The following is a 112,737-nucleotide window of genomic DNA, read 5'->3' as shown; positions in this document are numbered from 1 at the left end:
AGGTGGTGCCGGAACCGGACACCAGCCCGGTGTCGACGCAAGTGAGCGTGACGTTGTAGCCACCAGGAGCTGTGGCGTGCATGAAAGCGCTACAGGTGTCGCCGCCGCCGAGCGCGATCTGAGCCAGCGCACGGGCCTCTCCACTGGCGTCGTTGAGCGTGGTGCCGAGCCCGTCGATGAAGGAAAGCCCGATGCCGTTGCAGGCGAGAGTCGCTTTGTAACCGCCGCTGACCGCCGAGTTCATGAACGCCGAGCACCCCGCGGCGGGTGCGGCACTAGCGACGGCGGGAAAGGCGAGATTCGCGACGGTCAGTGCTCCGATCATGACCAAGCCGATCCTGCTCTTGTGCATCGACGCATCCTCTCTGCTCCTACGACATGATGCCGATCCGACGATCGGCGACCGCCCGTGGTTCCCAAGGCACGCAACGTATCGACCGCGATCATGATCGCCGGATAAGTCCCGCCGGCGAACGCGCTCGCCCAGGCCGTACTACGGCTGGCCACCGAACCGGCGCTCCCCGCCTTGGTCGAGGAACTCCTGGGACAGGACATCGGCGGAGTCCCGATCCGTGCGGGCAAATTCGTCCTCGCGCCCTTGCGCGCGGGCAACCACGATCGCGGACGCTTCCCGGAACCGGACCTGGTCGACCTCTCCCGTGCGCCCGGCCACCTCACTTTGGCCCGCACGGAACTTCAGGTGGGTATCACCGCGTTGCTCACCGCCGCGCCACGGCTGCGGCTGGCCGTACCGTTCGAAGAACTCGCCTGGCGCCCGATGTTCCTCACCCTTCGCGGCCCGGCCACCGTCCCCCTCACCTGGTGACGCCTCCGGGTTGACCTTGACGCAGGGTCAACCCCTCAGCATGGCTGCCATGAGCACGCAAGACAGCCACTTCACGGTCCGCCACGACGGCGTCGCGATCGAGGTCTCCCGCGGCGGCCGGGGACGCCCACTGGTCCTGTGCCCCGGTCTCCTCACGACCCAGGCCGACCTGCGCGAGCTGATCGGGCTGCTGCGCCGCGACCACGAGGTGGTGACCTTCGACCTCAGGGGCCATGGCCTCTCCTCGTCCGCCGACCGGTACACCTTCGAGGCGTTCCTCGGCGATTTCGGCGCCGTCATGGCGGAGTCGGGCTACCGCGCGCCTCTGCTCGTGGGGCATTCGCTCGGTGCGGATCTGGCCGTGCACTACGCCGCCGCCCGTCCGGACGCCGTGTCCGGGCTCGTCCTTGTCGACGGTGCGAACCCGGTGCCCGAACCGTTCCTCACCGAAGCAGATCTGCCGGAGTTCCGTGCGATGGCGGAGGGACTGCGGCACGAGTTCGAGCGGCTCGCGGGCACCGCGCGTCAAGTGCTGTTGGCCCCTCAGGACTTCCTCGACCTGAACGTCGAGATCGAAGCGGTGCGCTCCGGCATCCTCGACCGGTACCGGAAGATAGGCTGCCCGATCCACCTGATCATGTCGACCTCGATGGCCGGGACCGGCGACGACGAGCGAACGCGGTGGCGCAACGAGAACTGGCGGGCCGGCGTCGAACGCCTCGTCCGCGAACGGCCGCACCTCTCGACGTCGTGGCTCGACGCCGACCACGGGCTCGTCGTCACCCACGCTCCGGAGATCGCCCGGCTGATCCGCGATGCCGCCAAGGCGACCTTCTGACCAGCACGCGGGTCGAGGACACTGGGCGGATGTTGACCATCGGAGAGCTGGCTTCGTACGCGGGGGTGACCGTGCGCGCGGTGCGGCACTATCACGCCAAAGGCCTGCTGCCGGAGCCCGGACGCGACCACTCCGGCTACCGGAGGTACGACGCCGGTGCCGTGGTCGAGCTGATCAGGATCAGGACTCTCGCCGAAGCCGGGGTCCCGCTGTCGCGGGTACGGGAACTGCTCCAGGCCGGGGAAGAGGAATTCGCCGCGGCGGTCACCGACGTCGACAAGCGGCTGCGGGCCGAGATCCGGCAGCGCCAACGGCATCGCGAGCGGATCGCCCGGCTCACCTCCGGGGACGGTCTGGTACTTCCCCCGGAGGTGGTCGAAATTCTCGATCGGCTGCGGGCGCACGGTGTCGACGAGCGGATCGTCGAGGTCGAGCGGGACGGCTGGATCCTGCTGGCCGCGCATTCACCCGAGCGGGTCACGGAGTGGGCGGCGCGCAAAAGGGAGCAGCTCACCGACCCACCGCTCATGGACTTCTATCTCACCTTGGGGCAGGCGCTCGACCGGGTCGGCGACGATCCCGAACTGGTCGAGCTGGCCGACAAGCTGGCCGTCTACATCACGCAAATAGCCGACGAGCGGAACGACGCCTATGTCGGCGATACCGAGGTCACCCCACCCTTCGCCGCACTGATGGACACGCTGGCCTTCGACACCGCCCCGCCGGCCCGCCGCCTGATCGAGCTGCTGAGAACGCGAGGCTGGACCGGCTGGACGAAGCTCGAACGTGTGAGGTCGTGACCGAGGCAGGGCGGAACTGCGGAAGAAGCAGGTCGCCAAGGAGCCCGACGCGCTCTTGACCGTCCACAAAGGACCACAATCGGGCAATAGCGTCCATTTGGGTACTTCGCACGACCCCCCTCGAAAACTGGAACTTTAGCCATCAACCAGACATTTTACCGCACAAAAGTGTCCCTTGTGGACACTCAACGCGCGGGCGGCCCCCCTTGACCAGGGCCACGAATGCTTCCTGCCCACCTTGATGCCTGCCAAAGCCCACCTCGGCTCGCTACATTTACTCCCGCGTTCTTCCCTCTCCCTCCAGTCCACGCTCGACTTCGCCGCGACCGTGGTCTGTCAACAGGCACTCAGAGCGCCGGACCGACATCGCCGACATGAGAGACACCGCGATCGCCACAGCGGCCCTGGACCTCGGCGAGCAGTACCCGCAACAGTGAGGCGAGTTGGGCCCGCTGCTCGTCGCTCAGCCCGGAAATCAGTTCGAGCTCCCGTTCCAGCACCCGATCGACGGTCCGCTCCACCAGTGCGTGCCCGGCCGGGGTCAGTGTCACGTACACGCTGCGGCCGGGCGGTTCGGTGTGCCGCTCGACCAGTCCGTCGCGTTCGGCGCGGGCCACCCGCTGGGAGATCGCTCCTGCCGTGACCAGGGTCAGCCTCGCCAGCTCCCTGGTCGTCAGGGAGTACGGCGGGGAACTGCGCCGGAGCACGCTGAGCAGGTCCAGGGTGGCCGAATCGACATCGGAGTCGAGAAGGACGCGGCGGCGGTCCTCACCGAACAACTTGGCGAGCTGCCACACCCTGGTCACGATGCCGATGGACTCCGTCGACGTGCCGGGCCGTTCACGTCGCCAGGCCGCCTCGATCTCGTCCGCCGCGTCCGGCACGGGGTCCATTTCGGACGCTGAACTCATCCCCGGACCTCCACCGCGGTTGTCGGATGCTCGGCCCACAGCCTATCATTTAGGCCTAAACGTGAACCGAAGGAGGCTGAATGACTCGGACGATCCTGGTCACCGGTGGGGGTACCGGCATCGGCAAGGCCGTGGCGGCGCGATTCGCGGCGTCGGACGCCGTCGTACACATCACCGGACGGCGCAAGGACGTGCTGGTCTCGGCGGCGGCCGAGCTGGGCTCGTCGGTCCGGCCGCTCGTTTGCGACAGCACCGATCCCGTACAGGTGACCGCCGCGCTGGCCGAGGTGGACGGGCCGATCGACGTGCTGGTCAACAACGCCGGTGGCAACACCGATTTCGATCTCCCCGACCAGGAGGGGCTCGCCGGGGTCCTCGCGCACTGGCGCGCCAATCTGGACGCCAACCTGATCAGCGCGGTGCTGACCACCACCGCGGTGGAGGACAGGCTCGCCGAAGGCGGGGCGGTGATCCACATCGGGTCCATCGCCGCCGACCAGGGCGCCGGATCGTACGGCGCGGCCAAGGCCGGGCTGGCGTCGTGGAACGTCGACCTCGCCCGGCGGCTCGGCGCCCGCGGGATCACCACGAACGTGGTCGCGCCGGGCTACATCCGGGAGACCGAGTTCTTCCGGGACAGGCTTCCCGCCGAACGGGCCGGGCAACTGGTCGACGCGACCTGCACCGGCCGCGCCGGGATCCCCGTCGACATCGCCGAAACGGTGTACTTCCTCGCTTCCGCCGGCGCCCGGCACATCACCGGGCAGACCCTCGGGGTCAACGGCGGCGCGCACACGACCAGGTAAGGACGAGTCCTCGTAACCGGCCAGGTTCACACACTCCGGTACAAACCGGCCGCGAGAGCGGCCAGCGTGCGGTGGCAGGTCTTGCCGGTGCGGCCCAGCGGAAGCTCGGGAAGGGTGACCAGGAACTCCGGCAGCTTGCGCACGGCGAGGCCTCGGCCGGTGAGGAACGCCGTGAGTTCGGGCAGCGTCGGCGTGTGGCCGTTCCTGGCCGCCACGCAGGCGCAGAGCCGTTCTCCCAGTTCGGTGTCCGGTACCGCGACACAGGCGACCTCCCTGATCGCGGGATGCTCGCCGAGCGTGCGCTCCACCTCCGCCGGGCTGATCGTGTACCCGCCGCGGATCACCACGCGTTTGCTCCTGCCGGTGACGTGGAGCCTGCCGTGCTCGTCGAAACGGCCGTTGTCGCCGGTCCGCACCCAGCCACCGTCAGGCCGGTACGCGGCGTCCAGTTCCGGCGCGGCGACGTGGCACAGCGGCGTCATCGGGCCCCGTGCGTGGATTTCCCCGTCGGCGATCCGGATCTCGCACACCGCGGGATCCGGTACGCCGACACCGTTCTCCGGTTCGGTCGTATGACAGTTGACGCCGTCGGACGAGCCGTAGATGTCGATCATCTCGACGCCGAACCGCTCCCGGCACGCGGCCAGTGTCGAAGGGGGCAGCATGTCTCCGCTCGACACGATGGCCGCGAGCCCGGCGGTGTCCACGGTCGTGGGATGGTCGACCATGCGCCGCCACATCGCGGGTACGGCGAACACGTGGGTCGGGCGGTGCTCGGTGATCAGTCGCAGCGCCGCGCCGGCCTCGAACCGGCGCGTCAAGAGCAGCGTGCCACCGAGACGGCACAGTGTCACCGGCACCCCGAACGAGCCGAATCCCGACGTCGGCGAGACCAGGACGAGGTCGCGGGGAACCTCCGTCGTGCCATGGACGGCGCGGAGGTAGTTCGCCCGTCCGCCGGCGAAGGCGTTGTGCGAGTAGGCGATCATCTTCGGCGCCGACTCCGAGCCGGACGACACCAGTATCCGCGCCGGGGCTTCCGGATGCGGGCGGACGACGCGAGCCGCGCGGCGAGGTTCGCCCTCGACCTGCCCGTTCCCGACGACGAACCGCACGCGAGCGCGGTCGAGAAGGTCGTCCGAGCCCGGCGGTAACGGCAGCACCACGGCGCCGATCGCGAGTACGGCCAGTTCCGCGACCACCGCTGCCCGTCCGGTCGGTTCCCGCACCCCGACGATGTCGGTCGAGCCGCATCCGGCGGCCGCCAATCGGGCGGCCAGCTCTCGTACCGCGACGTCCAAGTGCGCGTAATCGAGCGCCCCCTCGTCGTCGATCACCGCCGTGCGAAGCGGATGTTCGCGCACCCGGTCGCCGAAGAGCGAGTACAGGTCCCTGTCGGGGCAGTGTCCACATCGGACCCATTCGCGGCGGAGGGCCGCGGGCACGAGGTCGCGCAGCACCACCCCGGTCGCGGACACCCAGGTCATGACGTGAATTCCCACGGCGACGCGACCAGTACGCAGTCGTCGCGGATCAGCGCGCGGGAAAACCGGGGATCCGCCGCGAGCGCGGCGAGGTCGTCACACACCGGCACGGTCAGCGGACGGTCACAGCGCCACCGGGCGCCCGCGTTGAGCCTGCTCGCCGCGGACAGGAGCGACGAGTCGGCCCGCGTGGCCCCGCGTGCCAAGGCCGTCACGATGCCGTGCGCGCAGACGACCCCGCCGAACACGTCGACGATCGTCATCAGCGACGGCGAAACCCCCGCGTAGGCCTGCACGACGAAATCCGTGCCCACCGGCGGTTCCGGCCCCAGCTCGGCACCCCATCCCGACGCGTGCGCGTACAGGATCCCCGGCCGGGCGCGCGCCAGATCGAGTGCGCTCAACGACCACTGGGCCGCCTTTCCGGGCGCCCAGTTGTGCAGGAAGACATCGGCGCCGACGGCGAGTTCGAGCAAATGGCTCCTGCCGCTCCTTGTGCTCAGGTCGATCTCGATGACCTCCTTGCCGTCGTTGAGCGCACGGAACCTGGCCGACGCGTCACCGGCGATCGGCGGCACCCACCGCAGCGGATCGCCACCCGGCGGCTCGATCCGGAGCACCGTAGCGCCGAGCAGCCGCAGCAGGTGGCCGGCCAGCGGGCCCTGCACCCGGCGGCACGATTCGAGGACCACCAAGCCGGACAACGGAAGCGGTACCACCGGCCTGGCCGGGCGGTGTCCGCGCCCCAGGCCGCTCACGACGAACGGGGGAGGCCCGTCGATCATCCGCTCGGCTACCCGCACCAGCGTCATTCCCGTCCGGACCGCGGCCCGCTCCACCGTCTCGATCGGCTGTGCGGCAAGAGCTTTCGGCAGCGACGGCGGCAGCGGGCAGGTCGCCGTCGCGAACCGGTGCAGGAACGGCCGCCAGCCGCTCGAGATCGCCCCGTCGTCGACCCCGAGTGCCCGCCAGAACCGTTGCCACACCGCCGGATCGAGTGTCTCGATCTCGTAGGCGACACCGTCGGACGAGCGGAACGGCGGCCCACCGGGGTGGAAGTCCTCGGCATGGTCGTCTTCGGCCGTCGCCGCCGCCAGATACTGGGAGATCGCCAGCAAAGCCGCCTGTGCCAGCGAAGTGGACACGCCCCGCAGCGGGATACCCCGGTCACGAGCGAGCCCCAGCGCGACGCCGCCCAGCTCGGCGAGTTCGGCCGCGAGGATGGACGCGTAGTCGAGACCGAGCGGGGTCGGTCTCCCGAAGCGCCGGCCGTGGACGTGCATGATCCCGCAGGCGGCCTGCACGTCGAGCTCACCGGCCAGCGGGAGGCCGACCGGACCCGCGACGGTCACGGCGTCGATCTCGGTGATCATGCGGGACGCCTCCCCCGCACGGAGTACAGCACGCACGACGAGGCCCGGAACCCCGGATCCGCCATGACCGAACGCACCTCGGCGAGTTCGCCGTCGGTCATCCCCGCGGCGATCAACCGGTCCCGCAGGTGATGGGTGTGGTGGATCAGGAGCCGCAGGCCGGGCGAGCCCGCCCGCCACGGGAAGATCAGGGGCACCGGATCGACGTCGACGAGACCCGCGCCTGCCATCGACGCGGCGACCCGGCGGCCCCATGTCCCGTCCCCGCCCGCGATCTTGAACGTCTTTTCCTTGGCCGCCAGGAACTTCTCGTAGACACTCGCCGCACGGCCGTCGGGTGCGAGCAGCACCGGACCGTAGGAGATGTCGAACTCGTCGATCTGCATCCAGCCACCCGGCTTCAACGCCTGAGCCAGCTTGAGGAGGACGGCTTCCCGCTCCGGCAGGTGCTGCAGGACCAGCCGGGCGTGGACGAGGTCGAACTCGCCACGCGGCAACGGATCGTGGACGACGTCGTGCCGGACGACGGTCAGCCCCGGCTCCGGCTCGATATGGTCGGGTTTGATGTCGGTCGCCAGCACCGACCCGGTCGGCGCCACTCTGGCGGCGAGCCACCGCGCGACCCCGCTGCCGCCCGCGCCGACTTCGAGGCAAGACCAGCCCTCTCCGACACCGGTCCGCTCCAGCTGCGCGAAGGTGACCGGGTCGTACGCCTCGGAGAGACAGCGATGCTGTTCGGTCGCGTGGTCACTGTGGTTGTCGAAAACGTAGGCCGTGGTCACGTCCACCTTCCCGATCCGTTCGTGGCGGCCGTCCCGGTCAGCCGCTCCAGCAACTCCAGCCGCCGCACCTTTCCGGTGCCGGTGCGTGGTACCTCGTCCCACGCGAGCGTCACCGGCTCGCCCATCGGCGGCAGATCGGCCACGGCGGCCCGCCACCGCGCCGGATCCAGTCCGGTGTCGGTCACGACGACCGGGATCGGTGCCCGCCCCGCCGCGGAGAGCACGACGCATTCGGCGATGGCCGGAAGACGGTCCTCGATCGCGTCCTCCACCGAGAGACAGCTCAACCCGGGGACGCTGTCGACCTCCCGGTCCAGCAACGTCACCGCGCCGGTCCGGCTCACCACGCCGAGATCGCCGGTGTTCCACCACGGTCCGTGCGCTTTGTCCTCCCAGCGGTCCTGCTCGCCCACGTAGGCGACACAGCGAGCGCGAGTGCGGGCCATGAGGAGTCCCGGAGTGCCCGGAGGGACCGGTTCGGCGGTCTCCGGGTCGACGACCCGCAGCTTCGCCAGGCCGGGCAGCGGCCTGCCGATGTCCCGCGTCGCGCGCACGGAACGCCTGGTGAAGAACCGGAACGAGAGAGGGCCGGTCTCCGATTGACCCCACCCTTCCATCCACAGTGGACGTTTGCGGCCGGAGGCGTTCAGCATGGTCCTGATCACCGGCGGGTGCACGGCGTCGTAGGTGCTGACGAACCGGCGGACCCGGCGGAACGGGTTCTCCGGCGAGTGCGCGAGTGGCCGCCAGCGCACGAACGTCGACGGAAGTGCCTCGACGACGGTCGGCTGATGCCGTCCGAACACCCGCTCCGCCGAAGCGGGCTCGCTCAGGACCACGATTTCCCGTGGAGCGAGGCACAGCGCCGACGCCGTCCAGCAGAAGGTCCGGCCGTGCGCGTAGGCGCTAGCGTTGCCCAGCACGTCGTCGCGCCGGACGCCGAGGACGGGCCAGCGGATCGCCTCCGGGCGGGCCAGCCGGTCGATGATCGTCCGCGTCGTGTGGACCACCAGTTTCGGTGTCCCGGTCGTCCCCGACGTATGACAGATGAGCAGCGGTTCGTCGGCGTGCCTCCGGTGCGGCTCCGGCGGCGAGGCGGCGGCGAAACCGTCGATGGACAAGACCCGATCTCCGCGCGGGGACGGCCGATCGGTGACCACCACGGCGGCGTCCAGCCGTTTCAGCAGCAGTTCCAGCGTGTCGTCCGGCAGATGCCCGGACAGCTTCGCCGCGACCGCCCCGATCCGTACCGCGGCACACGCCAGCAGGTCGTAGTCCCAGTGGTTCCGCTTGACGATGGCGACCCGGTCCCCCGGCCGCACGCCGGCTTCGGAGAGCCATCCCGCCGCGTCCCGCACCAGCTCTGCCAACCCTGCGACCGAGTAGACGGTTCCGCGCTCGGGCGCGATGTCGAAGGGACGGTCGAGGCGCACCTTCGTCCGCGTGTGGGCGCATTCGTCGAACAACGTTCCCATGTCGTGCGGTTTCATCCGGCACTTTCCTCCTTCACGGGACACGCGATCCGGTCGGTCAAGCGCCGCGCGGCCCGCACGCCGGAGCGGACGGCCGCTTCGCTGCACGGGCTCAGGAACACCCAGTCGCCCGCGTAATCGACGACGCCCCGGCCGAGGCCGGCCTCGAAGGAAGCACGCAAGGCGAGCGCGCGCGGCGTCGCCTCGGGGGCCGCGTGCCGCACCCGCCGGACCAGGGCGCGGCGGGTCGCCGCCCGCAGACCGGGAACGAGGCGCTCGGCCGCGTCGGTCAAACGGGTCGCCACGTCCTCGTCGGCGGCGGTCAGCAGCTCCGGTACCACGTCCGGATGGGCCATGACCGTGACCAGGCCGCGGCCCGCGGGTGCGCGGCCAGGATGCTTCAGATGGTCGAAGATGATCGTGGCCACCGTGCCGTTCTCCGCCGTCGGCACGATCAGGGCGTAGTCGGGACCGCCGAGCGGACGATCGAGCAGCAGATGCGCCTTGACCACCGGCGTGAACGCGCAGGCGGCGAGGAAAGCGGATCCGTGTCGGGGGTGCAGCTCGGCCGCGACGGGGGCGGGCACCGCCAGCACCACGGCTTTCGCGCTGATTTCACGCGTACCGCCGATGATCCGCGCCACGGAACCGTCGTCGACGATCTGATCGACACGAAAGCCCGTGCTGACGTCGACCTTCTCGGCCAGGGCGCGGGCGAAGGTGTCCATGCCGTCGCGGTACGCCCGCCACGTCGGCGGCGGGCCGACCGACGTGAGCAGGGCGAGCAGGGGCGCGGCCGCCGAACGCGCCGGATCCCAGCCGAAGAACCCGGAGACGACCGGCTGCAGCAGGTAATCGAGCAGGTCCGAATGGTGTGGCGCGGCGAAATCGGCGACGGTGCGCAAGCCCAGCCGGGAGGCCTCCGGCCGTTCGGTGTCGAACTCGCCCCGCATCGCCCGCATCCCGGCCAGCCGCGCCCGGAGGGACAACCCCGCTCCGGTGAGCAGTCCCCTGGTCTCCGCGACTCCGGGCCTGGGCCCGCCTCGCCACATCGCGATGCCCCGGCCGATCCGGGGAGCGTCGGCGGCGTCGATGCCCAGCTCCGCCAGCAGCCGCCAGGTCTCGCGATAGCCCTGCTCGGCCATCTGTTCGGCACAGGTGTCGATCAGGAAGCAGTCTTCGCGCAGTGTCGTCATCCGGCCGCCGACCACGTCGGCCGCTTCGAACACCCGTACTTCGTGCCCTGACTTGGCGAGCTGGTAGGCGGTGGTGAGCCCGGCGACGCCGGCGCCGACCACCGCCACCTCGACATCGGTCACGCGATCACCACCAGGTTGACCACGACCAGGCTCAGCACGGTGATCCGGTGGATGTGGATGCCGAGCATCCGGGCCCGCATGATGTCGCCCAGCGCGAACCCGAGCCAGAGCTGCCGGATCCGCGCCACGAGGGTCGGGAGCAACGCGAGGGGGAACCACCACGGGCCACCGAGCGCGGGCACGGCGAAGATCAGGGCGAACTCCGCCGCCGACACGGCGATCACGAAGTACATGTTGCCCCGTGGAGAGGTCAGCGCCGCGACCGTCGGCCTGCCGACCCGCCGGTCACCGTCGACGTCGTTGGTGTTGGAGTACACGCCGAACAGCAGCGGCCCCAGCCCGAAGAGCAACGCCTGAGCGAGCGCGAAACCGGTGAACTCGCCGGACGCGAGGCCGTACGGCGCCAGCACCAGTGCCCAGCCGAGCGCCGCGATGAAGAACTCCTGGAAGCCGTGGTAGCTGAGCTTCACGCCCCAGGAGTACTGCAGTGAGAAGAAATAGGTGACCACGATCAGCACGACAGTCCACACAGGACGGTGCGGCGCGATCGCGATGGCCGTCAGCCACAGCGCGGCGCCGACGACGGCCGTCGCCCACGCGAACCGCAGCACCTGGCCCTCGTCGAGCGTGCCCGCCACCAGCGGTTTGCGGTACCGCTTGCGCTGGGGATCGTCCGGTGAATAGTTCGTGATGTCGCTGCCGTCCCGGTAGCCCGTGAGATCGTCGAGCGCGACCATCGCCGCGATCACGAACACCTCGCCGAGCAGGAACACGCCGACCGACGCCAGGACCCCGGTGTCGAACCTCGCCGCCGGGGCGAGCAGCGTCCACACCACGACCACGCCGAGGTAGTAGTCGACGATGTCGAGCTTCGCGAGCCGGAAATACGCCTTGCCGCGAGTCGCGGCCAGTGTGGCCGTCATCGCCCGTCCAACGCGATCAACGCGGCGAAGGACCGGTCACCGCCGTAATGCAGGTCGCGTCGTTCGACCAGCCGGGCGCCAGGGAGGAGATCCAGGTACTCCTCGACGGTCCGCAACCGCGAGAACCTGCCGACGGGGATGTCCGCCTCCTCGTACTCCACGAGCACGAGGTGCCGGGCCGCTGCGGCGATCGCCCGGCACGCCTCGGCGATCTCGTCGTCGTCCAGTACGTGCATCAGCACCCAGACACAGACGGCGACGTCGAACCGCTTGTCCTGCCACGGCAGCCGCTGGACCGTCGTGCGCACGAAGTCCACAGTGGACAGATGTGCGCAGTTCTCCCTCGCCAGCGCGAGCATGCGCGGGGTCATGTCGATCGCCGTCACCGCGCAGGCCCGCGCCGCGATCGACGGGGTGAGCCTGCCCATCCCGCAGCCGATTTCCAGCGCGGCCCCGACATCGCCCAGGGAGCGCAGGAAATCGGTGACGATCCGGATGGTGCGAGCAGTCGTCTCGGCCGCGAGTTCTGCGGGCTGGGAGGCGCGCATGACGCGGGACAGCCCGGCGCGTTCGGCACGCCTGTGCCACTCGTCGGCGACCTCGCTCGGTGCGGGCGTCCGGGTGATCTGCTGCATCACGACTCCTTCGCGAACTCGCACACCGCGTCCGCGATGCGTTCCACCTGCTCGTCCGTCAGATGGGGGTAGATGGGGATGGCGAGCGTGCGCCGCGCGGCGAGGTCCGCCGACGGCCAGGTGTCCTCCGGGCGGGTGTACCGTGCGAACGCGGGTTGCCGTGGCAGCGGTGCCGGGTAGTAGACGTGCGAGCCGATCCCCCGGGCCGCCAGGTGAGCGCGGAGTTCGTCCCTGCGTTCGGCGAGCAGCGAATAGACGTAGTAGCACCGTCCGTCCTTCGCCGGAGGCGGCGCCAGCACCCCGCAGCCCGCCAGATCGGCGAAACGCTCGGTGTAGTACTCCCCGATCCGTGCCCGGCGCGCGAGCCGCCCTGGCAGGCCCGGGAACCGGTACAGCTGGAACGCGGCCATGATCTCGTCGAACCGGCTGTTGTAGCCGACGCGGTGGTACAAGAACCGGTTCTTGCCGTCCTGGCCGTGATTGCGCAGCATCCGCACCGCCGAAGCGAGCTCCGGATCGTCGGTCACGACCATGCCGCCCTCACCCGGCATACCGAACGTCTTCACCTGGACGAACGAGTACACGCCCGCGTCGCCCCATCGCCCGGCGGGCGTGCCCGAGAGGGTTCCTCCTTGCGCGACCGCGGAATCCTCCAGCAGCCGGACACCCGCCTCGGTCGCGATCCGGCGCAAGGCGGGCATGTCCGCCATCACCGAGAACATATGCGCCGGCATGATCACCTTGGTCCGCGCGGTGACCAGCCGGGCGACCGCTTCGGGATCGACGACCATGGACCACGGGTCGATGTCGGCGAACACCGGCGTCGCGCCGAGCAAGGCGGGCGCGGCCGCGAGCGGGGCGCAGCCGAACGCGGGCACGATCACCTCGTCGCCGTCGCCGACGTCCATCGCGCGCAGCACCAGCGTCAGCGCCGAAGTTCCGCTGCCGCAAGCGATCGCGTCCGCCGCGCCGACCGAGTCACGGATCGCCGCTTCGAAGCGGGCCGTATGGTCGCCGAGGATGAATTTCTGCTCCGGCGCCAGGCCGACACGGCGGACGATGTCCAGCAGTTCGGCACGGTCTTCGTCGAAGAGATCGTCGGGGAAGAACGGCAGTGTCATCCACGCCGCCCGCGGTAGAACGCGCGGATCGAGTCGCAGACGCGGTCACAGTCCCCGGTGGACATGTCCGGATACAGCGGGAGCGCGAGCGTGTGACGGCAGGCGTTCTCGGCGTTCGGGAACTCGCCCTTCCGATGACCGAGCCCGGCGAAGCAGGGTTGCAGAGGCAGTGGCGCCGGGTAGTAGACCTCGGTCTGCACACCGTCCGCCGACAGATGCGCCGCCAAGTCGTCGCGCGAGTCGACCTCCACCACGTAGACGTAGAACACGCTGTCCGGCCGCGCCGACGGCAGCTTGCGCACCCCCGCGACGTCCGCGAGCGCCGCCGTGTACCGGGCGGCCAGTTCCGCGCGGCGCGCGATGTCCACGTCCAGGGTGGTGAGCTTCGCGAGGAGGACGGCGGCCTGGATGTCGTCCATCTTGCTGTTCACGCCGGGCAGGCCGGTCGCCGTGGAGATGGCGGGGAAATCGGCGATCGTGCCGCCGAACCGGCCGTGGTGGCGGAGCGCGTCGACGGTCTCGGCGATCCGACGGTCGTCGGTGAGGACCGCGCCCGCGTCACCGATCGCGCCGAGCGTCTTCGTCGGGAAGAACGACAGCACGCCGCCCGCGCCGAAAAGCCCGGCGTGCTTGCCGCGACGGCGCATGCCGATGGCCTCGGCGCTGTCCTCCACCACGGTGAGCCCGAGCCGCTGAGCCACCTCGAGGACGCCGTCGATGTCCGCGAGGTGCGAGAACAGATGCGTCGGCATGACGAACCGGGTGCGCTCCCCCGCGGCGTCCGCCACCGCGACGGGGTCGATGCCGTACCCGTCCGGCTCGATGTCGGCGAAGACCGGACGGCCGCCCGCGAGCACGACCGACGTCGCTGACGCCCCAAAGGAGAAGGCCGGGACGACCACTTCATCACCTGGCCGCAGTCCCGCCGCCCGCAACAGCAGGACCAACGCGTCCGTTCCGCTGTTGACCCCGATGACAAACTTCGCGCCGCAGTAACCGGCCAGCGCGGCTTCCAGCTCGGCCACCTTGCGACCGTGCGAATACTTGCCATTCTCGATCACTTCGAGAATATGTCGCCTCGTACTGGGCCACGTTCGCTCGAATGTGCTCGATTGGTTGAAAAAAGACACCGACAGCGTACCCACCTCCGGTGGCGTTGGAACCCGATCCCGAGCGTAGGTCAGGAAAACCGGCCACTCGGCAGGTTCGCACTTCCTGGTCAAATCAAGCGCCAAGTATTGACACTTGATCATCGCGGATGTCAGTTTTGCGATGGATTTCGGAATGGGAAACTCTGAGGAGCAGGCTCACCAGTGCGTTCACTCATTGTGGGACTCGGCCGGGCCGGTGCGGGTCTGCATCTGCCGGTCTTGGCCAAACTCCGTACTCGGACACCCCGGCTCTTCGACGACGCTCCCGTCACCGCGTGCGAACCGCGGACGAACGTCGCCTCGCGGGCGGGCCTCACGGTCGCGCCGACCATCGAAGCCGCGGCCGCCGGGCTCGACCCGGCCGAGACCGTCGTGCACGTCTGCACACCCCCGACCGAACGCCTCGCCGTGCTCTCCGAACTGGCCACGCTGGGCTTCCGCAAGGTGATCGTGGAGAAGCCGCTCGCCGCGGACATCGACGACCTCGCCCGGATCATCCGCCTGCGCCGTAAGTACAAACTGCATGTCGAGGTCGTCGAGCCCTGGCTCGCCAGCACGCTCACCGCCCGGTTGGTCGGACTCATCCGCAGCGACCGTTTCGGCGCTCCGCAGTCCATCGAAATCGTGCAGAACAAACCGCGGTTCCGCCGCTCGCTCGTGATGCCGGGGCATCCGACCGCCTTCGACGTCGAACTGCCGCACGGGGTCGCGCTCGCGCTGCGGCTCGCGGGCGCCGCACGGGTCACCCACGCGTCCGGGACCGATCTCGAGGTCGAGGGGAACGTCGGCCCCCGGATGGGCGGGGCCAACGTCGGTCTCCGGCACAATTCGGGTATCCACACGGAGATCCGTTCGGACCTGACCTCACCGGTACGGGAGCGGCGGGTCACCGTCGAGTTCGAAACGGGCACCGCGGTCGGGCATTTCGCGGTGAGCGGCGACGACCACCACTCGCAGCTGACCCTGCGGTCGAACGGCCGGTCCGAGCATGTCGTGCTGCGCGACGACGCGATGACCGAGTGGATGTTCGAGGCCTACCGGAAGTTCCAGGTGCACGGGGAACAGACACAGGGATTCACCTTCGCCACCGAGGTGGTGCAACTGCTGTCGGTGGCCAAGAACATCTGCGCGGAACCGGTCTCCCGCCCCGAGCCCGACGCGGTGGCGGCCCATGCCGACTGACCCGGTGTTCGCCGGCCTCACCGATGAGGCGGCCGACGACCTCGGCGGCCAGATCGCGGTGCTCGACGCACTGGGCTGGCGGACGATCGAACTGCGCACCCTCGACCGGATCCCCGTCGCCGACCTCTCCGACGAGCGGTTCGACGAGATCGCGACGACGCTGGCGGACAAGTCGATGAAGGTGGTCTGCCTGGCGTCCCGGATCGGTGGCTGGGCCAGGCCGATCACCACCGATCTCCGGCACGATCTCACGGAGCTGGACGTCCTCGCCAGGCGCGCCCGGTCGATCGGCACCCGCTACGTCCGGATCATGTCGTATCCCAACGATGGCCTGAGCGCGCACGACTGGCGTCGCCAGGCCATCGCGAGGATCACCGTTCTCACCGAACAAGCCGAACGCCACGGCGTGACACTGCTGCACGAGAACTGCTCGGGCTGGGCGGGCACGAACGCCGAGCGGATGCTCGATCTGCTGGACGAGGTCGGGAGCCCGGCGCTGAAGCTGTTGTTCGACACCGGGAACGGCGTGGCCCACGGATACGACGGATTCGACCTGCTCTCCGACATCGCCGGCCATGTCGAGCACGTGCACGTCAAGGACGCGGACGAGCGCGGCTTCACCCTCCCCGGCGAGGGTGCCGCACGTGTGGCGGACTGCGTGAAGCTGTTACAGGCCAACGGATACAGCGGCGCCTGGTCGCTGGAACCGCATCTCGCGATCAAACCCCACGAGCCGGGTGTGCTCGCGAGGGACGCGGCGGCCACGTTCGTCACCGCGGGCCAGGCGATGGCCGGGCTGATCCGGTGATCCGCGAGGACCAGGAACTGCTTCTACGGCTGCTCGCCCTGCCGACGGCCGGTCCGCTCGAAACGTCCGGCGACGTCCGCCTCTGGGACGCGATGCGTGCCTACGCCGACGCGGCGGCCGGGATCGGTTTCGAGACGCTGTACCTCGGCAGCCCGGATCCTTCGGTGCTGGACCGGCCCGGCGTTCCGGTCGCGGTCCGCAAAGCCGAGCCGGACTTCCTCGCCGGTCAGCCCAGCCTGGTGCTCCGGCTCGGCCCGGCCGCTCCCGCCGTGATGTTCAACGTCCACCTCGACACCGTGGCGCCGTTCGAACCGGCGGGTTTCGACGGGGCCAGGTTCACCGGCCGGGGCGCGATCGACGCCAAGGGGCCCGCGGTGGCGCTGCTCGCCGGGGTCCGGGCCGCCGTCGCGGCGGATCCGGCGGTGGGCAGGGACGCCGGCGTGCTCATCCAGGCGGTCTCCGGCGAGGAAGGCGGCGCGATGGGCACGTTCGGCACGCGTCCGCTCGTCGAGGCCGGCTTCCACGGCGAACTGAACATCTTCTGCGAGCCTACCGGCCTGCGCTACCTGCCCCGCTGCTCCGCGTCGATGACCGCGTGCGTGCGAGTGCGCGGGGACGACGCGATCGACGACGAACCGCACCGGGGACACAACGCCACCGTCCTGCTCGGCTTCCTCGCCCAGCACCTGGCGCTCGACCTGGCGGACCACGGCCGGGTCTGCATAGCGGGGCTGCACACCGGCCGCCTGCACAACAGGGTGTACGGCAGCGGAGAGCTTCTGCTCAACATTCCCTACGACAGCCGGGAAGCGGCGTCGAAGATGACCGCGGCGCTGGAAGACGGCCTGCGGTCGGGCATCGCCGAGTTCGGCACCCGATTCCGGGAGACACCCGCCTTCGCCCGTACCGCGGCCGACGCCGCGGCGATCACCGAGGTGCGGTGGCTGAAACGCGGCCTGCCCGCTCTGACCGCGCGGGACATCCCGCTGCTGGACGGGCTGGTCCCCCGCTGGCCCGACGACGAGCCCGGCTTCACCTGCGACGCCCTGTGGCTCGCCGATGTCCCCGGCACCCGGACGGCCGTCCTCGGCCCCGGTTCCCTGGGCGGCAACAACGCGCACTCCGCCGGGGAGTACGCCGACGTCGAAGAACTCGACAGGTTCAGTGACCTCGTCCGCGAGATCGTCGTGCGATTCAGCCGGAACGAAGGAGCATGACCGTGCTGGTGCCCTATCCGGAGCTTCTCTCCCTGGTCACCCGGATCTTCGTGGACCGCGGCGTTCCCGGGGACCGGGCGGCGATCGCCGCCGCCGCGTTGTGCCACGGTGATCTGACCGGGGTGACCTCACACGGACTGGTCAACCTGACCCGGCTGTACCTGCCACTGCTCGACGACGGACGCGCCGATCCCGCGGCGGACATGGTGATCCAGACCGATCTCGGTGCCTGCGTCCTCGCCGACGCCCGTCGCACACTGGGGTTGTGGTCGGCGTCGCAGGCCATGGAACTGGCGTGCGCCAGGGCTTCGCGGCACGGCATCGGGATGGTGTCCCTGCGGGGCGCCACGCATATCGGCTGCGCCGGCCACCACGCCGCGCGCGCCGTCACCCACGGCATGATCGGCCTCGTCGCCTCGAACTGTGGCGGGCAGCGCATCGCCCCGCCCCCGGGCGGCACGGCGACGATGCTCGGCACGAACCCGCTCGCGCTGGCCTGCCCCGCCGGTGACGCGCACCCGTTCGTCCTGGACATGAGCACCACCGTCGTACCCACCGGGCGAGTGCGGGCCGCGGCCAGGGAAGGCCGGGCGATCCCGGCGGGGTGGCTCGCCACCGACGACGGCGCACCGGTGACGGACGCGGCCGCGTTCGACCGAGGGGACGCGCATCTGCTGTGGCTGGGCGGCGATCCCGAAACGGGCGCCTACAAGGGATTCGGGCTGGGGCTGCTCGTCGAAGTACTCGGCGCGCTGGTCCCCGGCGCCGCGCTCGGCGCGCTGTCCGCCGGCGGGAATCGCGACGACGACATCGGCGTACTGACGCTGGCGATCGCACCGGAACTCCTGCGCGGCGGATTCGCCGCCGACGCGACCGCGCTCTTCGCCGCCGTCCGTGGCTGGCCCGCCCGCGACGCCGCCGCCCCGGTCGTCTATCCCGGCTGGCACGAGGGCGAACGCGCGGCCCGGTTCCGCGCGCACGGGGTGCCGGTGCCCGACGACGTCTACGAAGAACTGCACGCGGTGCGGGAAAGGGCGGCCGGATGATCCGGGTCGGTGTCGTGGGACTCGGTGTCATCTCGCGGTTCTACCTCGCCGCCGTGGAACGGTCCCCGGCCTTCGGGCTCGCCGCGGTCTGCGATCTCGATCCGGCGGCACTCGCCGGAATCGGCGTGCCCGGCTACCGGGATCACCGGGAGATGCTGGCCGCCGGAGGGCTCGACGCGGTGATCGTGACCGCGCCCAACGACGTCCACGCCACCGTGTGCCGGGACGTGCTGGACGCCGGCCTCCCGGTGTGCGTGGAGAAGCCGCTCGCCACCGGACTCCCGGACGGCGAGGATCTCGTGGCGCGAGCCGCGCGGCGGGACGTCGCCCTGTTCACCGCGTTCCACCGCAGGTACAACGCCAACGTGCGGGCGCTGCACGAGGCGCTCGCGGGCAGGGCGCCGATCGCGTCGCTGACGGTGCGCTATCTGGAGCGGATCGAAGAACACGTCGGCGGTGATCGCTGGTACCTCGACACCGAGCGCTGCGGTGGCGGTTGTGTGGCGGACAACGGGCCGAACGCGCTCGATCTCGTCCAGCTGTTCCTCGGCTCGGTGGCGTTGCGGAGCGTGCGGATCACGCGCGACGCGCAGGGCGTCGACAGGCAGGCGACACTCGTGCTCGAGAACGCGGTCGTGGAACTCGACTGGTCGTTCCCCGGCGAAGCCAAGGACATCGAAGTCACCCTGACCGACGGCGCCGTCCTGCGCGCCGACATGCTCGCCGGATTCCCCGCGTTCAAGGAATCACTCCGGCACGAGTACGACGGGCTGCTGCGGGAATTCGAGGAAGCCGTGCGCAAGGGCGGGGCCTGGCGCGACAACGGTCTCACCACTCTGTCCATAGTGGACGACTGCTACCGGAAGGAGAACGATGCGCGAGGACGGGCCGAAACGGGAGATCACCGGGACGGTGGTGAAGGTGCTGGTGCATCACCGTGACGATCGGGGAATGAGCCTCGAGCCCTTCGCCAGCCGATGCGTTCGCGCCGGCGAGATCCACGAACTCGTCACGACCAGCCACGAGGACACGGAGCCCGGAGCGCCGATCGACCGTGTCGGTTTCCTCGGCTTCGCCGAAATAGACCGGGCGGGCGTGATCGACCGAGGCGACGAACTGTGGATCGGCGGCGAACTCGTCGGCACCGTACTCGGCTTCGACGGCTGCCATTTTCCCAATCACTACAACATTCTCGTCACCGTCACGCGGCCCGTCACCGGCGAAGAGCTCGGCTTGAAACCGGAACTGGAAGTGCGGTTCCGCGGCAGGTGGTGAGCGGCCCGGAGCCGGGCCGCTCACCGGCTCGCCGCTACTTGCCCAGCAGGGGCACGTCCGAATTGCCGAGATGGTAGTCGCGTACCGCGTGCACGAGTTCGTCGACGGTCAGCTTTCCGTTGCCGTTCACGTCGATCGCCCGGAACGCGGGGGCCACGGCCGAGGACTCGACGCCGATGGCCGCCAGCCACTTGGCGAACTCCTGCTGGTTGACCTCGCCGTCACCGTCGGTGTCGCACAGGCCCACGATCGCCGCGATGGTCGGGCGGACCACCCGGTCGAATCCCGAGTCGCCCTCCTGGAAGATCTGCGCCTCGATCACCTCGGTGAACTGCTTCTCACTCAGCGCGCCGTTCGGGCCCGCACCCGCCTTGCCGGCCAGGTACTCGTACATCGCCACGAAAGAGTCTTTCACCGCACGCGCTTGGGGCGACGTCGGGTCTTCGCCGAACGCGTTGATGATCCGACCGGCTTCGGCCTCGAGATCGGACTTTTCGATCCTGCCGTTACCGTTGACGTCCCACTTCTCGAAACGCTTCTTGAGCCTGTCGTTCTTGACCGCCGTGGTCATTCGTGCACACTCCTTTTCGCGTGAACTCGGAAGAATCTGCGGTACGCGCGTGTCCGCCGGCTCTCGCCCCGGCGGACACGGTCAAAGCCGGACGACCTCCTCTCCGGGAACCTGTCCCGTCACGTCGAACAGCAGCCTGGCCGTCGAGGTCAGCCGGCTGAGGTCGTAGGCGCGGTGCGCCACCAGCAGGACGGTGACGTCCGCGGCGGGGAGCACCGCGTCGAGATCGGTGACCGGCGGCCCCAGTTCGGGTACGGCGACGGCCACCGGATCGTGGTAGGACAGATCCGCGCCGAGCGCGCGCAACCGGACGGCGATCCGGATGGCGGCGGACTCGCGGGTATCCGGCACATCGGCCTTGTACGCGACGCCGAGCAGCAGGACTTTCGCTCCCCGCAACGTTTTCCCCTGCCCGGCGAGCAGGCGCGTCACCCGGTCGACCACATGCTCCGGCATCCGGTCGTCCACGAGCCGGGCGGCGTGCACGACGCCGAGTGAGGCTCCCTCCCGCTCGGCCTTGTCCAGCAGGTACTTGGGATCGACCGGGATGCAGTGCCCGCCGACCCCCGGGCCCGGCACGAAGGACATGAAGCCGAAGGGTTTGGTCGCGGCGCAGTGCACCACGTCCCACACGTCGACGCCGATCCGGTCGCAGAAGATGGAGATTTCGTTGACCAGGGCGATGTTCACGTAGCGATAGGTGTTCTCCAGCAGCTTGGCCATCTCCGCTTCCCTGGTGCCGCGCGCCACCACCACCGTGTCGACGAAACGCCCGTAGAACGCCGCGCAGTACTTGGCGCACAACGGGGTATGCCCGCTGATCACCTTCGGCGTGTTTCGGATGCCGAAGCGGCGGTTGCCCGGGTCGACGCGCTCGGGTGAATACGCGAGCGCGAAGTCCTCTCCCGCGGTCAGGCCGTACTTCTCCAGGATCGGCCGGACGATTTCGTCGGTGGTGCCGGGAAAACTCGTCGACTCGAGCACCACCAGCGTCCCGGGTCGCAGGTGCTCGGCCACCGTCTCCGCCGCGTCACGCACCGCGGCGAGATCCGGCCCGCCCGCCTGGTCCAGGCCGGTCGACACGCACAGCACGATCGTTTCCGCGGTGCCGAGCACCCCGGGGTCGGTCGTCACGGTGAAACCACTCGCCCGCATGGCCCGCAAGCGGCTCGCGGGCACGTCGGGCACATGCGAACGACCCGCCGCCACAGCGGCCGCGACCCGCTGCGACGTGTCGTACCCGACGACCGACAACCCTGCCGCACAAGCGGCTTCGGCCAGCGGCAGCCCGACGTAACCCACTCCGACCACGACAAGATCGACAGACACGGGACCCCCTCAGTCTCGATGTCACACGAACCGATCAGGCGACCGAGAACGAACCGGTGCCAGGTGGAACGTGAGAACCGAACCCCGCCGGGACCCGTACCCCGGGCATCAGGCAGAGCGGATCGCCGTAGACGACCACTTCGGCCGAGGTCAGATTGGCCAGAACATGGGCGGCGATGGGAAGTTTGTGACAACCCTCGGGGTTCCGGTAGGTGTCCAGACGCTGGAATTCGGTCGAGAAGACCACCACCTCCCCTGCCGCGGCCTGGGCTGCCGGGCTCGCGACGATCAGCAGGGCGCAGGCGGATGCCGCGCTCAACGCGGCGATGGCAAGACGGTTCATCGATGCCTCCACATCCAAGATCACGACTTCACTCCGCACGCTAACAGTCACTCTTGGTGAAATCGGCTTCTCGCCGGATCTTCACGCGCGCAGGTTGCGGTCCATTCCGCCGGATCATTCGGATGGCGGCTTCAAGCACTCTTCGCGTGATCTTCGAACGCGGGCGGTTCACATGAACGAGTGGCACGGGCAGTGAAGTCAGGGATGTTCAGCGGCGATTCGAGACTCAGAGTGTCCTGGACTCTCAGCGGCCGGAAAAGGCTTGCGCGACCGCGTGTTCTCGCGGCCGGCCGGCGCGGATCTCGACTGTCCATAAAGGACACTTTTTCGAGACCCGCAGTGCCGGCTCGAGTCCGTGAAGGTCTCCTTGGCGGACTCGTCTCTGTTCACCTACCAGTGTGGTCGGTGGTCGAGTGTCCCCAATGTGGCATTGGGGACACTGAGCGTCTCCGATGCCACATTGGGAGCACCGAATGAGCAGCCCTTGTCCGTGAAGGCCTCCTTGAGGGACTCTGGGTCCCGCAAGGAGGCCTTCACGGACTTGGCGATCACCTCGCGTACCCCATAGGCACCAGCGGTCACAGCGGCTGCGCGTGAAGATCCCCTTCCCCAGTACATGAAGGCCCCCTTCCTTGCGCCTGACGCAAGGAAGGGGGCCTTCATGTACTGGGGACAGGCAGAGAACCGTACCCAGTGGCTCTAATCAGACATTTCGCCGGGAGCCGAGCCGGCTCGCGGTGAGCAGCAGCGGGGTGGCGACCCCGTGCCGGGCGCTCAGATCGGCCAAGAGTCCGGCCAGCCAGCCGACCGCGTCCGGGGACCACTCGGCGAGCGACGCGTCGGCGTGCGGGTGTTCCTGTCCTGCGTCGTTCATCCCCCACAGGCCCGTGTCGCGTAGCCACCCCATCGCGACCGACCGCTCGTAGAACACCAGGTACGCGTCGCGGTCGGTGTCCGGGGCACGCCACGGGTGCGGCGTGAGTCCGCCGTAGAAGGCCGCGAACAGGGTTCCCGCGAACCCGCGGCCACCCTGTTCAAGGCCCGGAACGGATTCTTCGACGCCCTTCGTCATTTCATCACTTCATCACTCGCCTGGTCGCACCCGGTCGCCCGCACGCGACATCCGCCTCCACCAGCCGTGGCCCGACGTTTCGAAGAGCGCAACGACTCGCCACAATGCTCCCGAGTTATGCGCGGCGGCGCGAATCGTCCGCTCGTTCAGTTACGGGGAGAGCGTCGCTCCGTCTCCGGTTTGAACCCGTCGCCTAGGGGTAGCCCCTGGCCAGGCCTGCAGCCGCCGACGGCGGTGGGTGGTGCGCACGCGTCCCCACCGCGTCACAGGACGGCCGGCTTCCCCTTGGCGAGAGTGGAACTCCCGGGGAGAAGCCGGCCGTTCGGTGCGCCGGGCCGCGGGGATGAGCTGCCGTCGTCGGCGCCATCTCGTAGGGTTACGGTTCGGGGCTTCAGCCGGAGTGGCCCACGGCGGACAAGGGAGCACGGCGGTGGATGGGCGGCATCGAGGACCGTTGTGGCGGGCCATCGCCTCCGCCGCCGAGGTGGCGGGTCGTCGTGACAGCTGGGCACAGACCGTCTGTCTCGCCTGCGTGGAGACTCTGGGCCAGGTGGACGCGGCGATCCTGGCGTTGCGGGGTGGCTCGCACGCCGAGGAGGTCTTGGGGGCCAGCGACCCTTGGGCCGCCGACCTGGCGGAAGCGCAGTACACCGTCGGCGAAGGGCCCGGCGTGGAAGCGTTCGCGAGCGGATCCCCGGTGCTGGTGCCGGATCTGAGTGTCGAGCAGGTGCGCTGGCCGGGTTTCGCGCAGGCCGCGCTCGCCGGCGGGGTGGCGGCGATGTTCGCGTTCCCGCTCCAGCTCGGAGCCATCCGGCTCGGCACCCTGGAACTGATTCGCCACGGTCCCGGCGGGTTGCCCAGCGACGAGCTGAGAGATGCCGTGCTGGCGGCGGATCTCGGCGCCGCGGCACTGCTGCGGCAGGCGCGGTCGGCCGAGGTCGAGGGCCACGAATTCGCCCCGGACCCGGTGCGGTCGTTCCAGGATGTCAATGTGGCCACCGGAATGCTGGCCGCTCAGTTGCACATCGGTCTCGATGACGCCTTCACCCGCCTGCGCGCACATGCCTACGGGCGGAACCGGTCGATCCTGGAAGTCGCCCGTGATGTGCTGGAACGGCGCATCGTCCTGGACGAGCTCGCCGAATGAACCGTCGACCTGGAGGAAACATGAGTCGTCACCGCAGGGCTGGCGGCGAACCCGGCACGCTGCCCCCCGACCTGACCGGAGCACTGGCCGCCATCACCGCGCGCCTGGTCGGTACGCCGGACAACGACACCGTGCTGCGCCTGATCATCGAGGTGGGTACCGAGTTCCTCGGGGCGTCCGCGACCGGTGTGCTCCTGACCCGGCCCGGCGGCGGGCTCGACGTGGTGGCGGCCTCCGACGGCAAGGCGCGGTTCCTGGAGTCACTGCAGACCGACATCGACCAGGGACCGTGTGTCGATTCCATCGCCAAGGCCACCGTGATCATCTCGTCCGATCTCGCGAAGGACTCCACGCGCTGGCCGGAGTTCGTACCGGCGGCGCTCGCGGCCGGAGTCCGCGCGGCGGTGGCGATCCCGTTGCGGCTGGACGGACGGGCGGTGGGCGGATTCAACCTGCTCTACGACACCGAAGTGGCGCCGGAGCGATGGCAGCTGGAGCTGGCGCAGGTGGTGTCGGATCTCGCGGTGCTCGCGCTGGTGCAGGAACGTGGTGGCCGCCGCTCGGACCGGTTCCTGGAAGCCACGGTCACCGCGCTGAACGACCGGGCCCAGCTCGGCCAGGCAGTCGGCGTCGTGGCGGGAACTCTCGGGATCGAGCCCGCGGCGGCCCAAGCCGCGATCCTCGCCTATGTCTTCGAAAACGGCCTGGTGCTGCGTGAGGTGACAGGCGCGATCACCAACGGCACCCTCGACCCCGCCGTCGTGACCGAGGCCCAGGACAGCGCCTAAGCCCAGCCTCCGTAGTCGGGATCGGCGGTACCGTCGGCCTGGGCGTCGACGATCGCCGCGATCCTGGCCGCCTCGGCTTCGCGTCCGGCCTGGCCGGTGCCGCCGCTCAGCCCGTCGAGCGCCTGGGCGAAGTCGCAGCCCTGCCAGCCTTGCAGGACTCCGACCGCTTCGCTGACCACTGCCCGCCCCTCCAAAGCCTGGACAAGACGAGCCGCGATCTCGAGCGACTCCGGATCGGGCTGGTGGGCGGGCATGCTCACACCGTCCTCCCATCGCCGCCCGAAAGCCAGCGACCTCTCAGTGCGGCCGCACGATCGCGGTGACGAGGCGTTCGGCGCAGTCGCGGAGTTTGACGTTCTCCCGTTGCGATTGCGCCACCAGCACTGGGAACGCCTCGTCCGCGGTGACGCCGCGCGCACCCATGAGGACCCCTTTGGCCTGGTCGATCACGGCCCGGGACACCAGCGCGGTGGCCAGCTGGTCGGCTTCCCGCCGGGCGGTCCGGTATCGGGCGGTGGCTCGCATCGCGCCTTCGACGGCGGTGACGAAGAGTTCGAGCAGCACGGCGTCGACCTCGCGGAAGCCGTGGACGTGGAAACCGTAGAGGTTCAGCGAACCGGTGTGCTCGTCGTCGATCGCCAGCGGCGCGGAGAGGAAGCTGGCGACTCCGGCGGAGGCGGCGTGCTCGGCGAACCGGGGCCAGCGGGCGTGGGCGCTCTCGACATCCACCCGGACGATCCGTCTCGCCGTGGCCGCTTCCAGGCAAGGTCCGGCGCCGGCACGGTATTGGTCGGTGTCGATGCCCAGGGCCCGGTGATCGGTGCACGCGGCCGTGGTCGGGATCCCGTCCCTCAACAGGGTGACGCTGACGATGTCCGCTCCGGGAATGACATGCAGCAGCTGGCGGGAGATCACCTCCAGGGCCGCGTCCAGCGCCGTCGTCACCTCGTCCAGCCGGCGGCGGATGACGGCGGGTTCATCAGGCGAGGACATGGCGGTTCCCTTTCCCTGAACCTGCGTTCAGTACCTTCCTTTGAAGCCATGGGGAGATCGGGATGTGTCAAGCCACCGATCTCGAAGAAAGGACGACATGAGAACCGAGGAACAGGACTGGAACCGCGACAAGGCTCGTTTCGTGGCGGATCCGGTGTCGCGTGATCACGGGGCCCCGCTGGGGCCGCTGGCCCAGCAGTTCGCGACGCTCACCTATTCCCTGCTGGACGCCTCCACCGTGGGCCAGGTGCTCGAGCAGGTCGTCCACACCGCGGCGCGGGTCGTACCGGGGGCCGACATCGTCTCGATCACCCTCCGCTCGCCCGATGGCCGGTTCCACACCCCGGTCTGGACCGATCGGCTCGCGGACGAACTCGACCAGCTCCAGTACGAGTACGGCGAGGGTCCGTGCGTGGACGCCGCCAGGGAAGACGGCCCGGCGTCGGCGGTCAGCGACGACTTGGCGGCGTCGGAGGCCTGGCCCCGGTTCGGCCCCGCCGCGGCCACGCGTGGTGCGGGCTCCCTGCTGTCGACCGCGTTGGTCCCCGACGCGCGGCCACCGCGGCTGTCCGGCGCGATCAACATCTACTCCCGGCGCCCGCACGGCCTGGACGCCGCCGACCAGACCACCGCGCTGCTGCTGGCGACCCACGCCTCGCTCGCCCTGCAGCACGTCCAGACCGTCACGCGCGCGGAACTGGAGGCCGAGCAGCTGACCCGCGCGATCGACTCCCGCGACGTGATCGGACAGGCCAAAGGCATCCTCATGGCGCGCCGCGGCATTTCCGCCGACGAGGCGTTCGACCTGCTGCGCCGCACGTCCCAGGAGCTCAACGTCAAACTCGTCAAGCTCGCCGAAACCCTCGCCGAACACCACACCGACCTAGAAAAGTGACAATCTGACCCAAGACGTCACATATCCCTGTTAGCCTGATCCGCGTTCCCGCCGTCCGGCCGCGGGACGCGAAACGGGGTGGCCGTCATGACCGGCAAGTACCTGAGCGGAAGCGAGTACGCCGCTTCCCTCTCGGCAGCGCTCAACGAGTACTGGCAGGCACTGGAACGACGCTGGCTGCACGACGCCGGCCGTTTGCTGCGGGGTGGCACGAGCCAGTTCCCCGGGGCGCCGGAGCCCGCTCGCTGGCAGGTCCCGGTCGAGTCGCGAGGACATCTGACGACCTGCCCGATCGTCGCTTGGGCCGTCAACGACGGCACCCCGGCGAACCGTCCCCAGGCGGACGCCTGCGACGGCTGGAGCGTGCCGGACGCGCGGTACGCCGAATGCCGGGCACTCGACGTCCTCACCCAGGTCGCGGATTGGGCGTGGCGGAAACGGGAACAGCTGTCGACCGGGGTCCCCGATCTCGCGGGTGGGCCGGAACTGTCGTCACTCGAGGAAGCCCACCAGGCCTTCGCGTCCGTCGACAAGCAGATGCGGACGGAAAGTTCGGTCGGTGACCACGATTTCCACCTGCTGATCACCCGCCTTTCCGGCGGCAACGAGGCACCCACCCGGAATTGGATGACCGGTTGGATGGGACTCGCGGCGAACACCCTCAAGGACGGTTTCCTCGCGACGGTCGAACCCACCCGGAGGAACCAGGCCGTCCTCATGAAGTGGCTGGCCAACAGCTACTCGTTCCGGGCGACGACCATCCACGCCGCCCGGAACAACATCCTGCATCTCGTCGCGTCGGCCACCCAAGGGCTCACCGAAGCCGCTCCGGCGTCGACGGAGGCGCCCAAGGAGAAGCTGGCGGTGAACGCCGTCAGCAATGTCTGGAACATCGCCGGCACCGTTGTCGGCGCACTGGGCGGCAAGGCTCCCGGCAGCGTCGGCACGGCGCTGACCCTGATCGACTTCGCGCTGAACGTCACCGCGCCGCCGATGAACTCGAACCTGAAATTCCCGCAGCTGGACGCGTTCTTCGCCCAGCTGGACACCGAGGTCCGCGCGCTCCACAGCGAGCTGGACAAGGCCGAGACGGAATACCGCGACGCCGTCAAGACCATCGCGCAGGAGATCGCCCGGGCCGACCGCAAGGATCTCGAGCTCTACGACATGACCCAGCCTCCGGCGAAGAGCGACGGCAAAGGCGGACCGGACGGCTCCCAGCGTTTCGCCGTGGACGTCGCGATCGTGCTGGAGCTCGCCGAAGCCTGCTACGGAGTCGCCGAGGTCTACTCGGGCTTGCTCGGGCAACTCGCGAAGACTTCGTACGCCGACGGCCAGCTGGCAGGCCGCGGGGTCACCCCCACCGACGGCGACAACGCCTTGAAGGAAGTGCGGGACGACGTCGAATCCTTCTTCCAGAAGACGACCGCGCGCTACCTGGCGGCGGGCGACCGGATCAAGGAGGCCGCCCAGAAGTACGCGCGGACCGACGCCGACCAGAAGGAGCGGCTCGGCGATTCGATCGGCTCGCTCGCCGGCTGGGACAAGGAGGGGCCGGGCAAGCCGGAAGGCACGAGGCGGGACCGGATCGACCTCGACCCGGACAAGGAAGGCGCCCAGAACTGACGGCTTGGGTTCCTCGGGTCGGCCCCGGCGCACACGTCGCGAAAGCCACTTTCGAGACGTCTGATGTCCCGAAAGTGGCTTTCGCGACATGCCGGATTGCCTTACCCCTCAAGACGAAAGCGTGAAGCCCAGTTCCCTGCCCCGCGTCACGAGTTCGTCCCGCGCCGTGGGATGCGCGACGTGGTCGATGATCTGCCGCGCCTGCTCGCTCGCATCGTTGCCCCAGATGGTCGCGACGCCGTGTTCGCTCACCAGGAAACTGTGCTGGAACGACGTCACCGGCCCGGCCAGCCGCGGCACGACCGTCGAGACGTCGGCCTTCGGATGCCACGACGGCAGCGCGATGATCGCCCGCCCGCCGGGTGAATGCAGTGCCCCGACCACGAAGTCGGTCTGCCCGCCGAATCCCGAGTAGATCGCCCCACGCACCCGGCTCGCGTTGGCCTGCGCGAACAGGTCCACTTCGAGAGCGCTGTTCACCGACACCAGGCCGCGCTGCCGGGCGATCACGGCGGGATCGTTCGTCTTTTCCGTGCGCAGCAAGCGGACCCGCGGATTGCGGTCGAGCCATCGGTACAGCTCCGCGGTACCGAACACGAACGACGCCGTCACCGGCACCGCCGGATCGAGGGCGCCGGCGCGATCGAGCGCGAGCACACCGTCGCTGAACATCTCGGACCAGATCGCGAGGCCGCGTCGTCCGGTCACCGCGGCCAGTGTCGCGTCCGGGATCCCGCCGATGCCCAGTTGCAGGGTCGCGCCGTCCTCGACCAGGCCCGCCACTCGCTCCCCGATGGTCCGCGCCGTGTCCCCCACCGGCCGCGGGACCGGCGACAGGAGCGGCTCGGCCGCTTCGAGGGCGTAGTCGATCTCGTCGACCGGAAGGAGCCCGTCGCCGTGGACGAACGGCATCTCCGGGTTGAGTTGCGCGACGACCAGGCCACCGCGCGCCCGCACCGCCTCGATGGCCGCGGGAAGGATGTTCACCTCCGTACCCAGCGACACCACGCCGTCCACCGGAACGGAGGTGTGCACCAGGACGACGTCCGGTGGCAACGCGGTCTTGAGCAGTTGCGGCACCAGCGACAACCGCGAGGGGAAGTACCGCAGCCCGGCGCGGCCGCGCATCCCCGCGCCCACGAACGGGGTCTCCAGCAGCACGCCTTCACGGTCCGGCAGTCCGGCCTGCGCGTTCAGCGCGAACAACCGGTACTCCGCGAGCGCCGCGTCCAACACCTTCAGCGCCCGCATCGGGGTGGCGAAGTTCCCGCTCACCACCACCCGGGGGCATGACGCGGGAACGCCCGCCAGGACGGAACCGAGCTGACTCTCCGACAGGACGCGCATGAGCCGATCATGCCCGAGGGGCCGCGTGGCGGGTCCGGAGGATCTCCCGCACGGCGGCTTCGTCCCCCTCGATGTCGACGAGCCCGGCGACGTCGTCCAGCTTGAGCGCGCCCGCCGCCAGCCCGAGAACGATCCCCGCGTCCGCTCGGAGGACGGCGTCGAGTTCACCGCCGTCGTGCTTCTCGATCTCCGTTCCCCCGGGCGCCGTCCGCACTTGGAACAGGCTGCCGTCCACTTCGATGCCGATCGTCGACGACCGGCCCACGGCGGATTCGCCGGACAGCAACGCTCGAAGGGCGACGACGAGCCACGCGGCGTCGAAGCGGTCGCCGTCCGGCCCGCGCGTCATGAGCGGCGTGGACCAGCGGACGAGACCCTCGATCGGCTCGCGCAGCCCCGCGCCCCACTCCGTGAGGGCGTAGACGACGGCGTTGGTCCCGGCGGCCGGCTGCCGTTCGACCACGCCGGCGTTCTCCAGGTCGCGGAGGCGATCGGCGAGCAGATTGGTGGCCACGCCGGGGAGCCCGTCGAGCAGCTCCCGATAGCGGGCGGGACCGATTAGGAGCTGGCGGACGATGAGCAGGTTCCACCGGTCGCCGACGACGTCGAGCGCCCGGGCGAGCCCGCAGTACTGGCCGTAACTCCGCATCGCTTGAGTTTCTCAAGTGTGCGTGAAAAACTCAAGCAAACCGAGGCTGGAGGGGGCCGCGATGGCCGACATCACCGAGAGCGTCCGGCCCTCCTGGGTCGACGACGACCTGTTCCCGTTCGAGAGCCACTTCGCCGACATCGACGGGCACTCCGTGCACTACATCGACGAGGGCTCGGGTCCCACGCTGGTGTTCCTGCACGGCAATCCGACCTGGTCGTTCCTCTGGCGCGACGTGATCCGCGCACTGCGCGCGGACTTCCGGTGCATCGCCCTCGACTACCCGGGCTTCGGGCTTTCGACGCCGAAGCCCGGCTACCGCTACTGGCCCGAGGAGCACGCGGACGTGGTCACCGGGTTCCTCGACGCGCTCGGCATCAAGGGAGCGACCCTCGTCGGGCAGGACTGGGGCGGGCTGATCGGCCTGGCCGCCGCTCAGCGACGGCCGGACGCGTTCGATCGGCTAGTGCTCGCGAACACCTGGGCCTGGCCCGTCAACGGGATCCTCCACTTCGAGGCCTTCTCCCGCGTCATCGGCGGACCCGCGGCCCGCTTCCTGGTCCGGCGGTTCAACCTCCTCGTCAACGGGTTCATCCCCACCGGCCACCGAAGGCGGAAACCGACCTCGGCCGAGATGACCCACTACCGCCGGGCGCTGGACACGCCCGCGCGGCGGCAGGCGTCCGCCGTGCTCCCCGGCCGGACCCTCGCCAGCCGAGCCTTCTTCGGCGAAGTCGAGGCGGGCCTCGCCGACGTCGCCCACCTGCCGGCGCTGATCGTGTGGGGCGACGCCGACATCGCCTTCCGCCCCCAGGAACGCGAACGCCTGGAGGCGACCTTCCCCGGCCACCGGACCGTGATCGTCGAAGGCGCCGGAACCTACGTCGAGTCGGACGCACCCGAGGAATTCGTCGCCGCGGTCCGCGACTGGCTGGAGACGCGGCCCGAAACGGGCTGAATCCGCCACGCCACTGTCACAAAACGGTGGCGGCCGGGGTCGTATGGGCAAAAGCACGACCGACACGACCAAGCGAGGACCGGCGATGAGTGAACGAGGCGAGGCGCACGGCGCCATGGACCCGGCGACCGAAGCGTTCGTGACCCACCGCAATCTGCTGTTCACCGTGGCCTACGAGATGCTCGGTTCGGCCACCGACGCCGAGGACGTCCTTCAGGAGACCTGGTTGCGGTGGGTGGGCGTGGACTTCGCGACGGTGCTGGCGCCGCGTGCGTTCCTGGTCCGGATCACCACCCGGCAGGCGCTCAAACGGCTGCGGACGCTCGGCAGGCGCAAGGAGTCCTACGTCGGCCCATGGCTGCCCGAACCGCTGCTGACCTCTCCCGATGTCGCCGAGGACGTGGAACTGGCCGCCAGTGTCTCGATGGCGATGCTGCTGGTGCTGGAAACACTCGGGCCGACCGAGCGAGCGGTCTTCGTGCTGCGCGAGGTTTTCGCCCTCGGCTACGACGAAATCGCCGAGGCCGTGGACAAGACTCCCGCGGCCGTACGCCAGATCGCCCACCGGGCGCGGGCGCACGTCGCCGCGCGCAGACCGCGCGGAACCGGGTCACCGGCCGAGCACCGCGCCGCGCTCCAGGCGTTCCAGGCGGCGGTGGAAACCGGCGATCTGCAGGGACTGCTCGACATCCTCGCTCCGGACGTCGTCGCGCTCAGCGACGGCGGCGGGGTGAAACACGCCCTGCTGCGGCCGATCGTGGGCGCGGACAAGGTGGCGCGTCTCCTCGCCGTCGGCTGGTGGAAACGCGACGCGGAACGGTCCGTCGAACCGGTACAGGTCAACGGCGGCCCCGGCTTGCTGATCCGCGTCGGCGGGGAGATCGACGGCGTGCTGGCGGTCCGGGTCGAAAACGGCTACGTCACCGGCGCCTATCACGTCCGCAATCCCGAGAAACTCTCAAGCGTGACAAGGGAGATCGCCGTGAGCCGGTGAACGGCGACGGCCCGCCCGCGGGAGAACCCGCGGGCGGGCCGGGCTTCACCGGGTCACTCCCGGACGGCGGCCGGGGCCGCGTCCCGCGAGGGTTCGGGATCGACGGGCTCGGACGGCACCTTGGCCGTCGGCCTCCCCCGCCGCCTGCGGATCTCGAATCCGACGAGGATCAACGCGAGCGTCACCGCGCTGAGCCAGAACTGCGAGCGCGTCGACGGCAGCAGCGCCATCGCCAGGATCACCGCGGCCATCAGCGCGATGGTGGCGTAGCTGAGCCAGGGGAACAGCCACATCTTGAGCGTGAGCTTGTCCGGATCCTCTCGCTCCAGCCTGCGGCGCAGCCGCACCTGCGCCAGCGCGATCGAGAGGTACACGAACAGCGCGACGGCGCCGTAGGAGTTGACCAGGAACTGGAAGATCAGGTCCGGCGAGGTGTAGGCGGCGATGACGGACACGTACCCGATCGCGGTCCCGGCCAGGATCGCGCGCCGCGGCACACCGCTGCGGGAAAGCCTGGTGAAGGCCTTCGGCGCGTCTCCGTTGCTGGTGAGCGCGAACAGCATCCGCGACGACGTGTACAGCGCCGAGTTCAGGCACGAGAGCACCGCCGTCAGGACGATCGCGTTCATGATCGTGGCCACGGCCGGGATGCCGAGCACCTCCAGCACGGCCGCGTACGGGCTCACCGCGGTCGCCGGGTCGTCCCAGGACTTGATCGCGACGACGAGGAACACCGAACCGACGTAGAACAGCACCACCCGGAAGATGATCGACCGCATGGCCTTCGCGATCGCCTTCTTCGGTTCCGCGGACTCGGCGGCGGCGATGGTGACGATCTCCGCGCCGGTGTAGAAGCCGATGCACGGGACCACCGCCGCGAGTACCGCCCCGATCCCGAGTGGCGCGAATCCGCCGTGGGAGACCAGATTCGTCAGTCCGCCTTGGGCACCGGGCCAGAAACCGAACAGGTACAACGCACCCACGACCAGGAAGACGACGATCGCGACGACCTTGATCGAGGAGAACCAGTACTCGAACTCGCCGTAGGACCGGGCCGAGACCATGTTGGTGCCGGTGAGGATCAGGAGCAGGCCGAGACTGAGCACCCACAGTGGCACGTCCGGTACCCACAGCTGCAGGATCCGGCCGCCCGCGACGGCTTCGACCGCCACGACGATGACGAAGAAGTACCAGTACATCCAGCCGACGGCGAAGCCCGCGCGGTTGCCGAGCGCTTCCCTCGCGTAGACGTAGAACGAGCCGAGCGCGGGTTTGGCGATCGTCATCTCCGCGAGCATCCGCATGATGAGCACGGTGATCAGGCCCGCGATGAGGAACGAGACCACCGCGGCGGGACCGGCCGACTGGATGACCACGCCGCTGCCGACGAACAGCCCGGCCCCGATGACGCCGCCGAGGGCGATCAAGTTCATATGTCGCTGCTTGAGCCCTGGTTTCAGGCCGCTGCTCTGTGCCGGGTCGGACGCTGAAGTCACGTCTCCTCCTTCTCGCACGCACCGCCGGGGCGGTGGCGCTGGGAGCTCCATTGTGGTTCCGGTCACCGTAGGAACAAGTCGGGCCCTGGGCGAGTGCCAGTTACGATGTGGGAAAGGGGTCCAGATCCACTCAGGACGGCTCGCGCGTCGCCAAGGCCAGCAGTTCCGCCGCCGGGCCGTCGAGGCGCCGGCCGGCGAGCCAGACCGCGCGCAGAACGCGGCCGAAGTCGACACCTTCCACCGCGACGACCACGAGATCGTGTCCGGTGACGTCCAGTGCGCTGATCACCGCGGGGCCGGCACCCGCGAGCACGGCGTTGCGGACGGCGCACGCGGAACCCAGCTCCAGCAACGGTTTCACCGGTCCCACCCCGGCCGCGCGCAAGGCGGTGTCGACGGTCTCCCTGGTTCCGGAACCGCGTTCCCGCACCACGAGCGGCGTGCTCGCCAGCTCCACCGGGGTCAGCGGGCGACGCGCACGCGCCCAGGGATGGGCACCGGGCACGACCACCACGAGATGGTCTCCCGCGACTTTCCGCGATGCGAGACCGGGCAGCGCCCCGGGCGACTCGACGAAGCCGAGGTCGACCTTGCCCTCGCGGGCCAGTACGGCCACTTGATCCGAATTCGTGACCTCGAGACCGAGGTAGAGGCCGGGGTTCGCGCGGTTGAGCTCGCCGATCCAGCCCGGGACCAGGTGCTCGGCCAGTGTCATGCTCGCCGCGACGCGGAGTCTGGCCTCGTGCCGGGTCCGCAGGGCCTCGGCGCCGTCGAGCAACCCGTCGAGCTCGGTGAGCACGCGGCGCGCCCAGCCGGCGATCACGCGACCGTCCGGGGTGAGCGCGGAACCGCGGCGGGTCCGGTCTATCAGCACCAGCCCGAGCCGTCGTTCCATAAAGGACAGACGCTTGCTCGCCGACGGCTGCGCGAGCCCGAGGACGGCGGCGGCCTGCCCGATGCTGCCCAGTTCGCCGACGAGGACGAGCAGGCGCAAGGAATCCAGCTCCGGCGCGGTCATAGCCAAACTGCATGACCTACCCGTCGCATTCCCGGCTACCGGCACCGTCCTCTCCGGACGACGCTCGTCAGCATGAGCACCACGTATGCGCGGCGGACGAAGCCGCATCTGACCGGTCTCGCCGTCACCGCCCTCGGTGTGGCCGTCGCGTACCTGCTGAGCACCGCCGTTCCCGTGCTCAGCGCCCTCACGCTCGCGGTCGTGCTCGGGGTGCTCGCCGGCTCGCTGCCGGTGCTTTCGGACGGCACCCGGCAAGCCATCGCGAAGGTGACGAAGAAGCTCCTGCGCGCCGGTGTCGTCCTTCTCGGCTTGCAACTCGCGCTCCCTTCGGTGCTCTCGCTCGGTCCTGGCACGCTGCTCGCGGTCGTGCTGACGGTCGGTCTCACGTTCCTCGGCACGCTCGGGCTCGGCAGGCTGATCGGCGTTCCGCGTGGTCTCGCGATGCTGGTCGCGACCGGGTTCTCCATCTGCGGCGCGTCGGCGATCGCGGCGATGGAAGGCGTCGTCGAGCGTGAGGATTCCGACGTCGCGACCGCGGTCGCCCTGGTCACCTTCTACGGCGGCCTGGCGATCGCGGCGGTCCCGCTCCTCGGCGGCTGGCTGGGCATGGACGCGCTGCGGCTCGGCGGCTGGGCCGGGTTGAGCGTGCACGAGGTCGCGCAGGTCGTCGCGGCCGCCACCCCGGCGGGCACCGCCGCCGTCGCGGTCGCCGTGGTGGTGAAGCTGAGCCGGGTCGTCCTGCTGGCGCCGATGGTCGCCGCGGTCAGCGTGCACGAACGCCGTCGCCGCCCGTCCGCGGGCGGGAAGCGCGCGCCGCTGGTGCCGCTGTTCGTCCTCGGTTTCCTGGCGATGGTGGCGGTGCGGAGCACCGGGATCCTGCCGGGTGTGGCACTCGACGTCGCCAAGGTGATCTGCACGCTGCTGCTGGCGGGAGCGCTCTTCGGGCTCGGCTGCGCGGTCCGGATCGGCACCCTGGTCCGCACGGGTGGCCGGGCGCTGCTGCTCGGCCTGCTCTCCACGCTGCTCGTCGGCACCATCGCCTACGTCAGCCTTGCCCTGCTCGGCTAGCTTGGACGGCGGTCAGAAGCGCGAGCGTCTCGATGTCGGAGGCCGAGCAGCCGCGGGAGAGATCGTTGAGCGGCGCGGCGAGGCCCTGGAGGATCGGGCCGAGCGCGACGGCGCCACCGAGCCGTTCGGCGATCTTGTAGCCGATGTTGCCGGCGTCCAGATTCGGGAAGACGAGGACGTTCGCGCGGCCGGCGACCGCCGATCCCGGTGCCTTGGCCGCCGCGGTCGAGGCCACCAGCGCGGCGTCGAACTGCAACTCGCCGTCCACGGGAAGGCCGGGTTCCCGTTGCCGCACCAGGGAAGTCGCCTCGCGGACGACGTCGACGCGCCGATGGGCGGCACTCCCCTGCGTGCTGAACGACAGCATGGCGACCACGGGATCTTCGCCCGTCAGGCCGCGATGGGTCGCCGCGGCGGCGAGGGCGATGTCCGCCAGCTGCGCCGCCCCCGGCTCGGGCACCACGGCACAGTCCGAAAAGGTCAGCCGCCGTCCGTCCGGGAGCAGCAGGAGGAAGCAACTGCTCAAAGTGGACACTTCCGGCGCGAGGCCCACGACCCGCAGTCCCGCGCGCAGGACGTCGGCGGTCGGCCGGGTCGCGCCGGCGACACAAGCGTCCACGACGCCCGCCCGCAAGGCCGCGGCCGCCACGAACACCGGATCGCGCCGCGCGGCGTCGAGGTTTTCCGGACGACGCGCGAATCCCTCAGTCAGGGCGGCCTCGATCCCGTCGTCGGCGAGGGCGTCCGCGACGTCCACGATCAGGTCGTCCGTGGCCCCAGCCACGCGAAGGCGCGCCCTGTCACCGAAGAGCAGCGGCCGCACGATGCCCTCGTCCCGCAACGTCAGTGCGGCGCGGACGGCGCGCTCGTCGTCGCCGTCCGGCAAGGCGACACGGAGATTCCGGCCGTGCAACGCGTCCCGCCAGCCGTCGAGCGTGGCGTCCGGCGTGACCTCGGTGGTCAGGCTCATCGAAGTACCTCCACGGACGAAGCGGGGGCCGCCGGAAGACGGCGACCCCCACCTGGTGAAAAGAGGATCAGGGCTGGACGGCCTTCTCGACGTCGTTGAGCATCGCGTCGACGCCGTGGAGGAGCTCGGTGAGCACCTCGCGGTCGGCGACGAGCGGCGGCGAGATCATCAGCATCGTCGCGCCGCGATCGTCGCCGCGGAGAATGACGCCCGTGCGCCGGAACGCCTCCGGGAGCACCTCGCGAAGCACCTTCAACGACTCGGCCTCGGTCAGCTCCCGGCCGCTGTGGCGGTCGGCCATCAGCTCGATGGCGTAGAAGAACCCGGTGCCGCGGACGTCCTTGACGCAGCGGTGCGCGGACTTGAGCGAGTTCAGCGCGGCGAACAGCTCCGGCCCCTCGGTGAGCACGTTGTCGAGCACCCGCTCGTCCCGCATCGCGGTGAGGTTCGCGACGGCGACGGCGGTGGCGACCGGATGTCCGCCCCATGTGGCGCCGTGGGTGAAGACGCCGCCCTTCGGCGAGTCGTACAGCTCGGTGACCAGCTTCTCGCGCACGATCACCCCGCCGAGCGGCGCGTACCCCGACGTCGATCCCTTGGCGAAGGTGATCAGATCCGGCACGACCCCGGTGACCCCGTGCCCGAACCAGTGCCCCAGCCTGCCGAACGAGCAGATGACCTCGTCAGAAACGAGCAGGATGCCGTACTTGTCGCACAGGGCGCGCAAAGCGGGCCAATATCCCTTCGGCGGCACCAGCGCGCCGCGGCCGTTCTGCACCGGTTCGGCGAACAGTGCCGCGATCGTCTCCGGCCCTTCCTCCAGGATGACCCGCTCGATCGCCGTGACACAGTCCAATTCGGACGCCGGACCGCAGTCTCCCAGCAGCCCCAACGTGTTCGGCACGTGCCGGACACCCGGCATGAGCGGACCGAAGGGCTCCTTGATCTTCGCCAGCCCGGTCACCGAGAGGGCGCCGATGGTCGTGCCGTGGTAGGCCATGTCGCGGCTGATGATCTTCGTCCGCTCGGGCCGCCCCTGGCTGCGGTGATACTGCCGGGCGAACTTCAGCGCGGTTTCGACCGCCTCGGAGCCCGAGTTGACGAAGAACGTCGTCCCGAGGTCGCCGGGCGCGAGCTCGGCCAGGAGCGTGGCCGCCTCGATCGCCGGGGTGTGCGCCGAACCCCAGTTGCTCGCGTAAGCCAGGGTGCCGACCTGGTCGGCCGCGGCCTTGGCGATGTCGGCGCGCCCGTGGCCCATGTTGACGCAGAAGAGCCCGGCGAGACCGTCGAGATGGCGGCGTCCTTCGGTGTCGATCAGGTAGCTTCCCTCGCCGCGTACGAACACCGGGAAATCCGAGGCCCAGGTGTCCTTGCGGGTGAAGTGCGGGCCGAGATGCCGTCGAGCCTGCGCTCGCAGCTGGGTGACGTCCACCGGAGACCTCCTTCGAGACACGAGTCTGTGCTTTGACTTTCGCAACCTGGCTGGCACCGGCCCAGCACCAGAGCGGCGGCGTTCGATGGGTCCAGATGGCGATCGCGGGCGTGGTTCCGGCGGCACGGTTCCGACGGCGTGTCGCGAAAGCCACTTTCGCGACGTCTGATGTCCCGAAAGTGGCTTTCGCGACACGCCCGACAGGACCGGCGCCGCGCTCGCCCCCGCTGGCCGACCACCACCCCACCGACGTTGCGAAAGCCACTTTCGCAACCTTCAACGTTGCGAAAGTGGCTTTCGCAACGCGCGCCACCCCGCCCTCTGCCCCGCCCCAAAGCGCGTGAAGGCCCCCTTCCCTCGACTCAGCCGAGGGAAGGGGGCCTTCACGCGCGAAAGCGGGACCTACACGTAGTCCTTGTACTTTTCGAGCAAGCGCACGGGCTTCGAGAGGGCGTCCCGGCGGAACGGGTCGCCCAGCTCGCGGGTGCACATGATCTCGATGACGGTGGTCTTGCCCTCGTTCATCTGCGCGTCGACGGCGCGCTGCAGGGCGGGACCGACCTCGTCGAGCTTCTCCACGACGATGCCGTCCGCGCCCATCGCCTTGGCGATCCCCGCGAAGCTCTCGCTTTCCAGCTCACCCGCGACGAACCGTCGGTTGTAGAAGTCGACCTGGTTCTTCTTCTCCGCGCCCCACTGCCGGTTGTGGAACACCACGGCCGTGACCGGGATGTCGTGGCGGACCGCGGTCATGATCTCGCCCATGCTCATCCCCCACGCGCCGTCGCCGGCGTAGGAGATCGCGGGCCGGTCGGGCGCGGCGGCCTTGGCGCCGATGATGGTCGGCAGCGCGTATCCGCAGTTGCCGAAGCTCATCGGCGCGAAGAAGCTGCGCGGCTCCTCGAAGCGCAGGTAGCTGTTCGCGACCGAGTTGATGTTGCCGATGTCGGTCGACACCATCACCCGCGGCGGCATGGCCTTCTCCAGCTCCCGCAGCACTTCCCGCGGGTGCAGCCAGTTGCCTTCCTCGCTCTCCTGTTCCGCGATCATGTCGAGGCTGAACGGGTCGGTCTCGTGGGTCCAGGCGTCGAGTTCGGCCTCCCACGCGTCCTTTTCCGCCTTGATCTTCGCCGACCGAGCGTCCTTTGTGGAGTCACAGGCCAGCGTCCGATCCGCCAGGCGCTTGGTCAGCGCGACCGCCGCGTCCTTGGCGTCACCGCAGATGCCGACGGTGATCTTCTTGACCAGGCCGAGCATCTTGTGGTCCGCGTCGATCTGGATGATCTTCGCGTCCTTGGGCCAGTAGTCCATCCCGTGCTGCGGCAGCGTGCCGAACGGGCCGAGGCGCGAGCCGAGCGCGATCACGACGTCCGCCTGCGAGATCAGTTTCATCGCGGCTTTGGAGCCCTGGTACCCCAGCGGTCCGCACCATTGCGGATGGCTCGCCGGGAACGAGTCGTTGTGCAGGTAGCTGTTCACCACGGGCGCGCCGAGGCGTTCGGCGAGGGCCTTGCACTCCTCGACGCCGTCGGCCATCACGACGCCGCCACCGGAGATGATCACCGGGAACTCCGCCGTGGCCAGCAGCGCGGCGGCCTCGTCGAGACTCCGCTCGCCGCCGGGGCCCCGGTCGAGCCTGGCGGGCTCCGGGATCTCGGCCTCGATCTCGCCGTAGAAGAAGTCGCGCGGGATGTTGAGCTGCGTCGGGCCGAGTTCCGAGTGGGCCCGGTCGAAGCAGCGGCCGGTGTACTCGGCCATCCGCTTCGGGTTGTTGACGTGCCCCTGGTACTTGGTGAACTCCTGGAACATCGGCAGCTGGTTGGCCTCCTGGAAGCCGCCGAGGCCGGTGCCCATCGTGCCCGCTTCCGGCGTCACGATGACGACCGGGCTGTGCGCCCAGTAGGCGGCCGCGATCGCGGTCACGCAGTTGCTGATGCCGGGGCCGTTCTGCCCGATGACGACGCCGTGCCTGCCGCTCACCCTGGCGTAGCCGTCGGCCATGTGCCCGGCGCCCTGTTCGTGCACGACCGGTACCAGCCGGATGCCCGCCGGCGCGAAGATGTCCATCGCGTCCATGAACGCCGACCCCATGATGCCGAAGATGTCGGTGACGCCGTTCGCCACGAGCGTCTCGACGAAGGCCTCGGACGGGGTCATCTTCTTCCGGCCGCTGACGACCACGCGGCCGTCACCCGTCTTCCGTTCCGTCATGTTCCGCTCCTTCGACAGGCGAGATTTACAAAAAACGATACGTGGCGTTCCTGAAATCAGGATGCGACCGACGATAGGACGCGGATCGCCGAGCGTCAACGCCGGATTCTGGAAAACGAGACTCCATGTGCTACTTTCCGGAACATGGAGCTGCTTCGCGAACCCGATCCGATCAACGGGGACACGCCGACCATGCGGCTGTTCTCCCTGCTCGAGCTGATCGCCGCCAAGGATCAGCTGGTCTCCCTGCAGGGTCTCGTCGAGGAGACCGGCCTGCCGAAACCGACTCTGCACCGCATGCTGCAGCAGCTCGAAGGGGCGGGGCTGCTGGTCCGCCAAGCCGACGGCCGCCACTACGGCACCGGCCACCGGCTGCGACGGCTCGCGGAGAACCTGCTCCTCAACGCGACCCACCACGGTGCCCGGCACGCCGTCCTGCGCCACCTCGTCGACGAACTCGGTGAGAGCTGCAACGTGACCACGTTGTCGGGCAACGAGATCGTGTACCTCGACCGGGTGGAGACGCCGGAACCGCTGCGGTTCTACCTCCGGCCCGGCTCGCGCGTGCCGATCCACTGTTCGGCCAGCGGCAAGATGATCCTCGCGCAGATGAGCCCGGCGCAGCGGCGGAAACTGCTCGCGCACGCGCCGCTCAAGCAGTACACGAACAAGACCCTCACCGACCTCGACGCGCTCGAAGCCGAGTTCACCCGGATCCGCCGCGACGGGTTCGCGCTCGACGACGAGGAGTTCCTGTCCGGCTTGGTGTGCGTCGCGGTCCTCGTGCCGGGGCGCGCCAACCTCTGCGTCGCCGTGCAGGCGCCCGTCATGCGGCTGACGCCGGACAAGGCGCTCCAGACGCTGCCCGCGCTGCAGCGCGCGGCCGAGGCGATCAGCCGCGTCGACGCCGAGGGCGCGTCCGAACCGGAAAGTGTTCCGTCGTAAGGAGTTCTCATGGTCCCCGAGCTACGGCTCCCGGTACGCGAAGTCTTCGGCATCGATTCGGACCTCGTCGTCGGCGCGTTCCGCGAGCGCGGCGAGCACGTCCCCGAGATCGACGAGGCGTACCGCTTCAACCCGGACGTGACGCTGGCCCTGCTCGCCGGATTCACCCGCGACCGCCGGGTGCTGGTGCAGGGTCTGCACGGCACCGGGAAGTCGACCCACATCGAGCAGGTCGCCGCACGGCTCAATTGGCCGTGCGTGCGCGTCAACCTGGACGGTCACCTCAACCGCCTCGACCTCGTCGGCCGCGACGCCGTCGTCCTGCGCGAGGGCAAACAGGTCACCGAGTTCCAGGAGGGCATCCTCCCGTGGGCGCTGCAGCGTCCGGTCGCGCTCGTGCTCGACGAGTACGACGCCGGCCGCCCGGACGTCATGTTCGTGCTCCAGCGGGTCCTCGAACGCGACGGCAAGTTCACCCTCACCGATCAGAACCGGGTCCTGCGGCCGCATCCGTCCTTCCGGCTGTTCGCCACCGCCAACACGGTCGGGCTGGGCAACCTCAACGGGCTCTACCACGGCGCGCAGCGGCTGAACCACGCGCAGATCGACCGATGGAACATCGTGGCGTCGCTGAACTACCTGCCCGCCGCCGAGGAGATCGCGATCGTGCGGGCGAGGGTCCCCAGCGTTTCCGAGTCGCTCGCGGCGTCACTGGTCGCGGTGGCCGCCTTGACCCGCAAGGGTTTCCAGGCCGGTGACCTGTCCACGTTGATGTCCCCGCGCACGGTGATCACCTGGGCCGAGAACATCGAGATCTTCGGTGATCCCGCGACGGCCTTCCGGCTGTCCTTCGTGAACAAGTGCGACGAAGCCGAGCGGGATCTGGTGGCGGAGTACTTCCAGCGTTGCTTCGACGACGAGCTCCAACTGCTCTCGGCATGACCACGGCACAGGCGGAGACCCGGCGCCGCAACCAGGTCGAGGAGCTGTGCGCCGCCGCGGTCCGGGCGCTCAGCGGCGATCCGGCGCTCCACTTCCGGGCACGACGGCTGCACCGCGGACGCGAACCGCTCCCCCTGCACGCACCGCATCTTCGTCAGTCGGCCGACGACGATCTGCTGTCGTCCCGCGGCATCGCGGACGGGATGGCGCTGCGCCTGACGTCCTCGGACGCCGCCCTGCACCGGAGCCTGTGCCCGCGCGACCCGGCCGAACGCGGGATTTTCGAGCTGCTGGAACAGTTCCGCGTCGAATCGCTCCCGCCGGCGGATCTGCCGGGCATGCGGCGGAACCTGCGCCTCCGTCATCTGCGCTGGTCCTCGGAGTTCCACCGCTCCGGTCTGACCGAGACCGCGCGCGGGCTGCTGCTGTACACGGTCGCGCAGATCTGCCGGTCGCGGATCACCGGGGAACCGGTGGTCGAGGAGACCGAGGACCTCATCGAGGCGACCAGGTTCGCGCTGGCGCCTTCGCTCGGCCATGACCTCGCAGGGCTTCGGCGGCACCGGACGGACCAGAAGCCGTTCGCCGAGCACGCGCTCGCGATCGCCCGGACGACCGGCGTCCTGCTCGCCGGGACCGAGCAGGACGCCGAGGAGGACGGCGATCCCACCGACCCGCGGTTCAGCCTCGTGCTCGACTTCGACGCGAGTCTCGGCGAGCAGATTCCCTCCGCGACCGCAGGCACCAGCAGGACGTTGGGCGAATCCGGTGCGGCGTACCGGGTTTTCACCACCGCGTACGACCGCGAACGGCGCGCGACGGACCTGGTCCGCCCCGCGCTGCTGGCCGAACTCCGCGAACGGCTCGACCGGCGCGTCAACAGGCAGGGCGTCGGCGCGGGACGGCTGGCACGCGACCTCAAGGCGGTGCTCGCCGAGCCCGCGCGCGACGGCTGGGACGGCGGCCAGGAGGAAGGCCACCTCGACGGCCGCACCCTGGCGCAATTGATCAGCTCCCCCACCGAACGCCGGATCTTCCGCACCGAGCGGATCGAACCGGTGGCGGACACCCTCGTGACGTTCCTGATCGACTGCTCGGGTTCGATGACCGCGCACGCGGAACCCGTCGCCGCGCTGGTCGACCTCTTCGCGCGCTCGATCGAACTCGCCGGTGCGTCCTGCGAGGTACTCGGCTTCACGACCGGCGCCTGGAACGGCGGCGGCCCCGGGCGGGACTGGAGACGAGCGGGACGGCCGCGCCATCCCGGCAGGCTCAACGAACGCCTGCACCTCGTGTTCAAGGACGCCGAAACGCCCTGGCGCCGGGCGCGCCCGGATCTCGCGGCACTGCTGAAAGCCGATCTGTTCCGGGAAGGGATCGACGGCGAGGCGGTGGCCTGGGCCTGCGACCGGATGCGCGCGCGAACGGAGTCACGCCGGATCCTGCTCGTCCTCTCCGACGGCAGCCCCATGGACGGCGCGACGAGCCTGGCGAACGATCCGCACTACCTGGACGAGCATCTGAGGGAAACGGTGCTGCGAGAGGAGAACACCGTCGAGATCCGCGGGATCGGCGTGGGGCTCGACCTCAGCCCCTTCTACCGCCGCTCCCGGGTTCTCGACACCTCGGTCACGTCCGGGTACGCGCCGTTCCGGGACGTCCTCGGGTTACTGACCCTGCGGTGAGTCCTGCTGTCCTTCGCCCGGCTGCTGCTCGCCGCCGGACTCGCCGAGGTAGTCCTTCGCCTTGTCGGCGGCCGAGTCGATCTTGTCGGAGTGGTCACCGAAGCGGGATTTCGCGAAATCGGCGGCCTTGTCGACGTGCTCCCCGCTCACCTTGTCCTTCATGCCTTCGAAGTCGATACCCACGAGAACTCCTCACCTATTGTGAATACGCCGACGACCGGCGTACGACTCCCATCAAAGTCCCTTCGCGCTCCATCGCAACTTGAGCCGGACGGTTGGGTGAGTCGCGTGAACTTCACCTCATTTACCCTTTGCGGGTAAGGAAATCGGACTCGACCACCGCGAACGCGCAGCGCCGGAGGTAGCTCACTCGGGTGGACTTGCCGCCGCTCCAGCGGTTCACGATTGGCGCATTTAGCTCTTTCGTGTTCGTATCCCTGGGGTCAGCCAAAGCGGACACGGCCAAAGGGAGTTCGAACTTCATGCGCAGGAATATTGCCCGGACGGTAACGGGCGTGGCGATCGTGGCCGGCCTGGTCGCCGCGTGCGGCTCCGAGGGCGAGAACGGTGCGGCTGGAACATCTGGCGCGAATGGAACCGCTTCAAGCGCGGCCGCTGCGCCGTCATCCGGCGACGGGGCCCCGGCTTCTTCGGGAGCGGACGCGGGTCAGGCCGGCGGCGAGGCGGCGCAGAAGGTGACCGCGGCGATCCAGCAGGCGCTCCAGCAGTCACCGATCACCTTCACCACGGAAAGCGCCGAACTGTCCGAAAAGAGCAAGACGGCACTCGGCGAGATCGCCAAGGCCATGCAGGGCAACGACGTGAAGATCATGGTCGCCACCCACGCGGGTTACCCCGACGCGGAAAAGTCCAAGGCGCTCTCCGAAAAGCGCGCCGAAGCCATCGCCACCGCGCTGGAAGGCGCCGGCGTGGCCAAGGACCGCGTCAAGACCGAGGCGACCGGCAACGAAAAGGCGCAAGGCGACAAGGCGTTGGACACGCAGATCACCGTCGCCCAGTGACCTACGACGAAAACGCGGGTGGGCGGAGCGATCCGCCCACCCGCGCTTGTCACTATCTGATCGGCCCGAGCGGTTTTCCCAACTACGGCGACGAACTGATCGCGGCGACGTGGCTGCGCCATCTGGCGCGGACCGCGCCGGAGGCCGACGTCTGGCTGGACACCCATTCGCCGGGACCCGCGCAACTGCTCTTGAACGATCTGCATCCGCGCCTCCGCTGCACGGACACCTTGTGGCGGCTGTGCGGTGAAGCACCGTCGGACGATCCGTGGGAGGTCGCGCGCTGGGTGCAGTCGGCGGTGGACGACCCCGGGCTCGCGCCGCGGTGGGACGCGGGGATCGCCCTCCTCGGCCGGACCGACGTGGTGCACCTGATCGGCGGTGGCTACCTCAACGCGCTGTGGCCCCGGCACATCGGGCTGATCGCGGGCGCCGTGGCCGCCGCGCGCCGGTCGGGCGCCCGCACGGCCATGACCGGGCAGGGCCTGACGCCGTTCCCGCCCGGGGCGGCCGACCTCCTCCGCTCGCTCACCGACCGCTTCGACGTCGTCGACGTCCGCGACGACCCGTCGGCGGAACTGCTCGCCGGGGCCGTCCGCACGTGCGACGACGTCTTCCTCGAACCGCCCGAGCCGAGACCCTCCGCGCAGGCGCGCGAATTCGTGCTGTGCGTCCAAGCCGACATCGGCGCCTTCGAGCCGTCCGTGCTGGCCGCGCAGGTTCTCGGTTTGCTGCGGGCGTGGGAAGTCCACCCCGAGCAACTCGCCGTCGTCGAAGGGATCCCCCGGGTCGACCGCGCCGTTCCGGCGCTGCTGGAACACGAACTCGCCGGCGCGGAATTCCACCCGTTCCGCGACATCTGGCGCGACGGCCTCCCGCTGGCGCCCGGGCAGACGTGGATCTCCAGCCGGTACCACCCGCACCTCGTCGCCGCGGCGGCGGGCGCGACCGGCCTCGCGATGAGCGTGTCGCGCGGGTACTACACGACCAAGCACCGCAGCCTGATCGATCTCGGCTCGGGCTGGACGCCGTTCGACTTCGAGACCGGCGGGACACCGGACCGGCCGACCGGTACCGGGTTCCCGCCGCACGTCGTCCGGCGATGCCGCGAGTTGAAGCTCTCGGTCGCGGAGGCGGTGTACGGACGTCCCGTGGCCGAGGAAGCCGCCGCGCCTCCCCCGGCGCGACGCCTCGCCCTGCGCTCGTGGCGGACCCGGTCGAGCTAGCCGGATGACGCGAGAGTTACGCCTCCAATCACGCTAGTTCTGCCTTCAATCACGCGAGTTACGTCTCTGATCACGCGAGATACGTCGTGTCACCCGCTGAGTGAGGGCACCGCCTCGGCGTCCGGGGCGCTGTCGGCCGACCGCGCCACCGGAACCCGGGCCTTGTCCGGCGCCGCCAGGCTCCAGATCGCCACCACGGCCAGGTTCACCCCGAGCGACACCAGTCCCGCGTTGAAACCGCCGAACGTCGCGCCGGTGACGTACAGGACGATCGCCGTGAGCACCCCGGTGACCATCCCGGCGGCCACCGCGGCGGTCCGCACCCGGCGCACGAACAGGATCGCGAGCCAGCCGGGGACGACCTGGGCAAGCAGGTTGTAGGTCAGGTTCAGGATGGTGAGCATCAACGTCGACGCGACGAGCGTCAACACCGCCGCCAGCACCAGGAAACTCGCCACCGCGACGACCGTCCACCGTCGTTGCGCCGCGGCCGGGACGTTCGGCGCGATGTTGCGGCAGACCATGCCACCGATGGTGAGCGCGGTCGCGGCGAGCACCAGCACGCCCGACAGCGCGGCGCCGGCGGCGACGAGGCCCAGCAGCCAGTCCGGCAGCAATCCCTTGGCGGTCACCATGAACACCGTGTTCGGGTTCTCCAGGTCAGGATGCGCGCGCACGCCGTAGTAGGCGGCCAGCACCAGGAACGGGTAGATCAGCATGTACATCGGCATCCACACGGTCGAGCTCTTCACCGCGCGTTCGGAACGGGCCGGGAACACATAAGCGCCACCGAAGCCGAGGTAGAACACGATGCTCTGGAAGAGGATCGTCGTCATCGCGAACGTGAGTTTCGAACCGCCCATGGTGGTCTGCGCCGCGCTCAGCACCTCGGGTCCGCTGACCTTCGCGGTGCCGCCGGCGGCGATCACCACGGCCACTCCGACGAGCACGACGCCGAGCAGCATGAAGAAGTCCTTGAGGATCGAGACGAACGCGGGCGACCGCACCCCGGAGACGGCGATGTAGATGAACGCCACGATGCCCGCCAGCACCACGCACTGCACGGGATCCAGCGGCAGCCCCAGATTGCCGAGCACCACCTGGAGACCGATGAACTGATACTGGCCCCACGGGATCAACGCGATCAGCATCGTGACGCAGGTGATCAGCTCCAGCCGCCTGCTGCCGAAATGCCGCCCGAACACGTCGGGCACGGTCATCGCGTCGTACCGTTTCGCCGCCCGCCACACCAGCGGCGCCAGGAAATAGCCCAGCGAGTACGCGAGCAGGATGTAGCCGAGGAACCAGATCCCGTAGCTCGCGCCGTGCGCGTAGATCCCGCTGGGGAACCCGATCATCGTCCCGATACTGTACACCTCGCCGACCGCGAGGAAGTACACCAGCCACGCCGGGAACGATCGGCCGCCGACGAGGAACTCGGAGATCCCGCCACCGCGCGTCGACCGACCGGCCCACACCGCGAGCCCGATCGAACCCGCCATCACCACCGCCACGATCGCGATCAGCATCAGTCGTCCTCCGGGTAGTGGGCGCGGTCGAAGAAACGCCAGCTGATCCACAGGCACAGGGTGGTCAGCGGACAGCAGCAGAAGACCCAGAAGAACAGCACCGGGATGCCCAGCACCGATGCCGTCGATCCGGAGAGCAGCAGGATTCCCGCCAGCAGGGCGAAAGCGGGAACGAACAGTCCGATGAGGACACTCGGCCAGCTGCGGATCATCGTCGTGCTCCCGTCGTCTCGCGCCGCCAGACGACCTCGCCGCCGCTGACGGTGGCGTCCACGGTCAGCTCGCGGATCCGGTCCGGGTCGACCGTGGTGGGGTCGCCGGACAGCACGGCGAGATCGGCGAGCTTCCCGATCTCCAAGCTGCCCTTGACGTCCTCCTCGCCCGCCAGGTACGCGGCGTCGATCGTGTAGCCGCGCAGCGCGGCGTCGACGTCCACGGCCTGTTCCGGGCCGAGTACCTTGCCCTGCCTGGTGATCCGGCGTACCGCGCACCAGATCCCCTCCAGCGGCGGTACCGGGGTCACCGGTGTGTCCGAATGCAGTCCGAAGTGGATTCCACGCGAGCGGGCCGAAACCAGCGGGCTGATCCGGCGGGCCCGCTCGGGGCCGAGGAAGACGTCACGATGCCGGTCTCCCCAGTAGTAGACGTGTTTGACGAAGAACGACGCGAGGACGTCGTGGGCGGCCATCCGGTCCAACTGGTCTTCGCGCACCGTCTGGCAGTGTTCGATCCGGTGGCGCCTGCCGGTGCCGCGCGGCGAGCCCAGCCGCGAGTAGCCGTCGATGATCGCGTCGATCGCCGCGTCCCCGTTGCCGTGCACGGCGACCTGCCAGCCCGCCGCGTCGAGCGCGGCGATCCGGCGGCCGAGGTCTGCGGGTTCGAGCAGCATCATGCCGTGCTCGTCCGGATCGCAGGTGTAGCCCTCCGCGAGGCATCCGGTCTTGCCCTGGATCGACCCGTCCGCGACGATCTTGACGCCGGTCATCGCGAACTTCTCGTCCGCGCCGCCTTCCGGAGCTTCCGGTTCACCCTCGGAGAGGCCGGGAAGCAGACCGTCGAACAGATAGCCGCGCACGCGGACGCGCAGTTTCCCGGCCCGCCGCACCAAGGCGTACGCCTCCAGTTCCGCCGCGCCGCCGATGAGTCCGATTCCGGTGTCGTGCACGGAAGTCACGCCGTTGGCGAGGTATTCCTCGTCGGCCAGGAGCAGTGCTTCGGCCAGTTCGCCCGCGCTCTGACCGGGGAGCCGGGACGTGACAAGGAAGGCCGCCGTCTCGACGAGCACCCCGGTCGGCTCGCCCCGGGCGTCGCGCACGATGAGGCCGCCGGGCGGATCCGGGGTCTCGGCGGTGATCCCGACTTCGCGCAGGGCAAGCGAGTTCGCGGTGCAGAAATGCCCGGAAACATGGGTCAGGACCACGGGATTGCGAGCGGAGACGGGATCGAGGTCCGCGCGCGTCGGATGACGGCCGTCCGCGAGCAGCGTGTCGTCGTACCGGAAACCGCGGATCCACTCCCCCGGCCCGAGTTCCTTGGCCGCCTGGGCGACCCGGCCGGCGATGTCGGCGATGGTGTCGTTGGGCGGGCTGCCGGCGTCGACCGGCGCGGCCAGCGTCATCCCGAAGAACGCCGGATGGTTGTGGGACTCGACGAAACCGGGGATCACCGTGCGCTCGGCCAGGTCGAGCACGGTGGTCTCCGGGCCGATCAACCGGGAGATCTCCCGTTCGGACCCCAGCGCGGTGATCCGCCCGCCGGACGCGGCCAGTGCGCGGACCCGTCTCCCCGCCGCGTCCAGCGTGAGCACGGTGCCGCCGAGCGCGACGAAATCGGCGGCATTCCGGGGATCTTCTCGAACGAACTCCACCACACGGACCTCCTGGCGACGTGTCCTGGCTCACGAAGGATCCCCAGACAGTGCGGCACATCTGGCCGCCTGAACAGGTCCAGAACGCTCCGGTGCGGTGGTACCAGTTGCGCGTTCAGCCGCCGAGCAGGTCGCGGCAGGCCTCACCGAGCAGGCGGATACCGGGGTCGATGTCGCGCAACGGCACCGCCGCGAAACCGATCCGGAAGTGGTTGCGCGGAGGGGCGTCCCCGACGAAGAAGATGTCCCCCGGTTCGATCAGGACGCCGTCGCGCTCGGCTCGTTCCATCAGCGCCCGGCAGTCCAGTTCGGGCGGCCCGGTCATCCAGAGGCTGACCCCGCCCGGCGGATACGCCGTCTGCGTCCACGGCAGGTGTTCGGTGACCGCGGCGCAGGTCGCCTCCCATTTCCGCATCAGCTTCTTGCGGTAGCGCCGCAGGGACCGGTGGTACTCGCCGCTGTCGATGAGGAGCGCCAGCGCCCGCTGGAGGTGACCGGGCGGATGCCGCAGCACGTACCGCCGGATCTCCCGCAGTTCCCGCACCAGCTCGCGCGGCCCGACCAGGTACCCCAGCCGCAGGCCGGGTGAGAGGAACTTGGAGAAGGTGCCGAGGTAGATCGCGTCGCCGGTGCCGTCGAGTGCCTTGAGCGCGGGCGTGGGGCTGCCGTGGTACCGGAATTCGCTGTCGTAGTCGTCCTCGACGAGCACCGTGCCCGCACTCGCGGCGAGGCTGAGCAGGCGACGGCGGCGGCCGATGCTCAACGTCGCGTTCGTCGGATGGTGGTGGCTCGGGGTGAGATAGAGCAGGTCGACGCCGTCGAGTGTCTCCGGCGGGCGCAGGCCGCTCTGGTCGACGTCGACGCCACGCAGCCCGGCGCCGGTGCGCAGGAAGATGTGCCGGGCGTCGAGATACCCCGGGTTCTCCATCGCCACGACGCTGTCCGACCCGAGCAGCGCGCGGCCGAGCAAATCGAGTCCCTGCTGCGAACCGACGGTGATCAGCACCTCGGACGGGTCTGCCTCGATCCCCCGCGCGGTGAGCAGCTGACGGCAGATCAGGTCGACCAGCATCGGGTCGTCCGAGCCGACGCTGTCCTGGAGGCTCGGGAACACGTGCGGCCGGTACAGCGCGTCGCGGAGGCAACGGGTCCACGACCGCGCCGGGAACGCCGTGACGTCGACCTGACCGGCGAGGAACGGGTACGGGTACGTGTGCCAGTCCACGCGCTTCTCGATATGCGGCACGCCCGCGTCCGGGTACCGGCGCACCCGCGCGCTCCAGTCGATGGCCGGGCTGGTGCCGCGCTCCTGCACCGCGCAATGCGGCCGCATCTCCGCGTTGATGAACAGGCCGCTGCGCTCCCGGCTCTCCACGAACCCCTCGGCGACCAGCTCCTGGTAGGCGAGGTTGATGGTGTTGCGGGAAACGCTCAGCTCGGCGGCCAGCTCACGCGAGCTCGGCAACCGGTGCGCCGGGTCGAAGGTGCCGATCGCGATGCCGTGCTCGATCGCGCGCCGCACCTGCCGGTAGAGCGGCTCGGCGGACGTCCGGTCGATTTCGATCAACGTACGCGGCAACGGCACCTCCCTCTCGGCGTCAGGGCCGGGATCTGAACCTAGCTCCAGATCCCGGCCGACACCACCTAGCCGAGCACGTCGTCGAGCGAAACCGAGTCGATCCCGAGTGCCTCGCCGACCGGTGCGGACGTCAGCCGCCCGTCGACCGTGCTGACCCCGCCACGCAGCTCCGGGCAGCGCGCGAGCGCGCCGGAGAGACCGTTGTTCGCCAGCTCCAGCGCGTACGGCAGCGTGACGTTCGTCAGCGCGTACGTCGAGGTGTGCGGGACCGCGCCGGGCATGTTGGCGACGCAGTAGAACACCGAGTCGTGCACGGCGAACGTCGGTTCCGCGTGCGTGGTCGGCCGCGTGTCCTCGAAGCAGCCGCCCTGGTCGACGGAGATGTCGACGAGCACGCTGCCCGGCTTCATCCGGGACACGAGGTCGTTCGACACCAGGCTCGGCGCCTTGGCACCGGGCACGAGCACGGCGCCGATCACGAGGTCCGCCTCGAGCACGGCCTCTTCGATCGAGTACGCGTTGGCCGCGGCGGTGCGGATCCGGCCCTGGTACATCCGGTCGGCGGCACGGAGCTTGTCGACGTTCTTGTCGAACAGGACGACGTCGGCCCAGGTCCCGGCCGCGCCGGCGACCGCGTTCATGCCCGCGACCCCGGCGCCGAGTACGACCACCCGCGCCGGGGCCACCCCGGAGACGCCGCCGATGAGCACACCCCGCCCACCGTTGGCGCGCATCAGCGTCTGCGCGCCGACCTGCGGGGCCAGCCGTCCGGCGACCTCGCTCATCGGGAACAGCAGGGGCAGCGAACCGTTCGGCAGCTGCACCGTCTCGTAGGCCACCGACGTCGTGCCCGCGTCCAGCAGCGCCCGCGTGCACGGCTCGCTCGCGGCGAGGTGCAGGTACGTGAACAGCAGCTGGTCGCGACGCAGGCGGTGGTACTCCTCCGCGATCGGCTCCTTGACCTTGAGCACGAGGTCTCCGGTCGCCCAGACGTCGTCGGCGCTGTCGAGCACCTTCGCCCCGGCCGCGGCGTAGTCCTCGTCGCGCACCGAGGAGCCTTCGCCGGCTCCGCGCTCGACGAACACCTCATGCCCGGCCGAAGTGAATTCGTGCACGCCCGCCGGCGTCACCGCGACCCGGTACTCGTGGTTCTTGACTTCACGAGGGACACCGATCTTCATCTCACGCTCCCGTCTGTTCCAAAGGCAATGACGCTGAGCGTGCGGTACGACTGGAACGGCCAGAAGTGCCAGAACCCGCACGATCGACGGGTCCAGTTCGCCGGCCATAGCGAGGGGCTATGACGTCCTCGCCGGATATCGGCTACCGGCGTTCGCGCATCCGCTCCACAATGGACTGGTGGGAACCCTGGCCATGACCTCGCTCGCGGCGGCGGCCGGGGTCGTCGCCCAGCGCCTGTCCGGGATGGGGCTTTCCCTGCTGTGCGTACCGTTCCTCGCGCTGGCGCTGGGCCCGCTCGACGCCGTCCGGCTCACCCTGCTGCTCGGCTTCCCGGTCTATCTCGCGGTCGCGATCACCCATTGGCGGGCGATCAGGTGGACGCAGGTCGCTTGGCTGACGGTGCCCGCGGTGGTCTTCACCCCGGTCGTCGCGTTCATCGTGCGCGGTGTTCCCGCGCGTCCGCTGCTGCTCGCCGCGGGCGGGTGCTGCGTCCTCGCCGTCGGCGTGCTGGCGAGTGGCGTCACCAGCAGGCGGCTGGCGGGCAGGACAGGTGCCGTCGGCGCGGGTGTGCTGAGCGCGGCGATGAATTCCGTCGCCGGGCTGTCCGGCCCCGCCGTGGCGGTGTACGGGGCGAGCGCGGGCTGGGGCGCGGACGAGACACGCGGGACGCTGTCGATCTACTTCTTCCTGCTCGGCCTGGTGGCGCTGCCCAGCCTCGGCTGGGTGGAGGTGCCCGTGAGCGTGCTCCTCGCGGTGGCGGGTGCGGCCCTCGCCGGTGATCTGCTGGGGCGGGCGCTGAGTCGCCGGGTCGGAGAGCGCTCTGTCCGCTGGTCCGTTCTGGTGCTTTCGGCGGCGGGTGGCGCGTTGACGCTGGCGCATGCCGCTTGAGGGCGCGGCTCGGTCCCGACCCGCTCAGCGTCCGTGTCGCGAAAGCCACTTTCGCGACGTCTGATGTCCCGAAAGTGGCTTTCGCGACACGCCTCGGCGTTGGAGTCACCCAGGATCACCGGACGGTGGTGGGCCGAAGGCTCCCTTCGCCGCGTCTGATGCGGTGAAGGGAGCCTTCGGCCTTGCCAAGCGTGTTGCGAAAGTGGCTTTCGCAACACGCTTCAGAGCAGCTTTCGCAACGCCTCCCGAAGGGCGGCGAGAGCGGCTTCGGGCTCGTCCCAGAAGATCATGTGCCCGGCCCCCGCGATCTCGACGAGTTCCGCCGACGGATTGCGCTCGGCCGCTTCGGCCGCGCCGGCGGCGGTGACGACCGGACTCGCGCCGCCGTACAGGAAGTACGTCGGAGCGGGCACATTCGGCCAGTCGGCGAAGAAGTCCTCGCTTTCGAAACCGGCGTGGGTGGCGGCGATCGCGGTGCGGGAGCACGAAGACAGCCAGCGGGCGCGCAATTCCTGTTCCCGGCGCGGCCATCGCGGCCAGGACCGGGCGACTTCGTCGGCATCGGTGCCCCGGCGGGCCTGCGCGAGTTGCCCGAGGAAGGCGTCGAGGGTGGTGGGGTACGGCGCCCGTCCGGGACCGCTCAGCGGAGGGTCGGCCAGCACCGTGCCCCGGAACGGCCGGGTGGCGGCGACCCGTGCGGCGATCCGTGCGCCCATGGAGTGTCCGAAAAGGATCGGATCGCGCAGCCCGAGTCCGTCCACGACCGCCTCGACGTCCGCGGCATAGCTTCCCCGGTCGTAATCCGGCGCGTCGTCGGACAGGCCGCGCCCGCGGACGTCGAGCACGAGCGGCCGCACGAGGTCGGTGAGCTCCCTCGCCACGAAGTCCATCGTGACCGCCGGGCTGGTGATACCCGGCAGCACGACCACCGGAACCCCGTCGGACGGCCCGTAGTCGAGTACGTGCAGCCGGACCGATCCCGAGCGCACCCACCGGCTGGTCGCCGGAACGTCGCCGAGATCCGCCAGCGCGGGTTGGCCGAGCGTGCGGGGATCCTGATCCGCGAGGTACGCCAACGCATCGTCGAGGCCGACGACGTCGGCGTACTTCGCCTGGAGATCGAACAACGCGGCATCGTGCGGCCCCTGGGCCCGGTCACCGCAGGCTTCCCGCACGACGAGCGTATTGAAGCCGGACTGGACGGCATCGACCGCGGTCGCGCGGACACATCCCGAAGTCGTAGCGCCGCAGATGACGACGGTGTCCGTACCGAGACTCGTGAGGAGCGCCGCCAGCGAGGTCCCGTGGAACGCCGAGGCGCCCTTCTTCAGGATGAGATGGTCGCCTTCACGCCGTTCGAGCCGTGGATCAAGGGCGACCGCTTCGCTTCCTTCGCGCAGCGCCCGCATCCCGGGGGCTTTCCGGAGCCACGCGACGGCGTCGCCCTCCGCTTCGGCAGGGGTGTAGGAGATCGCGGTGTAGATCACCGGTATGTCCCGCCGACGCGCCTCGGCGACGAGAGCGGCGGTCGCGGTCACTTCGGCGGTGAGGTCGGCTCCGGACGGGAAGCCGGATTCGGTGAACCCGCGGGTCAGGTCGACCACGACCAGGGCCGGGCGCGAACCGCGCGGCACGCTCGCACCGAAACCGGCTCGGTCGTACACGCTGTCGAGACGTTCATCGGCGGGCACGCTGCAACTCCTTGATCAGTTTGTCCTGAGTACGGATCCGGCCCAGCAGCCAGCCCTGGAACAACCCGAGGGCCGCGGCGGCCGCGATCACGCCGTAGCGTTTGACGTTGTCGGGCACCAGCATCGCCAGACCGTCGAGAGCCTCGCCGCCGTCGCCGGCCGGAGCGGGTTTCGCCACCGGCGCGGGCCGGCCTTCCAACTGGTCCGCGAGATTGCGGGCGAACTGGTCGAGCAGCCGGGTGGAGACGGCGCCGATCGCGCCCTTGCCGAACTGGGCGAGCTTGCCGCGGATCGACAGATCGGTGCGCAACTCGATGGTGGCGCCGCCGGGTGCCTCGCGCACGGTCAGCGTGACGTCGGCCTCCGCGTCGCCGTTGCCGTGGGCGTCCGCTCCCCTGGCCACCAGCCGCAGAGTGCGGTCGGCGGGGGTGACCTCGGTGAACCGCACGGTGCCCGAGTAGGCGGCGGTGATCGGGCCGACCTTGACCTTGACGCGGCCGAGATAGGCGTCATCCTGCCGCCCGTCGAGGGTCGCGCCCGGCAGGCAACCGGCCACCCGTTCGACGTCGTTGATCAAGGCGAAGACCGCGTCGGGCCCGGCCGGGACGGACAGTTCGTTTTCCAGGATCACGCTGTCGCCTCCTTCTTCGCGGCGTGGCACCGGCGGGTCGCGGTCGCCTCGATCGCGTCGACGATCGTCTGATAACCGGTGCAGCGGCACAGATTCGCCGAGACGGCCTCGCGGATCTCCTCGCGCCCCGCGTCCGGCCGCTGGGCGAGGAATCCTTCGGCCAGCATGAGGAATCCGGGCGTGCAGAACCCGCACTGCAGACCGTGGTGTTCGCTGAAAGACCGCTGCAGATCGGAAAGTTCGCCGTCCTGCCCCAGCGATTCGACCGTGCGGACCTCGGCCGACTCCGCCTGGACGGCGAACATCAGGCACGCCCGCACCGGTTCCCCGTCGACGAGGACGGTGCAGGCGCCGCAGACTCCGTGCTCGCAGCCGACGTGGGTGCCGGTGAGCCCGAGATCGTGGCGCAGGACGTCAAGCAGGGTCTTGCGCGGTTCGACGAGCGCCTCCTGCGCCTCGCCGTTGACGTTCAGGACGATCAGGTGCCGGTCGCTCATGAGGGGACGCTCACTTCCTGGTGGATCTCCGCGTCGAGCGCGGCGAGCACGGTCTGCGGGTGGACCGGGGTCGTGTCGAGTTCGATCCCGGTACGGTGCAGCGCGTCGTTGATCGCGTTCAGCACCGCGGCGGGCGCGCCGATGGTGCCGCCCTCCCCCGCGCCCTTCGCGCCGTTTTCCGTGAAGGCGCAAGGGGTTTCGAGGTGGGTGACGGAGATGTCGGGGATCTCCGTCGCGGTCGGGACGAGGTAGTCGATGAAGCTCGCGGCCGACGGTTCCCCGTTGCCCGCATAGGTGACTTCTTCGAACAACGCGCCGGCGATGCCCTGCGCGATCCCGCCGCGGCACTGGCCGTCGACGACCTGCGGATGGATCACCACGCCGCAGTCCTCCACGCAGGCGTAGCGCAGGATCTTGATCTGGCCGGTGCCCGGATCGGCCTCGACCACCACGGCGTGCGTGGCGTTGGAGAAGGTGCCGTCGCCGGGCACGTCGAAGCTCGCCGTGGCCGTCAGCGTCGGTTCGACGTCCTTGGGCAGCAGGTGACTGCGCAGATAGGCCACGTCGGCGATCTCCTCGAACGACGCGCGCCGCTCCGGATCGTCGATCTGGACGACGCCTCCGTCACCGTCGAGGCGGACGTTGTCAGGGCTCGTTTCGAGCAGGTGCGCGGCGATCCTGCACAACAGTTCCCCGAGCTTGCCGGCCGCGAGCGACACCGCGGAGCCGCCGATCGTCACCGAGCGGGAGGCGAAAGTCCCCCATCCGTAGGCGATCCGCTCGGTATCACCCTGGCGGAGCTTGACCTGGTCGAGGTGCAGGCCCAGCCGGTCGGCCACGATCTGCGCCAGCGTCGTCTCGTGAGACTGGCCGTGGTTCATGGTGCCGCTGGTAACCACGACGGATCCGGTGGTGTCCATCCGGATCTCGGAGATGTCGAAACCGGGCACCACGGCCATCTTCCGCTTCGCGAAGGCACCCGAGCCGTACCCGGTCCGCTCGGAGAAGCAGCAGTAACCGATGCCGATATGCCTGCCCTCGGCGGCGGCGCGTTCCCGGATCTCGTACCACCCCTCGTCGCGGATCGTCGCCTCGGCGAGTTCGAGCGATTCGCGGTAGGTGCCCGGGTCGTAGGTGATGGCGTTGACGCCGGTGTACGGGAACTGCGTGATCACGTTGCGCCGCCGGATCTCGACCGGATCGAGGCCGAGTTCCCTGGCCGCGCGTTCCATCACCCGTTCGATCGCCATCACGTACTGCGGACGGCTGACCCCGCGGTAGGGAGCCGTCGGCGCCTTGTTGCTCGCGATGGCGCGGGCACGGACGCGGTATTCGGGCACCTGGTACACGCTCGGCATCTCCGCCGACGCCATCAGCGGCTCGATGCCCGCGGTGAACGGGTAGCAGGAGTAGGCGCCCATGTCGCAGACGACGTCGACGTCGAGCGCGGTGATCCGCCCGTCCTCGTCGAACGCCGCCAGCGTGCGGTAACGCTGTTCCCTGGCAAGGAATCCGGCCGTGAGCGCCTCGCGCCGGTCTTCGATCCATTTCACCGGGCGGTTCAACCGGCGGGCCGCGGCCGCGACCGCGATCTCCTCGCGGCCGACGACGCATTTCTGGCCGAAACCCCCGCCCATGTCCGGGACGGTGACCCGCACGGTGCGTTCGGGGACCCGCAGCGAACGGGCCATCGCCGTGCGCACCTGATGCGGCACCTGGGTGCACATCTGGACGAGCAACTGGTCGTCGTGGTCGTCCCAGGAGGCGACCACTCCCCGCGTTTCGAGCGGGAGCGCGTTCTGCCGTCCGCTCTTCGTGACGACTTCGACCACGCGGCCACCGCCCAGGCGAGCCGCCTCGAACGCCGCGTCGACACCGGGTGTGTCGAACATCGACACGTCGACCAGCACGTTGCCCGGCGCCTCGTCGTGCACGAGGGGCGCGTCCGCGGCGAACGCCGACTCCTCCGACACGATCGCGCCGAGCGGCTCGTAGTCCACCACCGCGGCTTCGACGCCGTCCTCGGCGCTGTACGGATCACGCGCGACGACCAGTGCCACCGGTTCGCCGGCGAACCGCACCTTCTCCCTGGCGAGGATCGGCATCGCGGTCGGCGAGAACTCCTCGGGCGGGCGATCGAGCAGGGCGACGATGTCCCCGAGATCGAGATCGGACGCCGTGTAGGCGGCGACGACGCCGTCGACCGCCAACGTGGCCGACAGATCGATCCCGGTGATCGTGCCGTGCGCGACCGTCGATCGGACGAAAGCCGCGTGCAGCATTCCGAGCAACTGGATGTCGTCGACGAAACGGCCCCGACCGGTGAGCAGGCGGGGATCCTCACGCCGGGGCACCGACGCGCCGACCCAGCGGCCATTCCGGCCGTCGAACCGCGGAGTCATCGCGTTTCTCCTTTCTCCCAGGCCTCGTGCAGCGCCCGGGTGACGAGGGTGCGCGCCAGGCGGCGGCGGTAGGCGGCACTGCCCGCCGCGTCGTCGGGCGGATCGATCGCCGCCGCGGCGGCCTCACCGCACTCTGCGAACAGGTCCGGCCCCGGGACGCCGCCGTCGAGCAGCGCCTCGGCCTCGGGAACCCTGACCGGCGCGGGTGCCACGCCGCCGAGCACGACCCGGCCGCCGTGCCCCGCGTCGATGCTCACGGCGGCGTCGACGATCGCGAAATCGCCGTGACGACGGGCGAACTCGGTCAGCGCGGCCCGCGGCGACGGACGGGTGAAGCGCACCGCGGTCACGACCTCGTCCGGTTCGACGGCCGTGGTGTAGAAGCCGTGGAACATCTCCGCGGCCGGGATCTCCCTGGGCCCGCGCGGGCCTTCGGCGACGATCACCGCGTCGAGCAGCAGGGCCAGCAGGCACCATTCGGCGGTCGCGTCACCGTGGACGACGCTGCCCGCCACCGTGCCGCGGGACCGGATCGGCAGATGCCCCACCCACCGCATCGCGCGGGACAGCACGTCGAAATCCGGTCCCAGCTCGGCGACCTCCACCGCCCGATGGGTGACCATCGCGCCGATCGTGAGGCTGGAACCGGTACGCCGGAACGAGTTCAGCGCCGGTTCCCGCCGCAGCGGGCCCAGATCCACCAGCGCCGTCGGGCGGGCGAGCCGGAAGTTCATCATCGGCATCAGGCTCTGGCCGCCGGCGATGAGTTTCGGATCCTCGCCCGCCGCGGCGAGTTCGCCGAGCAGGCCGACGGCGTCGGTGACGTCGTGGGCCCGGTGGTACCGGAAGGCGGCGGGCTTCACAGAGCCGACCTGGACTCGGCGGCAGGCTCGGCCGGGTCGACGATCCGGTCGAGTTCGCGGCCGCGGGTCTCCGGCGCGCCCGTCATCATGAACAAGACCGCGGCCACCACGAGGACACCCAGCACGGCGAAGGTGAGGGGCAACCCGAGCACCGGCCACAGCACGCTCCCGAACAGCAGCGGCGCGAAACCGGTGATCGCCCGGCTCGACGACGACGCCCAGCCGAACCCCGACGCCCGGAGTTCGGTCGGGTAGAGCTCGGAGACGTAGGCGTACATCACCGGGATGACCACCAGCGCGAACAGGCCGAACGCGCCGATCGCCACGACCGCCGCGGCAGGCGTGTCGAGCAGCAGGGAGAACACCACGAGCGACAGCGCGGTGAGCGGACCGGCGACCATGATGATCCGCTTGCGGCCGACCCTGTCGACCAGGAGCACGGCCACCGCGACACCGACGATGCCGGTCGCGTTCATGAGCGCGGTCGAGGCGAAGGCCGCGATCTCGCCGAATCCCTGCGCCCGCAGGATGGACGGCATCCAGCTGAGCGCGGCGTAGTAGACCAGCATGACGCTGATGAACAGCGACCACGCGACCGCCGTGATCCGCGGGTTGAACGCCCACACCCGGCGCAGCTGGTCGAACGCGGCCGCGACCGCGCCACCGCGGGTGTCCTCGACCACCGCGGGCGGGACCGAGTAGGGCTCCGGTTCGGCACCCGTGCGGCGCACGAGATCGTCGATCACCGCTCGCGCCTCCGCCTCGCGGCCCTTGCGCACCAGATACAGCGGTGATTCCGGGACACCGCGCCGTACCCAGAACAGCAGCAGCGCGGGCAGGATCATCAGCACCAGCATCCAGCGCCAGTTCCCCTCGACCGGGAGCAGCAGCGTCGCGGTGACGGCGGCCAGCGTGGTCCCGATCGGCCACCAGCCGTCCATCGCGGACAGGACCCGGCCGCGATGCTTGCGCGGGGAGAACTCGCTGACGATCGCGTAGTCGACCGGGATACAGCCGCCGAGCCCGATCCCCGCCAGGAAACGCAGCGCCAGGAACGTCTCCACGTTCGGCGCGAGCGCGCCCAGCACGGAGAACAGCGCGAACAGCAGCAGCGTGACGCTGAACGCCCGCTTCCGGCCGATCCGGTCCGCGATCGTGCCCCAGACGACCGCCCCCACGGCCATGCCGATCAGGTTCGCGGTGGCCACCAGGCCTTTCCCGCCCGCGGACAACCCGAATTCCGTCCCGACCAGCGGGGTGAGGAATCCGTTCAACGCGACGTCCCAGGCATCGAACATGTAGCCCAGCCCGCCGATGAGGAAGATCTTTCCCTGCACGCTCCAACGCCAGGGCAGGTCCTGGACGATCTGATCACCAGTACGCATGAACCACTCCGATGCGATTGCCGGCCAGCGCGCCTCAGCGGGCGAACTGGTAGTGGATGGACTCGGTGTCGGGGTCGGTGAGCGGGCTGCCGTTCCACAGCCAGTCGTAGGACACGTCGGATTCGCCGTCGAAGCGCCGCAGCTTCTCGTCCCGTTCGCGCTGCTCGGGACCGTCGGGCAGGTGGTAGAAGTCCATGTTCTGCAGCGAGGCGTCCTGCACCATGCCCGCGTGCTTGGCGCGCCGGTCCACGTAGCGGATCAAAGCACCGTCGATCCCGTCCCGGGTGACCCGCCCCAGCTCCTCGGCCAGCACCGCGGCGTCTTCCATCGCCTGGGACGCGCCCTGTGCCTGATACGGCAGCATCGCGTGGCACGCGTCGCCGAGCAGGGCGACCCGGCCGTCGACCCAGACCGGGTCGCGGCGACGGCGGTACATCGCCCACACCGAGACGTCCTCGTCCTTCGCCTTGGCCAGCATCGTCGGTACCCGATCGTCCCAGTCGTGGTACTCGGCGGCGAGTTCGGCGGCGGTGGCCGGACCGCTCCAGTCCTTGGCCACCGCGTCGGTGCACGGCACGATCGCGACCACGTTGAGGTACTCCCCGCCGCGGATCATGTAGTGCACCAGGTGTTTGTTGGGGCCGTACCAGATCGTGGAGTGGTACCGGTCGACGAGGAACCGGGTGGCGGGGTCCTGCGCGATCAGGTCGCCGGAGATCAGGGCACGGTAGGCCATCTCGCCCGAGAACGCGAGGGTGTCGTCGAAGCCGGCCAGATCGCGCACCGAAGACCGGATGCCGTCCGCTCCGACCACGACGTCGCCGGTGAACCGGCGGCCGTCGGCGGTGATCACGGTCGGCCGGTCCGGCTCCGACCGGTCGAGGTCGACCACCCGCGCGCCGGTCGCCACGCGCACCACCGGACCGGGGACCTCCGGATCGAGGCAGGCGTCCAGCAGCACTCCGTGCAGGTCGGCGCGGTGGTAGTGCCAGTAGGGCGCGCCGTACTGGTCGGTCACGCGCCTGCCGAGCTCCAGCTGGGCGATGATGCTCCCGTCGGCCCAGCGACGGCGCACCTGGTCCTGCGGCTCGGTCCGCACCCGCTCGAGCCGGGCGCGCAGGCCGAGCCCGATGAGGATCCGGCTGGCGTTCGGCGCGGTCTGGATCCCCGCGCCGATCTCGCCCAGCGCGGGGGCGGCCTCGACCACGGTGACGCGCAGACCTCGTTGCCGCAGGGACAACGCGGCGCAGAGCCCACCGAGCCCGCCACCGACGACAACGACCTCAAACGACTGACTCGCGGCCATGCCTGCCTCCCGTCTTCGTCCTGGCTTCCGTGCCCTTGAGCAAGCTCCCCGCGCCGGGTACCCAGGGCTCCACACCGAGTTCCGACAGGATCCGGTACGTCGTCGCCGTCGCCGCCGACAGGACGGGGATCCCGATCTCGTCCTCCACCGGCTGGATCGCGGGCAGCGAAGGCATCTGGACACAGGCGGAGAGCACCAAAGTGTCCACATCGGACAGATTCAGCTTGCGGTGATGCTCACGCAGGTCTGCGGGGTCCAGCCGGGCGACGGCGAGGTTGTCCGGCACTTCGAGGGAAAGCGCGTCGGCGACCTCGAACCCGGCGTCCTCGATGTAGTCCGCGACCGCCTTCGTCAACGGTTTCATGTACGGCGTGATGATCGCGACCTTGCGGGCGCCGAGCGCGCCGAGCCCCGACAGCAGCGCTCCGGCGCTGGAGACGACCGGCGACTCGCAACCCTCTTCGCGCAGCACGCGCGTGATGTCGTCCTCGGCGGTGCAGTGATAACCGGGTCCCTGGGCCATGATCGCCACCAGGCACGCGGTGGCGACCACGTCGGGCCGCGCGTCGGCGAGTTCGGCCGCCGCCCGCCCGGCCTGGGCGTTCATCGCCCGCAGCTGTTCGGGTTCGACGTGCCGCATCCTGGCCCGCGCGGAGTGGAAGACGAACCGGTCCCCCGGCAAGGCCTCCTCCCTGGCGCGCAGCATCCGCGGCAGCTCGGTCTCCATGGTGAGGTTCGAGCTGGGGACGATCATCCCGATGTGGCGGTCGCTCATCGGCGGGCCGCCGGACGCATCTCGGCCACGGTCAGCTCACCGTTGTCGACGATCAGTTCGTCGTCCAGGTAAAGGGAATTGCCGCGCATCGGGATGTCGAAGTGGCACGGCGTGTCGTTCGGGCCGCCGAGCTCGTTGTTGGGGCCGATGGAGAACATGACGTTGCCGTAGAAACTCCGCAGTTCCATGCCCATCCCGCCGGGGAACTGGGTCAGGCCGTGCCAGTGCGCGCGTTCGTCGAGGCCCCAGCCCACGTGGCTCATGCCGTAGCCGCGCGGATCGTCGAAGCTCTCGATGTAGGAGCGCAGCAGATCCGCGTCCAGCCCGGAGGATCCGGCGCCGCCGCGGATGTCCCGGATGAACCCCTGTTCGATGGTGATCTCCACCGGCGTCTGTACGTAGGTGTTGAACGGCAGCAACACATCCCCCGGCGACAGCACGATCTTCCCGTCGACCCCGTCGTCGGCGCCGCCGGTGAACACGAACGCCGCCGGCCAGTGGTCCCAGCGGCCGGGAGTGTCGGTGTAGCCGTACTCGGACAGCGTCGGGTACACGCCGAGCTGATAGGTGACGTCGGTGCCCGCCGGGCTGGTGATCCGCATCGTGCCCGCCTTGGCGAGGAGTTCCGCGCCGATCTCCACCCGCTCGCGCAGTTCCTTCGTCGGCATGAGCCGGGCCAGCAGTTCGGGCGGTTCGACGGCGGTGAGGATCCGGGTGCCCGCGTCCTGGATGGCGAACTGTTCCTTGCTGAACAACAGGAACGTGCAGTCGACCACCATGTCCACGCTCTTGAGCGCCTCGACCGCCAGCGGGATGTTCCCGAGCCCCGAGTCGCCGACCGCCCACGCGCCCGCGGCGCTAACCGGCGACGGCAGCCGCATGTGGTACGCCGAGGCGCCCAGTTGCTGGGCGGCCCACAGGAAGGCGTCGGCGTACTCCGCCCGCTCCCCGCCGCGGGTCAGCACCACCACGGTCTCGCCCTCGTGCACCCCCGAGAACGTCAACTGGCGCAAACAGATGTCGTTGAACAGGTTCCGGTCCATCGCCGACCACCTCCATATTGATCCGAGCACGTACTATCCGGGTACGGAAGACCGGTCTTCATACGAACACGTACCATCCGGATACGCAAGAGGTGACCGCGGACAGATCTCGGCCGCGTTCCCGTGAGCGACCGTCCGGACACGTAGGATCACCGCGGGGGCCCGGGCAGCGGGTTGGAGCCGACAAGGAGCAGCGAATGGGTGAATCGGCGCGCACGGGCCGACGCAGGGACGACACGCCGGCCGTCACTCCCGCGACGCCGTCGGACCTGCTGGCGGCTCCCGGCTACGGCGCCCGCAGGCTGTACCAGGCCTACCTCGCCGCGTGGAACCGTCATGTGGATCCGGTGCTGACCGGTCCGCAGTTCGCGGTCCTGTCGGCGGTCCGCGCCTACCCCGGAAGCGACCAGAGTTCCCTCGCGGGCGCCGTCGCGCTCGACACCTCGACGATGGCCGATCTGTGCCGCAGGCTCGAGCGGCGGGGTCTCATCCAGCGTGTCGAATCCCCACACGACGCGCGGCGCAAACTGCTGTCGCTCACCGACGAGGGCAAGTCGGTCCTGAGCCAGGTGAACCGCCGCGCCCGCCGTCTGGACAAGGCGCTCCTCGACGGCGACGACGACATCGACATGGCGGCTTTGCTCAACGCGCTCGGCGCCCGCTGGGAGCGGATCGCCGAGGTCGACAAGCTGCGCTGAGGGTTGACCTTGACATCGTGACAAGGTCTTCACTGAGGCGCAGGAGGTGGTTCCCATGAACCCGACCACGGACACACCGCTGCTCGACGCTCTCGGAGCCGAGGACTCGTCGACGCGGCTCAAGGCCGCCATGGCCGCGGGCACCCGGCCCGACCCGCGCTTCACCGACGCCCTCGTCGCTCGTTGCGCGGTCGAGCCCGACTTCTTCGTCCGCGACATGCTCACCTGGGCGCTGACCCGTCTCCCGCCGTCGAGCACGGTGCCCCGACTCCTGGTGGAGCTTCGATCCGGGCAGGCGCAGGCACGGAGTCAGGCGTTGCACACCCTGTCGAAGATCGGGGACCGCACCGCCTGGCCCGCGATCACCGGATCCCTGCTGCACGACGCCGACGACGAGGTGGCGCGAAGCGCCTGGCGTGCGGCCGTCATCCTCGTGCCGGAGGGGTCGCGGGCCGACCTGGCCACGGAACTGGCCGTCGAGCTCGGCCGTGGTGACCGGAACCGGCGGCTGAGCCTCAGCCGGGCGCTCGTCGCGCTCGGGGACGCCTGCGAGCCGGCCCTGCGGAAGGCCTCGGAGAGCCGCGATGACGCGGTGCGCGCACACGCCTTCGCCACGGAGCGACTCCTCCGCGACCCGGAAGCGGGGTTCGACGTGACCGCGGACGAAGCGAAGCGGATCATCGCGCTCGGTCCGCAGCGGGCCGGAGGATCGGCGTGCTGATCGGCGAGGTGGCGCGGCGTTCGGGAGTGAGCTCCCGGATGCTGCGCCACTACGACTCCCTCGGTCTCGTGCGGCCGACGGGACGCACCGTCGGTGGCTACCGGGAGTACCAGGACGAGGACATCCGCCGGATCTTCCATGTGGAGAGCCTGCGCTCGCTCGGGTTGTCGCTGCGCCAGATCTCGCGCGCGCTGGAGGACCCGACCTTCACACCGTCGACACTGGTCGGCGACCTCATCCGCCAGGCGGAGGACCGGCTGAACCGGGAACAGGAGTTGCTCGCGCGGCTGCGCACGGTCGACGCGTCCGCGCCTTCGGACTGGCAGGACGCCCTGCGCATCGTGGAACTCCTACGAGGGCTCACTTCGCCTCACGCGGCGCGCCGCCAGCAGGCCGCCCTGAATCCGGCCGAAGACCTGCCGGTTCCCGCCGACCGGATCGCCGGCGCCATCCTGGCCGAGGCCGACCCGAATGTCGCCGGAGCCCTGCGCTGGGCACTCGCGCGAGCGGGCGGCGACGGGGTGGCCGAGGTGGCGGCAGGACTGCGCGCCGAGGACGCGGACGTCCGGCAGCGCGCGGTGCTGGCGCTCGCCGAGATCCCCGGCGAGGAAGCGGACAAGGCGCTCACGGAAGCGCTCGGGGACTCCGACGCGAGGGTGCGCGGGCCCGCCGCGCTCGCCTTGGGCGGGAGAGGCACGACCGCGGCCATTCCCGCCCTGGTCCGCATGGTCGTCGACGGCACGAACGACGTCGAAGCCGCTGAGGTCCTGGGCGCGCTGGTGGAGAACCCCCGGTCGGAGGAACGGATCATGGCCGCCCTGTCCGACGCGCTTGCGGCGCACACCGGGGATTCCGCGGTCCGGATCCGCGTGGTCCAAGCCCTGGCGGAGATTCCGGGGGCGAAGTCGGGCGGCATGATGAAAGGGCTCGCCGGGGATCCCGATCCGGCTGTCGCGCTGATCGCGTCCGCCCTCGCGGGCCGGGACCGGTGACCCACGAGCAAGGAGACCCACACGGCGAGGCACAGGGCCGACAGGACCCGCCACGCCTTGAAGCGTCCACAGAGGACAGTTACTGATGACCGAATGACCGTTTGATGTTCATATGACCGATTCTACCCAGGGTCGTGAGTGATAAAGAGGGTTATTGAGGGGCAAGTCAAACCTGGCGTGTTTCCCAGCCGATGGCTCAATCGCGGGACCTGACGTACCACAACTGTCCACAAAGGACGCCAATTCAGTCATTCGTGTCCGATTTAGGCGCTTTGCGTGGGGGTCGTGAGTGGCAATGGTCGTTCTAACGCTCTTTTTCACTCACGACCCCCGCGAGAACCGGACATTGTTACACCAATCGGGCGCGCAATCGGCTAGACGTGTCCTTTGTGGACACGTCGCGATGGGGGGTCGGGCTGTCCAGGGTGGCCATCTCATTGCGAAGTCGGCGAAGACGGCCTACGCGACAGGGGTTCGTCCACGCCACGTTTGACTTGCAGCTCAATAGAACGCTCCTTATCACTCACGACCCCTGCGATAAGATGCACATAGGTCTCAAATCGGATAGCCCCCGCGGGAATTCGTCCCTTATGGACAGTCCGGACCGTCTCCACGCTCGTCGACGAGCCCGCTCCGTCACGTCACCTTTGCCTACTCGAGGCTTACCCGCGAGGCTCGTACCGCTCGTAGTGCAGCACGGCGTCGAGCGGAAGACGTTCCCGCCAGCCGTGCCGCTCCAGATCGGGGACGGCGGGCAGCTCCCGCACCGGGCCGACGCACAACCACGCCACCGGACGGACGTTTCCGGGCAATCCCACCAGATCGCGCAGGAACTCCTCGCGGTAGAAGCTGACCCAGCCGACGCCGAGCCCCTCGGCGGTCGCCGCCAGCCACAGGTTCTGAATGGCCAGGCACACCGAGTACAGCCCGGCGTCGGCGATCGCGTGCCTCCCCAGCACGTCGGGCGCGCCGCGCGCCGGGTCGTAGCCGACCACGATCCCGGCGGAGGACTCGACGATCCCCTCGATCTTGATGTTCGCGAAGACACGAGCCCGCTCGACGTCCAATTGGTCTTCGAACACCTCGCGCTCGGCCAGCACGTGCTCGCGAAACCGCTTTCGAAGGTCCATATCGGACACCACGACGAAATCCCACGGCTGGGACAGGCCCACGCTCGGCGCAGCGTGTGCCGCGCTCAGCACTCGGCGCAGCACCTCTTCGGGAATCGGCTCGCCGGTGAACTCGCCCCTGGTGTCCCGTCGCCGGAAGATCGTGCCGTACAACGAACCGGTTTCTGTCTCACGCGTCATGTGCCCGATCGTGCCCGTTCCGGTTCGCGGCGAGGAACGGGGTCAGCAGGCGTAGCAGTTCCGCGGGCCGGTCCAGCGGGATGATGTGGCCGCAGTCCTCGACGAGGTGACCGGTGAGGTCGTCGGCGACGGGACGCAACTGCCTTTCCAGCGCACGACCGACCGGGTGGGCGCCGATCGCCATCGTGGGCATCGTCAGCCTGCCGGCCGCCACCGCTTCACCGATCTGGCGCGCGGTGACCGGCAGGGCGCGATAGTAGGAGAAGGCGCAGCGCAGGGCGTCCTGTCCGGTGTAGGCGTCGACGAAGGCGTCGCGGATCTCCGGCGGCACGCCGCGGCCGAGCGTGCCCTCCGTGAGGAACCAGTCGAGGTAATCCGCCTCGTGCCCGACCAGGACCTTTTCGGCGAGGCCGGGAACGGCGTGGAAGCCGAACCACCACGGCGGGCCGCCTGCCAGGAAGTCCTCGGCGCCGGGCAGCGAACCCGCCAGCGACTCCATCACGACGAGCCGCCGCACCAGCTCCGGCCGCCGCAGGGCGAGCAGGACGGCGACCGGCGTGCCCGCGTCGATGGCGACGACGTCCGCCTCGGTTTCGCCGAGGGCTTCGAGGATGCCTTCGGCGTCGGTGGCCAGCGTGCTCGCGTCATAGCCGTCCACGGCGCGGGTGCTGTCGCCGAGCCCGCGCAGATCCGGGGCGATGACCCGGTGCTGTTCGGCGAGTGGGCCGATGATCTCGCTCCAGAGCCGCCAGGTGTGCGGGAAGCCGTGCAGCAGCAGGACCGCGGGCCCGCTGCCCGCGACGGCCACGGTGACCTCGATGCCGTTGATGCCGATCCGGCGTAGCTGGGGCACGTCGCCTCCGTAGTGGTTACCATTGGTTACCAGAAAACCGTAGGTAACTTCCGGTGTGCCGCCAAGACGGCACTTTCCCCACAGGTGGTGAGCTCCAGGTGACCTCCCGGCCGAAGCGTGGCGACCTGTTCGACCCCGAATGCCCGACGCGCCGTCTGCTGGACCGCATCGGCACGAAATGGACGTCGATGGCGGTCAAGGTCCTCGCGGAGGCGTCTCCGGACGAGGTCCGGTTCGCCGAGCTACGGCGCCGGATCCCCGGCGTATCCCAGAAAATGCTGTCGGTGACCTTGCACAGCCTGGTCCGCGACGGCCTCGTCGCGCGCCGGGTGGAGCCCACCGTGCCGCCTCGCGTGCACTACCGGCTGACCGACCTGGGCCGGTCGCTCGACGTGCCGCTGGCGGCGCTCCGGAACTGGGCCGAAGAGCATATGGCCCGGATCGACGAGGCCAACGCGATGGCGGACGACTCCCCGGCTCAGAGCGGCTCCAGATAGGACCGCTCGGACCAGTCGTCGTCCTCGTCATCCCGGGGACGACGGTTCCGCACGGGCGGTTCCGGCGCGGGCGCGGACAGCTTTTCCAGCTCCGCCACGGCCTCGTCGACGTCCAAAGTGGCCAGTTCGCCGACCTGCCGTTCCAAGGACGACCACGCTTCGCCGGCGAGCCGCTGACGTTCCTCCGCGGGCAGCGCGTCGATGAGCTGCCACCAGCCTCGCGCCTCCTGGACGAATTCGTCCAGGACCGGGCCGTGGGCCAGCAGTTCGTGCGGCCGCCGCCGCCCGGCGAGCACCTCCCCCGCGAAGTCCCCGGCGGCACCGCCGGTCGCCGCCAGCAGCCGCATGGCCGTCTGCCGCGCCCGCTCGCCCTGCTCGGAGCCGAAGAGCTCGTGTCCCGTCACAGCCGCACCCCCCTGCCCTTGGCCGGGCACTCGGCGTCCCGGTGTTCGTAGCCTTCCGGCCACTGCGGTGGTTCGCCCATCGCGATGGTGGCTTCCAGCAGTTCGTCGAGCGTCTTCTCCCCCGCGAAGGCGTGTGCCAGCCCGAGCGCGGCACTGATCCAGGTTTGGATGATCCCGACGATCTCGTTGAAGGACAGCACCAGATGGATGATGTCGCGCAGCTCGGGGTCCTGGAAGATGGTGATGAGCTTGCCTCGCTGCCCCAGCTGGGACAGCGCTTCGCTGATCACCTCCGCCACCCGGACCCCGCGTTCCAGCCCGAGTTTCTTGCCCTTGGTGAGGATCAGCAGCACGATGTCGATCGCCGAGCTGTAACCGTGCCTGATCTCCTGCATCATGTGGTACGCGAGCTTCGCCAGCGCCTGGATCGCCCGGCACGCGCCGTGGAAGTACTGGGCCAGCTGCAGCACGCAACTGCGGTAGTCGGCCAGCCAGTTCTTCGCCCGGTCCGCGGCCTCTCCCTTCCACACCCCCTGGATCCCGAACCGGCCCTGGTTGATGTTGGCCGCGATGTTCTCCAGCCCGATCGCGGCGTCGTGGTAGAGCACCGCCTGTTCCTGCAGCACGGTCCAGTCACCGACGAGCAGGTCGGCGAGCATGGTGATGAAGTCCTTGTCCGACCCGGTGAGCATCTTGATCACCTCGGCGACGTCGCCCAGCGACCCACCGAGGTCGAGCAGCTTCTCGCGCTCCTGCTCGGCCTTCACCGGCCACCAGGCCGGGTCGGTGATGGCATTCGGGTCGGGTCCGCCGTAGCCGACCAGGACGGCGTCGCGGAACACCGCGGCTGCCGCCGGGTCGCGCACCTCGTCCACCGGGATCCGCGGGGCGTCCGGCTCCGGGTTGAGCCGGTCCAGCAACTCGGCCGCGCGCGCGTCCACCACGCCGTACCAGTGCGCGACACACCGCAGTTCGTGCCCGCCGCCCGCGGCGAGGTCGGCCGCGAACCGCGACTGGCTCAACCCCGCGCGCTGCCACTCGTCCAGTTTCGACCAGGCGGCGGCCAGGAAACCTTCGCCGCGTTCGGTGTCGAACCCGGCCCCGGCACTGACCAGCCGGTCGAACCACCGCCGATAGCTGTCCGCGCCCGCGCTTGCCCGCAGGACCAGGTCACCGAGCGCGCGTACCGCGTCCGGCTCGACCGAGAATCCCTGCCCCATTCGTCCCCCTCGTACTCCGGAAGCGTCTCTTCGACGCCCCCGAAGTCTGACAGGTTGCCATGAAATGTCACATCACTGGAACGGAGTACCGCGTGCGAAACTGGCCCGGTCGACGGTGAAAGGAGGCAGCACTGTCTCGCCCAACGGCTCGGATCTGGCTGTCCGAGCGCCGCAGGAGCGGCTTGAGTGTCGCGTTCGCGCTGGTCGTCGCCGTGTTGGCGGTCGCGTTCCGCGAGGACGTGCTGTCGATCGCGATGGTCGACGCGGGTGTTCTGGTCCTTCTCGCCTATCTCGTCGGCTACCTCGTCGTGACCGTGGCCGCGTTCGGCGCGGCGACCTCCGAGCAGATCCACGACTGGGCAAGCCGGGGAAGCCGCGGCACGTTCGCGCAGCGCTACGTCTTCGGGACCGCGCCGGGGCCGGGGGTGTCGATCACCATCGCGGCGGCCGCGCTGGCGGTGGCGGTGGTGTGGATGCCGGGGCTCGGCGGCGAGAGCCTGCCCGCGGGCGCGCGCGTGGGGGTCGCGGTCGCGCTGGTCGTCGTCGCGTGGATCTGCGTCCTGGTGTCGTTCGCGATCGCCTACCACGCGGACGACGTGGTCGAACGGGGCAACGCCCTGCGGTTCCCCGGCGACGGACCCGCCGAGTGGCCGGACTACATCTACTTCGCGGTGTCCGTGATGACGACGTTCGGGACGACCGATGTGGACGTCGTCTCCCGTGAGATGCGCAAGACGGTCACCACGCACGCGGTCATCGCCTTCGTGTTCAACACGGTGACCGTGGCGGCGGTCGTGTCCACTTTGAACAGCGGCTGAAGCCTCAGCCCAGTTTCAGCAGGACCGGGCTGCCGGTGACGGTGACGTCGGCACCGGGTTCCACCGGCGTGACGGCCCCGTCGAGGTCTTCGACCGAGGTGGCGCCCTGAGCCGCCGGGATCCGCTCGGACCGGTCGATGGTCCACCAGATCAGGAAGGCCTTGCCGCCCTGGTCGAACCGGCACTGCCACAGGTGATCGGGCAATCCGGCCGCGCGCCCTTGCCCGCAGGAATGGATCCGGCTGCCCGACAGCCAGGTGTGCAGGCGTTCCACGTGTCGCGCGGCCTTCGTGTACGGACCGCCGGCGGGCTGCAGCACGATGGGGATCTTGGCGCTGCCCCAGTTGTAGAAGTACATGCGGCGGTATTGCGCGTAGAGACCGGAAAGGAAGAACCGGACGGCGTGCTGCGCGCCCCGATCGGCGTCGACCGGCCGTTGCCTGTTCACGTCGTAGGCCGAGCCAGTGCTCCACAACCTGATGCCGGCGCCGGCTTCCTGCAGTACTTTTTCGATCTCCTGTGCCAGCGGCAGCATCGTCTCCGGCGGGTCGGAGTCGTTGCGGGGAGCCAGTTTCATCGCGGCGGCGTCGCAATGGTCGTAGCCGCCGAGCTTCGCGAACCGCCGGAACCCGTCGAACGCCGCGGGTTCCCAGAGCTCGCCCATGGACGGGCAGACCACGGTGGCGGCGGGGTCGGCGGCCTTGATCACCTGGCTCGCCCGGCGCGTCATTTCCACCAGCGCGGCCATCGAACCGGAGAAGAAGTCCTGATGGTTGGCCATGTCCCACAGTTCGTAGGCGTCGATCCGGCCGCGATACTGCTCGACGACGGTCCGCACGAAACGTTCCCAGTCGGCGAGGTCGTCGGGCGGGCCGGTGCGGGAATCGTCGGTGTAGACGGACTTCGGGCTGTTGGGGCTCGCCCATGACGGGGTGCCACCGAAGGTCATGGTCACCGGGAAGCCGGCGCCACGGGCGCCGTTCACGAGCCGTTCGAGTGTTTTCCAGTCGTAACTGCCGCGGGCGGGCTCCAGGTTCTGCCACCGCGTGCGCGTGTTCCACAACCGAACGGACCCGACGCGGAACGTCGGCATCAGCCCGGTGTTGGAGTTCGCCGTCACCCCGACGAATTCCGGCTCGAGCGTGCGTGGCGCGCTCGTCCACATCGCCGCCTGGACGGCGGGTGCGGTGACCGGCGCCTGCCGGTCCGGCGGGTTCGCCATGGCGCCTCCGGTGAGCAGGACGGCTCCGAGGACCACGACGAGCGCGATCCGGGTCAGCGGCCGTCTGCGAGCGGTCTCCACCGCGTTGCTTTCCCGGATGACCGGCGGCTCGGGGAAGGTGGTGCCGCCCAGGTCCGCGCGCTCCCACACCCGGTACAGCTTCGCGAGATCCTCTCGGCTCGCGCCGCACACCGTCGCGATCGCCTCGATCGGCGCGAACGTCGTGGGGACGTTCCTTCCGGTGCAGTACCGGTGCACGGTCGACCGGCTCGAATGCACCTTGCGCCCGAGTTGTTCGTAGCTCAGCCCGCTCCGCTGTTTGTACTCGGTGAGAAGTGCCGCCAGCGTGGCAGCCGCCTCACTCGCCATCCCGCTGCGCCCCCTCCGCGCCATTTCCCGGACGGACAACAGTGTCCCATCGCTTGCCTGTCGCCGCGCGAAATCGCGAGATCACGTCTCTCGGTCCGGCGTCACCGCAGGTCAGAGCCGAGGTTTCCTCCCAGCGTCCCATTCCGGGCGGTTTCGCTTGCCCCAGTGGCCCGCGCTGGGGAGCGTGGACCCGCCAGCAGATCCGGCAATGGGGAGGGAATCGGTATGAAACCGCACAGGAGGACCGCGCTTCTAGGCGCCCTGGCGGCCGCGCTACTGGTCGCAGCGTCGACCGGCGTCCCGGCCGCGGCCGCGCCGAGGCTGACGACGCGGGCGGACTTCAACACACCGGGCGGCGGCCAGATCGTCGAATACCTCGAAAGGCTGATCCAGGGCGCACCCGAGAACTCGACCATCAAGACCGCGCAGTTCCTTATGCGGGACAAGCCGATCACGGAGGCGCTCGCGGACGCCGCGGAGCGCGGGGTGCACGTCCAGGTCCTGGTCGACGGGCGGACGACGGACCATCCGAACTACCAGGACCTGAAGAAGCGGCTCGAGAAGACCGGCGACAAGAACTCGTGGGCGAAGAACTGCAAGGACAACCGAGGGTGCAACGGCGGGAACGTCATGCACAACAAGTTCTTCCTGTTCGACCGGACGCTGGACGCGCCGTCGGTGGTCGCGACCGGATCGGCGAACCTCAGCGAGAACACGACCGGCGGCAAGGGCGGCTGGAACAGCTACTACACCGATGTCGGGAACGCCGGCCTGTTCGCCAGGTACAACGACTACTTCGCCGACCTGCGCAGGGTCGCGGACGGGGGCACGGCGAACCCCGACTACTACGAAGCCAACCCACCCGTGATCACCGGCAACACCAAGAGCTACTTCTATCCAAGGCTCAAGGACGCGGGGAACGACACCGTCGAGAACACCCTGAAGGAGGTCGGCTGCTCGGCGGAGAAGTCCAAGATCCGCATCGGCGTGTGGTCACTCACCCGGATGAAGATCATCGAGCGGCTGCGGATCCTCGCCGCCCAGGGCTGCTCCGTGGACATCGTGGCTTTGCGGATGGCCCAGGGCTCGTGCGAAGCGCTGATGAAGGGGCAGCCCGACCGTGTGCGGCTGCGTGGTTTCAAGAAGGGCAACGAGGCAGGCATCCACGAGAAGAACATGATGATCGAGGGTGACTACCTGAAGCCGGGCACCAAGGTCGTCTTCACCGGCAGCCAGAACTTCAACAACCCGTCACTGCACGAGAACGACGAGAACGTCATCCGGGTCCTGGACAACGACGGGATCTACCGGAGCTTCGTGCGGAACTTCGAGCAGGTGGCCCAGGCCACCGACCAGGAGATCAAGTCGCCCGGGGACTGCTGGAAGATGGTGCCGACCGACTGATCCGGCCTTCGTTTCCGGAGGGTCGGGTCCGTGAAGGCCCCCTTCCCTCGGCTGAGCCGAGGGAAGGGGGCCTTCACGCGCACCGGGCCTTGGTTTCTGGAGGGGCCGGGTTGCGAAAGCCACTTTCGCAACGTTGAAGGTTGCGAAAGTGGCTTTCGCAACACCCCGGCCAGGCACGGCACCCGACGGTGGGGCAACTCGGTACATGAAGGCCCCCTTCCTTGCGCTAGGCGCAAGGAAGGGGGCCTTCATGTACTCGGTTTCGGCCCAGCCGGTCGTGAGTGGTAAGAACGGTTAGAACCGTCCTCACCACTCACGACGGCTCAGGGCCGCCAGGTGTCGTTCAACGCCATCGTGCAGCCACCCGAAGCGGTGCCCGCCCGGTTGGCGCCCGATTCCCACGTGACGGTGCCGCCCTCCTTGCGGATGTACTTGTACTGAAAGTTGCTCCCCTTCGGCAGCGAAACGTTAGCCGTCCACAAAGGATAGTCGGCCGACGCCATCGGGACGGCGTTCGCCGGGTTCCACGCTCCGAGTTCGGGCCGGTCACCGACGACGAAGATGTTTTGGCCCCACGAAGTCGTCGCGTTCACCGTGAACTTCGCCGAAACGGCGGAGCAGGCCGCGCTGTACCGCTGCTTGACCACCGACGGCGTCTCGACCGGGGTGCCCGCGTCGATCGAATGCGCCAGTCGCACGAACTGCGCCATCGACCAGGCCAGCGGCGTCGCCGAGCCGGTGCCTTCGCCGAAGGTGAAGCCACCGGCGCTTGGCCGGTCCCAGACCTGTTCCGGGATCAGGAAAGCGGGATTCGCCGAGGCGGCCATGGCCGCCAGATGCGTCGTCGCCGGGCGGCCGTTGGCCAGTTCGTACTCCCCGCGCTCACCGGTGAGCAGCGGCCACAGCCGTCCGACCCCGGCGCCCGCGTACGGACCGCCGGAAGCGGTTTCGCCGTAGCCGTCGTGGTTATACCGGTACCACATCGGGCCGTTCGGGGTGTTCACCTTCAGCGTGGAGTCCACTTCGGACAGTGAGGCGGCGACGTCCGGATCGGCCGCCGGTTTCACGCCGAGGCGGACCAGGTCGAGGAAACCGGCGTCGATGATGGCGCGTTCGTCGTGGTTTCCGCCACCGTTCTGGAGGAAGACGTTCTGGCCGTCGTTGGGGTTGCCGTTGCCGTCGATGCGGTGGAAGTACCGGCCGTCGCCGAGCGGACCGGACGTGGTGAACGTCCAGGCGCTGACCTGCACCTGCCATCGGTCCGCAGTTTCACGGTACCGAGCGGCGGCCGTCGTGTCGCCGTTGCGTTCGGCGATGTCGGCGGCGCAGATCAGCCCGGCGATCTCCGCGGCGATGGTGGACGGCGAGTAGCCTCCGTTCTCCTCCCAGCGTTCCTGCGGGGTCGAAGGACCGTTCGCGACAAGGAAGTCCGCGGACTTCTTCACCTTCGCCCACATCCCCGCGTCGGACCGGCCCAGCTGCCACGCGAGCACGATCGGGAAGGCGACCTCGTCCATCTGCAGGCTGGTCCAGCAATGGGTGCCGTCCAGCCGGGTGTTCTGCGGGAACGAACCGTCCGGCCGCTGCTGGACGGTGAACAGGTAGTCGACCGAACGATGGGCCGCCGCCGAGTCGCCCGCCGCGATCTGCGCGGTCGAGACCTGGTAGAGGTCACGCGACCAGACCGCGTGGTACCCGCAGTCCCCCGTGCCGTTCGCGTCTTTCGCCTCACCCCAGGGATTGGTGAGCGAGGCGACGTTCGCACCCGAATAGGTCTTGTCCTCGTGGGCTTTGAGGGTCATCAGCGCCACGTTGTACTGCGTGGTCAAACCGGCGCCGGTGATCGAACGGGGCACCGCGGCCAGCGAGGAGAGATAGCCGCTCCAGCCGGACCGGTACGCGGTGTCCGCCGCTCCGAAGCCGCCCGCGAGCGAGGCCGTCGCGTTCGCCGACGCGGCGCCCCGATCACCGCCGAAGCCGATGGCGAGGGTGAAGGTGGTGTCGGTCCCCACGGGGATCTGCCCCAGCTGCACCAGGTTTCCGGGCGTCGACGCCGTGTCGTACTGCGTGCCGAGAACGTGATCGCCGCTCAGGTCGACGTAGCCGTCGCTCGTGGTCCCGCTGTAGCCACTGGTCGCCTTGACGAAACCGGTGGAAGCGGCCAAGGCGCTGGACACCGGCCCGTCCGAAGCGACCAGCTGCCCGCCGGAGGTGGCGCCCGTGTCCCCCATGCCGCTGTTGTTCAGGGACGGGTTGTACAGCGCGTACAGCTGCAGCGGACCGCCACTGAGCACCTCGAACCTGGTCTGGATCAGCACGGTGGACCGGGCCGGATCGGCGGTGTGGGTCTTGGTGATCCGGTACCGGCCGTTGGTGGCGGTGTTGATCTGCCGGTAGCTCAGGGAACGCGGATCGGTGAGCACCAGCTGTTTGGTGGTGTGGTCGCGTTCCAGCTGCGTGAACCCGGCACCGTCGGACACCACGTACTGCAGGTCCTGGACGTTGGCGACGTCCACGGTCGGGTAGTAGATCTCGTGGTTGATGCCCTGGCCGAGGGTGAACCAGACCTTCGACGCCGCGTTGGTGGCGGTGCCGAAACCTTCTTTGCCCCCGGTCGTCCAGGCCGCCCCGGTACCCGGTGCGCCGGGCGCGTCCGCCAGCGGTGCGGCGCTCACCGGCGTGGATGCCAGAAGCGCGCCAGCGGTCAACAGCGCGACTAGCGCGCGACGCCGCTTCGGAGATTTCATGCGATCCTTCCCACAGGCCTCATCGACGGCAGGATTTGTTGTTAGCGGCAACTTATTCGCTGGCCGTCTCCACCGGCAGGGCCGATCGGAGTAACCCGGACCACTCGCGCCGGTGGTCCGGTCATGGATCCGGCCCCGCCGCGAGGTGCGACGGGGCCGGAGGAGGGTTTTCGTGGGATCAGCCGACCGGGCGCGGCTTCAGGTTCACCTCCACCGTGTTGCCGGGGCCGGAGGCGACACCGCTGACGATGTCGTTGAGGAACCCACAGCCCTGCAGCGGCGGCAGGGTGTAGGAGCCGGTGAGCTTGCCACCGGCCAGCGGGTCGAAGCCGGCCTTCGACTGGAGCGGGATCTGGGCAGGCGTCTTCGTCTGGCAGGCCGGGCTCGCCGAGACCGGGAAGCCGAAGACGCTGATCCGCGGCAGCTTGACCGTCACCGCCGAGGTCGACTTGAGCACCCCGTTGGCCAGGGTTCCCGTGGTCTTGCCGGCCGAAGCGAACTCGATCTTCGCCTTGACCGGGACGAATCCCCAGAGCGTGAGGTTCGCGTTCGTGGGGTTCAGCGTCAGGTCGGCGTCGAAGGTCCCGTTCGCCAGCGTGATCGCGGCGTTGATGCCGCCACGCAGGTCGATCGGGCCCGCGAGCTTCTTCAGCTGCGTTTTCCCGGTCAGGTCGTAGCTGTACTTGACGACCGGGGAGGTGTTCGGCTGGGTCTTCGCCGTGACCGGCGCGCTGGCGGCCGACTTGTTCCCCGCGGCGTCCTTCGCGACCACGGTGAACGAATACTCCGTGCCGGCCACGAGACCGTCCACAATGGCCGAAGTCCCCGTCACAGTCTTCGCCAGCATGGCGCCGTTGTAGACGTCGTACCCGGTGACACCGACATTGTCCGTCGCCGCATCCCACTCAAGGCTCACGCTGGTCTGCGTGGTTCCCGTGGAGCGCGGGTTCCCCGGCACGCCGGGAGCCTCCGCGTCGGGCGCGGCCTGCGTCCGGACGGTGATGGCGGCGCTCGGCGTCGAGAGGTTGCCCGCCGCGTCCTTCGCGACCACCGTGAACGAATACTCCGTGTCCGGCGCGAGGCCGTCCACCGTCACGGAAGTCCCGGTCACGGACTTCACCAGCGCGGAGCCGCTGTACACGTCATAGCCGGTGACACCGACGTTGTCCGTCGCCGCGTTCCATTCGAGGCTCACGCTCGTCTGCGTGGTCCCGGTCGAGCGCGGGTTGCCCGGTGCGACGGGCGCCTGGGTGTCGGGCGCGGTCTGCGTCCGCGCCGTCGCCGCGGCACTGGCCGCCGAAGCGTTGCCCGCCGCGTCCTTCGCGACCACGGTGAACGAGTACTCGGTGTCCGGCGTGAGACCGTCCACAGTGACCGAAGTCCCGGTCACCGTCTTCACCAGGGTGGCGCCGTTGTAGACGTCGTAGCCGGTGACACCGACGTTGTCGCTCGACGCGTTCCAGGACAGCGCGACGCTGGACTGGGTGAAGTCGGTCGTGGCGAGCCCGGCCGGCACGCTGGGCGCTTCGGTGTCCGGGACCGTGGCGGTCCGGGCGGTCACCGCCGCGCTGGGCTCCGACTTGTTGCCCGCCGCGTCCTTGGCGACGACGGTGAAGGTGTACTCGGTGTCAGCGGCGAGACCGTCGACGGTGGCGTTGGTTTCCGTCACCGCCTTCACCAGGGTGGCGCCGTTGTAGACGTCGTACCCGGTGACACCGACGTTGTCGCTCGACGCGTCCCACGCCAGGCCGACGCTGGTGGCCGAGGTACCGGTCGAGTGCAGGTTGCCCGGCACACCGGGAGCCTGCGTGTCGGGCGCGGCCTGCGTCCGCGCCGTGACCGCGGCGCTGGCCGCCGAAGTGTTGCCCGCCGAGTCCTTCGCGACCACGGTGAAGGAGTACTCGGTGTCGGCCGTCAGACCGTCGATCGTGGCCTGCGGTTCCGTGACCGACTTGACGACCTCGGTGCCCTTCAAGACGTCGTATCCCGTGACACCGACGTTGTCACTCGACGCGTCCCAAGCCAGCGTCACGCTGGTCTGGGTGGTTCCGGTCGAGTGCACGTTCGCGGGTGCCGTCGGGGCCTGCGTGTCCGGAGCCTTCGCGGTCCGGGCGGTGGCAGGCGCGGTGGCGGGCGAGACGTTGCCCGCCGCGTCCTTCGCCTTGACGGTGAACGCGTACTCCGTGTCCGGGGTCAGACCGTCGACCGTGGCCGACGTTCCGGTCACGGATTTGACGAGGTTCGCGCCCTGGTAGACGTCGTAGCCGGTCACGCCGACCTCGTCGGTGGCGGCGCCCCAGGACAACGCGACGCTGTTCTGGGTGACTTCGCCGACCGTCACCGCACCGGGAGCCGAGGGCGGGGTGGTGTCCGCGGCCGCGGTGACGGTGAAGGTGTGCAGCACGTTGGCCTGGCCGTTCGCGGGAGTGCAGTCCGCGACGAACGTGCCGAGGCCGGTCTCCGCGCCGGAAGCCGTCAACGGCGTCATGGTGAGCACCAGATCGTGCACCGAGAGCGTCGCCGTCCCCGGCTTGTCGAACCGCAACGACGGCGCCGCGCCGCTCGCGGTGACGATCAGGTCGTTGCCCGTCGGTGGGATCGGCTGCAGCGGGACGGCTGTCGGCACGCCGACCGCGAGATGTCCCTGCGGGCTGGAGACCAGCGAGGTGGCCAGCGCCGATCCCTTGATCTTCTCGGCGCCGACGAGCCGGAGCCCTTCGGTCGCGGTCTTGCCCGCGTTGGAGACGGCCGTGATGTCGATCCTGGGCGTGAACTGGCCGACCGGGATCGTGTCGGGCAGCGTGGCGTTGATGTCGACCGTGACGTCCTGGTTCCCGATCAACGGGAACGGGCAGCTGTAGACCTGCCGCAGCGGCGGGTGGTTCCCCGTGCCGACAACGGCTTCCGGGGTGACCGGCGAGCCGGACACCGTGTAGGTCTGCAGAACGGTCTCGGCTCCGGCCGCGAGCGTGCAGTCCGCCGTGAAGGTGCCGAGACCGGTCTCGGCGCCGTCGGCCTTCAGCGGGGTCATCACCAGCTGGAGGCCGGTCACCGCGAGCGACGCGGTGCCCGGCTGGTCGAACCTCAGCGCGGGCGCGCTCCCCGTGGCGTTGACGACGAGGTCGTTGCCCGCGGGCGGGATGGGCTGGTTCGGCACGTCGGAGTCGACCTTCACCGTCATCGTGCCCTGAGTGCCGGGCATCGTCACGGTCGAGGTCGCCTTCGCGGTGCCCTTGATGGACTCGGCACCGACGAGCCGAAGACCTTCCGTCGCCGTCTTGCCCGCGTTGGACACGGCGGTGATCTCGATGGCGGGAGTCAGTTTCCCGGTCTCGATCGTCGAAGGCTGCGTGGTCTTGATGGTGACCGAGACGTTCTGATTTCCGATCAACGGAAACGGACACGAGTAATTCTGCGTGAGCTCACCAGGAGCCGCGGCACTGGTGCCCGACCCTACCGCGAGTCCCAGTGCCACCAAGGCCGCCGTGCTGACGACGGCGATGCCCCCAGTGGCCAGTCTTCGACTACGTCTTCTGTGTTTCACAGGTACCTCTCCAACACATGGACCACGCCCGCCGAAACCACCGGACAAACGATTAATTCCCGCTTTCGCGAGCTCTTCCCAGCGGGGCGCGTGCACATATTCACGGGTATGCCACAGGGAATTAACACACCCGTGAGGTACACCAGGCAAGCAAAATCACAGAGACCGCGCGACCATTCTTCGTCTTTGTCATACGCGGTCGATTCACCGTTCGCGAATCTGTCAGCCGCGTCCCCAAAACGATCGACCCGGCCTCGTCGGGGGTGGCTACTGGCCAACATGGCCGCGATCGAGTCGGCCTGCTTGGCGCCCTCAGCGTATGGCCAGGATCCCGGCCAAGACGCGACGCGCGTCCACCGCTTCGTCGTCGGCGCGTCCCCGCGTCCGAGCGCAGGTGACCAAGGTCTTCCACAGCGCCCAGCCACGCCCACGCTCCCATTCGGGGCTGTCGACCGGCAGCCGCTCGCGGAACGCCGTCTGCCGTCGTCCGTCAGCAACGTCCAGGCGATGGCCAGGTCGCAGGACGGGTCACCGACTCCGCAGGTACCGAAATCGATGACGGCCGCCAGTCGCCCGCCGTCGAGCAGAAGGTTTCCCGGTGCGACGTCGCCGTGGAACCACCGATCGACACCGTCCCAGGGAACGTCCAGCGCCGACTTCCAGAGATCGCGGGCCGAGCCGACGTCGACTTCTCCGTCCAGCGCCGTGAGCGCGCGTTCGACCAGCGGGTCGAAGGTGCGCAGGGTGCCACCACGGAACCAGTTGTGCTTACCCGGCCGGGGGCCGTCCGCGGCATCGACGTTCCTCAACGCCATCAGGAAATCGGACAGGTCGAGAGCGAACCGGACCGGGTCGCGAACACGGTCCGCGCCGGCGGGTTCGCCGTCGAGCCAGCGATGGACGGACCACGAGAAGGGGTAGCCCGCGCCGGGTTTTCCCTTCGCCAGCGGGGCCGGGACGGGCAGCGGCAGCCGCGGAGCGAGCACCGGAAGCCACCGTTGTTCCTTGTCCACGGCCAAGGCGTATTCGGTGGCGCTCGGCAGCCGCGCCACCATTCCCTCGCCGAGCCGGAAAGTCCAGTTGTCCCAACCGGACTCGGCCACCGGCCGGACCGGAAGACCGGCCCACTCCGGGAACTGCTCGCCGACCAGGCGGCGCACCTGTGCCACGTCGACGGTGATCCGCGTCGGCATCGGACCGAGATCCGGCGTGCTGCCCAAGACTGCTTCCTTCGCTCGATGAGGTCTCCACACCGAGTCTGGTCCTGCCGTCCAGCGGATATTCGGCGGACTCTGGCGGCTAGCCGAGCGTCCAGTACACCGCGTGGGACTTTCCGGCGGCGTTGGCGGAGGTCCCGACCACACGGCCGTTGTCGGTGATCCGGTAGCCCTGGCTACGGGTGCCGCCGGGCAGCGTGCCGAGCTGCCTGCGTTCCCCGCCGAGGAACCAGACCGTCGCCTGACTCCGGAAAGTGCCCGCCACGGTGCCGTGGGCGTTCACCGATTCGGCGTCGGCGCCGAGACCGTCGTCGGGCAGCGCGGCGACGTCGCCGTCGAGGTCCCAGATCAGGGCCGATCGGCGAGGCGGGTTCAGGTAACCGGAACCGACCACGTGACCGGTCGAGCCGATCCCGTAGATCCAGACCGAGTGCGGGCTGGGCCAGTCAAGCGGATGGAGCACGCCGTCCCGATCCCACTTCGCCGGAACAGGGGGCCCGCTGGTGGTCCCGCGGAAGGTTCCGACGGCCACGCCGTCCCCGTTGATCCGGCTCGCTCCACTGCTCACGCCCTGCGGCGCCAGTTCGGTGATCGGCCCGCCGTCCACCCACCGCACGGCCTGATTCGCCGCGGAGCGGACGGCGCTGCCGACGATGACGGTGCCGTCGGCGGAGATGCCGTCGGCCATGCTCCAGGTCTCGCCGGGCAACGTCCCGAGGTCGGTGGCCACGCCATCCGGATCCCAGCGGAACCCGTGGTACCGGTCGTCCGGCGTCAGCCAGCTCCCGACGACGACGTCGGTGTCGCTGATCGCCCACGCGGTGGCGTTGTGGTAGCCGGGCGGAAGCCGCAACAGGGTCGCGTTGCCCGCGGCATCCCAGCGGGCGGGCACGGCGGTGGTCGCGGTCAGCACGTAGCCGGCGGACACCCCGAGGCCGTTGATGGCACGGACCTGCCCCTCGGTGCCGCCCGGCGTGGGCAGCGCCATGATCCGGCCGTCGGCGTCCCACCGGACCGGATGGCTGCGTTTCGGGACCGGGCCCGCCAACGACAGCCCGACCATCTCCCCCGCCTCGTTGACCGCCAGGACCGTACTTTCGTCGTCCCCGGGCAACGTCCCGAGATCCACCGGTCCCACCGGGGTGGCCTGCGCGGTCCCCGTCACCGCGCCGGTGGCCACGGCGAGAGCCGCTACCAGCGAAAAGATCCGTCTTCGAGCGACGGGCACACGATTCCTCATCACGATGACTCCCCGATCCCGATCAGTGGTGTGTCATGCGCGGACCCCGGTGCGACAGTAATGCACACGAACGGCCGGCCGGCTTCGTCGCCGAAAAGGTCGTCCGGAAGTACAAAAAAGCGCACCACCGCAACAAAATCCGGCCGGTCGGCCGTAGCCTTCGGTGATGCGTCTGTTCTTCTCGGCCGGAGCGGGCTACAGCCACATCGCGCCCTTGCTGCCCCTGGCCACGGTGGCGAGGGACCGCGGCCACGACGTCGTGTTCGCGACCGGCGGGAACGCGGTCGAGTACCCGAGGGCACACGGCTTGGCGACGATCGGCGTGGACGGGACGGGCGACGAGGCGGCCGCCCGCGAAGCCTGGGGCAGGTACTCGCCCGCCGAACTCGCCGAGATGTCGCCGGACGAAAAGCTGGCGTTCGTGGTCACCGTCATGGCCGAAACCGGTGCCGGAGCACGGGTGGCCGAGATGCTGGCCTCGATCCGGGCGCGACGCCCCGATCTGGTGATCGCGGGCGCCGCCGAGTTCGCCGCACCCGCCGCAGCGGCCATCGCCGGCCTGCCGTACGTGGTGCACGGGATCGGGCCGCCGAAACCCGCCGCGATCATGGCGGGCGGCTGGCGAGCGCTCGACCCGATCGTCCGGCGCTTCGGCCTCGACCGGTTCCCCGACCACGACACCGTCCCGTACCTGGACATCTGGCCGGAAACGTTGTCGCCGCGGGGAATCACCTGGGACCACCCGATCCGGCTGCCGGTGCGCCCGGAGGGGCTACTCCCGGACGGCGGAAGCCGCCCGGACGTCCTCGACGGGCTTCCGCACGACAAGACCGTTTACGTCACGGCGGGGACTTCGCACAACACCCGGCCGGGGGGTACTGGAGACCATGATCGCCGCGTTGCACGGCGAAGGGGTCAACATCGTCGCGACCATCGGCCGCGACGGCGACCGGGAGCGATTCGGACCTCGGCCCGACGGGGTACGTATCGAGAACTTCCTTCCGCAGCAACGCATACTGCCGTATGTCGACGTGGTCGTCTGTCACGCGGGGTCGGGCACCGTGCTGGGCGCGCTCGCACACGGCGTGCCGCTGGTGGTCTCACCGCTGGCCACCGACCAGTTCGACATGGCCGCCCAGGTCGACGGCGCGGGCGCCGGCGTGCTCACCGATCCGGGCTCCCCCACCCGGACCGGGATCCGCGACGCCGTCCGCACGGTCCTCGCCGACCCCGCCTACCGCGAGTCAGCCGCGTCCCTCGCCGCGCGGATCGCGGCGATGCCGGAACCCGGTTCCGTCCTGGATCAGCTGTCGGCGTACGCGAACTGACGCCGTCAGGTGCTCGCGCCGAGCCGATCCTCCTGCACGAGTTCGGCGAGGAGCGCGGACTGTTCCCGCCGATAAGCCTCGACGTTCGCCAGTTTGACGTCTTCGTAACCGCGGACCAGATCGGGCAGTTCGGCCAGAGCCAGGAGCCTGCCCCGATCCGCGCCCTCGGCGCCGAAAGCGGCAAGGATCGCTTCCCGGTACTGCCCGACGAGTTCCCGCTCCACCTTCCGGACATGGGCCTTGCCGAACGGGTCCCAGCGGGTGCCACGCAGTTTCCGCGCGGCACGAAGTGCGACGAACACAGGGCGGAACTTCGGGCCCAGCGCGATCTTCCGCTTCATTCCCAGCGCGCGGAGCACGGGCGGGTGCAGGCGGTAGGCGTAACGGCTGCCGACGCCGAACTCCGCCTCGATCCCGGCGAGCACGGCGGGATCGAGCGAGAGCCGCGCGACCTCGTACTCGTCCTTGTAGGCCATCAGTTTGTGCAGGTTTCGCGCCACCGCTTCGGTGACGGCGGTCGAGTCCCCTTCCAGGACCCGGACGCGCTCGACGAACTCGGCGTACTCCCGCGCGTAACGGGCGTCCTGGTACCGGGCGAGTTCGGGCACGCGGATGTCCAGCAGCCGGGCGAGTTCCGACCCCGGCTCGGCGTGGACGAGCGCGCGGGCGCGCAGCGTGGCGGCCGACGGGGCGGGGGTCGCGGCGACGGTGGGCGGTGCGGCCGCGGCGTGCAGTCCGTCGGGATCGGCCACGAGCTGCCTGCCGCGCCGGAACGCCTGGAGGTTGCCCGCGACGGCGACGCCGTTGAGTTCGATCGCGCGCTCCACGCTGGCCGCGTCCAGCGGGATGGCGCCGGTCTGGTGAGCCGCGCCGAGCTGGAGGATGTTGGCGAACTGGTCGTCGTCGAACAGGGTTTCCGCCAGCGCCCGCGCGTCGAGTGCCACGGTGCGCGCCGCGCTCTCCGAGATCGCGCCCCGCACCGCCGCCGCGTCGGGGAACGAAACGGTGGTGTCGACGACCATCCGGCCGGTCGGCACCTCGGTCGTGGAGACCACGGCCGTGGTCCGGCCGGGGTCCGCCACCGTCAGATTCGCGGGGTCAGCGCCGACGAGGACATCACAGGACAGGTAGAGATCGCATTCCCCGGCCGCGAGTTTCGGGGCCTGCGGCGTCGGGTCGGCGGTGATCTTCAGATCCGAGACGACGGCGCCGCCCTTCTGCGCGAGCCCGGTCTGATCCAGTGTCCGGACCTGCTTGCCCTCGATCACGGCGGCCGTGGCGAGGATCTGCGCGACGGTCACCACGCCGGTCCCGCCGACGCCGGTGATCCGGACGGTGAAGTCGGTTCCGGCGGTCTCGGGCTCGGGCAGTTCGGCCGCGGTGATGTCCGCGAGCCGCGCCCGGTGTTTGCGTCCGGTGGGCACCACGGTCATGAACGACGGGCAGTCCCCCGCCAGGCACGAATAGTCCACATTGCACGAAGACTGGTGGATCGTGGTCTTGCGGCCGAATTCGGTGTCGACCGGCTGCACCGACAGGCAGTTCGACTTCTCGCCGCAGTCGCCGCATCCCTCGCACACCCGCTCGTTGATCACGACCTTGGTGGCGGGGGTCTCCAGTTTGCCGCGACGGCGTTTGCGGCGCTTCTCGGCGGCGCACTCCTGGTCGTGGATGAGCACGGTGACCCCGGGAACGCGGGCCAGTTCCTCTTGCGTGCTCAGCACTTCGTCGCGGTGCCGGACCTCGACGCCGTCGGGCAGGCGGACGCCGCGGAGCCGCTTCGGCTCGTCACTGGTGATGACCACCTTGGCGACGCCTTCGACCAGCAGCAGCGACGCCAGCCGGTCCACCGAGAGCCCGCCGACGGCGTCCTGTCCGCCGGTCATCGCGACGGTCGCGTTGTAGAGGATCTTGTAGGTGATGTTCACCCCGGCGGCCACCGCCGCGCGGACGGCGAGGCTGCCGGAATGGGTGAACGTGCCGTCGCCGATGTTCTGCACGAAATGCGAGGCGTCGACGAACGGCTCCATCCCGAGCCACTGCGCGCCCTCGCCGCCCATCTGGGTCAGGCCGACCACGTCCCCGACCTGTTCCGGTTCCATGAACAACGCCATGGCGTGGCAGCCGATACCGCCGCCCACCACGGTTCCCTCGGGCACCTTGGTCGACGAGTTGTGCGGGCAGCCGGAGCAGAAGTACGGCGTCCTGGTCAGCAACGGCACCGAGATGCGCTCACGGCGGCGCCGCTGCCGCCACGCGGACACCGACGGGATCTCGTGGTGGTCGCTCAAGCGGACGGCCAGCACCCTGGCGATCGCGTCCGGGTCGAGTTCACCGAGTTCGGTGCACAGGGTGCGGCCGTCCGGGCCGGTCTTGCCGTACACAGCGGGCGCGCCGGTGGTGCCGTACAGCACCTCCTTGATCGCCGATTCGACGAAGGAACGCTTTTCCTCCACCACGACGATCTCGCTCAGGCCGTCGGCGAACCGGCGGACGATCGACGGCTCGAGCGGGTGGATGACGCCGAGTTTGAGGATCCGGATCCCGTGCCGGGACAACGCCTCGGCGTCCAGGCCGAGCAGCCGCAACGCCTGCATGAGGTCCAAATAGGACTTTCCGGCGGTGACGATGCCGACGCGGTCCGCGGGGCCTTCCTGGACGATCCGGTTGACCCCGCTCGCACGCACGTATTCCACGGCCAGCGGCAGCCGTTCGGTGTACAGGCTGCGTTCGAGCGCCATCAACGTCGTGCCGAGCAGCCGGGAGCTGGGCTTGTGCCGGTACGCGGGCAGCGCCAGCTCCGGCGCCGTCCACCGCGGGCGGACCTGGGCGGTGCTCGCGGCGTCGGCCACGTTCGCCACGAGTTTCATCGACGACCACAGCCCGCTCGCCCTGGACAGTTCGACCGCGTGCAGGCCGAAGTCCAGCACGTCCTGGGAATCGGACGGGAAGAACACCGGCATCGCCAGGTCGGCCAGCGCGAGCTCGGAGGCGCACGGCACCGACGAGGACTTGGCGTTCGGGTCGTCGCCGACCAGCGCCACCGCGCCACCGGCCGGATCGGTCCCCGCGAGATTGGCGTGCCGCAGGGCGTCGGTCGCCCGGTCCAGGCCGGGTGCCTTGCCGTACCAGAACCCGGTGACCCCACCGCGGGACGAGCCGACCGACGCGGTGAGCTGGCTGCCCATGACCGCCGTCGCGGCGATCTCCTCGTTCAGGCCGGGGCGGTGCACGACGTCGTGCTTCTCGAGCAGGACGGAGCGGCGCCCGAGCTCGAGGTCGTACCCGGCCAGCGGGGATCCCTCGTAGCCGGAGACGAACACGGCGGGCGAACCCCCGGCGGCGCGGTCGTGCCGCACCCGGTCGAACAGCATCCGGACCAGGGCCTGGACGCCACTGAGGTAGACGGTGCCGTCCTCCCGCAGATACCGGTCCTCCAACGTGAACTGCTCCACCAGACCTGCCTCCTTCGGCACCCCCGCGCGACGTCACGACAGAAGACCCGACTTCGCGGGCCGCCGCAACAGGCGGCAGTCTATTGGCATCCGGCACGCAAAAAATCCGGCCCATCTTCTCCGGTAGCCGAGATCTGTTGCGTCTGCGTACCATCCTGACTCATGGCGGACCAGCTCATCGACGAGACCGATCGCGAGATCCTCGAACTGCTGCGGGAGGACGCCCGGCGCACGCTGGGCGACATCGGGGCGCGCGTCACGCTGTCGACCGCGGCCGTCAAACGCCGGATCGACCGCATGCAGGAGAACGGTGTCATCGTCGGCTACACCGTCCAGATCGACCACGCCAAACTCGGCTGGGCCATCGAGGCGTTCACCGAACTGCGGTTCACCGGGACCACCAAGGTCGGCGAGATCGTCCGCACCACCACCCGGATGCCCGAGGCCCAGGCGGTGTTCACCATCGCAGGCGACCCCGACGCGCTCGTCTGGCTGCGCGTGCGGGACATGGGCCACCTGCAGCAGACCATCGACGAGATCCGGCGGCACCACCAGGTGACCGGCACGAAGACCCTGATGGTGCTGGACTCCTGGACGCGCGGTCAGCAGTGGCCCCACCCCGGCGAGGTCTGAACCCGGACCCGGCGAGTTACGCCTCTGATCACGCGAGTTACGCCTTCAAGCACGCGAGTTACGCGAAAGGCTCCCCCGCAGAAGCCGGTCCCCGGTCCGCGCGAGGTACTCGCCGAATTCCGCCGGTTCCTCCACCGTGAACCCGATGTCGGTGAGCAAGAGGACGACGGCCAGCCACTCGAAGGAATCGACATGGGCGACGTATCGGCACCTGTCGCCGCCCAGGGCCTCGAAACTCCCGTCGACCCGATGCAGCCGGGCCGCGGCCTCGTCCGCGCCGACGTCCAGGGTCAGCGTGATCCGGAGCGATTTCGGGCTGTGAAAGCGTTCCTGGAGGTGAGCCGCGACGTCGTCGACCGGGAGCGCACGGGGCTCGAAGACCACCTCCGTCGTCTTCGGCCCGGCGATGCGGTCGAGGCGGAAGCTCCGCCAATCCCGCCTGCCGAGGTCCCACGCGTACAGGTACCACCGCCTGCCGAGCTGGACGAGGCGCATCGGCTCGACCGTCCGTGACGACGGGCCGTCCTTCGCCGTGTACGCGAACTCGAGGCACCGGCGAGCCGCGATCGCCGCGGCGAGGACGTTCAGGACGTCTTGGGTGACCCGCGGCTGTTCACCGCTCCCGAACTCGACCGCGGCGAGCATTTCGTCGGTCCGCCTGCGCAGTGCCGCCGGCAGGACGCGCCGGAGTTTCGCCGCGGCGCGGTCGGCCGATTCGGCGGTCAGGTCGACGCCGGTGCCGCCCGCCGCGGCGAGCCGCAGCCCGAGCACGGTGGCGATCGCCTCGTCGTGTTCCAGCATGAGCGGCGGCAGCGCGGTCCCCGCGACGAGCCGGTAGTTGCCGCCCGGGCCGCGGCTGCTCTCCACGGGATAGCCCAGCCCGCGAAGGTGGTCGATGTCCCGGCGAAGTGTGCGCGGCGGGACTTCCATGGCCGTCGCGAGTTCGGCGGCGGGCCACGCCCGGCCGGACTGCAGGAGCGACAACAGCCGCAGCATCCGTTCCCGTGGTGCCGTCACGACGCCTCCCGCTAGTTGTGGCCGAAAACCGGCCACATCTCATCGTAACCTCGGTTCATGGTGAAAGTTCAAGCTGACCGTGGCCGGTGGATCACCGTGGAAGGCGCCCGCACGCACAACCTCCGCGACGTGTCGGTGCGGGTGCCGAAGCACCGGCTGACGGTGTTCACCGGCGTGTCCGGGTCCGGGAAGTCGTCGCTGGCCTTCGACACGATCGCGGCCGAAGCCGAGCGCCTGGTCACCGGCAGTTACCCCGCCTTCGTGCGGAACCGGCTGCCCCAGCATCCGCCCGCCGACGTCGACCGGATCGACGGGCTGGTGTTCACCACGATCGTCGATCAACGGCGGTTCACCGGAAACGCGCGGTCCACCGTGGGTACGGCGAGCGACATCGCGCCGCTGCTGCGCCTGCTCTTCTCGCGCATCGGCGAACCGAACGCGGGATTTTCGCCCGCCTACTCGTTCAACGATCCGGTCGGGATGTGCCCGCGCTGCGAAGGGCTCGGCGTGGTCGACGAGATCGATCTCGACCGGCTGATCGACCGCTCGCGAAGCCTGCGCGAAGGTGCCGTGCGGTTCCCGACGTTCGCCCCCGGCACGTATCGGTGGAAACGGCTCGTCCACTCCGGACTCGTCGACCCCGATGTCCCGTGGGAACGTCTACCGGCGGCGACGGTCGAAACCCTGCTGCATGCCGAAGGACTCCCCCTCGACGACCCCGGTCCCGACTATCCCAAGCACGGTCTCTTCGACGGGATCGTCCCGCGGTTGCGTGACACGTACCTGCGCAAGACGCCGTCGCGGCTCACGGCCGAGGAGCAGGAAGGGCTCGCCGGAGTCGTCGCCCGCGGCGTCTGCCCGGAGTGCGCGGGGACCCGCCTTTCCGAGGCGGCGCGCGGCAGCCTGATCGACGGACGCTCCATCGCGGACTGGTCCGCGATGCCGGTCGGCGATTTGCGGGACGTCGTCGCGAAAGTGTGCGATCCGTCGGTGGCGCCGCTGCTGCAGGCGCTCCGCGAACGCCTCGACGCACTGGACTCGGTCGGTCTCGGCTACCTCAGCCTGTCCAGGGAATCGAGGACGCTGTCCGGCGGCGAAGCCCAGCGCGTCAAGATCGTCCGCCATCTCGGCAGCGCGCTCAGCGACGTCTGCTACGTGTTCGACGAGCCCAGCACCGGCCTGCACCCGCACGACGTGCACCGTCTCGTCGAACTGCTGGCCGAGCTCCGGGACGCGCACAACACGATCCTCGTGGTCGAGCACCACCCCGCGGTCATCGCGGCCGCGGATCACGTCATCGATCTCGGGCCCGGCGGCGGTGAAGGCGGCGGGCGCGTCCAGTTCGAAGGCAGTCCCGGCGAACTCGTCGCGGCAGGCACCGAGACCGGGCGGGTTCTCGGTACCCCGCTTCACTTCCGGCAGCGGACGCGCGCCGCGCGCGGCACCGTGACGATCTCCGGCGCCCGCAGCCACAACCTGCGTGACGTCACCGTCGACGTGCCGCTCGGCGTCCTGACCGTCGTCTCGGGGGTCGCCGGTTCCGGCAAGAGCTCCCTGATCACGGGCGAACTCCCCCGGCAGCATCCCGATTTCGTCGTCGTCGACCAGGCCCCGCTGCGCGGCGGCATCCGGTCCACCCCCGCCACGGTGCTGGGTGTCGCCGAGCCCATTCGCGAAGCCTTCGGGAAGGCCACCGGGAAACATCCGTCCTGGTTCAGCGCCAACGGCCGCGGCGCGTGCCCGGTCTGCAAGGGAAAGGGCGTCATCGTCACCGATCTGGCCTTCCTCGACGACGTCCAGACCAGCTGCGACGCCTGCGGCGGCACCCGGTTCAAACCGGACGCGCTCGCCGCGCGCCTGAACGACCGGACCATCGCCGACGTCCTGGCGATGAACCCGGCGGACGCCGCGACCCTGTTCGGCGAGCGGTCCGCCATCGGGCAGCGGTTGCGCTGGCTGGACCGGGTGGGGCTCGGGTACCTCACCATCGGGCAGAGCCTCGACACCTTGTCCGGCGGCGAACGGCAACGGCTGCTGCTCGCCCGCCATCTCGCGGACGCCGGCCCCGCGGGCGAACTGCGTCTGGTCCTCGACGAACCCACCGCCGGACTGCACGGCAGCGACGTCGACCGGTTGCTCGCCCTCTGCGACGAACTCGTCGACGGCGGCGCGACGCTCGTCCTGATCGAACACGACCAACGGGTGATCGCGCACGCCGACCACGTCATCGACATCGGGCCGGGCGCGGGAGCCGAAGGCGGGACGGTGGTGTTCGAGGGCACGCCGTCGGCACTGGCCGAGGATTCCTCGTCGATCACCGGACGTCATCTGCGAACGCGTTCCCGGCGCCGGACGGCGCCGGGAACACCCACCCGCCCGGGAACAGTTCCCGGGCGAGCGCGATGATTCCCCATCGGGCTTTGCCCGACACGCCGGTACCGAACAGTTCTTCGCTCGACCTCGTGTGATCTAGCCGACCAGCTCGCACGCCTGATTCGCCTTCATCGCCTGGTCGAGGCCCGGCACCGTGCCGGTCTTGATCGCGGGCTCATGCGAAACCAGGTCGACCCCGCTCAGGGTGAGGACGGACTTGGCGTATTCGACGCCGCCCCTCGGCAACAGGGTGCGGTACTCGGACACTTTCCCCTGGAGCTCCCGATAGAAGGCCAGCTCTCCAGCGGCGAGCGTGTTGGCGTCCTGAGCGGGCGGCGCGACCTTCGGGAGTTTCTCGAGCCCCGAGGTCGCCGCCGCCAGCGCGGTGTCCAGTCTCTTGAGTGAGTCTTCGGCCTTCGGAAGATCCGCCTCGGTCTTGATGTCGTAGCCCTTGGCCAAGCCGTAGGCGATCAACCGCATGTCCTTGACCGCACCGCAGTACCCGCCCGCCCAGGAGACCAACGCCGGATCCGGGCCGGTGGGCGACGGCGGCGGTGCGGGCGCGGGCTCCGGCGCATTCGACCCGCATCCCACGGCCAGGCAGCAGACGGCGAGCGCCCCGATCACCCGAATGCACGCTGTCGTCTGGCTCTTCATCCGGCAGAGCGTAAAGCTTGTGCGGCGGGACCCGTCCCGACGGGAGGACGAAATGACCGAGTCACTGCCACAGCGGATGTACCTGCTCGGCTACGACACCGACAAGAACCGGCTCGACCCCGCCAGTGCCATCGTGCGAGGCACGCTCCTGCGGGCGGCCGCGGTGGCCGAACTGACCATCGGGGGTCTTCTCGCCGATCGCGACGGAAAGGCCTGCCGCGCGGCCGCGGCAGGCCTCACGCCGGGAGACCCTTTCCTCGCGAAAGTGCTGGAAGACTCTCCCGGGGAGAAGCCTCGCCGCTGGTTCGCCCTCATCGACCGCGACTGGCACAAGGCCGAGAACGTCGTCCGCGACCAGCTCGCCGGCTCCGGAACGATCAGGGTCGACAAGCACCGGGCCATGGGCATCTTCCCGGTTCGCGACATCACGCTGCCCGAACCCGAGCGGGCACGGGCGCTGCGCGAGCGGATCCGGCACGTGGTGCTGAGCGGCGAGGACCCCGCCACCATCCCGATCGAAGACGCGGTCCTGGCCATGCTGTCGTACGAGGGCGACGTCCACACGGTCTTCACCTCGAAGGAGTATCGCGCGAACCGGAGCACCATCAAGGCGCTGGCGGCGCACGTCGACACCGCCCTGCCCGGACTGCGGAAGGCGGTTCAGTACTCGGTGGCCGCCCGCCGATCGGCGCTCAGCGGCTAGCCTCCTCCCTGTCGACGACCTTGGTGAGGAAATGCTGCTGTCCCAGTGTCCACACGTTGGTGGCCAGGAAGTACAGCAACACCCCGATCGGCACGGGGAAGAACGCTCCCGAGACCAGCATGCCGACCGGAGCCAGATACATCATCAGTTTGGTGATCCCCGCCGTCTCCGGGGCGGTCGCGGCCTGCCTGGCGAGTCCCGAGCGCATCGAGAAGAACGTGGCCAGGCTCGCGATCAGCATCAGCGGCACCCCGACGGCGATCATGTGGACGTGATCCGTGCCGAACGCGGCCAGCTCCGCCGCCGGCTGGGAAAGCCAGTTGCCGAGCTTCGCGCCGAAGAGGTCGGCGTTCAAGAACGACCGCACCCCGGCCTGGTCGAACACGTGGTTCGACTGCGCGCCCGGGGTGAAGTCGCGCAGAACCCAGTACAGGGACAGGAACACCGGCAGCTGGATCAGCGCCGGGAGGCAACCGCCCAGCGGGTTCGCACCGGTTTCGGCGTGCAGCTTCTGGATCTCTTTCGCCATCCGCTGGCGATCCTTGCCGTACTTCTCCTTGATCTGCCGCATTCGCGGAGCGAGCGCCTGCATGCGGCGGCCCGCGCGCAGCGCGCCGAGGGCGGGTTTGACCAGCAGCAGGCGCAGGGTGAAGACGAGGAACACGATGGACAGCACCCAGGCCACGCCGGAGTCCGGACTCGAAACGGCGCCGAAAACCTTGTGCCAGAACCAGAGAATGGCGGAAACGGGGTACAGGAAGACATCGAACATGACCAGGTCACTCCGTCGGTCGAAGGTGTGTGGGCAGGAGTGACTGCCTCACCTTCGAACGGAAGGTCAGGCAGTCGCGATGCCCAGTGACGGAGCTCGAGGCCGCACGCGGCCACGCGCGTCGGGGTCGCGCAGGCTCAAGAACAGCTGCGCGCGTTCGCGCAGGCTGATGGCGCGCACCCGCATCGCGGCGGCGGCCGGTTCCAGGCGGAAGTGCGCCGCCAGCGCGAGCAGGACGGCGGCGAGGGACGCGGTCAGGGCGGCGGCAAGGCCGAGCGGGTTCGCGACCGCGATCGACGCCGTCAGCGCGGTGACCAGGCTCAGCGGGTTGATCCCGCCGAGGGCCGGGAGCACGACGAACAACTCAGGCAGGAACAGCGCAAGCATCAGCTTGAGCCGCACGCCGAAGTAGGTTCGCTCCACGTCACCGACACTACCGGAGATATTGCGTTGCGTGATTCCCGTGGGCGCGGGCAGTCTGTCGAAATGGGTCACGTCGAGGTCGCGCACGTCGAGTACCACCTGCCCGACGGACGACTGCTCCTCGACGACGTCTCGTTCCGGGTCGGGGAGGGCAGCGTCTGCGCGCTCGTCGGCGCCAACGGGGCGGGCAAGACGACGTTGCTGCGGCTGATCTCGGGGGAACTCTCCCCCAGCGGCGGCTCGGTGACCATCAGTGGCGGGCTCGGGGTGATGCCTCAGTTCGTCGGCTCCGTGCGCGACGAACGGACGGTGCGGGATCTGCTCGTGTCGGTGTCACCGGAAGCGCTCCGCGCCGCCGCCCGCGCGGTCGACGAGACCGAACTCGCCTTGATGGAACGCGACGACGAAGCGAACCAGATGGCGTACGCACAGGCGCTCGGCGACTGGGGCGACGCTCGCGGCTACGAGGCCGAAGTCGTCTGGGACAAGTGCACGACGGCGGCGCTCAACCTGCCGTACGAGAAGGCGCGCTGGCGCGAGGTGCGCACGCTGTCCGGCGGCGAACAGAAGCGGCTGGTGCTGGAGGCGCTGCTCCTCGGCGGGTCCGGTGTCCTCCTGCTCGACGAGCCGGACAACTACCTCGATGTCCCCGGCAAGCAGTGGCTGGAAGAGCGGCTGCGCGAGACCCAGAAGACCGTACTGTTCGTTTCGCACGACCGGGAACTCCTCGCCAGGGCGGCGAACAAGATCATCAGCGTCGAACCGGGGCCGGCCGGCGGCGACGTCTGGGTGCACGGCGGCGGCTTCGACAATTACCACCAGGCGCGCGCGGAACGGTTCGAACGCTTCGAGGAACTCCGCCGTCGCTGGGACGAAAAGCACGCCCAGCTCAAAAAACTCGTGGCCGACATGCGGCAGTACGCCGCGCGCAGCGACGAGATGGCTTCGCGGTATCACGCCGCGCAGACCCGGTTGCGGAAGTTCGAGGAGGCCGGGGCGCCCGCCGCTCCCCCGCGCGAACAGAAGATCACGATGCGCCTGCGCGGCGGCCGGACCGGCGTCCGCGCCGTCACCTGCGAAGGCCTCGAACTGCGAGGCCTGATGAAACCCTTCGATCTGGAGGTCTTCTACGGCGAACGGGTCGCGGTGCTCGGCTCGAACGGCTCCGGCAAATCACATTTCCTGCGGCTGCTGGCAGGCGAGGACGTCGCGCACGACGGACTGTGGAAACTCGGTGCCCGCGTCGTCCCCGGCCACTTCGCTCAGACGCACGCCCATCCCGAACTACTCGGGCAGACGCTCGTCGATATCCTTTGGACCGGCTACGCGCGAAGCCGCGGGCCCGCGATGAACATCCTGCGCCGCTACGAACTCGACGGCCAGGGCGACCAGCGGTTCGAGAAGCTGTCCGGCGGCCAGCAGGCGCGGTTCCAGATCCTGCTGCTGGAGATCGGCGGCGCGACGATCCTGCTCCTGGACGAACCGACCGACAACCTCGATCTCGCCTCGGCGGAAGCGCTGCAGCAGGCGTTGGAAGCCTACGAGGGCACCACGATCGCGGTGACGCACGACCGGTGGTTCGCGCGCTCCTTCGATCGGTACCTCGTGTTCGGCTCGGACGGGCACGTGCGGGAAACCGCGGAACCGGTGTGGGACGAGCGGCCGGTGCAACGCGCCCGATGACTCACTCGGGCTAGGAATGGCGACACACCCACGGGAGATGCGGCCGGCCGTTCCGCCGTGTGTTTGAATTCCGCCGCACCGCGTGCCGACACCCGAGTGCCCGCATCGTCCCCAGGCTGGAGTTTCTCGTGAAGGCCGCTGCAATCCCCTTCGCCATCGCGGCCTTGTGCTGCGCGGTGTTCCTGGTGAGCTTCCTTCGCGACCGGCGCCGGTTGCGGAACGGCTTCTACCTCTTCTTCGCGCTGCTGTTCCTCGGCGTGACGTTCATCGCGCTGCTCGCCTCGGTGTCGCCCGAGGCGGCGGGTTTCGTCGCGGTCGGCGTGATCCTGCTGATCATCCCGACGGTCCTCGCGCTGACGGTCTTCCTGATCTGCAACGGGATCACCATGCTCCGCCGCGAGGGACGCCGGCTCGCCAACGTCCTTTCGCTGCTGACAGGGCTGGGCATCTGCGCGCTGGTCGTCTTCAACGCGACGGTCACGCAACTCGCCTGGGAGCCGCTCGACATCGTGCGGGGCATCCTGAACGGGATCGTCGTCTACTTCTCGTTCCTCTTCGTCTGTTTCCTCCTGTACTCGATCGTCTACGGCCGAATCCGCACCGAGAAGGGTGTGGACTTCGTCGTGGTGCTGGGCTCGGGCCTGCTCGACGGGCATCGGGTACCGCCGTTGCTGGCGGGCCGCCTGAACCGGGCGAAACGCGTCATCGACGCCGAAGCCCGGCGTGGCCGGGAGCCGATGGTGGTCACCTCGGGCGGGCAAGGACCCGACGAGGACCTGCCGGAGTCCCACGCGATGGCCGGCTACCTGGTCGAGAACGGGCTGCCGAGGGAGCGGATCCTCCTCGAAGACCGTTCGCGGACGACCTTCGAGAACCTCACCTTCAGCGCCGAGATCATGGAGCAGCGGAAGGCGGACTACCGGTGCACGGTGGTGACGAACAACTTCCACGTGCTCCGCGCCGCCCTCATCGCCCGCCGCGCCAAGGTGAACGGTCAGGTCATCGGATCGCCGACGGCCTGGTACTTCTGGCCGAGCGCCACCCTGCGCGAATTCGTGGCCATCCTGGTGGACCACAAGTACAAGAACCTGGTCGTCTGCGGGCTCATCGTGCTTTCGCAGATCTCCCGCGCCTTCTCGTGAGCGGTGATCGGACGGCCCCGGTGAGCTAGCGTGTTGCGAAAGCCACTTTCGCAACCATCAGCGTTGCGAAAGTGGCTTTCGCAACACACCCGGCCGGGCGGCCGAAGAAACCGGCACCCCGGAACGAATGCCGGTCACCAGAACTCGGAGCGGCGTGACAAATCCCCCGCATCCGTTTGACAACCCCGTTTTCGCCGGGCCATCGTCCTGCGCATGAGCGCTTACACCCGGCAGGCGATGGCGCACCTGTTCGACCGGACGGCGGATACCTACGACGCGCTCGGCGTCGACTTCTTCGGCGCGTTCGCCACCGAACTGCTCGACCGGGCCGGGCTCGTCCCCGGTGAGCGCGTGCTGGACGTCGGCTGCGGCCGGGGCGCGGTGCTGTTCCCGGCGGCCGAGCGGGTCGGCCCGGAAGGATCGGTGCTGGGTATCGACCTTTCCGCGGAAATGGTCGAGCGCACCGCGAAGGATATCGAGGCGCGCGGAGCCAACGCCTCGGTTTCCCTTATGGACGCCCAAGAACCGACGCTGGACGACGCCGCCTTCGATGTCGTGCTCGCGTCGTTCGTGGTGTTCTTCCTGCCGGATCCGGTCGCCGGCCTGCGGTCTTGGCATCGCCTCCTCGCGCCCGGCGGCCGGCTGGGCGTCACCACGTTCGGCGCCGACGATCCCCGGTGGGCGGCCGTGCGCGAGGTGTTCAAACCGTTCGTTCCGCCGGAACTGGCCTGGACACTGGCCGTCAGGGCGGGCCTGTTCGCCACCATCGAAGGATTCGGCCAGGCCGTGGAGTCGGCGGGCTTCACCGAGGTCACGTCCGTGGAACGCGTCTATCCGGTGAAGTTCGCCGACCCCGGGCACTGGATCACCTGGTCGTGGTCGCACGGCCAGCGGATGTTCTGGGAGCTGATCCCGGAAGACCGCCTCGACGCCGTACGCCAGGCCGTGCTCGCGGAGCTCGAGCCGCTCCGCGAGCACGACGGGAGCGTGGTGCTGGCGCAGACGGTGCGCTACACCCTCGCCCACCGCGGTTGACGGCTCACAACGCCAGCCTCGGCCAGGACGCCGTGTCCCGTGCCAACTGCCGGTCGTGCGTGGCGATCACCACCGCGGCCGGGGTTGTTTCGAGCGCGGCGGTCAGCTCGTCGACGAGTGCGGCGGACAGGTGGTTGGTCGGCTCGTCCAGCAGCACGACGTGCGGACGTCGAGCGAGTACGAGCGCTAGGTCCAGCCGCCGCCGCGCGCCGACCGACAGTTCGGCCACCGGCCGATGCCGGTCGTAGCCGGCGAGCAGTCCCAGTTCGCCCAGCCCCGGCCCGGGAATGCCGGTCCTGGCGAGCTGTTCGTCGTACAGCTCCATCGCCGTCCGCCTGCCCGGCAGCTCGGATTCCTGGCCCAGCCTGCCGATCCGCGCGGACCGCGATCGCGTGACCGTGCCGGTTCCGGGCTCCAACTCCCCGGCCAGCACGGACAGGAGCGTCGATTTGCCCGCGCCGTTGCGGCCGGTGACGACCAGCCGGTCGCCGCTTTCCAGCACCAGATCGACCGGACGCGCGAGCCGTCCGGCCACCGTCACCCCGGCGGCTCGGAGGAGCGTCGCGCCTCCGTGCGCCGGTAGCTCGGGCATGGCGAACCGAGCGGGCGGGGGTGGAACGGCGACCACGTGCTCGGCCAGTTCTTCCTGCCGCCGGTGGACCGCGCGGACCAGACCGGGCGCGCGCGTGGCGCGGACGTGCCTGCCGGTGCCCTTGGGCGGCCGCCAGTTGTCCCGCAACCGGTTCCGCGCGGCGGAGAGGTCGTCGGCCAGCCGTTGCCGCTCGGCGATCTGGTCGGCGTGTGCCGACTCCCAGCGGGCACGTTCGGCTCGACGGGCCTCGACGTAGGCCGCGTACCCGCCGCCGTAGACGCGCGGCCGTCCGTCGCTCGACGGATCGAGGTCGATCACCGTGGTGGCGACGTCCGCGAGCAGAGCCCGGTCGTGGCTGACCAGGACGACCACGCCCGGATGCGCGCGCAACCGCTCGGTGAGATGGTCGAGCCCCGCCGCGTCGAGATGGTTGGTCGGCTCGTCGAGCAGCAGGACCGGATGCCCGGCGCCGAGCAGGCAGGCCAGCCGGACCCGGTGCCGCTGCCCGACCGACAGTGTCCCGAGTGGACGGTCGCGGTCGTCGACGGCGTTCAAGGCCGCCAGTGACACTTCGACCCGCCTGTCGGCGTCCCACGCGTCGAGGGCTTCGGCTTCTTCGAGCGCGGCGGCGAAAGCGTCGTCGGCTCCGGGACGTCCGTCGCTGAGCGCCTCGGTGGCGGCCTCGAGCCGGGCCAGCGCGCCGCGGACGGCGGCTAGTTCGAGGTCGATCAACGCGCCGACGGTGTCGGTCGCCCCGAGCGGAATCTGCTGGTCGGCGACCCCCGCCGAACCGGAACGGTGCACCTCGCCGCGGTCCGCGGCCAGGTCACCGGCGAGCACCCGGAGAAGCGTGGTCTTGCCACGACCGTTCTCCCCGACGATGGCGACACGCTCGCCCGCGGCGGCGACGAGGTCGACCCCGGCGAGGACGGGCCTTCCCCCGAAGGAGAGGTGGACGCCGGACAGGCGGACGTGCGCCGCGCGCACAGGCGCGGGCGAAAGAGGGGATGACATGAAGGAACTGCCTCCGGTGAAGGTGATGAGCAGGAAGAACGAAGTCCGGTATCGCGGCTCGCGGTACCGGTGGAGGCGTCGTTCCTCAGAGGAACAGCAGTTGCTGCATCACGATCACGAGGGTAGGCCACGTCTCCGGATCCCCGCATCCGATTTTCGGGACCACACGTTCGCACCATCCCCCACGACTACCGGTCACCCCATGGAGACCCCCTTCCACCTGCGACGACACGCCTCTCCTAGCCCGCGATCACGGCTTCAAACCACCACTTTCAGGGGTCACCCTCAGGTACATCACGACGGTTGCCATGATCACCGGCCCGTTCGACGGTGGGCTTCTCAGCAGGCATCTTCCGAGAGGAGCGGGACCGATGGCGAAGACCATGCAGCCGCAGGAACTCATCGACAGTGCCGTGGTCGACCCGACCGGCAACAAGCTCGGCAAGGTGGGCAACGTCTACCTCGCCGACGCGACGCGCCAGCCGGAATGGATCACCGTCAAGACGGGCCTGTTCGGCACCAAGGAGAGTTTCGTTCCGCTCTCCGGAGCGCATGCGGACCAGGACGGCGTGCATGTCCGCGTCGACAAGGACGCGGTCACCGACGCACCCCGGATCGAGGCCGACGGCCACTTGTCCGCCGAGGAGAGCGCGCAGCTCTACCGGCACTACGGCCTGCCGATGCCGCGGACCTCGCCGGACGGCCGGATGGACGACCGGGCGCAGGGCCGGGGCGACGCCGGCCGACCCAGGACAGGCATGGACACGGGAACGGGCACCGGCAAGAAGAACCGCGACGCCGAGCCCACCATGACCCGGTCCGAGGAGCGGCTGAACGTCGGCACCGAACAGGTCGAAACCGGCCATGTCCGGCTGCGCAAGTACGTCGTCACCGAGGAGCAGCAGGTCACCGTTCCGGTCAGCCACGAGGAGGTGCGCATCGAACGGGAGCCGATCACGAAGCCGGGCGGTGAGCGCGCCGAGATCGCCGAGGACGAACAGGAAGTCGTGCTCCACGCCGAGAAACCGGTGGTGAACAAGGAAACCGTCGCGGTGGAACGGGCGAGGCTCAAGACCGAGACCGTCACCGAGGACCAGACGGTCTCCGGCAAGGTGCGCAAGGAACAGTTCGAGGTCACCGACGACGAAGGCAAGCACCGCAAGTCGTGATCCCGAGTTCGGGGCGGCCCCCGTGCTTCAGCGCATGCGCCGGGCGCGGGCGGCCGCGACCACGAAACCGGTCGCCACCGCGCCCGCGAGCGAGCAGCCGGCACCGAACAGCACCGCGGGCTCGTGTACTCGCAGGACCGACACGCACAGCCACGCCGACGCGCCGAACAGCAGGCCGAGCACGGGGCCGCCGACGAGCGCGCCCCGCCAGCGGTGACCGTTCCGGATGGTCCGCAGCCCGGATTCCAGGTACGCCAAGGCGAACAGGGCGAGGATCAGGCTGCCCGCGCCGAGCGCGCTCGCGAGCGGATGCTGCCGCGTGACGACGGCGAAGGTCGCCGGGACGCCGTCGGCCGTCATGGTCGCAGTGACGGCTCCGCCGACGATCCAGCGGGTGAGCCCGGGAAAAGCGAGATCGGCACGGAAACCGTCGCCCTCGGGTTTCGGCACCGCCGACGCGGATCCGAGCGGGATCCCAGCGGCCGAAAGCGCAAGGGTCACCTGTCTCGGGCGCCCCTCCCCGTCACGGCGAACGTCTTGCTGAGGTCCACGGGTGCCGACGAGGCGGCGACACCGTCGATCTTCAGTGTCGTGGCCTCGTGCGGCAGGCGTTCCGGGGTGAGCAGGGTGAGCGCCACGAGCGCGATCGCGGCGGCCGCCGCGGCCACTCGGAACCAGAGCACCGCACCGGAGCGGGACTCGGGCTCGAAGCTCGCGCGGGTCGCCGACAGTGTCGGATCCGGTGCGGGGCGGTGCACCGGTCTGGTCGGGCCGTCTCCGGCCGGGACCTGTGCGCCGAAGGCGGAGATCACCCGAGGCGTGAGGTGCCGCACCGGCACCCGGGAGCGTTCCAGCCAGCCCGGTCCGTACACGGTGGTGGCGGCCGAGGCGAGGTCGGCCGCGAAGGTCTCCGCGTCGCGATACCGGGAGTCGAGCTCGCGCGAGAGGCTGCGCATGACGACCCCGGCGATCGGCGACGGCACGCCGTCGATCGGGCGCGGATCGGTGAACATGTGCTGACGCATCATGCTGATCGCGCCGCGGGTGTTGTCGAACGGCAGCTTGCCGGACAGCAGTTCGTAGAGCACCGTGCCCGCCGAGTAGACGTCGGCCGCCGGGCTCAGCGCGTTGCCCATCGCCTGCTCGGGCGCGATGTACGCGGGTGTGCCGAGAACCTCGCCGCCGTGGGTGACGAGCGTGGCACCCTCGCTGATCACCTTCGCGATGCCGAAGTCGGCCACCTTCATCACGCCTTGGGTGGTGAAGAGCAGGTTCTTCGGCTTGACGTCCAGATGCAGCACGCCCGCTTCGTGCGCCGCGTGGAGCCCGGCGAGCATCGCCAGCCCGATCGCGCAGGCTTGTTCGCCGCCGATCTCCCCGCTGTGGAAGCGGCTGTGCACGGTGCCGCCGTCGAGGCGTTCCATCACCATCAGGTGCTCGCGGCCGGTGCGCACGTAGTCGTACACGGGCACGATGTGCGGGTGGTCGAGGCTGGCCAGCACACGCGCTTCGCGGTCGAAGAGCTCACTGCTGGCGGCGTGGTTCAGCACGTCCCACGGCAGCTGTTTGATGGCGACGTCGCGGCGCAGCGAACGGTGGACGCCGGCGAAGACGACCCCCATCCCGCCCTGGCCGATCGCGGGCCCGATCTCGTACTGCGGCAGCGCGGCGACGACCTCGGCGGGTGCGCTCATCGGTTGAATTCCTTGGTGGAGTCGGGAAAGCGGGCCGTCTCATCGTCGGCGGGCCCCGGCGAGGGATGCGGGGTCAGGTAACCGAGCAGGAACGCGATGACGGCGGCGCCGAGGACCACCGGGATCTCGATCGCGGGCTCCGGCGGGACGAGCCGCAGCACCGACAGCGAGACGACGGCGACGAGCCCGGTGCCGAATCCGGCGGGCAGGAAACGCAGGCCGCGGCGCCACCGGTTGGCGGGAAGGCGATGGCGGGCGAGCGCGAGCAGGGCCGTCAGCCACGCCAGCACGGTGAGCACGAGCATCGCGAGCCCGAAAGCGCCGTAGACGGACCAGAAGGATCCGCGGATGTCGGCGACCGTGGTCGCCTCACCGAGTGTGCCGCGCTGGGCGTCCAGCAGTTCGACCGTCGACGGGAGCAGCCCGATCGCCTGGCCGGAGAGGTCGGCCATGTCCAGTACGAACGTCCTGGTGACGCGACTGTGCGCGGGGACTTCGAACGGCGCCGTGGTGTCGTAGGCGAAGAAGGTCAGGGCGAGCGCCACGCCGGACACCCGCACGCTACGGACCTTGATCGCGGTGCCGCCGCTGTTGCTCGCCGTGACGGTGAGTTCGAGTTGCTTCGCCGGATCGATCATCACCGTGGCGTTGGTGATCGGCCGGTCGTCGAAGGTGACCGCCAGGTCGAGTCCGCCGCTGTCCGCGACGGCCGGTGGCGAGCCGAAAAGGACCGCGCACAGACCCAACGCAACCCCTGCCGCGATGACACGTCCCATTTTGCGCATCCCCTGTTTGCGTAATCCGACTGGTCCGGAATGCTACAGCGAGTACTTACCGGAGAGGGACGTCCCAATGCGTATCGTGGTTCGCCTGATATTCGGCACCGTGACCGGGTTGTTGTTCCTGCTTTCCCAGGTGGGAGCGGGAAATGCGCAGCAGTCCCCTTATCAGTCCACGGTTGGTTTGAAACCTTCGAGCGGCCCCGCGGGGAGTTCGTTCACCATTTCCTGGAATTTCTCTCCGTGCAAAGGACCGATTTCTTTCACTTGGGACGGAACGGCCATTACGTCGGTCAGCGCCCCCAGTGGACAGACCGGGGCGACGGTGCCGGGCAGCGCGGCACCCGGCGGCCACCCGGTCACGGGCACATGTACGAACGCGCGGACCGGTCAGCCGTTGACCGGAAGCGCGACCTTCCAGGTGACCGGGACCGTGACCACGGCGCCGCCGACGACGAAGGTGCCCCCGACGACGAAGCCGACCGTCCCGGTCACCACCCCGACCCGACCCGGAACGACCACCACCCCGGTCACCACGACGACGACACCGCCGCCCACGACCGCGCCACCGTCCACAACGGACACTCCCTCGCCGCCTACCGACCTTCCTTCGTCGAGCAGCACCCCGCCGGGTCCGGACGACCTGGTCCTCGACCGGCCGAGCGTGCAGCCCGGCGACCCCCTGTCCGCGACCGGCAAGGGGTGCGTACCCGGTGAGCGGGTCACGCTGACGTCGGACGGCGAACGTGTCGGAGGCGCCTACGCCGACGGCACCGGCGCCTTCACCGCGGCCGTCGAGTTCACGCGGATCGAGGCGGGCAGGCACACCGTCGTCGCCGATTGCGGCGTACGGCTGACCGGCGCCGTCGAGCAGGTGGTGACCAGTTCGTCCGGCGGGCACAGCGGCACCCTGGTGGTGCTCGTCTTCTTCGTGCTCGCCGGGATCACCGTGATCCGCTTCCCCTGAGGTCAGCGCGGTGGCCGCATCGCCGCGAAGACCAGGAACAGCGCGGCGAGGAAGAGGGCGGCGACCGCCAGGTCGAGCAGAAAACCGACGACGAGTGCGGTGATCATCGCTTACTCCTGTGCCGCCTTGGCGGCTTCACGACGGCGCGCGTACAAGCTGGTGAACGAAACCGTGACCAGGACGGCGACGATCACCCCCAGCGAGGCCGGGGTCGGGACCTGCGGCACCGACGGCCAGATCCCGTGTGCCCAGTGCAGGACCAGCTTCACCCCGATGAAGGCGAGGATGATCGCGAGGCCGTGGTTCAGGTGGACCAGCTTCGCGAGTGCCGAGTGGAGCACGAAGTACAAGGCGCGCAAGCCCATCAGCGCGAAGGCGTTGGTGGCGAACACGAGGTACGGGTCTTCGGTGATGCCGTAGACCGCGGGCACCGAATCGACCGCGAACACCACGTCGGTGGCGAACACCGCGACGACCACGACCGCCAGCGGGGTGAGCGCGCGGCGCCCGTGTTCACGCACGGTGAGCCGGGTGCCGCGATAGTCGTCGGTGACCGGCATCAGCCGTCGCAGCAACCGGACCGACCGCAGCTGCGAAAGATCCATCTCGGTCTGGCCGTCGGACATGGCCTCGCGCAGGATCTTGACGGCCGAGACGAGCAGGATCACGCCGAACACGAGGAACGCCCAGGTGCCCGCCGACAGCATCGCCGCGCCGGCCGCGATGAACACGCCGCGAAGCACCAGCGCGCCCACGATGCCGTACAGCAGCACGCGTTGCTGCACGGCCGCGGGGACCGCGAAGGCGGCGAGCAGCAGCATGAAGACGAACAGGTTGTCGACCGACAGGGACTTCTCGACGACGAAACCCGTCATGAACTCGAGCGCCTGGCCACCGCCGAACTCGAGCCACAGCCAGAGCCCGAACACGACCGGGAGCGCGAGGTAGAAGACCGACCAGCCGACTGCCTCCCGCATCGACACCTCGTGGGGACGGCGGGTCACCACGAAATCGACGACGAGCAGCGCGACCAGGACGGCGATGCTGATCGCCCACAACCCCGGCGATCCCACGGTTGCCACGGACTCGGGCATGAAGCCTCCTCGAACTCGAAGTTCGAGGTCTCCTTCACCCCTGCGGGGCGGTCTCCCGGGGACACCAGCGGAGCGTCCGTATTGACCGGGCAGACCTTTGGGAAGTACTCCCCTCGCCGGTCCAGTATCGCACTTGGTAAAGAGTAGTTAAAGGGTGGGTCAAGCCGGGCCCTCCCGCAGCACGCCGCGCACCGCGTCGACGGACAGGTCGTCCCACGGGAATTCGGCCATCCACCAGGTCGCGCCCGCCCGTTCGTAGGGCGCGAGATCCGTGCCCGCGGGGACACCGATGGCGAAGTCGTACGGCTTCTCGTCGTCTTCGCGCAGCCCGGTGATCGTCTCGACCACCTCGGCGAACTCGTCCGCGTGCGGCAGGTGCACCGGGAAGAACCCGTCGTACCGCGCGGCCCTGCGCATCGGCTTCGCCTTCCCGGGGAAGCCCGCCAGCCAGACGGGGATCGGCCGCGCCGGCCGAGGCAGGAAGGTGATGTCGTCGACGGTGTAGTGCACGCCGTGGTGCCGCACGGGTTCCCCGGACCAGGCGGCAGTGAGGATCTCGAGTGACTCGTCGAGCATCTCGCCGCGCTTGCGGTCGTCCACCTCGTCGCCGGTCTTCGAGAACTCCCCGCCGAAGCGGTCACTGCCGAGCCCCGCGCCAAGGATCAGCCTTCCGCCACTCAACTGGTCAAGGGTGGCCGTCTCACGGGCGAGCTTGACCGGACGGCGCCTGGCGAGCGGCGTGACCATCGGACCGATGGCGAGGTTCTCGGTGGCGGACGCGACGGCGGTGAGAGTGATCCACGGATCGGCGATCGCCCGCACCGGCTCATGCCAGCGGACGTGGTCCCACACGAACAGGCCGTGTCAGCCCGCCTCCTCGGCTTCGGCGGCGAGACGCGCGATGATCGCCGGATCGGCCAGTTCGTCGAAAATCGGCAGCCAGAGTGCCGAGCGCAGAGTCATGACTGCGACCGTACGGACCGGCACCGACAGTCGCGGCGAGTTCCGGACGTGCGCCAAGTCGTAACTCGCGTGCTTCCAGCCGCAACTCGCGTGATTGGAGGCGTAACACGGCGCCGGGCGAGTTACGCCTCCAATCACGCGAGTTACGCCTTCAAGCACGCGAGTCGCGCCTCGCCGCTTGACACGACCACTACAGTTCAACCAGTACGTTGATTAACCTCTTGGTTGATTGCCTCTGCGGAAGAGACTTCGATGACCGACCTGACGATCACCCGCCTCCTCGACGCTCCCCGCGAGCTCGTCTTCCGCGTGTGGACCGACCCGGACCATCTCGCTCGATGGTGGGGTCCGGCCGGTTTCACCGCGAAGTCCTGCACCGTCAACCTCACCGAGGGCGGCAGGTGGCGCATCTGTATCAGCGACGGGGAAACGGATCTCTGGGCATCGGGCGTCTATCACGAGATCGTCCCGCCGGAGCGGCTCGTCTTCAGCTTCGCCTGGGAAGAACCGGAAGGCTCCCGCGGGCATGACACCCTCGTCACGGTCGTCCTCTCCGACCTCGACGGCAAGACCGAAATGGCGTTCCACCAGGCGATCTTCGAGACCGTCGCGGAACGCGACAGCCACAACGAAGGCTGGCAGTCCTGCTTCGGCCGCCTTGTCGCCCACCTCGCGGAGCAACGCTAGCCGAGCTCCCGCAGGACATCCCGCGCCCGCGCCACCCCGTCTTCCTCCCTCAGCCGCCCGGCGACGTACTGGGCGCCGCGGCGGAACAGCAGGTTGCCGGACAGCTCCAGCAGCCGCGCGGTCAGCGAGTCCGCGGTGAGATCCCGGAGCGGCAACGGTCGCGGCCCGGCACCGAGCCGGAACACCCGGTCACCCCAGTAGGGCTGATCGGAGAAGACCGGGCAGACCAGCGCCGGCACGCCTGCCCGCAACGCGGCCGCCGTCGTGCCCGCGCCGCCGTGATGTACCACCGCCGCCGTGCGCGGGAACAGCCACGCGTGCGGAACGTCGCCGATCGTCAACAGATCATCGTCATCGGACGCGGCATCGGTCCCGAGGAGGCCGCGCAACCCCGCTCGGCGCAACGCGGTGCGGACGGCGGCGAACGTCCGCTCCGCCTCCGACGGCCGCATGCTGCCGAAACCGACGTACACCGGAGGCGGCCCGGACGCGAGGAAATCACGCAGTCGCGGGTCCGGCCGCCACGCGGCGGGCGCCTCGAGAAACCAGTACCCGGTGACGTGCACCCTCGCGGGCCAGTCCTTCGGCCGCGGCACGACCGCGTCGGAAAAACCGCACAGCACCGGGGTTTCCGATCGCCGGGGCCCGCGGAGACCGGCCGCGGGCAAGCCCAGCGACCGCTCGCGCCACCGGTCCACCTCCGGCCTCAGCACCTGCCACGCGACGGCGTCGACGGCGTGGAAACTCAGCCGCCTGCCGCACGGCCCGGCCTTGGCGGCCCACGGCACCAGCGGATGCGCGAACGCCCGCGTCGGCACGCTGGGCTGGTAGTGCAGTTCGACGTCGGGGACGCCGAGCGAGGCACCCAGGTGCGCGCCGAGGAATCCGAGCGTCGGGGCGAGAACGAGATCGGCCCCGGCCGCTCCCTCGCGGACATCGGCGAGCAGACGTTCCATCACCGGAGCCAGCGCACCGCGCAACCCGCGCAGGAAGGCCGCGGGCGTGCGTCCCTCGGTCCATTCGCGTCCCCCGTCCGAACCGAGGATCTCGCTCGGGTCTGCGGAGAGCGGCGCGAAATCCAGGCCGTGCCCGGTCACCAGGGTGCGGAACCGCTCGGCCGCCAGCACTCGCACCCGATCGCCGTCGAGACCACGCCCCAAGGCGATGCACGGCTGGACGTCGCCGCGGGAACCCGGTGCGACGATCACGACGAGCCGGGTCATCGCTTCGCCGCCGTCAACCGGTAGCGGAGGCGGAACGGCAGTTTCGCCAGTACCGCCGCGATATGCGCGTCCCTGCCGACCAAGTACCGCGGCGCGACCCGCCGCGCGGTCAGCGCGTGGACGACGACTCGCGCCGCCTGCTCGGGTGGCACGCCGTTCCGCGCGGACCGCTCCGCACTGCGCTCGGCCTCGTCCAGTTGCGCCGCATACCTTTCGCGCGCGACTTCCGGCAGAGCGGCACGCACCTCTTCGGCGGCGGCGCGGGCACGCGGCCAGATCGACGTCGCGACGGCGCCGGGCTCGACGAGGACGACGCCGATCCCGGACGGGGCCAGTTCGGCGCGCAGGCTGTCGGTCAAGCCGACCAGGGCGAACTTCGACGTGTGATACGGCCCGACCATCGGCCCGGCGATCCGCCCGCCCATCGATCCCACCGTCACCACCCTGGCGGCCGGCGCGGCGCGCAGCGCGGGCAGCATCGCCTGCGTGACGGCCAGCTGACCGGTGACGTTGACCTCCAGCTGCTGCCGGAAGTCTTCGAGCGGGACGTGTTCCAGCGGTCCCGGCCGGGCCATCCCCGCGTTGTTCACCAGACCGCGGAGCGGACCCGCCGCCGCGACCTTCTCACCGCACGCCGCGATCGACGCCGGATCGCGGAGATCCATCCGCAGTACGGTGACGGCCTCGCCGTGGACACGGGCGAGTTCTGTTTCGTCCGCGTCGGTACGCACACTGGCCCAGACGTGGGCGCCCCGCCGCACGAGTTCGGCCACGCACGCCCGGCCGATCCCGCTCGACGCGCCGGTGACCACAAAGGACGGACGGGTCACGATGTCTCCCCCGCCTTAACCGGCGCGGAAAGCGCCCGCAGCATCTTCGGCCAGGTCTTGTGCAGCTGGTCCTGCCAGTACGCCCAGTGATGCGTGCCCGGCCCATAGAAGTCCGTCATGACCGGGACGCCGAGCCGGTTCAGCCGGGCCGCCATCGCGGTGGTCTGGCCGGAGCACAGGAATTCGAGCAGCATCGCGCCGGGCAGCACGTCGATCGGGAGCTTCCCGTCGAAGGGCCCCGGCAGGCCGTTGCCCGTGGACAGATACAGCTCCGTGCCGCGGAGGCGATCGGCGTTCACCAGCGGATCGTGCGCGTCCCAGCGGGACGACTCGCGCCGCCGGTCACCCCAGAGCGCTTCGGGATCCTGCTTGGCAGAAGCGACGATCGCGCTGGTCAGCAGCTCGCCGTACGGGCCGGTGGGATTGAGGTTGCCGCTGAACGACCCGGCGAAGCGGAACACCCCCGGCCGCCGGGCGGCGAGTTCCACCGCCCCGTAGCCGCCGAGCGAGAGCCCCGCCGCGACCCGTCGCCCGTCCCCGCGATAGCCGCGGTCGATCAGCTGCGGGATCTCGACCGCGGTGAACGTCTCCCACTGATTGAGCACCACGTCCTTGCCGTAATTCCACCAGTCGGAAAAGAAGCCGGCGGAACCGGAACCCGGCATCACCACGAGCGCGCCGGCGTCGTCGGCGAGTTTCCGGATGTCGGTATTGGCGGTCCAGCCGCGGTAGTCCTGCAGACGGGTCTCCCCGGCGAGCAGATACACCGCCGGCCACTTCCGCTCCGGTTCGGCCTCCCACCGCGACGGCAGGATCAGCCGGACCATCGCGTAGCTTCCGACGCCGACCGAGCGCACGGTGAGATCCAGCATCCGCGGGTCACCGTCCACAGTGGTCTGGGCGACGACGTGCGAGCCGTCGTCGGCACGGGCGTCCGGGACACCGCTCTCGGCCCGCGCCGGCGCCGCGGCGACGCTCGGCAGCAAGCACATCGCGACCGCCAGCGACGCGACGGCCCGTAGCCGCCTCGAAGTAGTGCGCATACGTAATCCTTTGTCCCGGTCGTTCGATCGAATTCGAAAATGTGACGGCGATTACCCGAGAAAGAAAATCAGAGGTGGCGACACGGTAAGCGGGCGGACCCCTTCCAGGCAATTGTCCTGCCCACAATCCGGGAGGACAATATGAATGCCAGGGAAACAAGAAATGCCCCCGCATCCCCCATCAGGGTGACCCGTCGCTCACGGACAGTGAAGAACTGTGGCACGGGAGTACCAGACCGGCTCGCGCACCAGCCAAAATTCCGGAACCCGCAGGTCACACCCTGTACACGAAGGACATTTACGTTCTCTTGACACCTTCCGGTATTCGATTTCCCGTCGTAGCCTTCGTCGTGCCGCCCGGGTTCGGCGTCCCCTCACGCGACCCGGCGCCCCGCGTCCCACCGAAGGGACCAGACCCCATCAGGACCCTTCCGAAAGGGCTATTCATGGCTGCCCGAATTCGCGCCCTCATCTTGTCCGCAGCAGCGTTGCTGAGCATTTCCGGCGCTCCCGGAGAATCGATCCAGGCGGCGCCCGCACCGCCTTCCCCCACTGTTCCGCCCGCCGCCCTGCTGCCGCCGGAAACCGTCCCGGGCGCGTCCGCGCGCGACGGCTTCGACGTGGCGTCGGCACTGTCCACCTCGGACCGCGGGCGGAGCGGCAGGGTCGACGTCGGAGGATGCGAGGACGTCGTTCACGGCAGGCTGGTCGGCGCCGGTGCCACCGGCCAGGGCTTCCAGTCCGCCGTGCCCGGCGGCCAGGTCTCCGAACTCGTCGCGCGTACGACGAACCCGCCCGATCTGGCGGCATGGGCCGGTCAGGCCGGGCGGTGCTCGAAGGTGACGGTCGACGACGCGGCCGGTACCGCGGTGTCGACCGTCACCGTCCACCCCGGTCCCGCCATTGCGGGGGCGAAAACCCTTTCCTACCACCAACTCCTGACGCTACCCGGACAGCCCCCCGAGCTGCCGGGACTGCGTCTGCGCACCGTCGCCATCGCCGCCGACGACGTACTGGTCGTGCTTCGTGACGCCGGAACGACCGGCCTCGATCTCGACGCCCTCGCCGTCGCCGCCTGGCGGCACGCCGCTGGTCCGCTCGGCCGCTGAATCCCCTGAACCCCGAGGAGACGCCATGTCCCTGGCCCCCGAAAACCTGCCCGCCACGGCCGGCCCCACCCTCCCCGCCTGCCTCCGGCACTGGGCGGACACCGACGGCGACCGGCCCGCGCTGACCTTCGCCGACTTCTCGGCCGAGCGCGCCGGACGCCGGAAGACGCTGAGCTGGAAGCAACTCCGGGAGCGCGTCGACGCCGTCGCGGCGGCGCTGCCCGTCGGACCTGGTGACCGGGTGGCGGTGTTGTGCCCGCAGAGCGCCGAGTACGTCGTCGCGTTCCTCGGCGCGATCACCGCGGGTGCGATCGCCGTGCCGCTGTTCGACCCCGGGCTGCCCGGGCACGCCGGACGGCTCGCCGCGGTGCTGACCGACTGCTCCCCCACCGCGGTGGTCACCACCTCCGCGTCGGTGGACGCGGTCCGCGAGTTCCTGGTGGGCCTTCCCGGCGGCGAAGACGTCGCCGTCGTCGCGGCCGACAAGCCCACCGGGCCCGGCCGCGCGTGGCCCGCCCCGGCCCCGGCGCCGGACGACGTGGCGTACCTGCAGTACACGTCCGGTTCGACCCGCAGCCCGGCGGGAGTGGTGCTGACCCACGCGAACGTGCTCGCCAACGTCAGCCAGGCGGTGCGCGGGCTCGGGATCGATCCGGCGGGGACCACGGTGTCGTGGCTGCCGCTGTTCCACGACATGGGTCTCGTCCTCGGCCTGATCACGCCGCTGGCCATGGGCATGCGGTCGGTGCTGATGGACCCGCT

The 112,737-nt window shown here is 69.6% G+C and carries 102 protein-coding genes and 2 pseudogenes (2 of these 104 running past the window's edge); 42 read left to right on the top strand and 62 right to left on the bottom strand.

Going from position 1 to position 112,737, the window contains the following annotated elements:
* Positions 1-352, bottom strand: partial view of a hypothetical protein gene (locus DMH01_RS36200; protein WP_125682912.1) — the 5' portion only. Its footprint begins 38 nt before the window's first position; the window shows 352 of its 390 coding nt (coding positions 1-352); its start codon is at positions 350-352; the stop codon falls past the left edge of the window.
* Between the two features lie 174 nt (positions 353-526).
* On the opposite strand from DMH01_RS36200, the gene DMH01_RS36195 reads away from it, so the two are divergent.
* Genes DMH01_RS36195 through DMH01_RS36185 form a run of 3 tightly spaced genes read left to right on the top strand, consistent with a single transcriptional unit; the run spans position 527 to position 2,464 of the window.
* Positions 527-826, top strand: coding sequence for a hypothetical protein (locus DMH01_RS36195; RefSeq protein WP_199745751.1), 300 nt, complete (start codon positions 527-529; stop codon positions 824-826).
* 49 nt (positions 827-875) lie between these two features.
* The gene (locus DMH01_RS36190) at positions 876-1,664 is read left to right on the top strand and encodes an alpha/beta fold hydrolase (RefSeq protein WP_125682910.1); all 789 of its coding nucleotides are present in this window, start codon (positions 876-878) and stop codon (positions 1,662-1,664) included.
* A 29-nt stretch (positions 1,665-1,693) separates the two neighbouring features.
* Positions 1,694-2,464 carry a MerR family transcriptional regulator gene (locus DMH01_RS36185; RefSeq protein ID WP_125682908.1) on the top strand — a complete coding sequence of 257 codons (771 nt, stop codon included), beginning with the start codon at positions 1,694-1,696 and terminating at the stop codon, positions 2,462-2,464.
* 347 nt (positions 2,465-2,811) lie between these two features.
* Here the strand turns inward: DMH01_RS36185 and DMH01_RS36180 are convergent, their stop codons facing one another.
* Positions 2,812-3,375 carry a MarR family winged helix-turn-helix transcriptional regulator gene (locus tag DMH01_RS36180; RefSeq protein ID WP_125682906.1) on the bottom strand — a complete coding sequence of 188 codons (564 nt, stop codon included), beginning with the start codon at positions 3,373-3,375 and terminating at the stop codon, positions 2,812-2,814.
* A gap of 80 nt (positions 3,376-3,455) precedes the next feature.
* Between DMH01_RS36180 and DMH01_RS36175 the strand changes: the two genes are divergently transcribed.
* Entirely contained in the window at positions 3,456-4,181 is a 726-nt protein-coding gene (locus tag DMH01_RS36175; protein WP_125682904.1) for an SDR family NAD(P)-dependent oxidoreductase, read from the top strand.
* A gap of 26 nt (positions 4,182-4,207) precedes the next feature.
* Here DMH01_RS36175 and DMH01_RS36170 read toward each other — a convergent pair whose 3' ends face one another.
* The 9 genes from DMH01_RS36170 to DMH01_RS36130 are packed head-to-tail and all read right to left on the bottom strand — an operon-like array spanning position 4,208 to position 14,351.
* A complete protein-coding gene (locus DMH01_RS36170; RefSeq protein ID WP_125682902.1) occupies positions 4,208-5,668 on the bottom strand; it encodes a class I adenylate-forming enzyme family protein in 1,461 nt (486 codons plus the stop codon).
* Positions 5,665-7,038: a CoA transferase gene (locus DMH01_RS36165; protein WP_125682900.1), complete on the bottom strand. Its 1,374-nt coding sequence runs from the start codon at positions 7,036-7,038 to the stop codon at positions 5,665-5,667. The genes DMH01_RS36170 and DMH01_RS36165 overlap by 4 nt, the downstream gene beginning before the upstream one ends.
* Positions 7,035-7,826, bottom strand: a complete 792-nt coding sequence (locus DMH01_RS36160; protein ID WP_125682898.1) for a class I SAM-dependent methyltransferase — start codon at positions 7,824-7,826, stop codon at positions 7,035-7,037. The genes DMH01_RS36165 and DMH01_RS36160 overlap by 4 nt, the downstream gene beginning before the upstream one ends.
* Entirely contained in the window at positions 7,817-9,310 is a 1,494-nt protein-coding gene (locus DMH01_RS36155; protein WP_233621809.1) for a class I adenylate-forming enzyme family protein, read from the bottom strand. The genes DMH01_RS36160 and DMH01_RS36155 overlap by 10 nt, the downstream gene beginning before the upstream one ends.
* Positions 9,307-10,611, bottom strand: coding sequence for an NAD(P)/FAD-dependent oxidoreductase (locus tag DMH01_RS36150; protein WP_125682896.1), 1,305 nt, complete (start codon positions 10,609-10,611; stop codon positions 9,307-9,309). The genes DMH01_RS36155 and DMH01_RS36150 overlap by 4 nt, the downstream gene beginning before the upstream one ends.
* Positions 10,608-11,534 carry a UbiA family prenyltransferase gene (locus DMH01_RS36145; protein ID WP_125682895.1) on the bottom strand — a complete coding sequence of 309 codons (927 nt, stop codon included), beginning with the start codon at positions 11,532-11,534 and terminating at the stop codon, positions 10,608-10,610. Before DMH01_RS36145 ends, DMH01_RS36150 begins: the two co-directional genes overlap by 4 nt.
* Complete coding sequence (locus tag DMH01_RS36140) at positions 11,531-12,169, bottom strand: bifunctional 2-polyprenyl-6-hydroxyphenol methylase/3-demethylubiquinol 3-O-methyltransferase UbiG (RefSeq protein ID WP_125682893.1); 639 nt, start codon at positions 12,167-12,169, stop codon at positions 11,531-11,533. The genes DMH01_RS36145 and DMH01_RS36140 overlap by 4 nt, the downstream gene beginning before the upstream one ends.
* Positions 12,169-13,290: a DegT/DnrJ/EryC1/StrS aminotransferase family protein gene (locus DMH01_RS36135; RefSeq protein WP_125682891.1), complete on the bottom strand. Its 1,122-nt coding sequence runs from the start codon at positions 13,288-13,290 to the stop codon at positions 12,169-12,171. The genes DMH01_RS36140 and DMH01_RS36135 overlap by 1 nt, the downstream gene beginning before the upstream one ends.
* A complete protein-coding gene (locus DMH01_RS36130) occupies positions 13,287-14,351 on the bottom strand; it encodes a DegT/DnrJ/EryC1/StrS family aminotransferase (RefSeq protein ID WP_233621808.1) in 1,065 nt (354 codons plus the stop codon). Before DMH01_RS36130 ends, DMH01_RS36135 begins: the two co-directional genes overlap by 4 nt.
* Positions 14,352-14,603: 252 nt before the next feature.
* Between DMH01_RS36130 and DMH01_RS36125 the strand changes: the two genes are divergently transcribed.
* Genes DMH01_RS36125 through DMH01_RS36100 form a run of 6 tightly spaced genes read left to right on the top strand, consistent with a single transcriptional unit; the run spans position 14,604 to position 19,969 of the window.
* Entirely contained in the window at positions 14,604-15,623 is a 1,020-nt protein-coding gene (locus tag DMH01_RS36125; RefSeq protein ID WP_125682887.1) for a Gfo/Idh/MocA family oxidoreductase, read from the top strand.
* Complete coding sequence (locus DMH01_RS36120; RefSeq protein ID WP_125682885.1) at positions 15,613-16,431, top strand: sugar phosphate isomerase/epimerase; 819 nt, start codon at positions 15,613-15,615, stop codon at positions 16,429-16,431. The genes DMH01_RS36125 and DMH01_RS36120 overlap by 11 nt, the downstream gene beginning before the upstream one ends.
* Entirely contained in the window at positions 16,428-17,648 is a 1,221-nt protein-coding gene (locus DMH01_RS36115; protein WP_125682883.1) for a M20/M25/M40 family metallo-hydrolase, read from the top strand. Before DMH01_RS36120 ends, DMH01_RS36115 begins: the two co-directional genes overlap by 4 nt.
* On the top strand, positions 17,645-18,694 hold the full coding sequence (locus DMH01_RS36110) for an Ldh family oxidoreductase (protein WP_125682881.1): 1,050 nt from the start codon (positions 17,645-17,647) through the stop codon (positions 18,692-18,694). The genes DMH01_RS36115 and DMH01_RS36110 overlap by 4 nt, the downstream gene beginning before the upstream one ends.
* Entirely contained in the window at positions 18,691-19,635 is a 945-nt protein-coding gene (locus DMH01_RS36105; protein WP_125682878.1) for a Gfo/Idh/MocA family protein, read from the top strand. Before DMH01_RS36110 ends, DMH01_RS36105 begins: the two co-directional genes overlap by 4 nt.
* Positions 19,568-19,969, top strand: a complete 402-nt coding sequence (locus DMH01_RS36100; protein WP_125682877.1) for a hypothetical protein — start codon at positions 19,568-19,570, stop codon at positions 19,967-19,969. The genes DMH01_RS36105 and DMH01_RS36100 overlap by 68 nt, the downstream gene beginning before the upstream one ends.
* Before the next feature lie 34 nt (positions 19,970-20,003).
* Here the strand turns inward: DMH01_RS36100 and DMH01_RS36095 are convergent, their stop codons facing one another.
* The 4 genes from DMH01_RS36095 to DMH01_RS36080 all read right to left on the bottom strand — a co-directional run bounded on the left by DMH01_RS36095 (position 20,004) and on the right by DMH01_RS36080 (position 23,284).
* On the bottom strand, positions 20,004-20,540 hold the full coding sequence (locus tag DMH01_RS36095; protein ID WP_125682875.1) for an EF-hand domain-containing protein: 537 nt from the start codon (positions 20,538-20,540) through the stop codon (positions 20,004-20,006).
* Positions 20,541-20,621: 81 nt separating this feature from the next.
* A complete protein-coding gene (locus DMH01_RS36090; RefSeq protein ID WP_125682873.1) occupies positions 20,622-21,869 on the bottom strand; it encodes a nucleotide sugar dehydrogenase in 1,248 nt (415 codons plus the stop codon).
* Between the two features lie 34 nt (positions 21,870-21,903).
* Complete coding sequence (locus DMH01_RS36085; protein WP_370323592.1) at positions 21,904-22,236, bottom strand: hypothetical protein; 333 nt, start codon at positions 22,234-22,236, stop codon at positions 21,904-21,906.
* Positions 22,237-22,915: 679 nt separating this feature from the next.
* A complete protein-coding gene (locus DMH01_RS36080) occupies positions 22,916-23,284 on the bottom strand; it encodes a hypothetical protein (protein ID WP_125682871.1) in 369 nt (122 codons plus the stop codon).
* 430 nt (positions 23,285-23,714) lie between these two features.
* Here DMH01_RS36080 and DMH01_RS36075 point away from each other — a divergent pair, with 430 nt between their 5' ends.
* Positions 23,715-24,431 carry a GAF and ANTAR domain-containing protein gene (locus DMH01_RS36075; RefSeq protein WP_233621807.1) on the top strand — a complete coding sequence of 239 codons (717 nt, stop codon included), beginning with the start codon at positions 23,715-23,717 and terminating at the stop codon, positions 24,429-24,431.
* Between the two features lie 20 nt (positions 24,432-24,451).
* A complete protein-coding gene (locus tag DMH01_RS36070) occupies positions 24,452-25,219 on the top strand; it encodes a GAF domain-containing protein (RefSeq protein WP_125682869.1) in 768 nt (255 codons plus the stop codon).
* Here the strand turns inward: DMH01_RS36070 and DMH01_RS36065 are convergent.
* Both DMH01_RS36065 and DMH01_RS36060 read right to left on the bottom strand, forming a co-directional pair.
* Positions 25,216-25,473 carry an ANTAR domain-containing protein gene (locus tag DMH01_RS36065; RefSeq protein ID WP_125683343.1) on the bottom strand — a complete coding sequence of 86 codons (258 nt, stop codon included), beginning with the start codon at positions 25,471-25,473 and terminating at the stop codon, positions 25,216-25,218. The genes DMH01_RS36070 and DMH01_RS36065 overlap by 4 nt on opposite strands.
* Before the next feature lie 43 nt (positions 25,474-25,516).
* Entirely contained in the window at positions 25,517-26,212 is a 696-nt protein-coding gene (locus DMH01_RS36060) for a GAF and ANTAR domain-containing protein (RefSeq protein WP_125682867.1), read from the bottom strand.
* A 97-nt stretch (positions 26,213-26,309) separates the two neighbouring features.
* On the opposite strand from DMH01_RS36060, the gene DMH01_RS36055 reads away from it, so the two are divergent.
* Together DMH01_RS36055 and DMH01_RS36050 are read left to right on the top strand one after the other, a co-directional pair.
* Positions 26,310-27,107, top strand: a complete 798-nt coding sequence (locus DMH01_RS36055) for a GAF and ANTAR domain-containing protein (protein ID WP_125682866.1) — start codon at positions 26,310-26,312, stop codon at positions 27,105-27,107.
* Between the two features lie 87 nt (positions 27,108-27,194).
* The gene (locus DMH01_RS36050; protein ID WP_125682864.1) at positions 27,195-28,733 is read left to right on the top strand and encodes a hypothetical protein; all 1,539 of its coding nucleotides are present in this window, start codon (positions 27,195-27,197) and stop codon (positions 28,731-28,733) included.
* 108 nt (positions 28,734-28,841) lie between these two features.
* Here DMH01_RS36050 and DMH01_RS36045 read toward each other — a convergent pair whose 3' ends face one another.
* Both DMH01_RS36045 and DMH01_RS36040 read right to left on the bottom strand, forming a co-directional pair.
* Complete coding sequence (locus DMH01_RS36045) at positions 28,842-30,080, bottom strand: acetyl-CoA hydrolase/transferase family protein (RefSeq protein ID WP_125682862.1); 1,239 nt, start codon at positions 30,078-30,080, stop codon at positions 28,842-28,844.
* 7 nt (positions 30,081-30,087) lie between these two features.
* Positions 30,088-30,729, bottom strand: a complete 642-nt coding sequence (locus tag DMH01_RS36040) for a helix-turn-helix domain-containing protein (protein WP_125682860.1) — start codon at positions 30,727-30,729, stop codon at positions 30,088-30,090.
* A 61-nt stretch (positions 30,730-30,790) separates the two neighbouring features.
* On the opposite strand from DMH01_RS36040, the gene DMH01_RS36035 reads away from it, so the two are divergent.
* Together DMH01_RS36035 and DMH01_RS36030 are read left to right on the top strand one after the other, a co-directional pair.
* On the top strand, positions 30,791-31,687 hold the full coding sequence (locus DMH01_RS36035) for an alpha/beta fold hydrolase (RefSeq protein WP_125682858.1): 897 nt from the start codon (positions 30,791-30,793) through the stop codon (positions 31,685-31,687).
* Positions 31,688-31,772: 85 nt separating this feature from the next.
* A complete protein-coding gene (locus DMH01_RS36030; protein ID WP_233621806.1) occupies positions 31,773-32,681 on the top strand; it encodes an RNA polymerase sigma-70 factor in 909 nt (302 codons plus the stop codon).
* 53 nt (positions 32,682-32,734) lie between these two features.
* Here DMH01_RS36030 and DMH01_RS36025 read toward each other — a convergent pair whose 3' ends face one another.
* Both DMH01_RS36025 and DMH01_RS36020 read right to left on the bottom strand, forming a co-directional pair.
* Complete coding sequence (locus tag DMH01_RS36025; protein WP_125683341.1) at positions 32,735-34,114, bottom strand: amino acid permease; 1,380 nt, start codon at positions 34,112-34,114, stop codon at positions 32,735-32,737.
* A 193-nt stretch (positions 34,115-34,307) separates the two neighbouring features.
* Entirely contained in the window at positions 34,308-35,195 is an 888-nt protein-coding gene (locus DMH01_RS36020) for a LysR family transcriptional regulator (protein ID WP_125682854.1), read from the bottom strand.
* 72 nt (positions 35,196-35,267) lie between these two features.
* On the opposite strand from DMH01_RS36020, the gene DMH01_RS36015 reads away from it, so the two are divergent.
* Entirely contained in the window at positions 35,268-36,263 is a 996-nt protein-coding gene (locus tag DMH01_RS36015; protein ID WP_125682852.1) for a YeiH family protein, read from the top strand.
* On the opposite strand, the gene DMH01_RS36010 is transcribed toward DMH01_RS36015, so the two are convergent.
* From DMH01_RS36010 to xsc, 3 genes are all read right to left on the bottom strand, one after another.
* Positions 36,241-37,233, bottom strand: coding sequence for a phosphotransacetylase (locus DMH01_RS36010; RefSeq protein ID WP_125682849.1), 993 nt, complete (start codon positions 37,231-37,233; stop codon positions 36,241-36,243). The genes DMH01_RS36015 and DMH01_RS36010 overlap by 23 nt on opposite strands.
* 67 nt (positions 37,234-37,300) lie before the next feature.
* The gene (locus tag DMH01_RS36005) at positions 37,301-38,665 is read right to left on the bottom strand and encodes an aspartate aminotransferase family protein (protein WP_125682847.1); all 1,365 of its coding nucleotides are present in this window, start codon (positions 38,663-38,665) and stop codon (positions 37,301-37,303) included.
* A 402-nt stretch (positions 38,666-39,067) separates the two neighbouring features.
* Positions 39,068-40,876, bottom strand: a complete 1,809-nt coding sequence (xsc, locus tag DMH01_RS36000; RefSeq protein ID WP_125682845.1) for a sulfoacetaldehyde acetyltransferase — start codon at positions 40,874-40,876, stop codon at positions 39,068-39,070.
* Positions 40,877-41,020: 144 nt separating this feature from the next.
* Here xsc and DMH01_RS35995 point away from each other — a divergent pair, with 144 nt between their 5' ends.
* The 3 genes from DMH01_RS35995 to DMH01_RS35985 are packed head-to-tail and all read left to right on the top strand — an operon-like array spanning position 41,021 to position 44,448.
* Entirely contained in the window at positions 41,021-41,821 is an 801-nt protein-coding gene (locus DMH01_RS35995; RefSeq protein WP_125682843.1) for an IclR family transcriptional regulator, read from the top strand.
* Positions 41,822-41,830: 9 nt separating this feature from the next.
* Positions 41,831-42,763 carry an AAA family ATPase gene (locus DMH01_RS35990; RefSeq protein WP_125682840.1) on the top strand — a complete coding sequence of 311 codons (933 nt, stop codon included), beginning with the start codon at positions 41,831-41,833 and terminating at the stop codon, positions 42,761-42,763.
* Positions 42,760-44,448, top strand: a complete 1,689-nt coding sequence (locus DMH01_RS35985) for a cobalt chelatase (protein WP_125682838.1) — start codon at positions 42,760-42,762, stop codon at positions 44,446-44,448. Before DMH01_RS35990 ends, DMH01_RS35985 begins: the two co-directional genes overlap by 4 nt.
* Here DMH01_RS35985 and DMH01_RS35980 read toward each other — a convergent pair.
* Positions 44,431-44,631, bottom strand: a complete 201-nt coding sequence (locus DMH01_RS35980) for an antitoxin (protein ID WP_125682836.1) — start codon at positions 44,629-44,631, stop codon at positions 44,431-44,433. The genes DMH01_RS35985 and DMH01_RS35980 overlap by 18 nt on opposite strands.
* A gap of 191 nt (positions 44,632-44,822) precedes the next feature.
* Here DMH01_RS35980 and DMH01_RS35975 point away from each other — a divergent pair, with 191 nt between their 5' ends.
* Positions 44,823-45,470, top strand: coding sequence for an OmpA family protein (locus tag DMH01_RS35975; RefSeq protein WP_233621805.1), 648 nt, complete (start codon positions 44,823-44,825; stop codon positions 45,468-45,470).
* Positions 45,467-46,696, top strand: a complete 1,230-nt coding sequence (locus tag DMH01_RS35970; protein ID WP_125682834.1) for a polysaccharide pyruvyl transferase family protein — start codon at positions 45,467-45,469, stop codon at positions 46,694-46,696. The genes DMH01_RS35975 and DMH01_RS35970 overlap by 4 nt, the downstream gene beginning before the upstream one ends.
* 89 nt (positions 46,697-46,785) lie before the next feature.
* Here DMH01_RS35970 and DMH01_RS35965 read toward each other — a convergent pair whose 3' ends face one another.
* The 5 genes from DMH01_RS35965 to ald form a co-directional block, all read right to left on the bottom strand.
* Positions 46,786-48,225, bottom strand: coding sequence for a sodium:solute symporter (locus tag DMH01_RS35965; RefSeq protein WP_125682832.1), 1,440 nt, complete (start codon positions 48,223-48,225; stop codon positions 46,786-46,788).
* The gene (locus tag DMH01_RS35960; protein ID WP_037339284.1) at positions 48,225-48,437 is read right to left on the bottom strand and encodes a DUF3311 domain-containing protein; all 213 of its coding nucleotides are present in this window, start codon (positions 48,435-48,437) and stop codon (positions 48,225-48,227) included. Before DMH01_RS35960 ends, DMH01_RS35965 begins: the two co-directional genes overlap by 1 nt.
* Positions 48,434-50,095: an amidohydrolase gene (locus tag DMH01_RS35955; protein WP_125682829.1), complete on the bottom strand. Its 1,662-nt coding sequence runs from the start codon at positions 50,093-50,095 to the stop codon at positions 48,434-48,436. Before DMH01_RS35955 ends, DMH01_RS35960 begins: the two co-directional genes overlap by 4 nt.
* Before the next feature lie 112 nt (positions 50,096-50,207).
* Complete coding sequence (locus tag DMH01_RS35950; protein ID WP_125682828.1) at positions 50,208-51,671, bottom strand: PLP-dependent aminotransferase family protein; 1,464 nt, start codon at positions 51,669-51,671, stop codon at positions 50,208-50,210.
* Positions 51,672-51,736: 65 nt separating this feature from the next.
* A complete protein-coding gene (gene ald, locus DMH01_RS35945) occupies positions 51,737-52,852 on the bottom strand; it encodes an alanine dehydrogenase (protein ID WP_125682826.1) in 1,116 nt (371 codons plus the stop codon).
* A 178-nt stretch (positions 52,853-53,030) separates the two neighbouring features.
* Between ald and DMH01_RS35940 the strand changes: the two genes are divergently transcribed.
* A complete protein-coding gene (locus tag DMH01_RS35940) occupies positions 53,031-53,741 on the top strand; it encodes a sulfite exporter TauE/SafE family protein (RefSeq protein WP_233621804.1) in 711 nt (236 codons plus the stop codon).
* Between the two features lie 221 nt (positions 53,742-53,962).
* Here DMH01_RS35940 and DMH01_RS35935 read toward each other — a convergent pair whose 3' ends face one another.
* Genes DMH01_RS35935 through DMH01_RS35895 form a run of 9 tightly spaced genes read right to left on the bottom strand, consistent with a single transcriptional unit; the run spans position 53,963 to position 64,334 of the window.
* Positions 53,963-55,432: an isochorismatase family protein gene (locus DMH01_RS35935; RefSeq protein ID WP_125682824.1), complete on the bottom strand. Its 1,470-nt coding sequence runs from the start codon at positions 55,430-55,432 to the stop codon at positions 53,963-53,965.
* Positions 55,419-56,063, bottom strand: a complete 645-nt coding sequence (locus DMH01_RS35930) for an SRPBCC family protein (RefSeq protein WP_125682822.1) — start codon at positions 56,061-56,063, stop codon at positions 55,419-55,421. Before DMH01_RS35930 ends, DMH01_RS35935 begins: the two co-directional genes overlap by 14 nt.
* Positions 56,060-56,560, bottom strand: a complete 501-nt coding sequence (locus tag DMH01_RS35925) for a (2Fe-2S)-binding protein (RefSeq protein WP_125682820.1) — start codon at positions 56,558-56,560, stop codon at positions 56,060-56,062. Before DMH01_RS35925 ends, DMH01_RS35930 begins: the two co-directional genes overlap by 4 nt.
* Complete coding sequence (locus DMH01_RS35920; protein WP_125682819.1) at positions 56,557-58,962, bottom strand: xanthine dehydrogenase family protein molybdopterin-binding subunit; 2,406 nt, start codon at positions 58,960-58,962, stop codon at positions 56,557-56,559. The genes DMH01_RS35925 and DMH01_RS35920 overlap by 4 nt, the downstream gene beginning before the upstream one ends.
* Complete coding sequence (locus tag DMH01_RS35915; protein WP_125682817.1) at positions 58,959-59,825, bottom strand: xanthine dehydrogenase family protein subunit M; 867 nt, start codon at positions 59,823-59,825, stop codon at positions 58,959-58,961. The genes DMH01_RS35920 and DMH01_RS35915 overlap by 4 nt, the downstream gene beginning before the upstream one ends.
* Positions 59,822-61,210 carry an MFS transporter gene (locus tag DMH01_RS35910; RefSeq protein WP_125682815.1) on the bottom strand — a complete coding sequence of 463 codons (1,389 nt, stop codon included), beginning with the start codon at positions 61,208-61,210 and terminating at the stop codon, positions 59,822-59,824. Before DMH01_RS35910 ends, DMH01_RS35915 begins: the two co-directional genes overlap by 4 nt.
* 34 nt (positions 61,211-61,244) lie before the next feature.
* Complete coding sequence (locus tag DMH01_RS35905; RefSeq protein ID WP_125682813.1) at positions 61,245-62,516, bottom strand: FAD-dependent monooxygenase; 1,272 nt, start codon at positions 62,514-62,516, stop codon at positions 61,245-61,247.
* Positions 62,494-63,291, bottom strand: coding sequence for an aspartate/glutamate racemase family protein (locus DMH01_RS35900; RefSeq protein WP_125682811.1), 798 nt, complete (start codon positions 63,289-63,291; stop codon positions 62,494-62,496). The genes DMH01_RS35905 and DMH01_RS35900 overlap by 23 nt, the downstream gene beginning before the upstream one ends.
* Positions 63,288-64,334 (bottom strand): hypothetical protein, encoded by a 1,047-nt coding sequence (locus DMH01_RS35895; RefSeq protein ID WP_016335108.1) that lies wholly within the window; start codon positions 64,332-64,334, stop codon positions 63,288-63,290. The genes DMH01_RS35900 and DMH01_RS35895 overlap by 4 nt, the downstream gene beginning before the upstream one ends.
* Positions 64,335-64,531: 197 nt before the next feature.
* Here DMH01_RS35895 and DMH01_RS35890 point away from each other — a divergent pair, with 197 nt between their 5' ends.
* From DMH01_RS35890 to DMH01_RS35880, 3 genes are read left to right on the top strand one after another with little or no spacing between them, the layout of a single operon-like run.
* Positions 64,532-65,032, top strand: coding sequence for a MarR family winged helix-turn-helix transcriptional regulator (locus DMH01_RS35890; protein ID WP_125682809.1), 501 nt, complete (start codon positions 64,532-64,534; stop codon positions 65,030-65,032).
* Between the two features lie 55 nt (positions 65,033-65,087).
* Positions 65,088-65,753 carry a HEAT repeat domain-containing protein gene (locus tag DMH01_RS35885; RefSeq protein ID WP_125682807.1) on the top strand — a complete coding sequence of 222 codons (666 nt, stop codon included), beginning with the start codon at positions 65,088-65,090 and terminating at the stop codon, positions 65,751-65,753.
* Complete coding sequence (locus tag DMH01_RS35880) at positions 65,747-66,745, top strand: HEAT repeat domain-containing protein (protein WP_125682805.1); 999 nt, start codon at positions 65,747-65,749, stop codon at positions 66,743-66,745. The genes DMH01_RS35885 and DMH01_RS35880 overlap by 7 nt, the downstream gene beginning before the upstream one ends.
* 662 nt (positions 66,746-67,407) lie before the next feature.
* Here DMH01_RS35880 and bluB read toward each other — a convergent pair.
* Together bluB and DMH01_RS35870 are read right to left on the bottom strand one after the other, a co-directional pair.
* Entirely contained in the window at positions 67,408-68,055 is a 648-nt protein-coding gene (bluB, locus tag DMH01_RS35875) for a 5,6-dimethylbenzimidazole synthase (protein WP_125682803.1), read from the bottom strand.
* A complete protein-coding gene (locus DMH01_RS35870) occupies positions 68,045-68,908 on the bottom strand; it encodes an alpha/beta fold hydrolase (RefSeq protein ID WP_125682801.1) in 864 nt (287 codons plus the stop codon). Before DMH01_RS35870 ends, bluB begins: the two co-directional genes overlap by 11 nt.
* A 98-nt stretch (positions 68,909-69,006) precedes the next feature.
* Between DMH01_RS35870 and DMH01_RS35865 the strand changes: the two genes are divergently transcribed.
* Positions 69,007-69,405, top strand: a complete 399-nt coding sequence (locus DMH01_RS35865; protein ID WP_125682799.1) for a helix-turn-helix domain-containing protein — start codon at positions 69,007-69,009, stop codon at positions 69,403-69,405.
* On the opposite strand, the gene DMH01_RS35860 is transcribed toward DMH01_RS35865, so the two are convergent.
* A complete protein-coding gene (locus DMH01_RS35860; RefSeq protein ID WP_233621803.1) occupies positions 69,387-69,809 on the bottom strand; it encodes a hypothetical protein in 423 nt (140 codons plus the stop codon). The two genes, DMH01_RS35865 and DMH01_RS35860, sit on opposite strands and share 19 nt — an antisense overlap.
* A complete protein-coding gene (locus tag DMH01_RS35855; RefSeq protein WP_125682797.1) occupies positions 69,806-71,029 on the bottom strand; it encodes a hypothetical protein in 1,224 nt (407 codons plus the stop codon). Before DMH01_RS35855 ends, DMH01_RS35860 begins: the two co-directional genes overlap by 4 nt.
* Positions 71,030-71,211: 182 nt before the next feature.
* Between DMH01_RS35855 and DMH01_RS35850 the strand changes: the two genes are divergently transcribed.
* A complete protein-coding gene (locus DMH01_RS35850; protein WP_125682795.1) occupies positions 71,212-71,847 on the top strand; it encodes a DUF1345 domain-containing protein in 636 nt (211 codons plus the stop codon).
* A gap of 4 nt (positions 71,848-71,851) precedes the next feature.
* Here DMH01_RS35850 and DMH01_RS35845 read toward each other — a convergent pair whose 3' ends face one another.
* The gene (locus tag DMH01_RS35845) at positions 71,852-73,438 is read right to left on the bottom strand and encodes a helix-turn-helix domain-containing protein (RefSeq protein WP_125682793.1); all 1,587 of its coding nucleotides are present in this window, start codon (positions 73,436-73,438) and stop codon (positions 71,852-71,854) included.
* Positions 73,439-73,663: 225 nt separating this feature from the next.
* Between DMH01_RS35845 and DMH01_RS35840 the strand changes: the two genes are divergently transcribed.
* Entirely contained in the window at positions 73,664-74,842 is a 1,179-nt protein-coding gene (locus DMH01_RS35840; RefSeq protein ID WP_158633281.1) for a phosphatidylserine/phosphatidylglycerophosphate/cardiolipin synthase family protein, read from the top strand.
* Positions 74,843-75,165: 323 nt separating this feature from the next.
* Here DMH01_RS35840 and DMH01_RS35835 read toward each other — a convergent pair whose 3' ends face one another.
* The 4 genes from DMH01_RS35835 to DMH01_RS35820 all read right to left on the bottom strand — a co-directional run bounded on the left by DMH01_RS35835 (position 75,166) and on the right by DMH01_RS35820 (position 83,590).
* Positions 75,166-77,589: a glucan 1,4-alpha-glucosidase gene (locus DMH01_RS35835; RefSeq protein WP_125682789.1), complete on the bottom strand. Its 2,424-nt coding sequence runs from the start codon at positions 77,587-77,589 to the stop codon at positions 75,166-75,168.
* Positions 77,590-77,767: 178 nt separating this feature from the next.
* The gene (locus DMH01_RS35830; RefSeq protein WP_125682787.1) at positions 77,768-81,064 is read right to left on the bottom strand and encodes a DUF6801 domain-containing protein; all 3,297 of its coding nucleotides are present in this window, start codon (positions 81,062-81,064) and stop codon (positions 77,768-77,770) included.
* Between the two features lie 65 nt (positions 81,065-81,129).
* Entirely contained in the window at positions 81,130-82,353 is a 1,224-nt protein-coding gene (locus tag DMH01_RS35825; protein ID WP_233621801.1) for an aminoglycoside phosphotransferase family protein, read from the bottom strand.
* Positions 82,354-82,432: 79 nt separating this feature from the next.
* A complete protein-coding gene (locus DMH01_RS35820; protein ID WP_125682785.1) occupies positions 82,433-83,590 on the bottom strand; it encodes an HAF repeat-containing protein in 1,158 nt (385 codons plus the stop codon).
* A 166-nt stretch (positions 83,591-83,756) separates the two neighbouring features.
* Here DMH01_RS35820 and DMH01_RS43750 point away from each other — a divergent pair.
* Together DMH01_RS43750 and DMH01_RS43410 are read left to right on the top strand one after the other, a co-directional pair.
* Positions 83,757-84,119, top strand: a pseudogene (locus DMH01_RS43750) (glycosyltransferase); the annotation flags it as partial.
* A gap of 358 nt (positions 84,120-84,477) precedes the next feature.
* Positions 84,478-84,918: a glycosyltransferase gene (locus DMH01_RS43410; protein ID WP_233621799.1), complete on the top strand. Its 441-nt coding sequence runs from the start codon at positions 84,478-84,480 to the stop codon at positions 84,916-84,918.
* A gap of 5 nt (positions 84,919-84,923) precedes the next feature.
* On the opposite strand, the gene DMH01_RS35810 is transcribed toward DMH01_RS43410, so the two are convergent.
* Positions 84,924-88,373 carry an indolepyruvate ferredoxin oxidoreductase family protein gene (locus DMH01_RS35810; RefSeq protein WP_125682783.1) on the bottom strand — a complete coding sequence of 1,150 codons (3,450 nt, stop codon included), beginning with the start codon at positions 88,371-88,373 and terminating at the stop codon, positions 84,924-84,926.
* Between the two features lie 162 nt (positions 88,374-88,535).
* On the opposite strand from DMH01_RS35810, the gene DMH01_RS35805 reads away from it, so the two are divergent.
* A complete protein-coding gene (locus DMH01_RS35805; RefSeq protein ID WP_125682781.1) occupies positions 88,536-89,006 on the top strand; it encodes an Lrp/AsnC family transcriptional regulator in 471 nt (156 codons plus the stop codon).
* A 45-nt stretch (positions 89,007-89,051) separates the two neighbouring features.
* Here DMH01_RS35805 and DMH01_RS35800 read toward each other — a convergent pair whose 3' ends face one another.
* Positions 89,052-90,023: a YafY family protein gene (locus tag DMH01_RS35800; protein ID WP_233621798.1), complete on the bottom strand. Its 972-nt coding sequence runs from the start codon at positions 90,021-90,023 to the stop codon at positions 89,052-89,054.
* A gap of 57 nt (positions 90,024-90,080) precedes the next feature.
* On the opposite strand from DMH01_RS35800, the gene DMH01_RS35795 reads away from it, so the two are divergent.
* Positions 90,081-92,429: an excinuclease ABC subunit UvrA gene (locus DMH01_RS35795; RefSeq protein ID WP_233621797.1), complete on the top strand. Its 2,349-nt coding sequence runs from the start codon at positions 90,081-90,083 to the stop codon at positions 92,427-92,429.
* A 63-nt stretch (positions 92,430-92,492) separates the two neighbouring features.
* Here the strand turns inward: DMH01_RS35795 and DMH01_RS35790 are convergent, their stop codons facing one another.
* The gene (locus DMH01_RS35790; protein ID WP_158633280.1) at positions 92,493-93,053 is read right to left on the bottom strand and encodes a hypothetical protein; all 561 of its coding nucleotides are present in this window, start codon (positions 93,051-93,053) and stop codon (positions 92,493-92,495) included.
* A gap of 52 nt (positions 93,054-93,105) precedes the next feature.
* Between DMH01_RS35790 and DMH01_RS35785 the strand changes: the two genes are divergently transcribed.
* Complete coding sequence (locus DMH01_RS35785; protein WP_158633279.1) at positions 93,106-93,756, top strand: GPP34 family phosphoprotein; 651 nt, start codon at positions 93,106-93,108, stop codon at positions 93,754-93,756.
* Here DMH01_RS35785 and yidC read toward each other — a convergent pair.
* Positions 93,746-94,528 (bottom strand): membrane protein insertase YidC, encoded by a 783-nt coding sequence (yidC, locus tag DMH01_RS35780; protein WP_125682775.1) that lies wholly within the window; start codon positions 94,526-94,528, stop codon positions 93,746-93,748. The genes DMH01_RS35785 and yidC overlap by 11 nt on opposite strands.
* Positions 94,529-94,594: 66 nt before the next feature.
* Complete coding sequence (locus DMH01_RS35775) at positions 94,595-94,951, bottom strand: DUF6412 domain-containing protein (protein WP_125682773.1); 357 nt, start codon at positions 94,949-94,951, stop codon at positions 94,595-94,597.
* Positions 94,952-95,014: 63 nt separating this feature from the next.
* On the opposite strand from DMH01_RS35775, the gene DMH01_RS35770 reads away from it, so the two are divergent.
* From DMH01_RS35770 to DMH01_RS35760, 3 genes are all read left to right on the top strand, one after another.
* Positions 95,015-96,634, top strand: a complete 1,620-nt coding sequence (locus DMH01_RS35770; protein WP_125682771.1) for an ABC-F family ATP-binding cassette domain-containing protein — start codon at positions 95,015-95,017, stop codon at positions 96,632-96,634.
* Positions 96,635-96,762: 128 nt separating this feature from the next.
* The gene (locus DMH01_RS35765) at positions 96,763-97,776 is read left to right on the top strand and encodes a YdcF family protein (protein WP_125682770.1); all 1,014 of its coding nucleotides are present in this window, start codon (positions 96,763-96,765) and stop codon (positions 97,774-97,776) included.
* Positions 97,777-97,989: 213 nt separating this feature from the next.
* Complete coding sequence (locus tag DMH01_RS35760; protein WP_125682768.1) at positions 97,990-98,811, top strand: class I SAM-dependent methyltransferase; 822 nt, start codon at positions 97,990-97,992, stop codon at positions 98,809-98,811.
* A gap of 4 nt (positions 98,812-98,815) precedes the next feature.
* Here DMH01_RS35760 and DMH01_RS35755 read toward each other — a convergent pair whose 3' ends face one another.
* On the bottom strand, positions 98,816-100,417 hold the full coding sequence (locus DMH01_RS35755) for an ABC-F family ATP-binding cassette domain-containing protein (protein WP_125682766.1): 1,602 nt from the start codon (positions 100,415-100,417) through the stop codon (positions 98,816-98,818).
* Between the two features lie 371 nt (positions 100,418-100,788).
* Here DMH01_RS35755 and DMH01_RS35750 point away from each other — a divergent pair, with 371 nt between their 5' ends.
* Positions 100,789-101,586: a DUF2382 domain-containing protein gene (locus DMH01_RS35750; RefSeq protein WP_125682764.1), complete on the top strand. Its 798-nt coding sequence runs from the start codon at positions 100,789-100,791 to the stop codon at positions 101,584-101,586.
* Between the two features lie 27 nt (positions 101,587-101,613).
* On the opposite strand, the pseudogene DMH01_RS35745 reads toward DMH01_RS35750, so the two are convergent.
* The 3 genes and pseudogenes from DMH01_RS35745 to DMH01_RS43400 form a co-directional block, all read right to left on the bottom strand.
* Positions 101,614-103,280 (bottom strand): annotated as a pseudogene (locus tag DMH01_RS35745) (protein kinase).
* Positions 103,277-104,056 carry a hypothetical protein gene (locus DMH01_RS35740; protein WP_125682762.1) on the bottom strand — a complete coding sequence of 260 codons (780 nt, stop codon included), beginning with the start codon at positions 104,054-104,056 and terminating at the stop codon, positions 103,277-103,279. Before DMH01_RS35740 ends, DMH01_RS35745 begins: the two are co-directional and overlap by 4 nt.
* Before the next feature lie 393 nt (positions 104,057-104,449).
* Positions 104,450-104,635, bottom strand: coding sequence for a hypothetical protein (locus DMH01_RS43400; protein WP_233621794.1), 186 nt, complete (start codon positions 104,633-104,635; stop codon positions 104,450-104,452).
* Between the two features lie 88 nt (positions 104,636-104,723).
* On the opposite strand from DMH01_RS43400, the gene DMH01_RS35730 reads away from it, so the two are divergent.
* Positions 104,724-105,026, top strand: a complete 303-nt coding sequence (locus tag DMH01_RS35730; RefSeq protein WP_199745749.1) for a hypothetical protein — start codon at positions 104,724-104,726, stop codon at positions 105,024-105,026.
* 110 nt (positions 105,027-105,136) lie between these two features.
* Here DMH01_RS35730 and DMH01_RS35725 read toward each other — a convergent pair whose 3' ends face one another.
* Positions 105,137-106,120 carry a TerC/Alx family metal homeostasis membrane protein gene (locus DMH01_RS35725; RefSeq protein WP_125682760.1) on the bottom strand — a complete coding sequence of 328 codons (984 nt, stop codon included), beginning with the start codon at positions 106,118-106,120 and terminating at the stop codon, positions 105,137-105,139.
* 159 nt (positions 106,121-106,279) lie between these two features.
* Positions 106,280-106,972 carry an LLM class flavin-dependent oxidoreductase gene (locus tag DMH01_RS35720; RefSeq protein ID WP_233621793.1) on the bottom strand — a complete coding sequence of 231 codons (693 nt, stop codon included), beginning with the start codon at positions 106,970-106,972 and terminating at the stop codon, positions 106,280-106,282.
* A gap of 363 nt (positions 106,973-107,335) precedes the next feature.
* Here DMH01_RS35720 and DMH01_RS35715 point away from each other — a divergent pair, with 363 nt between their 5' ends.
* Entirely contained in the window at positions 107,336-107,770 is a 435-nt protein-coding gene (locus tag DMH01_RS35715; protein WP_125682758.1) for an SRPBCC domain-containing protein, read from the top strand.
* On the opposite strand, the gene DMH01_RS35710 is transcribed toward DMH01_RS35715, so the two are convergent.
* Genes DMH01_RS35710 through DMH01_RS35700 form a run of 3 tightly spaced genes read right to left on the bottom strand, consistent with a single transcriptional unit; the run spans position 107,767 to position 110,866 of the window.
* Complete coding sequence (locus tag DMH01_RS35710) at positions 107,767-108,993, bottom strand: glycosyltransferase (protein WP_125682756.1); 1,227 nt, start codon at positions 108,991-108,993, stop codon at positions 107,767-107,769. The genes DMH01_RS35715 and DMH01_RS35710 overlap by 4 nt on opposite strands.
* Positions 108,990-109,823, bottom strand: a complete 834-nt coding sequence (locus DMH01_RS35705; protein ID WP_125682754.1) for an SDR family NAD(P)-dependent oxidoreductase — start codon at positions 109,821-109,823, stop codon at positions 108,990-108,992. The genes DMH01_RS35710 and DMH01_RS35705 overlap by 4 nt, the downstream gene beginning before the upstream one ends.
* The gene (locus tag DMH01_RS35700; protein ID WP_125682752.1) at positions 109,820-110,866 is read right to left on the bottom strand and encodes an alpha/beta hydrolase family protein; all 1,047 of its coding nucleotides are present in this window, start codon (positions 110,864-110,866) and stop codon (positions 109,820-109,822) included. Before DMH01_RS35700 ends, DMH01_RS35705 begins: the two co-directional genes overlap by 4 nt.
* A 446-nt stretch (positions 110,867-111,312) precedes the next feature.
* Here DMH01_RS35700 and DMH01_RS35695 point away from each other — a divergent pair, with 446 nt between their 5' ends.
* Positions 111,313-111,975 (top strand): hypothetical protein, encoded by a 663-nt coding sequence (locus DMH01_RS35695; RefSeq protein ID WP_125682750.1) that lies wholly within the window; start codon positions 111,313-111,315, stop codon positions 111,973-111,975.
* Positions 111,976-112,000: 25 nt separating this feature from the next.
* Positions 112,001-112,737 carry the 5' end (the start) of a fatty acyl-AMP ligase gene (locus DMH01_RS35690; protein WP_199745748.1) on the top strand. Its footprint extends 1,003 nt past the window's final position, so 737 of the gene's 1,740 nt are visible here — the first part of the coding sequence; its start codon is at positions 112,001-112,003; its stop codon lies beyond the right edge, outside the window.

The sequence above is a fragment of the Amycolatopsis sp. WAC 04182 genome (assembly GCF_003947465.1).
GTDB lineage: Bacteria > Actinomycetota > Actinomycetes > Mycobacteriales > Pseudonocardiaceae > Amycolatopsis.
Note: the sequence above shows the minus strand (reverse complement) of the source record. Positions and strands in the feature narration are given on the sequence as shown.

What these genes read in the sequence shown, in the direction of transcription:
- DMH01_RS36190 (WP_125682910.1), top strand. Translation starts at nt 876, where the DNA reads ATGAGCACGCAAGACAGCCACTTCACGGTCCGCCACGACGGCGTCGCG.
- DMH01_RS36185 (WP_125682908.1), top strand. Translation starts at nt 1,694, where the DNA reads ATGTTGACCATCGGAGAGCTGGCTTCGTACGCGGGGGTGACCGTGCGC.
- DMH01_RS36180 (WP_125682906.1), bottom strand. Translation starts at nt 3,375, where the DNA reads ATGAGTTCAGCGTCCGAAATGGACCCCGTGCCGGACGCGGCGGACGAG.
- DMH01_RS36175 (WP_125682904.1), top strand. Translation starts at nt 3,456, where the DNA reads ATGACTCGGACGATCCTGGTCACCGGTGGGGGTACCGGCATCGGCAAG.
- DMH01_RS36170 (WP_125682902.1), bottom strand. Translation starts at nt 5,668, where the DNA reads ATGACCTGGGTGTCCGCGACCGGGGTGGTGCTGCGCGACCTCGTGCCC.
- DMH01_RS36165 (WP_125682900.1), bottom strand. Translation starts at nt 7,038, where the DNA reads ATGATCACCGAGATCGACGCCGTGACCGTCGCGGGTCCGGTCGGCCTC.
- DMH01_RS36155 (WP_233621809.1), bottom strand. Translation starts at nt 9,310, where the DNA reads ATGAAACCGCACGACATGGGAACGTTGTTCGACGAATGCGCCCACACG.
- DMH01_RS36145 (WP_125682895.1), bottom strand. Translation starts at nt 11,534, where the DNA reads ATGACGGCCACACTGGCCGCGACTCGCGGCAAGGCGTATTTCCGGCTC.
- DMH01_RS36140 (WP_125682893.1), bottom strand. Translation starts at nt 12,169, where the DNA reads ATGCAGCAGATCACCCGGACGCCCGCACCGAGCGAGGTCGCCGACGAG.
- DMH01_RS36135 (WP_125682891.1), bottom strand. Translation starts at nt 13,290, where the DNA reads ATGACACTGCCGTTCTTCCCCGACGATCTCTTCGACGAAGACCGTGCC.
- DMH01_RS36120 (WP_125682885.1), top strand. Translation starts at nt 15,613, where the DNA reads ATGCCGACTGACCCGGTGTTCGCCGGCCTCACCGATGAGGCGGCCGAC.
- DMH01_RS36110 (WP_125682881.1), top strand. Translation starts at nt 17,645, where the DNA reads ATGACCGTGCTGGTGCCCTATCCGGAGCTTCTCTCCCTGGTCACCCGG.
- DMH01_RS36105 (WP_125682878.1), top strand. Translation starts at nt 18,691, where the DNA reads ATGATCCGGGTCGGTGTCGTGGGACTCGGTGTCATCTCGCGGTTCTAC.
- DMH01_RS36100 (WP_125682877.1), top strand. Translation starts at nt 19,568, where the DNA reads ATGCGCGAGGACGGGCCGAAACGGGAGATCACCGGGACGGTGGTGAAG.
- DMH01_RS36095 (WP_125682875.1), bottom strand. Translation starts at nt 20,540, where the DNA reads ATGACCACGGCGGTCAAGAACGACAGGCTCAAGAAGCGTTTCGAGAAG.
- DMH01_RS36080 (WP_125682871.1), bottom strand. Translation starts at nt 23,284, where the DNA reads ATGACGAAGGGCGTCGAAGAATCCGTTCCGGGCCTTGAACAGGGTGGC.
- DMH01_RS36070 (WP_125682869.1), top strand. Translation starts at nt 24,452, where the DNA reads ATGAGTCGTCACCGCAGGGCTGGCGGCGAACCCGGCACGCTGCCCCCC.
- DMH01_RS36065 (WP_125683343.1), bottom strand. Translation starts at nt 25,473, where the DNA reads ATGCCCGCCCACCAGCCCGATCCGGAGTCGCTCGAGATCGCGGCTCGT.
- DMH01_RS36060 (WP_125682867.1), bottom strand. Translation starts at nt 26,212, where the DNA reads ATGTCCTCGCCTGATGAACCCGCCGTCATCCGCCGCCGGCTGGACGAG.
- DMH01_RS36055 (WP_125682866.1), top strand. Translation starts at nt 26,310, where the DNA reads ATGAGAACCGAGGAACAGGACTGGAACCGCGACAAGGCTCGTTTCGTG.
- DMH01_RS36050 (WP_125682864.1), top strand. Translation starts at nt 27,195, where the DNA reads ATGACCGGCAAGTACCTGAGCGGAAGCGAGTACGCCGCTTCCCTCTCG.
- DMH01_RS36045 (WP_125682862.1), bottom strand. Translation starts at nt 30,080, where the DNA reads ATGCGCGTCCTGTCGGAGAGTCAGCTCGGTTCCGTCCTGGCGGGCGTT.
- DMH01_RS36040 (WP_125682860.1), bottom strand. Translation starts at nt 30,729, where the DNA reads ATGCGGAGTTACGGCCAGTACTGCGGGCTCGCCCGGGCGCTCGACGTC.
- DMH01_RS36035 (WP_125682858.1), top strand. Translation starts at nt 30,791, where the DNA reads ATGGCCGACATCACCGAGAGCGTCCGGCCCTCCTGGGTCGACGACGAC.
- DMH01_RS36030 (WP_233621806.1), top strand. Translation starts at nt 31,773, where the DNA reads ATGAGTGAACGAGGCGAGGCGCACGGCGCCATGGACCCGGCGACCGAA.
- DMH01_RS36025 (WP_125683341.1), bottom strand. Translation starts at nt 34,114, where the DNA reads ATGAACTTGATCGCCCTCGGCGGCGTCATCGGGGCCGGGCTGTTCGTC.
- DMH01_RS36020 (WP_125682854.1), bottom strand. Translation starts at nt 35,195, where the DNA reads ATGACCGCGCCGGAGCTGGATTCCTTGCGCCTGCTCGTCCTCGTCGGC.
- DMH01_RS36015 (WP_125682852.1), top strand. Translation starts at nt 35,268, where the DNA reads ATGAGCACCACGTATGCGCGGCGGACGAAGCCGCATCTGACCGGTCTC.
- DMH01_RS36010 (WP_125682849.1), bottom strand. Translation starts at nt 37,233, where the DNA reads ATGAGCCTGACCACCGAGGTCACGCCGGACGCCACGCTCGACGGCTGG.
- xsc (WP_125682845.1), bottom strand. Translation starts at nt 40,876, where the DNA reads ATGACGGAACGGAAGACGGGTGACGGCCGCGTGGTCGTCAGCGGCCGG.
- DMH01_RS35995 (WP_125682843.1), top strand. Translation starts at nt 41,021, where the DNA reads ATGGAGCTGCTTCGCGAACCCGATCCGATCAACGGGGACACGCCGACC.
- DMH01_RS35990 (WP_125682840.1), top strand. Translation starts at nt 41,831, where the DNA reads ATGGTCCCCGAGCTACGGCTCCCGGTACGCGAAGTCTTCGGCATCGAT.
- DMH01_RS35985 (WP_125682838.1), top strand. Translation starts at nt 42,760, where the DNA reads ATGACCACGGCACAGGCGGAGACCCGGCGCCGCAACCAGGTCGAGGAG.
- DMH01_RS35965 (WP_125682832.1), bottom strand. Translation starts at nt 48,225, where the DNA reads ATGCTGATCGCGATCGTGGCGGTGGTGATGGCGGGTTCGATCGGGCTC.
- DMH01_RS35960 (WP_037339284.1), bottom strand. Translation starts at nt 48,437, where the DNA reads ATGATCCGCAGCTGGCCGAGTGTCCTCATCGGACTGTTCGTTCCCGCT.
- ald (WP_125682826.1), bottom strand. Translation starts at nt 52,852, where the DNA reads ATGAAGATCGGTGTCCCTCGTGAAGTCAAGAACCACGAGTACCGGGTC.
- DMH01_RS35925 (WP_125682820.1), bottom strand. Translation starts at nt 56,560, where the DNA reads ATGAGCGACCGGCACCTGATCGTCCTGAACGTCAACGGCGAGGCGCAG.
- DMH01_RS35920 (WP_125682819.1), bottom strand. Translation starts at nt 58,962, where the DNA reads ATGACTCCGCGGTTCGACGGCCGGAATGGCCGCTGGGTCGGCGCGTCG.
- DMH01_RS35910 (WP_125682815.1), bottom strand. Translation starts at nt 61,210, where the DNA reads ATGCGTACTGGTGATCAGATCGTCCAGGACCTGCCCTGGCGTTGGAGC.
- DMH01_RS35905 (WP_125682813.1), bottom strand. Translation starts at nt 62,516, where the DNA reads ATGGCCGCGAGTCAGTCGTTTGAGGTCGTTGTCGTCGGTGGCGGGCTC.
- DMH01_RS35900 (WP_125682811.1), bottom strand. Translation starts at nt 63,291, where the DNA reads ATGAGCGACCGCCACATCGGGATGATCGTCCCCAGCTCGAACCTCACC.
- DMH01_RS35895 (WP_016335108.1), bottom strand. Translation starts at nt 64,334, where the DNA reads ATGGACCGGAACCTGTTCAACGACATCTGTTTGCGCCAGTTGACGTTC.
- DMH01_RS35890 (WP_125682809.1), top strand. Translation starts at nt 64,532, where the DNA reads ATGGGTGAATCGGCGCGCACGGGCCGACGCAGGGACGACACGCCGGCC.
- DMH01_RS35885 (WP_125682807.1), top strand. Translation starts at nt 65,088, where the DNA reads ATGAACCCGACCACGGACACACCGCTGCTCGACGCTCTCGGAGCCGAG.
- bluB (WP_125682803.1), bottom strand. Translation starts at nt 68,055, where the DNA reads ATGACGCGTGAGACAGAAACCGGTTCGTTGTACGGCACGATCTTCCGG.
- DMH01_RS35855 (WP_125682797.1), bottom strand. Translation starts at nt 71,029, where the DNA reads ATGGGGCAGGGATTCTCGGTCGAGCCGGACGCGGTACGCGCGCTCGGT.
- DMH01_RS35845 (WP_125682793.1), bottom strand. Translation starts at nt 73,438, where the DNA reads ATGGCGAGTGAGGCGGCTGCCACGCTGGCGGCACTTCTCACCGAGTAC.
- DMH01_RS35840 (WP_158633281.1), top strand. Translation starts at nt 73,664, where the DNA reads ATGAAACCGCACAGGAGGACCGCGCTTCTAGGCGCCCTGGCGGCCGCG.
- DMH01_RS35835 (WP_125682789.1), bottom strand. Translation starts at nt 77,589, where the DNA reads ATGAAATCTCCGAAGCGGCGTCGCGCGCTAGTCGCGCTGTTGACCGCT.
- DMH01_RS35820 (WP_125682785.1), bottom strand. Translation starts at nt 83,590, where the DNA reads ATGAGGAATCGTGTGCCCGTCGCTCGAAGACGGATCTTTTCGCTGGTA.
- DMH01_RS43410 (WP_233621799.1), top strand. Translation starts at nt 84,478, where the DNA reads ATGATCGCCGCGTTGCACGGCGAAGGGGTCAACATCGTCGCGACCATC.
- DMH01_RS35805 (WP_125682781.1), top strand. Translation starts at nt 88,536, where the DNA reads ATGGCGGACCAGCTCATCGACGAGACCGATCGCGAGATCCTCGAACTG.
- DMH01_RS35795 (WP_233621797.1), top strand. Translation starts at nt 90,081, where the DNA reads ATGGTGAAAGTTCAAGCTGACCGTGGCCGGTGGATCACCGTGGAAGGC.
- DMH01_RS35790 (WP_158633280.1), bottom strand. Translation starts at nt 93,053, where the DNA reads ATGAAGAGCCAGACGACAGCGTGCATTCGGGTGATCGGGGCGCTCGCC.
- DMH01_RS35785 (WP_158633279.1), top strand. Translation starts at nt 93,106, where the DNA reads ATGACCGAGTCACTGCCACAGCGGATGTACCTGCTCGGCTACGACACC.
- yidC (WP_125682775.1), bottom strand. Translation starts at nt 94,528, where the DNA reads ATGTTCGATGTCTTCCTGTACCCCGTTTCCGCCATTCTCTGGTTCTGG.
- DMH01_RS35770 (WP_125682771.1), top strand. Translation starts at nt 95,015, where the DNA reads ATGGGTCACGTCGAGGTCGCGCACGTCGAGTACCACCTGCCCGACGGA.
- DMH01_RS35760 (WP_125682768.1), top strand. Translation starts at nt 97,990, where the DNA reads ATGAGCGCTTACACCCGGCAGGCGATGGCGCACCTGTTCGACCGGACG.
- DMH01_RS35755 (WP_125682766.1), bottom strand. Translation starts at nt 100,417, where the DNA reads ATGTCATCCCCTCTTTCGCCCGCGCCTGTGCGCGCGGCGCACGTCCGC.
- DMH01_RS35750 (WP_125682764.1), top strand. Translation starts at nt 100,789, where the DNA reads ATGGCGAAGACCATGCAGCCGCAGGAACTCATCGACAGTGCCGTGGTC.
- DMH01_RS35740 (WP_125682762.1), bottom strand. Translation starts at nt 104,056, where the DNA reads ATGGGACGTGTCATCGCGGCAGGGGTTGCGTTGGGTCTGTGCGCGGTC.
- DMH01_RS35725 (WP_125682760.1), bottom strand. Translation starts at nt 106,120, where the DNA reads ATGCCCGAGTCCGTGGCAACCGTGGGATCGCCGGGGTTGTGGGCGATC.
- DMH01_RS35715 (WP_125682758.1), top strand. Translation starts at nt 107,336, where the DNA reads ATGACCGACCTGACGATCACCCGCCTCCTCGACGCTCCCCGCGAGCTC.
- DMH01_RS35710 (WP_125682756.1), bottom strand. Translation starts at nt 108,993, where the DNA reads ATGACCCGGCTCGTCGTGATCGTCGCACCGGGTTCCCGCGGCGACGTC.
- DMH01_RS35700 (WP_125682752.1), bottom strand. Translation starts at nt 110,866, where the DNA reads ATGCGCACTACTTCGAGGCGGCTACGGGCCGTCGCGTCGCTGGCGGTC.
- DMH01_RS35695 (WP_125682750.1), top strand. Translation starts at nt 111,313, where the DNA reads ATGGCTGCCCGAATTCGCGCCCTCATCTTGTCCGCAGCAGCGTTGCTG.